The 114134-nt window shown below is 69.4% G+C and carries 108 protein-coding genes, 2 tRNA genes and 3 pseudogenes (1 of these 113 running past the window's edge); 44 read left to right on the top strand and 69 right to left on the bottom strand.

Translation table 11 applies throughout. The features are described from left to right. On the top strand, window positions 1-154 hold the end of the coding sequence (locus ON31_RS11740; RefSeq protein ID WP_039812721.1) for a class I SAM-dependent methyltransferase. 719 nt of this gene lie to the left of the window's left edge; the window shows 154 of its 873 coding nt (coding positions 720-873); the start codon falls outside the window, past its left edge; the stop codon is at window positions 152-154. Between the two features lie 74 nt (window positions 155-228). Here the strand turns inward: ON31_RS11740 and ON31_RS36615 are convergent, their stop codons facing one another. The 7 genes from ON31_RS36615 to ON31_RS11710 all read right to left on the bottom strand — a co-directional run bounded on the left by ON31_RS36615 (window position 229) and on the right by ON31_RS11710 (window position 8893). After that, the gene (locus tag ON31_RS36615; protein ID WP_115061653.1) at window positions 229-393 is read right to left on the bottom strand and encodes a type II toxin-antitoxin system antitoxin; all 165 of its coding nucleotides are present in this window, start codon (window positions 391-393) and stop codon (window positions 229-231) included. Between the two features lie 2 nt (window positions 394-395). Beyond that, window positions 396-1280, bottom strand: coding sequence for an SPFH domain-containing protein (locus ON31_RS11735; RefSeq protein WP_029929010.1), 885 nt, complete (start codon window positions 1278-1280; stop codon window positions 396-398). Window positions 1281-1547: 267 nt separating this feature from the next. Then, window positions 1548-3593, bottom strand: a complete 2046-nt coding sequence (locus ON31_RS37865; RefSeq protein WP_039812717.1) for an ABC transporter ATP-binding protein — start codon at window positions 3591-3593, stop codon at window positions 1548-1550. After that, complete coding sequence (locus tag ON31_RS11725; RefSeq protein WP_051037115.1) at window positions 3590-4609, bottom strand: ABC transporter permease; 1020 nt, start codon at window positions 4607-4609, stop codon at window positions 3590-3592. The genes ON31_RS37865 and ON31_RS11725 overlap by 4 nt, the downstream gene beginning before the upstream one ends. Further along, window positions 4609-5622, bottom strand: a complete 1014-nt coding sequence (locus tag ON31_RS11720; RefSeq protein WP_039812922.1) for an ABC transporter permease — start codon at window positions 5620-5622, stop codon at window positions 4609-4611. The genes ON31_RS11725 and ON31_RS11720 overlap by 1 nt, the downstream gene beginning before the upstream one ends. An 83-nt stretch (window positions 5623-5705) precedes the next feature. Beyond that, window positions 5706-7259, bottom strand: coding sequence for an ABC transporter substrate-binding protein (locus tag ON31_RS11715; RefSeq protein ID WP_039812715.1), 1554 nt, complete (start codon window positions 7257-7259; stop codon window positions 5706-5708). Between the two features lie 272 nt (window positions 7260-7531). Further along, complete coding sequence (locus tag ON31_RS11710) at window positions 7532-8893, bottom strand: FAD-binding oxidoreductase (protein WP_039812713.1); 1362 nt, start codon at window positions 8891-8893, stop codon at window positions 7532-7534. A 71-nt stretch (window positions 8894-8964) separates the two neighbouring features. Between ON31_RS11710 and ON31_RS11705 the strand changes: the two genes are divergently transcribed. Then, window positions 8965-9858 carry a LysR family transcriptional regulator gene (locus ON31_RS11705; protein WP_039812711.1) on the top strand — a complete coding sequence of 298 codons (894 nt, stop codon included), beginning with the start codon at window positions 8965-8967 and terminating at the stop codon, window positions 9856-9858. A gap of 174 nt (window positions 9859-10032) precedes the next feature. Here ON31_RS11705 and ON31_RS11700 read toward each other — a convergent pair whose 3' ends face one another. The 4 genes from ON31_RS11700 to ON31_RS11685 all read right to left on the bottom strand — a co-directional run bounded on the left by ON31_RS11700 (window position 10033) and on the right by ON31_RS11685 (window position 13923). Continuing rightward, a complete protein-coding gene (locus ON31_RS11700) occupies window positions 10033-10785 on the bottom strand; it encodes an amino acid ABC transporter ATP-binding protein (protein WP_039812709.1) in 753 nt (250 codons plus the stop codon). Between the two features lie 26 nt (window positions 10786-10811). Then, the gene (locus ON31_RS11695) at window positions 10812-11774 is read right to left on the bottom strand and encodes an amino acid ABC transporter permease (protein ID WP_039812707.1); all 963 of its coding nucleotides are present in this window, start codon (window positions 11772-11774) and stop codon (window positions 10812-10814) included. A 9-nt stretch (window positions 11775-11783) separates the two neighbouring features. Beyond that, entirely contained in the window at window positions 11784-12698 is a 915-nt protein-coding gene (locus ON31_RS11690; protein WP_051037114.1) for an ABC transporter substrate-binding protein, read from the bottom strand. 142 nt (window positions 12699-12840) lie between these two features. Next, entirely contained in the window at window positions 12841-13923 is a 1083-nt protein-coding gene (locus ON31_RS11685; RefSeq protein WP_039812705.1) for an isocitrate/isopropylmalate dehydrogenase family protein, read from the bottom strand. A 119-nt stretch (window positions 13924-14042) separates the two neighbouring features. Here ON31_RS11685 and ON31_RS11680 point away from each other — a divergent pair, with 119 nt between their 5' ends. After that, entirely contained in the window at window positions 14043-14543 is a 501-nt protein-coding gene (locus tag ON31_RS11680; RefSeq protein WP_039812703.1) for a 2'-5' RNA ligase family protein, read from the top strand. Window positions 14544-14600: 57 nt separating this feature from the next. After that, window positions 14601-14966, top strand: a complete 366-nt coding sequence (gene trxA / locus ON31_RS11675) for a thioredoxin (RefSeq protein WP_029929033.1) — start codon at window positions 14601-14603, stop codon at window positions 14964-14966. Between the two features lie 144 nt (window positions 14967-15110). Here the strand turns inward: trxA and ON31_RS11670 are convergent, their stop codons facing one another. Next, the gene (locus ON31_RS11670) at window positions 15111-15554 is read right to left on the bottom strand and encodes a 2-isopropylmalate synthase (RefSeq protein WP_029929036.1); all 444 of its coding nucleotides are present in this window, start codon (window positions 15552-15554) and stop codon (window positions 15111-15113) included. A 384-nt stretch (window positions 15555-15938) separates the two neighbouring features. On the opposite strand from ON31_RS11670, the gene ON31_RS11665 reads away from it, so the two are divergent. After that, complete coding sequence (locus tag ON31_RS11665) at window positions 15939-16280, top strand: four-helix bundle copper-binding protein (protein ID WP_039812698.1); 342 nt, start codon at window positions 15939-15941, stop codon at window positions 16278-16280. Between the two features lie 109 nt (window positions 16281-16389). On the opposite strand, the gene polA is transcribed toward ON31_RS11665, so the two are convergent. Next, window positions 16390-19131 carry a DNA polymerase I gene (gene polA, locus ON31_RS11660; RefSeq protein WP_039812695.1) on the bottom strand — a complete coding sequence of 914 codons (2742 nt, stop codon included), beginning with the start codon at window positions 19129-19131 and terminating at the stop codon, window positions 16390-16392. Between the two features lie 112 nt (window positions 19132-19243). On the opposite strand from polA, the gene ON31_RS11655 reads away from it, so the two are divergent. After that, window positions 19244-19316: transfer RNA gene (locus tag ON31_RS11655), tRNA-Trp, on the top strand. A 57-nt stretch (window positions 19317-19373) separates the two neighbouring features. Here ON31_RS11655 and ON31_RS37860 read toward each other — a convergent pair. From ON31_RS37860 to ON31_RS11630, 6 genes and pseudogenes are all read right to left on the bottom strand, one after another. After that, entirely contained in the window at window positions 19374-20087 is a 714-nt protein-coding gene (locus ON31_RS37860) for an ABC transporter ATP-binding protein (protein ID WP_228812569.1), read from the bottom strand. Between the two features lie 225 nt (window positions 20088-20312). Continuing rightward, window positions 20313-21269, bottom strand: a pseudogene (locus ON31_RS37855) (ABC transporter ATP-binding protein); the annotation flags it as partial. After that, the gene (locus ON31_RS11645) at window positions 21266-22507 is read right to left on the bottom strand and encodes a branched-chain amino acid ABC transporter permease (RefSeq protein ID WP_051037113.1); all 1242 of its coding nucleotides are present in this window, start codon (window positions 22505-22507) and stop codon (window positions 21266-21268) included. The pseudogene ON31_RS37855 and the gene ON31_RS11645, both read right to left, overlap by 4 nt. After that, window positions 22504-23541 carry a branched-chain amino acid ABC transporter permease gene (locus ON31_RS11640; protein WP_039812692.1) on the bottom strand — a complete coding sequence of 346 codons (1038 nt, stop codon included), beginning with the start codon at window positions 23539-23541 and terminating at the stop codon, window positions 22504-22506. The genes ON31_RS11645 and ON31_RS11640 overlap by 4 nt, the downstream gene beginning before the upstream one ends. A gap of 92 nt (window positions 23542-23633) precedes the next feature. Beyond that, window positions 23634-24857, bottom strand: coding sequence for a branched-chain amino acid ABC transporter substrate-binding protein (locus tag ON31_RS11635; protein ID WP_255222063.1), 1224 nt, complete (start codon window positions 24855-24857; stop codon window positions 23634-23636). Window positions 24858-25071: 214 nt separating this feature from the next. After that, complete coding sequence (locus tag ON31_RS11630; RefSeq protein WP_029929050.1) at window positions 25072-25698, bottom strand: ANTAR domain-containing response regulator; 627 nt, start codon at window positions 25696-25698, stop codon at window positions 25072-25074. A gap of 219 nt (window positions 25699-25917) precedes the next feature. Between ON31_RS11630 and ON31_RS11625 the strand changes: the two genes are divergently transcribed. Beyond that, window positions 25918-26004: transfer RNA gene (locus ON31_RS11625), tRNA-Leu, on the top strand. A 22-nt stretch (window positions 26005-26026) separates the two neighbouring features. Here the strand turns inward: ON31_RS11625 and ON31_RS35540 are convergent. Beyond that, window positions 26027-26206: pseudogene (locus ON31_RS35540) on the bottom strand (site-specific integrase); the annotation flags it as partial. Between the two features lie 88 nt (window positions 26207-26294). On the opposite strand from ON31_RS35540, the gene ON31_RS11615 reads away from it, so the two are divergent. Further along, window positions 26295-26753 carry an NUDIX domain-containing protein gene (locus ON31_RS11615; protein WP_039812683.1) on the top strand — a complete coding sequence of 153 codons (459 nt, stop codon included), beginning with the start codon at window positions 26295-26297 and terminating at the stop codon, window positions 26751-26753. Window positions 26754-26905: 152 nt separating this feature from the next. On the opposite strand, the gene hutC is transcribed toward ON31_RS11615, so the two are convergent. Then, on the bottom strand, window positions 26906-27679 hold the full coding sequence (hutC, locus tag ON31_RS11610; protein WP_039812680.1) for a histidine utilization transcriptional repressor HutC: 774 nt from the start codon (window positions 27677-27679) through the stop codon (window positions 26906-26908). A gap of 212 nt (window positions 27680-27891) precedes the next feature. On the opposite strand from hutC, the gene hutI reads away from it, so the two are divergent. Then, entirely contained in the window at window positions 27892-29073 is a 1182-nt protein-coding gene (gene hutI / locus ON31_RS11605; protein WP_039812913.1) for an imidazolonepropionase, read from the top strand. Between the two features lie 137 nt (window positions 29074-29210). Continuing rightward, window positions 29211-29708, top strand: coding sequence for a hypothetical protein (locus tag ON31_RS11600; protein ID WP_039812678.1), 498 nt, complete (start codon window positions 29211-29213; stop codon window positions 29706-29708). 37 nt (window positions 29709-29745) lie between these two features. Here the strand turns inward: ON31_RS11600 and ON31_RS11595 are convergent, their stop codons facing one another. Beyond that, a complete protein-coding gene (locus tag ON31_RS11595) occupies window positions 29746-31317 on the bottom strand; it encodes a bifunctional phosphatase PAP2/diacylglycerol kinase family protein (protein ID WP_051037111.1) in 1572 nt (523 codons plus the stop codon). A 357-nt stretch (window positions 31318-31674) separates the two neighbouring features. On the opposite strand from ON31_RS11595, the gene ON31_RS11590 reads away from it, so the two are divergent. The 6 genes from ON31_RS11590 (at window position 31675) to ON31_RS11565 (ending at window position 36970) form a co-directional block, all read left to right on the top strand. Then, the gene (locus ON31_RS11590; protein ID WP_147287205.1) at window positions 31675-33015 is read left to right on the top strand and encodes a hypothetical protein; all 1341 of its coding nucleotides are present in this window, start codon (window positions 31675-31677) and stop codon (window positions 33013-33015) included. Window positions 33016-33066: 51 nt separating this feature from the next. Next, on the top strand, window positions 33067-33903 hold the full coding sequence (locus ON31_RS11585) for a helix-turn-helix transcriptional regulator (protein WP_085996389.1): 837 nt from the start codon (window positions 33067-33069) through the stop codon (window positions 33901-33903). Window positions 33904-34093: 190 nt separating this feature from the next. Then, window positions 34094-34924, top strand: a complete 831-nt coding sequence (locus tag ON31_RS11580) for a glucose 1-dehydrogenase (protein WP_039812908.1) — start codon at window positions 34094-34096, stop codon at window positions 34922-34924. A 94-nt stretch (window positions 34925-35018) separates the two neighbouring features. Then, window positions 35019-35519, top strand: coding sequence for a monooxygenase family protein (locus ON31_RS11575; RefSeq protein WP_029929071.1), 501 nt, complete (start codon window positions 35019-35021; stop codon window positions 35517-35519). A 208-nt stretch (window positions 35520-35727) separates the two neighbouring features. Then, complete coding sequence (locus tag ON31_RS11570) at window positions 35728-36447, top strand: arsenate reductase/protein-tyrosine-phosphatase family protein (protein ID WP_081592388.1); 720 nt, start codon at window positions 35728-35730, stop codon at window positions 36445-36447. 160 nt (window positions 36448-36607) lie between these two features. Continuing rightward, a complete protein-coding gene (locus tag ON31_RS11565) occupies window positions 36608-36970 on the top strand; it encodes a hypothetical protein (RefSeq protein ID WP_235204442.1) in 363 nt (120 codons plus the stop codon). Window positions 36971-37026: 56 nt separating this feature from the next. Here ON31_RS11565 and ON31_RS11560 read toward each other — a convergent pair whose 3' ends face one another. The 11 genes from ON31_RS11560 to ON31_RS11510 form a co-directional block, all read right to left on the bottom strand. Further along, a complete protein-coding gene (locus ON31_RS11560) occupies window positions 37027-37938 on the bottom strand; it encodes an acyl-CoA thioesterase (protein ID WP_244961812.1) in 912 nt (303 codons plus the stop codon). Between the two features lies 1 nt (window position 37939). After that, window positions 37940-39364, bottom strand: a complete 1425-nt coding sequence (pyk, locus tag ON31_RS11555; RefSeq protein ID WP_172544850.1) for a pyruvate kinase — start codon at window positions 39362-39364, stop codon at window positions 37940-37942. A 120-nt stretch (window positions 39365-39484) separates the two neighbouring features. Further along, entirely contained in the window at window positions 39485-40153 is a 669-nt protein-coding gene (locus ON31_RS11550) for an amino acid ABC transporter permease (protein ID WP_039812670.1), read from the bottom strand. Between the two features lie 14 nt (window positions 40154-40167). Further along, a complete protein-coding gene (locus ON31_RS11545) occupies window positions 40168-40923 on the bottom strand; it encodes an amino acid ABC transporter substrate-binding protein (RefSeq protein ID WP_039812667.1) in 756 nt (251 codons plus the stop codon). Between the two features lie 191 nt (window positions 40924-41114). Next, window positions 41115-41612, bottom strand: a complete 498-nt coding sequence (locus tag ON31_RS38380) for a TM2 domain-containing protein (RefSeq protein WP_039812664.1) — start codon at window positions 41610-41612, stop codon at window positions 41115-41117. 39 nt (window positions 41613-41651) lie between these two features. Beyond that, window positions 41652-42974, bottom strand: coding sequence for a prolipoprotein diacylglyceryl transferase (lgt, locus tag ON31_RS35535; RefSeq protein WP_255222061.1), 1323 nt, complete (start codon window positions 42972-42974; stop codon window positions 41652-41654). A 619-nt stretch (window positions 42975-43593) separates the two neighbouring features. Beyond that, window positions 43594-44394: a tryptophan synthase subunit alpha gene (gene trpA / locus ON31_RS11530; RefSeq protein ID WP_039812661.1), complete on the bottom strand. Its 801-nt coding sequence runs from the start codon at window positions 44392-44394 to the stop codon at window positions 43594-43596. Next, window positions 44391-45656, bottom strand: coding sequence for a tryptophan synthase subunit beta (trpB, locus tag ON31_RS11525; RefSeq protein ID WP_039812659.1), 1266 nt, complete (start codon window positions 45654-45656; stop codon window positions 44391-44393). Before trpB ends, trpA begins: the two co-directional genes overlap by 4 nt. An 8-nt stretch (window positions 45657-45664) precedes the next feature. Then, window positions 45665-46483 (bottom strand): indole-3-glycerol phosphate synthase TrpC, encoded by an 819-nt coding sequence (gene trpC / locus ON31_RS11520; RefSeq protein WP_029929096.1) that lies wholly within the window; start codon window positions 46481-46483, stop codon window positions 45665-45667. A 149-nt stretch (window positions 46484-46632) separates the two neighbouring features. Beyond that, on the bottom strand, window positions 46633-47703 hold the full coding sequence (locus ON31_RS11515) for a TIGR02234 family membrane protein (RefSeq protein WP_063821473.1): 1071 nt from the start codon (window positions 47701-47703) through the stop codon (window positions 46633-46635). Continuing rightward, the gene (locus ON31_RS11510) at window positions 47700-49250 is read right to left on the bottom strand and encodes an anthranilate synthase component I (RefSeq protein ID WP_081592374.1); all 1551 of its coding nucleotides are present in this window, start codon (window positions 49248-49250) and stop codon (window positions 47700-47702) included. Before ON31_RS11510 ends, ON31_RS11515 begins: the two co-directional genes overlap by 4 nt. A gap of 141 nt (window positions 49251-49391) precedes the next feature. Here ON31_RS11510 and ON31_RS11505 point away from each other — a divergent pair, with 141 nt between their 5' ends. The 3 genes from ON31_RS11505 (at window position 49392) to ON31_RS11495 (ending at window position 51018) form a co-directional block, all read left to right on the top strand. Further along, entirely contained in the window at window positions 49392-49697 is a 306-nt protein-coding gene (locus ON31_RS11505; RefSeq protein WP_029929101.1) for a hypothetical protein, read from the top strand. A 147-nt stretch (window positions 49698-49844) separates the two neighbouring features. After that, window positions 49845-50483: a GNAT family N-acetyltransferase gene (locus ON31_RS11500; protein WP_039812900.1), complete on the top strand. Its 639-nt coding sequence runs from the start codon at window positions 49845-49847 to the stop codon at window positions 50481-50483. Window positions 50484-50556: 73 nt separating this feature from the next. Further along, on the top strand, window positions 50557-51018 hold the full coding sequence (locus tag ON31_RS11495) for a peroxiredoxin (protein ID WP_029929104.1): 462 nt from the start codon (window positions 50557-50559) through the stop codon (window positions 51016-51018). 449 nt (window positions 51019-51467) lie between these two features. On the opposite strand, the gene ON31_RS11490 is transcribed toward ON31_RS11495, so the two are convergent. Continuing rightward, window positions 51468-52499, bottom strand: coding sequence for an NAD-dependent epimerase/dehydratase family protein (locus tag ON31_RS11490; RefSeq protein WP_039812654.1), 1032 nt, complete (start codon window positions 52497-52499; stop codon window positions 51468-51470). An 87-nt stretch (window positions 52500-52586) separates the two neighbouring features. On the opposite strand from ON31_RS11490, the gene ON31_RS11485 reads away from it, so the two are divergent. The 3 genes from ON31_RS11485 to ON31_RS11475 all read left to right on the top strand — a co-directional run bounded on the left by ON31_RS11485 (window position 52587) and on the right by ON31_RS11475 (window position 54664). Continuing rightward, window positions 52587-53213 carry a TetR/AcrR family transcriptional regulator gene (locus ON31_RS11485; protein ID WP_039812651.1) on the top strand — a complete coding sequence of 209 codons (627 nt, stop codon included), beginning with the start codon at window positions 52587-52589 and terminating at the stop codon, window positions 53211-53213. 91 nt (window positions 53214-53304) lie between these two features. Then, the gene (locus ON31_RS11480; RefSeq protein WP_063821472.1) at window positions 53305-53913 is read left to right on the top strand and encodes a hypothetical protein; all 609 of its coding nucleotides are present in this window, start codon (window positions 53305-53307) and stop codon (window positions 53911-53913) included. Between the two features lie 202 nt (window positions 53914-54115). Beyond that, entirely contained in the window at window positions 54116-54664 is a 549-nt protein-coding gene (locus ON31_RS11475) for a MarR family winged helix-turn-helix transcriptional regulator (protein WP_115061659.1), read from the top strand. 81 nt (window positions 54665-54745) lie between these two features. On the opposite strand, the gene hisI is transcribed toward ON31_RS11475, so the two are convergent. Next, window positions 54746-55093, bottom strand: coding sequence for a phosphoribosyl-AMP cyclohydrolase (hisI, locus tag ON31_RS11470; protein ID WP_039812648.1), 348 nt, complete (start codon window positions 55091-55093; stop codon window positions 54746-54748). Window positions 55094-55229: 136 nt separating this feature from the next. Here hisI and sph point away from each other — a divergent pair, with 136 nt between their 5' ends. After that, window positions 55230-56189, top strand: a complete 960-nt coding sequence (gene sph, locus ON31_RS11465) for a sphingomyelin phosphodiesterase (RefSeq protein ID WP_039812644.1) — start codon at window positions 55230-55232, stop codon at window positions 56187-56189. Here the strand turns inward: sph and hisF are convergent, their stop codons facing one another. The 4 genes from hisF to cynS all read right to left on the bottom strand — a co-directional run bounded on the left by hisF (window position 56190) and on the right by cynS (window position 59025). Further along, entirely contained in the window at window positions 56190-56963 is a 774-nt protein-coding gene (gene hisF / locus ON31_RS11460) for an imidazole glycerol phosphate synthase subunit HisF (protein ID WP_039812639.1), read from the bottom strand. Beyond that, window positions 56960-57778, bottom strand: coding sequence for an inositol monophosphatase family protein (locus tag ON31_RS11455; protein WP_029929119.1), 819 nt, complete (start codon window positions 57776-57778; stop codon window positions 56960-56962). Before ON31_RS11455 ends, hisF begins: the two co-directional genes overlap by 4 nt. 3 nt (window positions 57779-57781) lie before the next feature. Next, window positions 57782-58513: a bifunctional 1-(5-phosphoribosyl)-5-((5-phosphoribosylamino)methylideneamino)imidazole-4-carboxamide isomerase/phosphoribosylanthranilate isomerase PriA gene (gene priA / locus ON31_RS11450; RefSeq protein ID WP_039812637.1), complete on the bottom strand. Its 732-nt coding sequence runs from the start codon at window positions 58511-58513 to the stop codon at window positions 57782-57784. Window positions 58514-58575: 62 nt separating this feature from the next. Continuing rightward, window positions 58576-59025, bottom strand: a complete 450-nt coding sequence (cynS, locus tag ON31_RS11445) for a cyanase (protein WP_039812633.1) — start codon at window positions 59023-59025, stop codon at window positions 58576-58578. Between the two features lie 216 nt (window positions 59026-59241). On the opposite strand from cynS, the gene ON31_RS11440 reads away from it, so the two are divergent. Further along, window positions 59242-60069, top strand: a complete 828-nt coding sequence (locus ON31_RS11440; RefSeq protein WP_039812631.1) for a formate/nitrite transporter family protein — start codon at window positions 59242-59244, stop codon at window positions 60067-60069. Window positions 60070-60124: 55 nt separating this feature from the next. Here ON31_RS11440 and hisH read toward each other — a convergent pair whose 3' ends face one another. From hisH to hisD, 4 genes are all read right to left on the bottom strand, one after another. Beyond that, the gene (gene hisH, locus ON31_RS11435) at window positions 60125-60745 is read right to left on the bottom strand and encodes an imidazole glycerol phosphate synthase subunit HisH (RefSeq protein WP_172544854.1); all 621 of its coding nucleotides are present in this window, start codon (window positions 60743-60745) and stop codon (window positions 60125-60127) included. A gap of 65 nt (window positions 60746-60810) precedes the next feature. After that, window positions 60811-61425 carry an imidazoleglycerol-phosphate dehydratase HisB gene (gene hisB / locus ON31_RS11430; RefSeq protein ID WP_039812891.1) on the bottom strand — a complete coding sequence of 205 codons (615 nt, stop codon included), beginning with the start codon at window positions 61423-61425 and terminating at the stop codon, window positions 60811-60813. A 29-nt stretch (window positions 61426-61454) separates the two neighbouring features. Beyond that, complete coding sequence (locus tag ON31_RS11425; protein WP_039812627.1) at window positions 61455-62600, bottom strand: histidinol-phosphate transaminase; 1146 nt, start codon at window positions 62598-62600, stop codon at window positions 61455-61457. Then, window positions 62597-63934 carry a histidinol dehydrogenase gene (gene hisD, locus ON31_RS11420; protein ID WP_039812626.1) on the bottom strand — a complete coding sequence of 446 codons (1338 nt, stop codon included), beginning with the start codon at window positions 63932-63934 and terminating at the stop codon, window positions 62597-62599. Before hisD ends, ON31_RS11425 begins: the two co-directional genes overlap by 4 nt. A 422-nt stretch (window positions 63935-64356) precedes the next feature. On the opposite strand from hisD, the gene ON31_RS11415 reads away from it, so the two are divergent. Continuing rightward, window positions 64357-64764 (top strand): FHA domain-containing protein, encoded by a 408-nt coding sequence (locus ON31_RS11415; RefSeq protein ID WP_039812623.1) that lies wholly within the window; start codon window positions 64357-64359, stop codon window positions 64762-64764. 9 nt (window positions 64765-64773) lie between these two features. On the opposite strand, the gene ON31_RS11410 is transcribed toward ON31_RS11415, so the two are convergent. Beyond that, the gene (locus ON31_RS11410; RefSeq protein ID WP_039812621.1) at window positions 64774-65061 is read right to left on the bottom strand and encodes a putative quinol monooxygenase; all 288 of its coding nucleotides are present in this window, start codon (window positions 65059-65061) and stop codon (window positions 64774-64776) included. Window positions 65062-65080: 19 nt separating this feature from the next. Beyond that, window positions 65081-66133 (bottom strand): aldo/keto reductase, encoded by a 1053-nt coding sequence (locus ON31_RS11405; protein WP_039812607.1) that lies wholly within the window; start codon window positions 66131-66133, stop codon window positions 65081-65083. Window positions 66134-66272: 139 nt separating this feature from the next. Between ON31_RS11405 and ON31_RS37845 the strand changes: the two genes are divergently transcribed. Together ON31_RS37845 and ON31_RS37840 are read left to right on the top strand one after the other, a co-directional pair. Then, window positions 66273-66674, top strand: a complete 402-nt coding sequence (locus tag ON31_RS37845; protein ID WP_255222059.1) for a helix-turn-helix domain-containing protein — start codon at window positions 66273-66275, stop codon at window positions 66672-66674. Continuing rightward, window positions 66671-67126: an MmyB family transcriptional regulator gene (locus ON31_RS37840; RefSeq protein ID WP_255222058.1), complete on the top strand. Its 456-nt coding sequence runs from the start codon at window positions 66671-66673 to the stop codon at window positions 67124-67126. Before ON31_RS37845 ends, ON31_RS37840 begins: the two co-directional genes overlap by 4 nt. Before the next feature lie 159 nt (window positions 67127-67285). Here the strand turns inward: ON31_RS37840 and ON31_RS11395 are convergent, their stop codons facing one another. Further along, complete coding sequence (locus tag ON31_RS11395; RefSeq protein ID WP_039812606.1) at window positions 67286-68851, bottom strand: serine/threonine-protein kinase; 1566 nt, start codon at window positions 68849-68851, stop codon at window positions 67286-67288. A 220-nt stretch (window positions 68852-69071) separates the two neighbouring features. Beyond that, the gene (locus ON31_RS11390; RefSeq protein ID WP_039812602.1) at window positions 69072-69935 is read right to left on the bottom strand and encodes an arylamine N-acetyltransferase family protein; all 864 of its coding nucleotides are present in this window, start codon (window positions 69933-69935) and stop codon (window positions 69072-69074) included. A 225-nt stretch (window positions 69936-70160) separates the two neighbouring features. Here ON31_RS11390 and ON31_RS11385 point away from each other — a divergent pair, with 225 nt between their 5' ends. Beyond that, window positions 70161-72668: an ABC transporter permease gene (locus ON31_RS11385; protein WP_039812601.1), complete on the top strand. Its 2508-nt coding sequence runs from the start codon at window positions 70161-70163 to the stop codon at window positions 72666-72668. 102 nt (window positions 72669-72770) lie between these two features. Beyond that, window positions 72771-73457, top strand: coding sequence for a TetR/AcrR family transcriptional regulator (locus ON31_RS11380; protein WP_115061651.1), 687 nt, complete (start codon window positions 72771-72773; stop codon window positions 73455-73457). 7 nt (window positions 73458-73464) lie between these two features. Here ON31_RS11380 and ON31_RS11375 read toward each other — a convergent pair whose 3' ends face one another. Next, a complete protein-coding gene (locus tag ON31_RS11375; protein WP_039812599.1) occupies window positions 73465-77595 on the bottom strand; it encodes an SMI1/KNR4 family protein in 4131 nt (1376 codons plus the stop codon). Between the two features lie 141 nt (window positions 77596-77736). On the opposite strand from ON31_RS11375, the gene ON31_RS11370 reads away from it, so the two are divergent. The 3 genes from ON31_RS11370 (at window position 77737) to ON31_RS11360 (ending at window position 80723) form a co-directional block, all read left to right on the top strand. Further along, window positions 77737-78744, top strand: a complete 1008-nt coding sequence (locus tag ON31_RS11370; RefSeq protein ID WP_039812597.1) for a hypothetical protein — start codon at window positions 77737-77739, stop codon at window positions 78742-78744. Window positions 78745-78792: 48 nt separating this feature from the next. Next, window positions 78793-79971 (top strand): winged helix DNA-binding domain-containing protein, encoded by a 1179-nt coding sequence (locus ON31_RS11365; RefSeq protein WP_039812595.1) that lies wholly within the window; start codon window positions 78793-78795, stop codon window positions 79969-79971. 260 nt (window positions 79972-80231) lie between these two features. Beyond that, entirely contained in the window at window positions 80232-80723 is a 492-nt protein-coding gene (locus ON31_RS11360) for a tellurite resistance TerB family protein (protein WP_051037109.1), read from the top strand. 11 nt (window positions 80724-80734) lie between these two features. Here ON31_RS11360 and nadC read toward each other — a convergent pair whose 3' ends face one another. The 5 genes and pseudogenes from nadC to nadA all read right to left on the bottom strand — a co-directional run bounded on the left by nadC (window position 80735) and on the right by nadA (window position 85365). Then, on the bottom strand, window positions 80735-81595 hold the full coding sequence (gene nadC / locus ON31_RS11355; RefSeq protein WP_039812593.1) for a carboxylating nicotinate-nucleotide diphosphorylase: 861 nt from the start codon (window positions 81593-81595) through the stop codon (window positions 80735-80737). A gap of 244 nt (window positions 81596-81839) precedes the next feature. Next, window positions 81840-82082 (bottom strand): hypothetical protein, encoded by a 243-nt coding sequence (locus tag ON31_RS38545; RefSeq protein WP_324189554.1) that lies wholly within the window; start codon window positions 82080-82082, stop codon window positions 81840-81842. A 486-nt stretch (window positions 82083-82568) separates the two neighbouring features. Next, a pseudogene (locus ON31_RS38540) lies at window positions 82569-83873 on the bottom strand (L-aspartate oxidase); the annotation flags it as partial. Continuing rightward, window positions 83870-84301, bottom strand: a complete 432-nt coding sequence (locus ON31_RS37270; protein ID WP_039812590.1) for a hypothetical protein — start codon at window positions 84299-84301, stop codon at window positions 83870-83872. The gene ON31_RS37270 and the pseudogene ON31_RS38540, both read right to left, overlap by 4 nt. Further along, entirely contained in the window at window positions 84298-85365 is a 1068-nt protein-coding gene (gene nadA / locus ON31_RS11340; RefSeq protein WP_039812587.1) for a quinolinate synthase NadA, read from the bottom strand. The genes ON31_RS37270 and nadA overlap by 4 nt, the downstream gene beginning before the upstream one ends. A gap of 78 nt (window positions 85366-85443) precedes the next feature. Here nadA and ON31_RS11335 point away from each other — a divergent pair, with 78 nt between their 5' ends. Beyond that, the gene (locus tag ON31_RS11335) at window positions 85444-86229 is read left to right on the top strand and encodes an NUDIX hydrolase (RefSeq protein WP_039812584.1); all 786 of its coding nucleotides are present in this window, start codon (window positions 85444-85446) and stop codon (window positions 86227-86229) included. On the opposite strand, the gene ON31_RS11330 is transcribed toward ON31_RS11335, so the two are convergent. Then, window positions 86192-86899, bottom strand: coding sequence for a response regulator transcription factor (locus ON31_RS11330; RefSeq protein WP_051037127.1), 708 nt, complete (start codon window positions 86897-86899; stop codon window positions 86192-86194). The genes ON31_RS11335 and ON31_RS11330 overlap by 38 nt on opposite strands. A gap of 148 nt (window positions 86900-87047) precedes the next feature. Here ON31_RS11330 and ON31_RS11325 point away from each other — a divergent pair, with 148 nt between their 5' ends. Then, complete coding sequence (locus ON31_RS11325; RefSeq protein WP_039812878.1) at window positions 87048-88022, top strand: GlxA family transcriptional regulator; 975 nt, start codon at window positions 87048-87050, stop codon at window positions 88020-88022. Window positions 88023-88249: 227 nt separating this feature from the next. Beyond that, a complete protein-coding gene (locus ON31_RS34595; RefSeq protein ID WP_147287204.1) occupies window positions 88250-89023 on the top strand; it encodes an Rv0361 family membrane protein in 774 nt (257 codons plus the stop codon). Between the two features lie 6 nt (window positions 89024-89029). Here the strand turns inward: ON31_RS34595 and ON31_RS11315 are convergent, their stop codons facing one another. Together ON31_RS11315 and ON31_RS11310 are read right to left on the bottom strand one after the other, a co-directional pair. Next, window positions 89030-89653, bottom strand: a complete 624-nt coding sequence (locus ON31_RS11315; protein ID WP_039812580.1) for a suppressor of fused domain protein — start codon at window positions 89651-89653, stop codon at window positions 89030-89032. Between the two features lie 96 nt (window positions 89654-89749). Next, window positions 89750-89944, bottom strand: a complete 195-nt coding sequence (locus tag ON31_RS11310) for a hypothetical protein (protein ID WP_039812578.1) — start codon at window positions 89942-89944, stop codon at window positions 89750-89752. A gap of 111 nt (window positions 89945-90055) precedes the next feature. Between ON31_RS11310 and ON31_RS11305 the strand changes: the two genes are divergently transcribed. Further along, window positions 90056-90406: a hypothetical protein gene (locus ON31_RS11305; protein WP_039812573.1), complete on the top strand. Its 351-nt coding sequence runs from the start codon at window positions 90056-90058 to the stop codon at window positions 90404-90406. A gap of 19 nt (window positions 90407-90425) precedes the next feature. Here the strand turns inward: ON31_RS11305 and ON31_RS11300 are convergent, their stop codons facing one another. From ON31_RS11300 to bioB, 3 genes are all read right to left on the bottom strand, one after another. After that, on the bottom strand, window positions 90426-91139 hold the full coding sequence (locus ON31_RS11300) for a DUF2567 domain-containing protein (protein ID WP_157533654.1): 714 nt from the start codon (window positions 91137-91139) through the stop codon (window positions 90426-90428). Beyond that, window positions 91139-91372 (bottom strand): biotin synthase auxiliary protein BsaP, encoded by a 234-nt coding sequence (bsaP, locus tag ON31_RS11295; RefSeq protein ID WP_051037126.1) that lies wholly within the window; start codon window positions 91370-91372, stop codon window positions 91139-91141. Before bsaP ends, ON31_RS11300 begins: the two co-directional genes overlap by 1 nt. A gap of 69 nt (window positions 91373-91441) precedes the next feature. Continuing rightward, window positions 91442-92455 (bottom strand): biotin synthase BioB, encoded by a 1014-nt coding sequence (gene bioB, locus ON31_RS11290; protein WP_029929181.1) that lies wholly within the window; start codon window positions 92453-92455, stop codon window positions 91442-91444. 108 nt (window positions 92456-92563) lie between these two features. Here bioB and ON31_RS11285 point away from each other — a divergent pair, with 108 nt between their 5' ends. Continuing rightward, on the top strand, window positions 92564-93148 hold the full coding sequence (locus ON31_RS11285) for a TetR/AcrR family transcriptional regulator C-terminal domain-containing protein (RefSeq protein WP_029929182.1): 585 nt from the start codon (window positions 92564-92566) through the stop codon (window positions 93146-93148). A gap of 9 nt (window positions 93149-93157) precedes the next feature. Here the strand turns inward: ON31_RS11285 and ON31_RS11280 are convergent, their stop codons facing one another. The 3 genes from ON31_RS11280 to ON31_RS11270 form a co-directional block, all read right to left on the bottom strand. Then, window positions 93158-94285, bottom strand: a complete 1128-nt coding sequence (locus ON31_RS11280) for an alpha/beta fold hydrolase (protein WP_039812569.1) — start codon at window positions 94283-94285, stop codon at window positions 93158-93160. Window positions 94286-94717: 432 nt separating this feature from the next. Next, window positions 94718-95401, bottom strand: coding sequence for a dethiobiotin synthase (gene bioD, locus ON31_RS11275; protein ID WP_039812567.1), 684 nt, complete (start codon window positions 95399-95401; stop codon window positions 94718-94720). Beyond that, window positions 95398-96552, bottom strand: coding sequence for an 8-amino-7-oxononanoate synthase (locus ON31_RS11270; protein WP_039812564.1), 1155 nt, complete (start codon window positions 96550-96552; stop codon window positions 95398-95400). Before ON31_RS11270 ends, bioD begins: the two co-directional genes overlap by 4 nt. A gap of 108 nt (window positions 96553-96660) precedes the next feature. Between ON31_RS11270 and ON31_RS11265 the strand changes: the two genes are divergently transcribed. Next, complete coding sequence (locus ON31_RS11265) at window positions 96661-96972, top strand: hypothetical protein (protein WP_147287203.1); 312 nt, start codon at window positions 96661-96663, stop codon at window positions 96970-96972. Window positions 96973-97022: 50 nt separating this feature from the next. Here ON31_RS11265 and ON31_RS11260 read toward each other — a convergent pair whose 3' ends face one another. Next, window positions 97023-98291: an adenosylmethionine--8-amino-7-oxononanoate transaminase gene (locus ON31_RS11260; protein ID WP_039812561.1), complete on the bottom strand. Its 1269-nt coding sequence runs from the start codon at window positions 98289-98291 to the stop codon at window positions 97023-97025. Window positions 98292-98448: 157 nt separating this feature from the next. On the opposite strand from ON31_RS11260, the gene ON31_RS11255 reads away from it, so the two are divergent. Next, on the top strand, window positions 98449-99393 hold the full coding sequence (locus ON31_RS11255; RefSeq protein ID WP_039812558.1) for a bifunctional helix-turn-helix transcriptional regulator/GNAT family N-acetyltransferase: 945 nt from the start codon (window positions 98449-98451) through the stop codon (window positions 99391-99393). A gap of 223 nt (window positions 99394-99616) precedes the next feature. On the opposite strand, the gene ON31_RS11250 is transcribed toward ON31_RS11255, so the two are convergent. Continuing rightward, complete coding sequence (locus ON31_RS11250; protein WP_039812556.1) at window positions 99617-100057, bottom strand: MarR family winged helix-turn-helix transcriptional regulator; 441 nt, start codon at window positions 100055-100057, stop codon at window positions 99617-99619. 35 nt (window positions 100058-100092) lie between these two features. On the opposite strand from ON31_RS11250, the gene ON31_RS11245 reads away from it, so the two are divergent. The 3 genes from ON31_RS11245 (at window position 100093) to treY (ending at window position 105332) form a co-directional block, all read left to right on the top strand. Then, entirely contained in the window at window positions 100093-100644 is a 552-nt protein-coding gene (locus ON31_RS11245; RefSeq protein ID WP_039812554.1) for a cupin domain-containing protein, read from the top strand. A gap of 147 nt (window positions 100645-100791) precedes the next feature. Further along, window positions 100792-102918, top strand: a complete 2127-nt coding sequence (gene glgX, locus ON31_RS11240) for a glycogen debranching protein GlgX (protein WP_039812551.1) — start codon at window positions 100792-100794, stop codon at window positions 102916-102918. Window positions 102919-102929: 11 nt separating this feature from the next. Beyond that, window positions 102930-105332 (top strand): malto-oligosyltrehalose synthase, encoded by a 2403-nt coding sequence (treY, locus tag ON31_RS11235; RefSeq protein WP_051037103.1) that lies wholly within the window; start codon window positions 102930-102932, stop codon window positions 105330-105332. A gap of 84 nt (window positions 105333-105416) precedes the next feature. On the opposite strand, the gene ON31_RS11230 is transcribed toward treY, so the two are convergent. The 3 genes from ON31_RS11230 to ON31_RS11220 all read right to left on the bottom strand — a co-directional run bounded on the left by ON31_RS11230 (window position 105417) and on the right by ON31_RS11220 (window position 108790). Further along, window positions 105417-106625, bottom strand: a complete 1209-nt coding sequence (locus ON31_RS11230) for a T6SS phospholipase effector Tle1-like catalytic domain-containing protein (protein ID WP_063821471.1) — start codon at window positions 106623-106625, stop codon at window positions 105417-105419. A 231-nt stretch (window positions 106626-106856) separates the two neighbouring features. Then, a complete protein-coding gene (gene ilvA / locus ON31_RS11225; RefSeq protein ID WP_085996387.1) occupies window positions 106857-108221 on the bottom strand; it encodes a threonine ammonia-lyase IlvA in 1365 nt (454 codons plus the stop codon). A gap of 134 nt (window positions 108222-108355) precedes the next feature. Continuing rightward, entirely contained in the window at window positions 108356-108790 is a 435-nt protein-coding gene (locus ON31_RS11220) for a nitroreductase family deazaflavin-dependent oxidoreductase (protein ID WP_029929211.1), read from the bottom strand. An 85-nt stretch (window positions 108791-108875) separates the two neighbouring features. On the opposite strand from ON31_RS11220, the gene ON31_RS11215 reads away from it, so the two are divergent. Together ON31_RS11215 and ON31_RS11210 are read left to right on the top strand one after the other, a co-directional pair. Next, window positions 108876-109091: a hypothetical protein gene (locus tag ON31_RS11215; protein ID WP_039812548.1), complete on the top strand. Its 216-nt coding sequence runs from the start codon at window positions 108876-108878 to the stop codon at window positions 109089-109091. A gap of 67 nt (window positions 109092-109158) precedes the next feature. After that, the gene (locus ON31_RS11210) at window positions 109159-109803 is read left to right on the top strand and encodes an MspA family porin (RefSeq protein ID WP_051037102.1); all 645 of its coding nucleotides are present in this window, start codon (window positions 109159-109161) and stop codon (window positions 109801-109803) included. Window positions 109804-109824: 21 nt separating this feature from the next. Here the strand turns inward: ON31_RS11210 and dnaE are convergent, their stop codons facing one another. Further along, window positions 109825-113376: a DNA polymerase III subunit alpha gene (gene dnaE, locus ON31_RS11205; RefSeq protein WP_039812546.1), complete on the bottom strand. Its 3552-nt coding sequence runs from the start codon at window positions 113374-113376 to the stop codon at window positions 109825-109827. Window positions 113377-113631: 255 nt separating this feature from the next. Next, window positions 113632-114134 (bottom strand): serine hydrolase (locus ON31_RS11200; protein ID WP_039812544.1); only part of this gene is annotated, 503 nt, incomplete at its 5' end.

The raw sequence follows: 114134 nt of genomic DNA, 5'->3' as shown, positions 1-114134 counted from the left end.
CGTCCGCGAGATCGTCGCCGCGGGCCTGACCCTCCTCGACGTCATCGAACCCGACTGGCCGGAATGGCTCGACCGCGAATGGGGCCAGTGGAGCCCCCTGCGCGGCGAGATCTTCCCCGGCACCGCCATCTTCGTCACCGAGAAACCGGCCTGACCCGAGCCGCCACTTCCCCACGAACACCCGCGTGTCCCCTCCCACTTGTGGGAGGGGACACGTTTTTCCTTGCGCTACTTCGGTTCTCGACCGGCCTGTTTGAGCGCCAGGCGTAGGGCGTATTCGATTTGGGCGTTGATGCTGCGGAGGTCGTCGGCGGCCCACTGGGCGATGGCCTCGTGGACCGCCGGGTCCAGGCGCAGCAGCACCTTCTTCGGCTCGCGCTTGCCCTGGGCCATGGTCAGTTGTAGAGGGTGCCGGTGTTGACGACGGGCTGGGTGGGCCGGTCACCGCAGAGCACGACCAGCAGATTGGAGACCATGGCGGCTTTGCGCTCCTCGTCGAGTTCGACCATGCCCTGATCGGTGAGGCGTTCCAGGGCGAGCCCGACCATACCCACCGCTCCCTCCACAATGCGGGTGCGGGCGGCCACCACCTGGGCGGCCTGCTGGCGGACGAGCATGGCCTGGGCGATCTCCGGGGCGTAGGCCAGGTGCGTGATGCGCGCTTCCAGGACCTCGATTCCGGCCATCTCGGTGCGGTCGCGCAGTTCGGCGGTGAGCTCTTCGGCGATCTCCTTGCCGTCGCGCAGGCTGGTGCGGTCGTCGTCGTGGGCGTCGTAGGGGTGGATGGTCGCGAGGTGGCGCACGGCGGCCTCGGACTGGGTCTCCACGTACTGCTCGTAGTCGTCCACGGCGAAGGCGGCCTTGAAGCTGTCGACGGCCTTGTAGACGACCACCGCCGCGATCTCCACCGGATTGCCGTCGGCGTCGTTGACCTTCAGCTTCTGGGTCTCGAAGTTGCGCACCCGCAACGAGATTCGCCGCCGGTCGGTGAGCGGCACGGTCCAGAAGAAGCCGGGCTCGCTGACCGATCCTATGTAGCGGCCGAAGAACTGGATGACCCGCGCCTCATTGGGGTTGACGATCACCAGGCCGCTCAGCGCCAGCAGCGCGGAGATGCCGATCAGCGCCGCCACTCCGGCGACCGCGAAGGCCCCCGCATTTCCCTTGTCGGCCCCCGCGCCGATACAGACCGCCGCCACCGCACTCGCCGCCGCGACCACGGCGACCAGCACCGACAGCATGAGGAACCCGTTCATCCGAAAGGCCGGACGAAGCTCCATGACATCCTCCCAATATCGCAGTGATATCACGACAATAGCGCAGCGCTAGCACTCTGTCAAGCCGGACGTGCACTGCCAGCCGCGGTGCGAGACGGTGAGCAGCGGACGCATGCCCGCGAGATCGCGGCGGGCGTCACACCGTGGCGGCCGAATCGCGACGGGCGAATCGCGGCGGCATCGAGTACGCACCCGGGAATGACAGCGCCCGCGATCCTGCGATCGCGGGCGCTCATCCGGTGTGCGTTATCCCTTGGCAGGCAGCCGGGTTCAGCCGCCGTGGTCGGTGGCGAACAACTCGGCGGTGGCCGCGCGGCGACGGCGCTGCTCGACCGGGTCCGGGACCGGCACCGCCGCGACCAGCCGCCGGGTGTACTCCTGCGTCGGACGCCGCAGGATGTCGTCGCGCCCGCCCGCCTCGACCACGGCGCCATTGCACAGCACCACGATCCGGTCGGCGAGCTGGTCGACCACCGCCAGGTCGTGACTGATGAACAGGCAGGCCCAGCCGAATTCGGCCTGGAGTTGCGCGAACAGTTCCAGCACCTTGGCCTGGACGGAGACATCCAGCGCACTGGTCGGCTCGTCGGCCACCAGAATGTCCGGATTGAGCACCAGGGCGCGCGCCAGACTGGCCCGCTGCCGCTGCCCGCCGGACAGCTCGTGCGGATACCGGTGCTCGGTGCCCGCGGGCAACTGCACGTCATCGAGCAGGAATCGCACCCGATCGCGCAGCGCCTGCCCCTTGACCACCTTGTGCACGACCAGCGGTTCGGCCACACAGTCCCCGACCGTCATACGCGGATTCAATGACGTCGCCGGGTCCTGGAAGACGAACCCGAGCCGCCGCCGCAGCGGCCGCAGCCGCCGCTCCGACAGCCCGGTGATCTCCTGTCCCAGCATCCGCACCGACCCCGACGAGGGCCGTTGCAGGGCCGCCACACAGCGGCCGATGGTGGACTTCCCGGAACCGGATTCACCGACCAGCCCCAGGGTCTCGCCCCTGTCGATGGTCAGGCTCACCCCGTCCACCGCCCGGAACGCCGGGCGCCCCAGCGCGCCCGGGAACTCGACCACCAGATCGGTGACCGCGAGCACCGGCTCACCCCGCTCCGGCGTGGGCGACGTCGATGCCCCGGGGACAACGGGTTTCGCCACCGCGATGCGACCGGCGCGGGTAGCGGCCGAGTCGCCCGCCCCCGGCACCGCCCCCCTCGGACCCGACGATTCGACCGCATCCGAGCTCGCCGACTCGTCCGCACTCCGTCGCGTCGTACCCGCCGCACCGGGACTCCGTGCACCGACCGTGCCCGCTGTGCTCGGCCCGTCGACCATGCCCGGCCCGTCCACGGTGCCCGACTCGTCCGCGCTGCTCGCCCCGTCGACCGCGCTCGGCCCGTCCGCCGTCTCCGCGCCCGCGTCCACGGCATGCCCGGTTTCCCTGGGCGCGAGCGCCCTTTCCCCGGGCGGCAGTACCGCCGTATCCGTAGGCGCTTCGATCCGCCGCCCGCCCAGATGCGGTACGGCCGCCAGCAGGGCCCGCGTGTATTCGTGTTTCGGGTCGGCGAACAGTTCGTCCACGGACGCTGTTTCGACGACCCGCCCCTCACGCATCACCACCACCCGGTCGGCGAGGTCGGCGACCACGCCCATGTTGTGGGTGATGAGCACGATGGCGCTGCCGATGCGGGTGCGCAGATCCCGCAGCAGTTCCAGGATCTCGGCCTGCACGGTGACATCCAGGGCGGTGGTCGGCTCGTCGGCGATGATCACCTTGGGTTCGCAGGCGATGGCGATGGCGATCATCACGCGCTGCTTCTGCCCGCCCGAGAGCTGATGCGGGTAGTAGTCCACGCGATGGTCCGGGTCCGGCAACCCGACCATGCGCAGCAGTTCCACCGCGCGTGCCCTGGCTTGTTTGCGCGTCAGCTCGGTATGCGCACGCAGCACCTCCGCGATCTGATAGCCCACCGTGAACAGCGGATCCAGCGCGGCCCCGGGCTCTTGGAACACCATGGAGATGGCCCCGCCGCGCAGCGCGGTGAGCTGCCGCTCCGACATGGCCGTAATGTCCTTGCCGCCCAACGACACCAGGCCCTCGACATGTGCCGTGGCGGGCAGCAGGCCGATGGCGGTGCGCGAGCTCACCGACTTCCCGGAACCGGATTCGCCGACGATCGCGAGCACCTCCCCCGGCCACACCTGGTAGGACACCTCGCAGACCGCCCGCACCGCACCGGCATCGGTGGCGAAGGTGACCGACAGCGCGTCGATGGCCAGCGCCGGTTCGGCGGCGGCGGTGCTGGTTTCACTCATGCGTCGGCCTCCCGTGCCAGCGCCGCCTTCTCCACCGAGGTCGGCGCGTTCACCGCCCGGCGGGTGCGCAGCAGCGGATTCAGTACTTCGTTGAGGCTCTCCCCCGCCAGCGTGAGCCCGAGCACCACCAGCACGATGGCCGAACCGGGCAGGATGCACGTCCACCAGATGCCGTTGGACACGTCGACGATCGACTTGTTGAGGTCGTATCCCCATTCGGCGGCCTGGGTCGGTTCGATGCCGAAGCCCAGGAAGCCCAGGCCCGCGAGGGTGAGGATGGCCTCCGCGCCGTTGAGCGTGACGATCACCGGCAGCGACTGGGTGACGTTGGCGAGGATGTGCCGGAACAGGATGCGCGGCGTGGACGCCCCGGTGACCCGGGCCGCGTCCACATACGGTTCGTTCTTCACCGCGACCGTGGCATTGCGCACCACCCGGAAGTACTGCGGTACGAAGATCACCGTGATGGCGATGGCCGCCGACAGGATGCCGCCCGCGCCGCTGGATTGGCCGCCCGCCACCATGACCGACACCACGATGGCCAGCAGCAGCGGCGGGAAGGCGTACATGGCGTCCATGAACAGCACCAGCACGCGGTCCACCCAGCGCCCGACGTAGCCGGACACCAAACCCAGTGGCACGCCGACGAACAGCGACAGCACCAGGGAGACGGCGATCACCGCGAGCGCGGTGCGCGCACCGTAGATCACCCGGGAGAACACGTCCTCACTGCGCACCGAGGTGCCGAACCAGTGTTCGGCCGAGGGCGGCTGCTGTGCCGCGAAGGCCACGCCGTCGGCCGACTGGTCGGCGAATCCGTAGGGCGCCAACACCGGTGCGAACACCGCGACCACGATGAACAGCGCGACCAACCCCAGTCCGAACAGCAGGGTGACGCGTTGCAGCCCGTGTGTCATGCCGATGAGACGCAGGCCCGGCAGCCCGCGCCGTCGGCGCACCACGGTCGGGGCGGACACCGGGGTGCTCGTCTCGGTGACCGTTTCCGATGCGGTCATCAGAACCTCACTCTCGGATCGACCAGTGCGACGACGACATCGATGAGGAAGCTCGTCACCGCCACCAGCACCGCGATGAACGCGACGATGCCCTGCACCGCGATGAAGTCCCGGCTGCTCAGATATTCGGCGAGTTGATACCCCAATCCCGGCCAGTTGAAGGTTCTCTCGGTCAGCACCGCCCCGCCGAGCAGCATGGCGACCTGCATGCCCATCACCGTCACGACGGGAATCAGGGCGTTGCGGAACGCGTGTCGCCCGGTCACGGTGCGCTGGGAGAGCCCGCGCGCCCGGGCCGCGTCCACGTAGTCGCTGCGCAGCGTCTGGATCAGATTCACCCGCACCAGGCGCAGGAACACGCCACCGGTGAGCAGTCCGAGCGAGATCGCGGGCAGCACCGCGTGTTTCAGTACGTCCGCGAGATTCCCCATATCGCCGTACAGGATGGCGTCGATCACCAGGATGTTGGTCTTGGGTGAGACGTGCATGAGATCCAGTTCGACCCCGGCGCTGGCCCGCCCGGACGCGGGCAGCCAGCCCAGCTTCACGGCGAAGATCAGCTTGAGCACCAGGCCCACGAAGAACACCGGTGCCGCGTAAGCCAGGATGGCGAACAGCCGCAGCCCCACATCCGAGCTCGAATCCCGGTGCGTGGCAGCGTATCTGCCCAGCGGTATGCCGACCGCGAAGGCGATCAGCAGCGACCAGAACACCAATTCCACGGTGGCCGCGCCGTAGGTCAGCACCACGTCGGTGACGACCCGGTTGTCCTGGGTGCGCCCGAAGTCCAGCCGCACCAGGTCGGTCAGGTAGTCCCAGTATTGGACCAGGATGGGCCGGTTGAATCCGGCCGCCTCCTTGCGCGCCTCGATCTGGTCGGCGGGCAGCCGTCCGCCCACCGCCGCCGTGATCGGATCACCGATCACCCGCATGAGGAAGAAGACGACGGTCACCAGAATCCACGCGGTCGGCACGATCAGCAGTGCACGCACCCCGAGGTAGCGCAACAGCACGCCGTACCGAGAACCGCCGCCGCCCTTGTTGTTCCGGCGGGAAGGAGCCGGGGCGGCCGGCTCCTCCACCTTGGCCGTGGCCGTCACTTGCTCAGCACGCCGAACCGGAATCGGAAGGAGGGATCGAGTGTCTGCTCCAGACCCTGGATGTCGTTGCCCGCCACCGCGATCTGCTTACCGGCCAGCAGCGGCACGATGGAGATGTGGTCGCGGGCCAGATCGGCCTGCACCGCTTCGATGATCGCCAGGCGCTTGGTCTTGTCGGGCTCGGTGGACTCGGCGACCAGCTGCGCGGTGATGGCCGGGTCCTCGAAGTGGTTCTGCAAGAAGTTGTTCGGGCCGAAGAACGGGGTCAGGTAGTTGTCCGGGTCGGCGAAGTCCGGGAACCAGCCCAGCTGATAGATCGGGTAGGCGTCGCGGGCGCGTTCGCGCTGGTAGCTCACCCATTCTGTGGACTGGAGGTTGACCCGGAACAGACCGGTGGACTCCAGCTGGGTCTTGATGGCGGCGTACTCCTCGGAGCTGCTGCTGCCGTAGTGATCCGAGTTGTACTGCAGGTTCAGATCGACCGGGGTGGCGACTCCGGCGTCAGCCAGGAAGCGCGCTGCGGCGTCTTTGTTCGGCTGCGCCCCGTAGATCTCCTTGAACGGCTCCACCGCACCCGGGAAGCCCTGCGGCACCGAGGAGTACGCGGGGGTATAGGTGCCCTTGTACACATTGGTCGCCAGCGCCTCACGGTCGATGGAGGAGGCGATGGCCTTGCGGATGGCGAGCTTCTGTTCGGGGGTGTCGCCCGGCATGGTGTTCAGGTTGAATACGAAGTAGCGCAGCTCACCGCCGGGCCCCTCGTGCACCGTCACATTGCTGTCGGCGCGCAGCGAGTCCACGTCGGTCGGGGTGAGGCTGCGCCACGCCACGTCGATCGCGCCGTTCTGCACGTCGAGTTTCATATTCTCGGTGGTGGCGTAGTACCGGGTGGAGATGGTGTCGGTCTTCGGGGTGCCCAGCGCCCCGTTGTAGTCCGGATTCGCCCGGTACTCCACCAGTTTGTTCTTGTCGTAGCTGACGATGGAGTACGGGCCGGAGAACGGCTTGCCGTTCACCACCTCGTTGTCGTCCAGCACCCGGTCGGCGGGGAAGACCTTCTCGTCCACGATGGGTCCGGCCTGCGTGGTGAGCACGGCCGGGAAGGTCTGGTCGTTCGCCTCCTTCAGGGTGAAGCGGACGGTGCGCTCGTCGACCGCCTCGGTCTTCTCCAGATTCCCCAGCAGCGAGGCCGGTCCGTTGGGGTCGTTGATCCCCAGCATGCGGTCGAAGGAGAACTTGACGCTGGCGGAGGTCAGCGGATTGCCATTGGCGAATGTCAAACCCTCACGCAGCGTGCAGGAATAGGTGGTGGGATCGGTGAATTCACACTTCTCGGCCGCGTCCGGCGTAGGGGTGGTCTCGCCCGGCGGCAGATTCAGCAGGAATTGATAGACCTGGGTCTCCGGCAGTAGCGACCCGTTGTCGTAGGCGGCGGCGGGGTCCAGCGAGAAGATCTTGTCGGTGGTGCCGACCACGATCCCCTCACCGCCCCCGCCGCCCGTGCGGCCCGAACCGCAGCCCGCCACCGCGAGCACCGCGAGGCCCGTCATCCCCAGCGCCGCAACGCTTCTCGCTAGCCCAGGCCGATTCGGCCACCCGCGTCCAGCCGGTCTTCTCATCTCGATCCCTCATCTCGAAACCGCCGCCGACGACCCCGGATCACAAGACCGATGCGACAACGGTGAACTTTCGGTATGGCGGGCACAGTACCGACGAGTAATTGCCGTTACGTTGCGTTTGTAAAGAATCGTGCCCGGATTGATGGGATGATGATGGAAAAATTGTCACGCCCTGGTTACTTCACGATCGACCTGGAGTTTTCTCACGGTCGACGGTGCGCCGGACGGATATTCCGGTTGCTCCGGAACAGATTCCGGGCGTCGTAGGTCGCCTTGAGCGCGGCGAGGCGCTCGTAGGTGTCGGGCGCGTAGCCCTGCCGCGTGTACTCCTCGTCCGCCCGCGCGCCACCGCCGTACAGAAAGTTCGGATGGTGGCCGATGGTCCACGGGGCCAGTCCGGCACGGATATCCGCCAACCGCTCGTCGACTCCCGGTTCGGGGGCGGCGATCACGCGGGCTACGTACTCGGCCTCCCGGTGGTCCACCGCGATACCGGCCGGTCCGCGGCGTCGCAGCGCACCGCCCAGGTGTCGGAGTCCGGCGACGACGGGGACGCCCGAGTCCGGTCCGGTGCGGTCGAGGAAGGTCGCGGCCGCCCGCGCGGGTAGCGCGCTCAGCAGGGCATTGGTAGCGGTGTAAGCGTGCGGTTCGGCCGGATCCCGGTGGATGCCATGGCTTTCGGCGTAGGGCATGGTGCGCAGATCGTCGGTAAGCCGGGCGCCCACCGCCCGCAGCGGGGCCACGAGGCGCTCACCCTCGGCCGCGTCACCGGTGTAGGCGAGGGCGATCGTGGCGGTGTAGCGCCCGCGCAGCGGTTCGGGCACCTGCGGGAGATTCGGGATGGTGAGCATGGTGATGGCGGAGGTCACCTGTTCGGGCAGGTCTTCGGTCCACAGCCGCCAGGCTTCCAGCGCCGGTTCCACCGAACGGGTGTCGAAGGTGAGCTGGCCGCCGTACACCTCGGTGAGCGGTATCAACTCCAGTTCCAGCGCGGTGACCACGCCGAGGTTGCCGCCGGTGCCGAGTACGGCGCCGAACAACTCGTCGCCGGGGGTGAGGCGGCGCAGGCGGCCGTCGGCGGTCACCAGTTCGACGGCGCGCACATGGTCGGCGGCGTAGCCGAATTCGCGGGCGAGAATGCCGATCCCGCCACCGAGGGTGTAGCCGACGACGCCGACCGTCGGCGAGGAGCCGTTGAGCGGAGCCAACCCGTGTGCGGCGGCCGCCTCGACCAGCGCCCCGGAGCGGACACCGGCGGCCACCCGGGCGGTGCGGGACGCGGGGTCGATCCGGATATCGGTCATGCGCCGGGTGCTGATCAGCACACCGCCGTCGGCGGGCACCGACAGACCGTGGCCGGTGGCCTGGACCGCGATCGGAAGCTCTCGGCGGGCAGCGTATTCCACGGCGGCACGCACGTCCTCGGCATGCAGTGCGCCGAGGATCAGGGCGGGTCGGTGGGTGTAGGCGGTCTGGAAACCGGCGAGTTCCGCGTCGAAGCCGGGCTCGCCCGGACGGAACACCGGGCCGGTGGTGGTGGGTTCGGTCGTGGCTGCATTCGTCATGACTCCGACTCTGCCGACGCGAGCACGATAACTCCAACAGATAGTTCTGCTGGCTTCTAGAATTAGCAATTATGGAACTGCGGCAGCTGCGCTACTTCGTCACCGTGGCCGAGGAGGCCAACTTCACCCGCGCCGCCGCGCGCCTGCACCTGGCTCAGCCGGGCCTGAGCGCCCAGATCCGCCAGCTGGAACGCGAACTCGGACAGCAGCTTCTGGATCGGTCCGGCCGCACGGTCACGCTCACACCGGTGGGTGCGGCGGTGCTGCCGCTGGCGCGCGCGGCACTGACGGCGACCGAGCGCATCACCCACACCGTCGACGAATTCACCGGACTGCTGCGCGGCCAGGTTCGGGTGGGCATGATCTCCGAGGCCGCCACCGACGAATTCGACGCGGCCGGGGTGCTGGCGGCCTTCCACCGCGATCACCCCCAGGTCGGGATCAGCCTCACCGAGGACACCTCCGACCGCATGCTCGCCGCCCTGGGACGCGGCGAACTCGATCTGGCGATCATCGGCGACAGCGGGGCGGAGCTGGATCCCGCCGTGGCCGCCGAGACCGTCCTCGACACCGCCGTCGTCGCCGCGGTGGCCGCCGATGACGCGCGGTTCGGCCCCGGGCTCACCCTGTCCGAGCTGTGCCGCCACCAGCTCATCGCCCTGCCGCGCGGCACCGGTATCCGCGGCGTCCTCGAACGCGCCTGTGCCGCGGCGGGACTCACCCCCGACATCGCCTTCGAAGCCGCCGCTCCCCCACTGCTCATGCGATTGGCCGCCTACGGTCTCGGGGTGGCGGTCGTACCGGAGCCGACCGAGACCGAGGCGGCGGCGATGGGCGTGCGCACCCTGCCGCTGACCCCCGCCCTGCGCGGCCGCCTGATCCTGACCTGGCGCACCGACCGCCCGCTCGCGCCGGCGGCGAAAGTCCTACTGGGACAGCTGCGCATCGCGCTCACCGCCCGCTGACACCCCGCGGAAACACCACACGACGCGAGCCCGGCGTACGCGACAGCGACGCGACCGACATCCCGCCCGGGCCGGTGGAGCCGTACCGAGCGCTCCCACGACAACTCGACCCACGACAACTCGACCCCGCTCCGGCGGTGCGGAGCGGGGCCGATCGGGTAGGGCGTTGCGTCCCTAGAGGATCCGGGACAGGAAGGTCTTGGTGCGCTCGTGCTTGGGGGCGGCCAGTACCTCGCGCGGGTTCCCGGCCTCCACCACTACGCCGCCGTCCATGAACACCAGTTGGTCGGCGACCTCACGGGCGAAGCCCATCTCGTGGGTCACCACCACCATGGTCATGCCGTCGGCCGCGAGTTCCCGCATGACGCCCAGCACCTCGCCGACCAGTTCCGGATCCAGCGCCGAGGTGGGCTCGTCGAAGAGCATGAGCTTGGGATCCATGGCCAGCGCCCGGGCGATGGCCACGCGCTGCTGCTGACCGCCGGAGAGCTGGGCGGGATAGGTGTCGGCCTTGTCCGCCAGGCCGACCCGGTCCAGCAGCTCCCTGGCCCGCGCCACCGCCTTGGCCTTGGCGATCCGCTTGACCTGGGTGGGCGCCTCGATGATGTTCTCCAGCGCCGTCCGGTGCGGGAACAGGTTGAAATGCTGGAACACCATGCCGATATCGCGGCGCTGGCGGGCGGCCTCGCGCGGATGCAATTCGTAGAGCTTGTCACCCTTTTCGCGGTAGCCGACCAGCTCGCCGTCCACGTACAGCCGCCCGGCGTTCACCTGCTCCAGGTGGTTGATGCAGCGCAGGAAGGTGGACTTGCCGGAGCCGGACGGGCCGATGAGGCACAGCACCTCACCGCGCTGCACCTCCAGCGTGATGCCCTTGAGCACCCGCAGCGCGCCGAAGTTCTTGCACACCCGGTCGGCGCGCACCATGGGCGTCGCGGTGTCGGATGTCGCGGTCACTTGCCCTCCTCCACCACGTGCTGCTGGGAAGCCATGGCCCGCAACTGCTTTCCGGTCAACTGCCGCGATGAACCGCGCGAGTAGTAGCGCTCCAGGTAGAACTGGCCCACCATGAGCACGCTGGTGACCACCAGATACCAGGTGGCCGCCACCAGCAGCAGCGGCACCGGCTGGAAGTTCACGCCGTAGATGTCGCGCGCCCGGCCGTACAGGTCGGTGGTCAACGGAATCGCCGTGACCAGCGAGGTGGTCTTGAGCATGGAGATGAGCTCGTTGCCGGTGGGCGGAATGATCACCCGCATGGCCTGCGGCAGCACGGTGCGGCGCATGGTCTGCGACCAGGACATGCCCAGGGCCACCGACGCCTCGCGCTGCCCCTCACCCACGGAATTCACACCGGCACGGACGATCTCGGCCATGTACGCGGCCTCGTTGAGTCCCAGGCCGATCACGGCGAACAGGAACGGGGCCCGCCAGTCCAGCACATTGAAGTCCGCGAAGGACGGACCGAACGGCACCCCGATGGTGATGGTCTGGTACAGGCCCGGGAACAGGCCCCAGAACACCAACTGCACGTACACCGGGGTACCGCGGAAGATCCAGAGGTAGACCCACGACACCGACCGCAGCACCGGATTCGGCGACAGCCGCATGATGGCCAGCACCACGCCCAGCACCACACCGAGCACCATGGCCAGCACGGTCAGCTCCAGCGTGACCAGCGCGCCTTCCAGAATCCGCTTGTCGAACAGGTAGTTCGCGTAGGTGTCCCAGTGGTAGGCGGGATTGGTCGCCGCGCCGTAGAGGAACAGTCCCAGCAGCGCCAGGATGATCGCGGCGGCGATCCACCGGCCCGGACGCCGCAAGGGGATGGCCTTGATGGGCTCCGGCTCGGTACCGGCCGCAGCCGCCGCCGCGGTAGCGGCGGCGGACTCCGGCTTCTCGAACTTATCGGACATCGTGTGTGATCAGCCCTGTGCGCCGTTGATGACCGACTTGGCGATCACGCCCTCTTCGACGCCCCAGTTCTCGGCGATCTGCCGGTACTGGCCGTTGTCGATCAGATGCTGCATGGCCTGCTGCAGCACCGGAGCCAGCGGCGAGCCCTTCTTGACCGGCCAGCCGTAGGGGGCGGAATCGAAGATCGGACCGGCGGCCTCGATCACCTTCGCGTCCTTGTTGGCTTCCTTGATGGCGTAGGCGGTGACCGGCGAATCGGCCGACATGGCGTCCACCTGGCCCTGCACCAGCGCGGTGGCTGCGGCGCTCTGCTCGTCGTAGGCCACCTTCACGATCTCGGGCTTGCCCTCGGCGATGCACTTGGCGCTGCGCTCGGGAATCTCGTCGGTGTCCTGAACGGTGGTGCGCTGCACCGCGACCCGCTTACCGCAGGCGTTCTCCGGGTCCACGTCCGAGCCCACCTTGCGGGCCCACTGGCTGCCCGCGTTGAAGTAGGTGACGAAGTCGGCGGTCTGCTCGCGCTCCTTGTTGTCGGTGAACGACGACATGCCGAGGTTGTAGGTGCCGACCTCGATGGACGGGATGATCTTCTCGAAGTCGGACTCCTGGTATTCCGCGGTCACGCCGAGCACCTGGGCGATCGCGTCCATCAGGTCCACGTCGAAGCCGATGATCTCACCGGTGGCCGGGTCCTTGAACTCGTTGGGGGCGTAGGGCACATTGACGCCGACGATGAGCTTGCCCGAGTTCTTGATGTCCTCCGGCAGCTGCGCCGCGATGGCATCCACCTTGCTGATGCCCTCGACCTTGGCGACCTCCGGGCCGCTGCTCTCGGTATTGCTGCACGCGGTCAGCACCAGGACGCCGCCGGCGAGCGCACAGGCGGCCCGCAGGGCACGCCCGCGGAAAAATCGAACAGACACAGGTCCTCCACAGTTCGGTTACGCGACATCCGGGCGTCGCCCGCCGTTCGAAACGTAGACGAGTCGGACATTCCGCGCGGATCGGTAACGGAAGATTAATCCGCGACACGCTGGCGCGTGCCCGTTACGCGCCGGACATCGCTCACCAGCGGTGCAGACGTGCCCGCACCTGCTCGGTGAATTCGGTGGTAGATGCTAACCCACCCAAATCGGATGTGGCGACTCCGGCCCGCAACGTCTCCGCAACCGCGTTGTCGATGCGATCGGCGGCGCGGTGCAGTGCGGAACGGCCGTCGCGGTTGGCCAACCAGCGCAGCATCATGGCGGCGGAACGGATGAGCGCGAGCGGATTCGCCCGGTTGTGCCCGGCCAGGGTGGGTGCCGCGCCGTGCACGGCCTGCGCCATGGCGTGGGTGTCCGAGCAGTTCAGCGAGGGTGCCATCCCGAGCGAACCACTCAACTCACCCGCCAGGTCGGAGAGGATGTCGCCGAACAGGTTCTCGGTGACCAGCACATCGAAGGCGCTCGGCGTGCGCACCAGCAGGGCCGTGATCGCATCCACGTGCTCATCGGTCACCTCGACATTCGGATACCGTTCGGCGACCTCGTAGCACACCTCGCGGAACAGTCCCGTGGTCAGGGGCAGCACATTCGCCTTGTGCACGATGGTGACCTTCTTGCGCCGAGTCTCGGCCACCTCGAAGGCGAGCCGGGCGATGCGTTCGATGGCGGCGCGGGTGAACACGCCGACCGCCAGGGCCACATCCGGGGTCGGCCGGAACTCGCCCGATCCGGCATACATATTGCGGTCGGCGTAGAGGCCCTCACTGTTCTCGCGCACGATGACCAGATCCATGTCGGCCGCCACCGCCCGCACCCCCGCCATCCCGCGCGCCGGGCGGATATTGCCGTACAGACCGAACCGCTTGCGCACCGCACCCGCGGGCGGCAGCCCGGTCCGGTACTCGGCCGGGTAGGACGCGCTGTCGTGCGGACCCATGATCCACGCGTCCACCCCTTCGAGACCCTTCAGCGTCGCCTCGGGCACCGGATCCCCGAATTCCGCGATGGCGGCATGTCCGATCGGCAGCGGCACCCATTCCACCGCGGGCAGCCGCACCACCTCCAGCGCGTCGTCCACCACCTCGCGGGCAGCGCGCACCACTTCCGGACCGATCCCGTCCCCCTCGATCAGTCCCAGCCGCAGATTCCCGCCGTCACTCATGCCGGTAATCCTCCCGCAACCACCGGGACTCCGCCGAACCGGCCCGAATCATCCGTGTCCGGTCCGCGCGCCCGCGCCGCCGCTCGCCCGCTGCCGATATCCCCGCGTATCGTCCACCTGTGGTCCAGTCGGTCGAACTGATCCTCGACGAGGCGGCGGAAGCCACCGTCCGCGAACAGTGGCGCCTGCTGGCCGACGCCGGCCTGCACTCCCCCGACGAGACCCACCGCCCCCACATCACCGTCGCCGTCGCCCGCGAAATCTGGCCCCGCCTGGACACATCCCTGGCCCGCCAACCCTTCACGCCCCTCCCCGTCCGCCTCGGCGGCCTCCTCATCTTCGGCGCCCGCCGCCCGATCCTGGTCCGCGCCGTCGTCCCCTCCCTCCCCCTCCTGGATCTACAACGCCGATTGTTCGGTGTCATCTCCCCCTGCCCGGGTATCCCTTCGAACGTGCGTCCCGACGCGTGGACCCCACATGTCACACTGGCCAGGCGTGTGACCCCGGCCCAGTTGCCGACGGCCCTGGAGGCCGTCGGCCGGGACGGGGATTTCCCGGCTACGGTTGTGGGTATACGACGGTGGGACGGTGATCGGCGGCGCGAGTGGCCGGTCGGGTAGGGAACACAACCGCATCGTCCGGTGTTGGACCGGGCGAAACCGACACGAGAGGATGCCATGGCCACCCAGACTCTTACCGAGCAGAACTTCGATGAGGTCGTGACCGGAAACGACGTGGTGCTCGTCGATTTCTGGGCCGATTGGTGCGGCCCGTGCAAGAGCTTCGCACCGACCTACGAGGCGTCGTCCGAGAAGCACCCCGACGTGGTGTTCGGCAAGGTCGACACCGAATCGGAGCAGGGGCTCGCCGCCGCGGCGCAGATCCGCTCGATTCCGACCATCATGGCCTTCCGCGAGGGCGTGCTCGTCTTCGCGCAGCCCGGCGCGCTGCCCCCGGCCGCGCTGGAGGACCTCATCGGTCAGGTCAAGGATCTCGATATGGAAGAGGTCCGCAAGCAGCTCGCCGAGCAGCAGTCGCAGTAGAGCGCGGCACCGACGCATGAGCGCCGCACCCGAGATCGGGTGCGGCGCTGCTGTTTTCGAGCCCCGTCGTTTCGAGCCCCGTCGTTTCGATGCCTGGACAGCGCCGCACCCCACCACCGTCGGGTAGCGGGGTGCGGCACTACCTCAGAAGTGGGTTCCGAGGTGGTTGATGCCCGCGATCATGGCGCGGATGGCGGATTCGGCGCCGTCGTCGGCGAGGGCGGCGCCCCAACCGCGGCGGTTGTTGAACTCGCATTGGACGAAGGTGGCAATGCCGTCGTCGGTGCGGCGCTGGTGGAAGGCGAGGATCTCGACCGGGTAGCCCTCGTCGTAGAGGGCCGAGGTCAGCGTCGCCACCGGGCTGCCCGCCGCCACGACGGTGCGCAGGTGGTCGGCGATCTCGAGGGTCGCCGTGTAGCGCCCGCCGGGTCCGTGGTGCCCGATGGGCGTCCACTCACTGAGCTTGACCGGGCCTTCGTGTTCGCAGTACCGGTCGTAGAACTCGGCGGGGGTGAGGTCGCGGCATTCGGCCCGCAGGCTCGCGGGGGCAGCGGCGATGAACGTGTGGGTATCGATGGTGATGGTCATGGTGAGGTTTGGTCTTCCCGAATCTTCCGAGGAATGGCAGAGGGGACCAGCGAAAATCAAGAGCAGAGTGGCCGCAGCGAGGGGGCCGGTCCGAATCAGACCCCGCTACGGCGGGCTACTACGAGAATTCGCGCTACAGCCACCATCGCGGTGAGCGGAAGAAGCGCGGCGCGGTCGCGGTCGGCGACGTCGAGCGCTGCGCTGCGGCTGTAGGCGGGATTCGGCACGGCGTCGAGCTTAAGGGGACATCTCGGGGATAGCAACCATATTCCGCGCCGACCCACGAGTAACTTTCACCACGGTCGCAGCGGCATGCCTGCGGGACTCTCGGGACCCCTTCCACAACAATGGGCAAATCGACAGCTAATCAACGGAAGAGGTGCCATGCCCGATCCCACGATCCAGCGCACCATCGACCATCTCCTCCGCTGCCACCGCACCTGCCGACACCAGATCCACGCCGATCCGGATCCCGGCGCGGCCCACGTGGATCGGCGGCATACCGCCATGCTGACCGATGTGTCCGAACTGAGCCGCCACACGGCCGACCTGCTGGACCGCGACTCCCCCTGGGCAGCGTGGTTGTGCGAACTGACCCGCGACGCCTGCATCGACCTCGCCGAGCAGTGCGAACAGTACGGCGAGCGGGCCTGCGCGGACATCTGCCGTGCCACCGCGCTGGCCTGCGCGTCGATAGCGCCGAGCGCGCTCCCGCAACACTCCTGACCATCCACCGCCCCGCCACACGCCCGGTTGCGTCGGCCGCGACGCACCGATTCATGCGGGCGCACCGCCCGTGCGCGCGATGCTCACGGGCAGTGCGCACCACGGTCGGTCAGTGCGCGGCCGCGTCCCAGCTGCGGCCCACACCCACCGACACCTCGAGCGGCACCGAAAGGTCGATGGCCTTCGACATATGTTCGCGGGCAAGCGATTCCAGCGCCTCACGCTCCCCCGACGCCACCTCGAAGACGAGTTCGTCGTGGATCTGCAGGAGCATGCGCGACTTCAGGCCCGCCGCCCGGATGGCGCGCTGGGTGTCGATCATGGCGACCTTGATGATGTCGGCGGCCGTGCCCTGGATGGGTGCGTTGAGCGCCATGCGTTCGGCTGCCTCGCGGCGCTGACGGTTGCTGGAGTCCAGGTCCGGCAGGTACCGGCGGCGGCCGAACAGGGTTTCGGTGTAGCCCACCTTGCGCGCCTGCTCGACGGCGTCGCGCAGATAGTCGCGGATGGCGCCGAAGCGGTTGAAGTACACCTCCATCTGCGCCTTGGCCTCCTCGGCACTGATCTTCAACTGCTGCGACAGGCCGTAGGCGGACAGACCGTACGCCAGGCCGTAGGACATGGCCTTGATGCGGCGGCGCATCTCCGGGTGCACCTCCGACAGCGGAATGTCGAACGCCTTGGACGCCACGAAGGTGTGCAGGTCCTCACCGGAGTTGAACGCCTCGATCAGGCCCTCGTCCTTGGACAGGTGCGCCATGATTCGCATTTCGATCTGGCTGTAGTCGGCGGTCATGAGCGATTCGAAGCCGGGGCCGACCACGAAGGTGTCGCGGATGCGGCGACCGGTGTCGGTGCGGATCGGGATGTTCTGCAGATTCGGCTCGGTGGACGACAGCCGCCCGGTGGCGGCGATGGTCTGATTGAAGGTGGTGTGGATACGGCCGTCGTCGGCGACGGATTTGAGCAGGCCGTCCACGGTCACCTTGAGCCGGGTGGCGTCGCGATGCTCGAGCAGATGTTGCAGGAACGGGTGCTGGGTCTTCTCGTACAGGCCCTCCAGCGCGTCGGCGTCGGTGGTGTAGCCGGTCTTGGTGCGCTTGGTCTTGGGCATGTCGAGCTCGTCGAACAGCACCACCTGCAACTGCTTGGGCGAGCCGAGGTTGATCTGCTTGCCGATCACCTCGTAGGCGTTGTTCGCGGCCTCGGCGACCCGGTCGGCGAACTCGCGCTGCAACTGTTCGAGCTGATCGGCGTCGACGGCGATACCGGCCTGTTCGAGATCGGCGAGCACGGCCAGCAGCGGCAGTTCCATATCGCGCAGCAGCGCGGTGGACTCGATGCGCTCGAGTTCCTCGTCGAAGGCGGCGGCGAGGTCGGAGACCGCCTGGGCGCGCAGGATCTCGGTCTTGGCGAGCTCCTCGTCGACCTGGTCCTCGTCGTCGAGCAAGGACAGCTGGGCCGCGCCCGAATCCTCCACCCGCAGTTCGCGCTTGAGGTAGCGCAGCGACAGATCGTCGAGAGTGAAGGTGCGCTGGCCCGGCCGGACCAGGTAGGCGGCCAGGGCGGTATCGCTGGTGAGGCCGCCGAGCGTCCACCCGCGGGCGCGCAGCGCGTGCATGGCCGACTTGGCCTCGTGCAGGGCCTTGGGGGTCTCCGGATCGGCGAGCCAGGCGCCGAGCGCGGCCTCGTCCTCCGGGGTGAGGGCGTGGACGTCGAGGTAGCCGCCTTCGCCGTCGGCGGACGCGATGGCGATGGCCTTGGTGTCGCCATTGACCGGATTGCCGATGCCGACCACCGAAACGCCGTGGCGCTGACCGGCTTCGGCGTGTTCGGCCAGCCAGTCGGCGACCGCGCCCGGAGCCAGGGTGCCGCCGCTGATCTCGAATCCGGCCTCGGCCTCGGGCTCCACCGGGGCGAGGGTGTCGAACAGGCGGTCGCGCAGGACGCGGAATTCCAGGTCGTCGAACAGGGAGTGGATCTTCTCCCGGTCCCACGGCTGCATGGCCAGCTGGTCGGGGGTGTAGGGCACCGGCACATCGCGCACCATCTCGGTGAGTTGCCGGTTGAGCACCACACTGGACAGGTTGGCGCGCAGCGCGTCTCCCACCTTGCCCTTGACGGTGTCCACCTTGTCCACCAGCGCGGCCAGGTCGCCGTATTCGCGCACCCATTTGGCGGCGGTCTTCTCGCCGACGCCGGGAATGCCGGGCAGGTTGTCGCTCGGGTCACCGCGCAGCGCCGCGAAGTCGGGATACTGCGCCGGGGTGAGCCCGTACTTCTCCTCCACCGCCGCCGGGGTGAACCGGGTCAGCTCGCTGACGCCCTTCTTCGGGTACAGCACGGTGACATCGTCGTTGACCAGTTGCAGCGAATCCCGGTCGCCGCTCACGATCAGCACCCGGTATCCCTGCGGCACCGCCTGTGTGGTGAGCGTGGCGATGATGTCGTCCGCCTCGTACCCCTCCATCGCCATGGTGGGAATCCCGAGCGCCCCCAGCACCTCCTGGGTGATCTCCACCTGCCCCCGGAACTCGTCCGGCGTGGTGATCCGGTTCGCCTTGTACTCCGGATACGCCTCGGTCCGGAACGTCTTCCGGTTCACGTCGAACGCCGCCGCCACATGTGTGGGCTTCTCGTCCCGCAGCAGATTGATCAGCATCGCCGTGAACCCGTACACGGCATTGGTGGTCTGCCCGCTCTGCGTCTTGAAGTTCTCCGCAGGCAGCGCGTAGAACGCCCGATAAGCCAGCGAATGCCCATCCAGCAGCAACAACGTAGGCCGCTCCCCCACATCGGCGGTAGCGGTGGACGCAGCACTCGGACGCTGATCGATAGAGGCAGGAGTCACGCACCAGAGTCTAGGGACGTCCACCGACAACCGTACGCACCGGGCGCGAACAGCACCGCGGAAATCCGATTTCGTCCGGAGGCGGCGACTTGGTACCGTGTTCGAGCAACGAAGGGGCGTAGCTCAATTGGCAGAGCAGCGGTCTCCAAAACCGCAGGTTGCAGGTTCAAGTCCTGTCGCCCCTGCAAGAGGTGTCGGGCCGGTCATCCGCGGATGACCGGCCCGACACGTGTGTCGCCGGGTCAGCCGACGCCGAGGTAGGCGGATTTGATGGCGGGGTCGACCAGGAGGTCGCGGCCGGGGCCGGACTTGGTCACCTCACCGGTTTCCAGAATGTAGGCGCGGTCGCTGCGGGTGAGGGCCTGCTGGGCGTTCTGTTCGACCAGCAGGACCGTCGTGCCGCTGTCGTTGATCTCGGTGATGATGCGGAAGATCTGCTGGATCACCATGGGGGCCAGACCCATCGACGGCTCGTCCAGGAGCAGGAGCTTCGGGCGGGCCATGAGGGCGCGGCCGATGGCGAGCATCTGCTGTTCACCGCCGGAGAGGGTGCCGCCGACCTGGCGGCGGCGCTCGGCGAGGCGAGGGAACAGCTCGAAGACCCAGTCCAGGGTGGAGTCGTACTCCGACCGCTGTTTGAACGGCCGGGCATAGCAGCCCATGTCCAGATTCTCCTGGACCGTCATTCCCGGGAAGACACCGCGCCCTTCGGGAGCCTGGATGAGCCCGGCCAGCACCCGCTCGTGCGCCTTCATGCGGGTGATGTCCTTGCCCTCGAACAGGATTCGCCCCCTGGTCAAGGGCAGCAGGCCGGACAGGGCGCGCATGGTGGTGGTCTTGCCCGCACCGTTGGCGCCCAGCAGGGTCACCAGCTCACCGGAGCCGACATTCAATGAGATACCGTGCAGCGCTTGGATTCTGCCGTAGTTGACGACGATGTCGTCGACCTGGAGCAGCGCGGACGCCCCTTCCTGAGCCGTACCTCCCGCAGGCTTGCGCAGCGTGACAGCCGGTTCCGTCGACGAGGTCCGGCCGGCCTCACCGGTGTCGGACGCGGACTCGGCGGCTCCCGACTCGCCCGCGTCGGCCGCTGGGGAATCCGTATCCTCCGCCGCGGCGACATCCGCCGCGATCTCCTCGGCCTGCGCACCCTCCGCCACGTCCTCGGCAGCCACCTCGGCCGCCGGGCTGTCCTCCGGCACACCCAGATACGCCGCGATCACCGCCGGATCCTCGCGAATCTCCTCCGGTAGCCCGTCGGCGATCTTGCGCCCGAACTCGAGCACCACGATCCGATCCGTCACCCCCATGACCAGCCGCATATCGTGCTCGATGAGCAGTACGGTGAAGCCGTCGTCACGGATCTTGCGGATCAGATCCATGAGCGCGGACTTCTCGCTCGGGTTGAACCCGGCGGCGGGCTCGTCCAGGCACAGCAGCTTCGGTTCGGTCGCCAGCGCCCGCGCGATCTCCAGCCGACGCTGGTCACCGTAGGACAGGTTGCGCGCCTTCTCCACCGCGCGCGGCGCGATGCCGACGAATTCCAGCAGCGCCATCCCGCGCTCGATGGCGTCGTGCTCCTCGCGCCGGTGGCGGGCGGTGCGGAACAACGCGCCGGGCACCGAAGTCCGGTGCCGTGCATCGGTTCCCACCACCACGTTCTCCAGCGCGGTCATCTCCTCGAACAGCCGGATGTTCTGGAAGGTGCGTGCGATGCCGAGGCGGGTGATCTCGTTGCGTTTGGTCTTGGTGAGCGGCTTCCCGTCGAAGGTGACGGTGCCCCCGCTCGGCCGGTAGACCCCGGTGATGGCATTGAAGCAGGTGGTCTTGCCCGCCCCGTTGGGTCCGATGAGCCCGAGGATCTCGCCGCGTCGGATCTCGAAACTGACCTGATCCAAGGCCGTCAGGCCGCCGAACCGCACGGTCAGGTCGTCGGTGCTCAACAGCGGCGCGCCAACCGCGGTCTCGATCTCGCGATGCGGTGCGACCACCTCGGCGACGGCCGCCGCACTGCCCAGACCGGGCACCACCTCGGAGACGTCCACGGTGCCGGTGCTCTCGGCCTCCGGGGCCTCGGTGTATCCGGCCGCGAAATCCTCGTTGTCGAACAGCGCGTCGCCCGCGCCCGGCCCGGTCATCGCCGCGCTCCCGTCGTCGCCGGCGCCGCCGCGGCCACCGGTTTGTGCACTGCCCGGTACACCTGCCGCCCGTAGGCGAGCAGCCGCTGCCGGACCGGGAACAGACCCTGCGGCCTGAAGATCATCACCACCACCAACGCGAGACCGAAGAACAGATACTTGTAGTCACCGAGCGACTGATCGCCCACCTCCACCGACATGAACCGGTTCGGCAGGTACACCACCAGGAACGCGCCCACGATCACCCCGAGCTTGTTGCCCTGACCGCCGATGACCACGGCGCACAGGAACAGCATGGAGTTGATGATGTTGAACACGCCCGGATTGATGTACTGCACCTGGCCCGCGTACAGCGCACCCGACAGACCGCCGATGGCGGCGCCGATGGTGAAGGCCCACAGTTTGAACTTGAAGGCGGGCACCCCCATCATCTCGGCGGCGTCCTCGTCCTCGCGGATGGCCACCCAGGCCCGGCCGACGCGGCTGCGCTCGAGATTGCCCACCAGCACCAGCACCACGATCACCAGCGCCATGCCGATCCAGAACCACCAGGTGCCGGAGTTGGCGCGGTCCAACAGATTTCCGCTCTCGGAGTCGCCGAGATTGCCGGAGGAGAAGTAGCCGCCCGGATGGTCCTCCGATTCGCCGACTCGCGGGTAGGCGATACCGGACAGACCGAGGCTGCCATTGGTGATGTCACCGAGATTGTCGGCCAGCAGCCGCACGATCTCACCGAAGCCGAGGGTCACGATGGCCAGGTAGTCGCCGCGCAACCGCAGTGTCGGCGTCCCCAGGATGAGCCCGGAGATGGCGGTCAGCAGAATGGCGATCGGCACACAGGCCAGCCACGCCCACTTGGTATTGAGGAAGCCGCCGTCGGTCTGATTCCACGGACTGTTCGGACTGGTGAGCAGGCCCACCGAGTAGGCGCCGACGGCGTAGAAGCCGACATAGCCCAGATCGAGCAGACCAGCCTGTCCCACAACGACATTCAGGCCGATGGCGATGAGCGCCGTCATGGCGAACTGCGCCATCACACCGCCGAAGCTGGTGCCCGGGGTGTCGAGCAGCGGCGGTGGGAACAGGGGCAGCAGCGCCAGCGCCACGATGGCCGGTACGCCGACGGCCCACTGCGCGGGCCGGGACAACCCGCCCCACCAGGCGCGCAGTGCATCGCCGACGCCGCGCATGGTCCGCTCCGTACCCTGCGGCCGGTCGGTCGTCTTCGGTTCGCTCATGCGCGGGCCCTCCCCAGACTCTCACCCAGAATGCCGGTCGGCCGGAACATCAGCACCGCGACCAGCAGCACGAAGGCGACCACATCGCGCCATTCGGTGCCGAACAGGATCTGCCCGTACATCTCGGCCAGCCCGAGCAGCAGTCCGCCCAGCAACGCGCCCCGCAGGTTGCCGATGCCGCCCAGCACGGCGGCGCTGAACGCCTTGATGCCCAGAATGAATCCGCCGGAGTAGATGATGCCGTTGGGCACCCGCAGCGTGTACAGCAGCGCCGCGGCACCGGCGAGCAGGCCGCCGATGAAGAAGGTCAGCATGATGACCCGCTCGCGGGAGACGCCCATCAGGGTGGCGGTATCCGGATCCTGCGCGACCGCGCGCACACCGCGGCCGAATTTGGTTCGGTTGATGAAGAATTCGGTGGCGACGGCCAACAGGATCGCGGCCACGATGATGACGACCGCGGTGTTGGTGACGGCGGCGTCGAAGATGGAGAACAGTTCCGTCGGCCGCACCAGCATGATCGGCTGCTGGGCATTGGTGCCGCCCATACCCGGCCAGATCTTCGGCAGCACGTAGTGCACGAACTCCTGGAGCACGAACGACATGCCGATCGCGGTGATCAGGAAGATGAGTCGTTTCGCGCCGCGTTTGCGCAATGGCCGGTAGGCGACCCGCTCCAATCCGACCGCGGCGCCGCCGGAGACCAGCATGCCGATCACCATCGCCGTGCCGAGGTACACGATCGTCAATCCGGTGCCCTGCGCGTAGACATTTCCGCTGGCTCCGAAACCGAGCAGCATCAGTCCGATCAACTGACCGAACATGCCCAGCATGAATACTTCCGAATGGGCGAAATTGATGAGGCGCAGTACACCGTAAACAAGGGTGTAGCCCACCGCGACCAGAGCGTAGATCGAACCGTAGGTGAGACCGTCGACGGTGAGCCGCCAGAATTGGTCGATCACACCGGTGACATTGAAATCGATGGACCCGTTCGCCAGCAGGGTCACACCGGCCAGTGCTGGTGAAGACATTCGTTACTTTCGCCGTAGAGGAAACAGCGTGTGCCGGCCGGGCCCGACAACCGGCCCGTGATTCCGGCACACGCTGTTTCGAATCGGTGCTGCTACTTGACCTCGTACATCCAGATCAGTGCCTTCTCCAGTTCACCGGTCGGGCCCCACTTGTACTCGCGGGCCAGGCCCTGCCCCTGGTAGGTGCGCACGTACTCGACCATGTCGGCGCGGGTCACCTTGCCGGCGACGATGCCCTTCAGCATGATCGTGGTCAGGTCGTAGCCCTCGGTGGAGTAGGCGCCCGGGTCGTAGCCGTTGAGGTCCTTGTACGCCTGGGTGAACTCGTCCGGCGAGGGACCGCACGGGCAGGAGATGAGCGCGCCCTCGGCGGCGTCACCGGCCTGGCGCACGAACTCCACGTCCTTGGCGCCGTCGTCGGAGATGAATTCGGCCGTCACCCCGCCCGAGCGCAGCTGCTGCACGAACGGGGCCGCCTCGGCGTAGTAGCCCGCGTAGTAGATGGCGTCCGGCGCGGCGGACGACAACTTCGACACCGCGGCGGAGAAGTCCTTGTCACCTTCCTTGACATTGACCGCGCAGCTCGGATCGGCGACCGAACCCAGGGTCTCGGTCAAGGTCCGGGCCAGGCCGACACCGTAGTCGGTGTTGTCCGCGACGACGCAGATCTTCTTGTACTTGCCGGTCTGCAGCAGGTAGTTGGCGACCGCCGGGCCCTGGATGCCGTCATTGCCGAGGCCGCGGAAGAAGGTCTTCCAGCCGTTCTTGGTGAGATCGACATTGGTGGCCGACGGGGAGAGCGCCAGCAGTCCGGCATCGCTGAGCACCTGACCGGTCGCCTTGGTCTCACCGGAGAAGGTCGGGCCGAGCAGACCGACGATCGACGGGTCGTTGATGATCGTCGGGATGACCTGGGTGGCCTTCTGCGGATTGCCCTCGGTGTCGAATTCCTTCAGCGTCACCTGGCAGTCGGAATTGGCCTTGTTGAACTCGTCGATGGCCAGCTTCGCGCCACGGACGATATTCAGGCCGAGATTGGCGTTGGGGCCGGTCAGCGGGCCCGCCATGGCAATGGACTGCGGGGCGCACTTGGCATTGCCGTCACCGGCCGGGTCGGCCGCGGCCTTGGAATCGGCGGCGGCCACCTCATTGCCGTCCAGGTCGACCTGAACCAGCGGCTGGATACTGAGCCCGCCGCCCTCGGTACCGCTGTCGGTCGATTTGCTGCCGCATCCCGCCAGCGCGAGCGCCGCTGCCGCCCCGATGACCACCGCGCGTGCCATGCGCCCGCGCCGCAGGGAAGACGTGCGCGTCATTGAACCAAGCACGATTCACCTCTATGTTCTGTACTCCCCGGCTCGCCGAGGGGGCCGCCCTCATCATGTCGGCCCGGTCAGAACATAGCCCCGCCGCGTTAGCTGCGCATCACATTCGCATCAGTCGTGTGACATCGAGACAAACTATTTTCCCGCCCGTGTTGCCAGGGCGTTAAGGATCTACGGTCCGCCCCGGCAACATAGCGGTTAACTATTACTTGGGTGCGAGATTCTCCAGCACCACTTCGGCGACCGCCTTCATGGTGGTGCGTCGGTCCATGGCCGTGCGCTGTATCCACTTGAATGCCTGCGGTTCCGATAGCCCCTGCGTCTGCATGAGCACACCCTTGGCACGCTCCACCAACTTGCGGGTCTCGAGCCGGTCCGCGAGATTGGCGACCTCCCCCTCGAGGGCCGTGATCTCGTGGAAGCGGCTGGCGGCCAACTCGATGGCGGGCACCAGATCCGACTTCGTGAACGGCTTGACCAGGTACGCCATCGCACCGGCGTCCCGTGCCCGCTCCACCAGGTCACGCTGGCTGAACGCGGTCAGAATCACCACGGGGGCAACGCGTTTCGAGGCGATCTCGGCGGCGGCATCGATCCCGTCCCGCCGCGGCATCTTGACGTCCATGATCACCAGATCGGGACGCAGTTCCTCGGCCAGGTCGACCGCCTGCTGGCCGTCACCGGCCTCACCGACGACGTTATAGCCCTCCTCGGAGAGCATCTCGACGAGATCCATCCGGATGAGGGCCTCGTCCTCGGCGACCACCACCCGCTTGGGGGCGGACGGCGCGGAGTCCTTCTTCGCGCCCGCGCCCCCTGCTGTCGTTCCCATAGATAGACCCCTGTCGCTTCCGATAACCAACACCGACGCTGCTCGTCCGACGCCACCCTCGCCGACCGGCACGCATCCGAGTAACCCAAAGACTACCGTCCACCTCCGCCCACAACCCATCTACCCAGCGCAAACCGACCAGTATCACAACGTCACCCCCCGATCCCCGGCGTGGTTAGGTCCCCAGCCAGATCACCCGCTATAGTTTTCACCCGGTGCGCCGGGTTGGCGGAACTGGCAGACGCGACGGTCTCAAAAACCGTTGTCCGAAAGGACGTGTGGGTTCGAGTCCCACACTCGGCACCAAGGTCAGGGGCCGTTTCCGAGATCAGCGGAACGGCCCCGTTCTCATGCGGTCCGCAGCAGTCCGCGCGGCGGCGTCCATCGCATCGGCCACCGCATCGAGATCGTCCGAGAACAGGTGCCCGTACGGGTCCAGGGTCAGCTTGGGCGTCTTGTGCCCCAGCATCCGCTGCACGACTTCGATATTCGCTCCGGCACCGATCGCGGCGATGCCGCGGCGAGATGCGAACAACCAGTCAGGACAATCAACCGGGGACATCGAGTGCCGAGGGGCACCGATACCATCGCCACGTATGAGCACCGAGCCGGTTTCGCGCCTGGCGGCTCCGCGCGTTGCCGCCGGGGCGATCATCGTGCGGGAGTCGTCGGTTCTGCTGGTGCGGCCCACTTACAAGGACCACTGGGATATCCCCGGTGGATATGTCGAGATCGGTGAGTCTCCTGCGGACGCCTGCCGCCGGGAAATCCGGGAGGAGTTGGGAATCACCGTGCGCGACTTGCGTTTCGCGGCGGTGGATTGGGCGCCGGACAGGGCGGGCGACAAGCTGCTCTTCCTCTTCGCGGCACCCGAACTCGATGGTGTGGATGTCGCTCGGTTGCGATTTCCCGATGGCGAGTTGGCCGAGGCTCGTTACGTGCGACTGCCGGATCTGGAGCGATATACGGTGCCGCGGCTGGTACGGCGGATCAGAGCAACGGTTCGAGTTATCGACTCGGGCGGGTTTCCGATCTATCTCGAGAATGGGGAATGAGACGGGGCCTGCTCCCGCGACGGTCAGGTAAGGCACACGACGCCACCACACTTCCAATTCATTTCATCGCTTCCGCAACCCACTCCGAAGCGAGATGTGCAATACCCCTGCGCCACTACGGCTTCCCGCGCAGCGAACCAGTTCAGGGTGACTCAGCGCCCGAATATCCCTTCGAGGCGGTTGCGGGAGCCGGGGTGGAGGAGGCGGGCGACGCTTACGAGGCCCGTGGCGGACCAGGTGCGGCGGCGGATGAGCAGGCAGGGTTCGGTGGGGGTGATATCGAGGTGGCGGCATTCGTCCGATGTTGCCAGGACGGCTTCGACTATGTGTTCACCGCGGATCAGCGGGGCCACGCGGCTGAGGTAGTCGTTGGGGGTGATGGCGGTGAAGTCCTGGGCCAGGTAGTCGGGGGCGGCGGTGGGGCTGACGTAGCGGTCCTCCAGCTGGATCGGCGTGCTGCCCTCGTAGTGGACGAGGATGGAGTGAAACGCTGTGGCACCGAGGGAATCTCGCAGATGGGTGTGGTCGGGGGCGATGGTCTCGGCGCGGACCAGGATCACCTCGGTGTGGTGGCGGTGGCCGCGTCTGGCGATGTCGTCGGCGATATTGCGGACCTCGAACAGAGGCGAGGACGCCTTGGCGCCGCCGACGAAGGTGCCCACTCCCGCCGTACGCACGATCAGGCCCTCGGCGGCGAGTTCGCGCAGGGCACGGTTGACGGTCATGCGGGACAGGCCGGTGGCGGCGACGAGCTGATGTTCCGACGGCACCTGATCTCCCTCCACCCAGCGGCCCGAGCGGATCTGCGCGGACACCAGGTTCTTGACGCGCTCATAGGCGGGCACGGCCTCGCCGCCCGACTGTTCGAACAGTGCGGCGAGTTCGCCGTCGACCGCCGCCATACCGCCCAACCGCTCCTCGCCCATCCATTGCTCCGGCCCCGCAGCCTACCGGCCACACCACAGCCCTTGACGGCTGTATATACAGGAATATACAACTGGACGGTGACGGCACCGCTTCCGGCGCGTCGCAGGTGTCTATCGCCCACGGCGGCGAGATCGGCATGGGACGCTCGACCACACCGGAGGCGTGGGCAGCGCGGCGCGGGCAGCTCGCTCGAGGCGGAAAGGAATTCACCGTGGCATCGTTCGTCGTCTCGAATATCGGGACGCTCGTCACCAATGATCCGGAACTCGGCGCGGGGCCACTCGGGGTGCGCCGCGACGCGGCCATCGCCTTCGCCGACGGGCGGGTGCGCTGGGTGGGCGACAGCGCCGCCGCGCCCGCCGCCGACCTCGGGATGGATCTCGGCGGGCGAGCGCTGCTGCCCGGCTTCGTGGAGAGCCACTCGCACCTGGTGTTCGCCGGGGATCGGGCCGAGGAGTTCGCGGCGCGCATGACCGGGACGCCGTACACGGCGGGCGGTATCCGCACCACCATCGAGGCCACCCGCGCCGCCGACGACACCCAGCTGGAGAACACGGTGCGGCGACTGATGGCCGAGGCACTGCGTTCGGGCAGCACCACCGTCGAATGCAAGACCGGGTACGGGCAGACCACCCGTGACGAACTGCGCGGCGCACTGGTGGCGGGACGGTTCACCGAGGAGGTGACCCTGCTCGCCGCCCACGTTCCACCGCCGGAATACGCGGGCCGGGCCGACGACTACGTCACCATGGTGTGCGATGAGATGATCGAAACCGTTGCACCGCACGCCACATGGATCGACGTGTTCTGTGAGCGCGGCGCATTCGACGAGGAGCAGTCCCGCGCGGTGCTCCGGGCCGGTGTGGCGCACGGGCTGGTGCCGCGGGTGCACGGCAATCAACTCGGCACCGGACCGGGAGTGCGACTGGCCGTCGAGATGGGGGCCGCGTCGGTGGACCACGTCACCTATGTGACCGATGCGGATGTCGACGCGCTCGCGAGCAGTTCGACAGTGGCGACATTGTTGCCGGGAGCCGACTTCTGCACCCGCAACGCCTACCCCGACGCCCGCGCCCTACTCGACGCCGGTGTGACGGTGGCCCTGGGCGCGGACTGCAATCCCGGCACCAGCTACACCACCAGCCTGCCGTTCTGTATCGCGCTCGCGGTGCGGGAGATGAAGATGAGCCCCGAGGAGGCGGTGTGGGCGGCCACCCTGGGTGGCGCGAAGGCGCTGCGCCGCACCGATATCGGACGATTGAGCATCGGCGCCCGCGCCGATGCGCTCGCGCTCGATGCCCCGTCCTATCTGCACCTCGCCTACCGGCCCGGGGTGGCGCTGGTGCGCGAGGTCTGGAAGGACGGCGATCTCGTCGGACGCCACACCGCGTGACCGGTCGACTCCGCTCACGTCGCCCACCCACGGCCGCATTCGCCGAGAATTAGCTATCAATACTTCCGGTAACGGAAACCATTCCGAGCGAGATGGAACCATGCGTACGAATCCCCCACCCCGAGCAGGAGGCATGGATGCGCCGGACCTCGAAGTCCCTCATGATCGCCAGCCTGTTGCCCGTCGTCGCGGCAGCCGGTTGCGCCAGCGACGACGCGACGACGAACTCCTCGCCGACCGGCACGACATCCACAACCACCACGACAGGGCCGACCGCCACCGGCAACGAGGATCCCGGTGAAGCGACCGGTGCGGAACGCATTCCGCTGGGTCAGACCAAGGTCGTGATCATGCCCGCCGACGCCGTCCTCGATATCAAGGGGCTCCAGGAGTGGGACCGGTCCGCACTGCGGTGCACCGCGACCAGCGCATCCGGCGAGGAGATCGAACTGCTGCCCCCGCCCGCCGACGCCGAACCCGAGCAGGGCGCACAGGGCGCGACCTGGGTACCGCTGTGGACGGTCGGCGCGACACCCGGTGAACTGACCATCGGATGCAGCGACCCCGAGGGAAGGATCCCCGACAGCGCGACCAGCTTCGTGCGGGTGGTGCCGCGCGGCATCTGGTTCGGCTGAGCCCGCCCCCTGGCGGCCCGAACCTCTCTGGCGGCGCTCAGTTCGGACGGCGCGGGCGGAAGGCGTCGAGCAGCCAGGGCGCGCGGCGGTGATGCGGGCGATAGCGGTTGGCCCACAACGGATTCGATTCGTCGCGACGGTACACGGCGAGCTCGCCGGCGATGGCGTAGCGCAGGTGGGTGGTATCACCGATGACCTCCCCGTCGGTGGCGAGGGCCTCCGGGGCGGGCAGCTGCACCAGCAGCTCCGGCAACTGGCGTTCGCCGTAGACCCGACTGTGGCCGATGGCCCCCAGCAGCAGCGCCACCACCGCCCGTGCCCGCGACCAGCGCAGGTCGGCGCGCAGCCAGCGCACGTCGAGCAGTCCGGAATCGAGGCGGTCGCGGAAGGCGGGCACCGCGCCGTGCGGGTGATACGGGCCGTTGCCGACGAACAGGAACCACACCCGCTGCCAGCGGCCGTCCAGACAGATCTCGATGGGTTGGGCGCGACGCAGCGTCACCACCAGGGCGGCGGCGAAGGCGGGCCACTTACCCCAGCGGTGCTGCCAGCGCTCACGCAGCCGCACCAGTTCGGGATAGGTGCCGATGCTCGAGGTGTTGATGAGATGGCGGGTGTGCGTCTCGCCCTCGGCCTCGTATTCGACGCTGGCGATATCGACGGCGACCGCCTCACCCACCCCGGTCGCGTCGATGACCTCGCGCAGGTCGTACACGCCGAGGTCGCGGGCGAAGTGATTGAGGGTGCCGGTGGGGATGACCACCAGCGGCAGTTCGTGGCGCAGCGCGACGGCGGCCACCGAGGCGACCGTGCCGTCACCACCGGCGACGCCCACCGCCAGCACCGGCGCCTCGGCGTCGGCGATGGCGCGGGTGAGCTGTTCCGCGGCATCCAGGTCGCGCTGGGTGCGCAGGACGGTGGCGGCGGGCAGCGCGGCGCGAATGTCGTCGGTCGGGTCGTAGTCGGGGTCGCCGGAGACCGGGTTCACCATGACGACGAGGCCCTTGCCCTCCACCAGCACGGGGGCCTCCCGCACCGGACGGGCCAGCGCCTCGTCGGATTCCCGCACCGGCCACCAGCGCCGGGTGGCCAGCGCGATACCGGAGCCGACCGCCGCGCCGACCAGCACATCGGAGCCCCAGTGCACGCCGGTGTGCACCCGCGAATAGGCGACGGTGGCGGCCAGCGGCGCGACCGCCAGCGCGGTGCGGGGACTTTCCAGTGCGACGGCGGTGGCGAAGGCCGCCGCGCAGGCGGCATGCCCGGAGGGAAAGGACGACGATGTCGGCGCGGGCACCAGCCGCCGGTACATCGGCAGCACCTCGGCGGCCGGACGGCGGCGGGCGATGAGCGTCTTGAGCCCGACGTTGACGGTGAGACTGGCCCCGGCCACCGAGGCCACGCCACGCATGGCCGCACGGCGTGGTGCGCCCTTGCGTGTTGCCAGCAGGGCCGCGATACCCAACCACAGCATGCTGTAGTCGGCACTGTTGGTCAGTCGCAGCAAACCGCTGTCCATTCTCGACGCGGGCAACTGCGCCACGGCACCCTCGATCGTTCGATCGAATCGGCCGACCTTCCGGAATTTGCTACGCACCCAGCTACTCACCAGCTCGACATTACCGATTCCCCCGGCACGACACCGTGGTGGGCGGATTCACCCCTGCAACAACAGTATTCGGCCACGCGCCGCCGCGCCACCGCCGTGGTGGCACCGTGGAACCCCGATCGGTTCACCCCGGCCGAACGGGGCCGCCGCTGGACCGAGCGCGCGTCCGCCCGCCACCGAGGCGCAGGGGTGAACGCAGCGGTGCCCGCCGCCGACACCCGGCCGCCTGCGTGGGAGCGGTGGCGCGCGCCGATATATTCGGCGGGAAAGGGCACGGCCACACGCGGGCGGCCGTTCGAGGTGCGGCCGAAGCCGGACAGCCGTCGAACACCGAAAGGCGATATGCACTGGGATCAGATGACCGACACGGTCGAGGACCTACGCAAGCGGGCGACGCGGCTGCGGCGCGGCGTCGGACAACTCGGGGTACTCGAGTCGATCATCGACGCGGCCGACGGGCCGTGGCTCGGGGCCATGGACGCCGATGGGCGCGGGGCGGCGGAGCTGCGCATGCACCTGGTGGGGCGCTACCGCCTCACCGTCGTGGTCACCAGCGCCGGGAAGATCAGCCACGTGCAGCTGAACACGCCCGTCGCGGGGGCGGCCGGTGAGCGGGTGCTCTCCCCCAAGCCCGCCCTGCGCAAGGGCTGGGACGAGCACGAGAAGATGCCCAAGCAGCCCGCGTGGCTCGACTACGTGGTGGAGTGGGTGGAGAACGCCAGCGGCGCGGTGGGCCGCCACGCGATCGTGGAGTGGCGGCTGCGCGGAGCCGACCGCCAGCTGGCCGCCATGAACGACACCATCGACACCCTGCGCGCCAACCTCGTCGAGCGTGAGGCCGCCCGCGACGAACTCGCGGCCGAGGTCGCTGGGCTGCGCGCCGAATTGATCACCCTGGTGGAGGAACTGGAAGGGGTGATCTCCCGCAGCCGGGCCGAGGACGCGGCCGCCACCGCGAACGACGCCGTCACGCCGGAGACCTCCGAGCCCGAGGCCCCGCCCGCCGTCCCCGAAAACCTTGCGCAGGAGGCAGAGTCGTCCCCGACCCCGCGGGCGGCCGGGCCACAGCCGCCCGCCGCCGAGGCGGGGACGCCCGAGCGCACCGCGAACGCGGACCCGGTACCGCTCCCGACCGCGAGCGGACAAGTTCCACCCACACCGGAGCCGGAGTCCCGAACAACCCGACCCACACCAGCGCCAGAGTCCCGAACAACCCGACCCACACCGGAGTCCGAGGCGGTACCGGCCCCCTCGGAGTCCGAGCACACACCGCGCTCCCCCGCACACGTGTCGGAGTCCTTGCCGCCCCCGCGCACTCCCGGGTCCCGGCCGCCCGTCCGCGAGGCGGACTCGCCCGAGCGCACTCCGGACGCCGGGCCGCAATCGCACTCGGCGGAGGTCGGGCAGGCTCCGCCGACGCCGGAGCCCGAGACGACCCGCCCCGTATTCGAGTCCGAGGGGACACCGTTCCCCCCGGTATCCGACCACTCGCCGCGCACATTCGCCGCCACAGCGCAGGAAACCCGCGCGCCCGACATGACCCGGCACGCACCGGACGCCGAGCTGGCTTCGGCTGCTCCCCCGGCTGTACCGCCGTCGGTACCGGAGCTCCCGCCGCATGCATCGGTCGGCGACGCGCCGGAGCATGGGGACGGATCAGTGGGCGCCGGTGCCGAGCCGGGGTCGTTCCGGCTCTGACCGTGGAGCCGAGCGGGATGCTGTGGAGGGGTTTCGTCGTTGTCGTCATCCGTGGACAGTGCATCCGAGCGGCGGCGGGAACAGCTGCGGGAATTCTTGCGGAGTCGGCGGGAGCGGTTGACTCCCGGTGATGTCGGGATGCCGGTGGTAGGGCGGCGGCGGACGCCGGGGTTGCGGCGGGAGGAGGTCGCGGTGCGGGCCGGGGTGGGGGTGTCCTGGTATACGTGGCTCGAGCAGGGGCGGGATATCACGGTGTCGGGTGAGGTGCTGGACGCGATCGCCGGGGCGCTGCTGCTGAACGAGGTGGAGCGGGCGCACCTGTATCTGCTGGCGGGGTTGAATCCGCCACCGGCGGCCGGGCGCACCGAGGGTGCGTTGACCCCGGCGGTGCGACAGCTGCTCGACGCCTGGGGGTGGCGGCCCGCCGTGCTGCGGGACCGGACCTGGAATGTGCTGGCGTACAACGAGTCCGCCGGGACGGTGTTCGGTTTAGACGACCGAGCGCACAATTGCCTGCGGACCTTCTTCACCAACCCCCGCTATCGGGCCCTGCCCGAGGTGTGGGCCGATGCCGCGCCCGCCGTGGTGGCCGCCTACCGCGCCGACGCCGCGCACTTCCCGGGCGACCCCGCCTTCGACCGGGTGATCACCGAATTACGCACGGCCAGCCCCGAATTCGCCACACTCTGGGACCGGCACGAGGTCGGGGTGCCGGTGCAGGCCGTGAACGCCCTGCGGCATCCCGAGGCCGGTGACCTGTTCTTCGACGCCACCACGCTCACCGTCACCGACCGCCCGGACTGGTCGCTCATCCTCTATGACCCGCGGCCGGGCACCGCTACCGCCGCGCGCCTGGAAACACTGCACCCGCACCTCGCCGACCGGTAGATCCGGTGCCGGTGGTCGCAATGCCCGCTGTGCAGCGCCGACCACGCACACGGTGGCCCGGCGATGTCGATGGGCGGGACGGTCCGTCAGCAGGTGGTTCGGCACCCCACGCTGCCCGCCAGCCTGGTGGTGCCACGCCTACGATAACTCCGCACTGTATCCGCCGAGCACCGCCGAGCACGCTGAAGCCATGACGCACAACAGTTTCCGCTACGACGGCAAGATCGCGCTCATTACCGGCGGCACCAGCGGGATGGGGCTGGCCACCGCGCGCCGCCTGCTCGCCGAGGGTGCGCGGGTGATCATCACCGGCCGCGACCAGACCCGCCTGGACGCGGCCGTCGCCGAACTCGGCGGCCGAGGAGCGGGCCACGCCGCCGAAGCGCGCGACGAGTTGCCGGATGACGCCCTCGAACGTGCCGGGCGGGTGCTCGGGATCCCCGGCGATGCCGCCGATCTCGCTGATCTCACCGCCTTGGCCGCCACCATCCGCGAGCGCTTCGGCCGCGTGGACCTCGTCTTCGCCAATGCGGGCATCGGCGCGTTCCAGGCCATCGACGAGGTCACCGAGGCGGAGTTCGCGCGCGTGGTCGACATCAACTTCAAATCGGTGTTCTTCACGGTGCAGCAGATGCTTCCGCTGCTGTCCGATCGGGCCGCCGTCGTCATCAACGCCTCCTTCGCCGTGCACCGCGGCGCACCCGACGCCGCCCTCTACACCGCCACCAAGGCGGCGGTCCACAGCCTCGCCCGCACCGTCGCGGCGGAGCTGGCTCCCAGGGGGATCCGGGTCAACTCGATCAGCCCCGGGTACATCGACACCCCGGCGTTCCGCGCCGAAGCCTCCCCGGAGGCGCAGGCGGCGGCCGCGTCGCTGGTCGCGGCGGGCCGGATCGGCGATCCCGACGAGATCGCCGCGGCCGTCGCCTTCCTCGGTTCCGACGAGGCCGCCTACATCAACGGCCAGGATCTGTCGATCGACGGCGGCCTGACGTCTGTCATTCCGGCGGCCATGGTGTGAGTCGCAGCGGCCGCGCGGACATGACCGCAAGGGTGAACCGCCTCGGCACCTATCTCGTATCCCCGGGGCAGAAGGCTCATCACGGAGGTCGCGCGTGCGTGTCAACAGGGTGACGGTTGATCTGTCGGAGTATCCGGATCTGGTGGTGATCTACCTCGGCATGCGCGTGCGCACGCCCCGGGGCATGCTGCGACTGCTCGGGGTGGGCCCGAAGCTGTACAGCTCGCACCGGGACCGGCCGGACGGGCTGCTGCACCACGAGGACATCGTCTGGTCGCTGTTCCCGCCGCACTGGGGTGCGCGCCAGTACTGGCGGGATCTGGAGAGCCTGGAGCGGTGGACGCGCTCGGATCCGCACCGGCAGTGGTGGCAGCGGTTCCTGCGCGATTCCGGCGGGACCGGCTTCTGGCACGAGGCGTATTTCGCGCGCGGGGGCATCGATTCGGTGTACGACGATATGACCCCGGCGACGGGGCTAGCGCGCTTCGCACCCACCGTCCCCGCGCGCGGGCGCATGTTCTCCACGCGCGGGCGCGTCCAGGCGGCCGAGCCCACCGTCGCGCCCGTGGTCGACGAGGACAGCTACTATCGGTGATCGCCCGCCGCGCCCATTCCGCCGAGGCTGGCACGCGCGATTCCGCCAGCGCCGCCACGCGCATGGCAGCGATCACCGGGCGCGCGGGAAGGCGAACGCCAACAGTGGGCGACAGACACCGAACGCGCGGATGAATATCCTGGTCGAGAGGTGTGATTCGGTCAGGAGAGCATTCCCAGTGGTGGCGAGTGCCAATACGGTTACCGCCATGCACGTCCTGTTCGTCTGCTCCGGAAATGTCTGTCGATCGGTGATCGCGGAGCGACTGACGCTCGCCGTCGCCGCCGAACACGGACTGTCCGATCTGACCGCCGAGAGCGCCGGGGTGCGCGCCCTGGTCGGATTCCCGGTGGAGCCCTTGGCCGCGGAGACCATCGCCGGACTGGGCGGCCATATCGAGGGTTTCAAGGCGCGCCGGCTGAAGCCGGAGATGGTGCGCCGCGCCGATCTGATCCTGGCCATGACCGAGCAGATCCGGGAGAAGGTGCGCGAGCTCGAACCCTCCGCCGCACCACATACTTTCACCCTGCTGGAGGCGTACCGGATCGCGAAGGTGAGCGGGGCGCGCACGGTCGCGGCCCTCAATCAGGCCCGCAATGATCTGGCCCTGGTCGGCCGGGAGAACATCGCCGATCCGGTCGGGCTGTCCCCGCAGGCGTATTGCGAAGTGGGTGACCGCATCGCGGAAGCGCTGGTCCCGCTGCTGTTGGCATTGCACGCGCATGAGCATCCGCAGGCCACCATCCACCCTCGCGCGGCCGTCGAGGAGGCTGGTGCGGCGCGACCGGCCCTGCTCCTGCTCCCCGGCGGTCGCGATTCCTCGGCTCGGCACGCGGAGGGCGCACCGCGCGAATCCGGCGCGGCATCCGAAGAACCGGTGCGATCCGGCACGGAATCGGCCGTGAGGGTTGCCGCTTCGCGGTTCTAGGCGCAGACTCACAACAGAACACCAGCGTGTCAATGGACCTGTCTGCCGCAAACGTCCGGTAAGGGGCTACACTCCCCGCGGATACTCCACCCGGTTAGACACCAGAACAGGACTGAAGGACATGCCGAAACGCATTTCGGATGTTTCGCTCCATGTTTACGTGACACCGCAGACCCTCGACCGTGTCGTGGGCACCGTCTGCCGCGTAGTGGATGAGCATGTGGCCGATCGCGATCTGTTCGCCTGGCGGTTCACGCTCCCCGTGGAAGCCGACGATCCGACCCACCGCCTGCTCGAAACCCAATGGCGGATGGACCATCCCGACACCGAACCCGGCGAGCGGCGCACCTACGAGATCGCGCTCAACCTCGTCGGCGACGCACGCCTGTTGACCAAGGCGGCCATCGCCCGACTGGAAGAGCGCCTGGTATTGGGACTGTCGGCGGACGAACCGTTCCCCTATGTGATCCGCGCCCTCCAGCGCGAGAGTTTCGACCTCGAAGAGAACCGCGAACGCCTCTGAACGACAATCGGGCCGTACCCGACCGGGTACGGCCCGACAACATTCCGGGGCGTACTTCAGCGGCGCGCCGGGAAGTGGCGGATCACGCCCTCCTGCACCGTGCTGGCCAGCAGTTCACCGGCGCGCGAATAGAAGTGCCCACGCGCCAGCCCGCGTGATCCGGCGGCCACCGGCGACTCCGTGGCGTACAGCGCCCAGTCGTCGAAGCGGAAGGGACGGTGGAACCAGATGGAGTGGTTCACCGTCGCCGCGATGATGCGGTCCAGCCCCCAGGACAGGCCGTGCGTGGTGATGATCGAGTCCAGCACCGTGGTGTCCGACGAATACGCCAGCGCCGCAACATGAATCAGCGGATCATCGGGTAGCGCCCCGTCGGTGCGCATCCACACCCGATTGTGGTTGAGCTTCTCCCCCGTGCCCTTGAGGATCCAGGCCGGATCGTTCGTGTACCGCATATCGATGGGATGCGGTGCGTTGACGAACATCTCCAGCCGGTCCTCGAGTCCGGCGAAGGTCTCCTCGATCCGCGGCAGCCCCTCCGGATCGGGCACCTCGGGCAGCGGCACCCCGTGCTCGAGGCCCTTGCCCCAGTCCTGGAAGGCCGCCAGCATGACGAACAGTTCCTGATCGTCCTGGAAGGCGGTCACCGTCCGGTTGGCGAAGGCGCGCCCGTCGCGGTGGCGGTCCACCCGGTACTCGATCGGCTTCTTGGGATCACCGCCGCGCACGAAATGCGCGTTGACGGCGTGCACCGGGCGTTCGGGTCCGACGGTGCGGCCCGCGGCGATGATCGCCTGCGAGACCAGCTGCCCGCCGAAGGTGCGGCTCCACACCTTCTCCGGATGGTGGCCGATGAAGATGTCCGGCCCGGCCTCCTCGAGGTCGAGCAGCTCCAGCAGCACTTCCAGATCGGCGGCCCGGGACAGCGCTCCCGGCTCCGCGATCTCCTCGCCCAGTGACGCACTCACCTCAGTGATCCTCCTCGCCGATACGGTGAACGTGAATCATATTGGTGGAGCCCACAGTTCCCGGCGGCGAACCCGCCACGATGACCACCAGATCACCCTTCTTGTACCGCCCGATGGACAGCAGCGCATGATCGACCTGATGGATCATCTCGTCGGTATCGGCCACCCGCGGCACGATGAAGGTCTCGGTGCCCCAGGTCAATGCCAGCTGGCTGCGGATCTCCGGCTGCGGGGTGAAGGCCAGCAGCGGCAGCGGGGTGTGCAGGCGGGCCAGGCGGCGCACCGTGTCACCGGACTGCGTGAAGGCGACCAGGGCCTTGGCATTGAGCCGCTCGCCGATATCGCGGGCGGCGTAGGAGATGACGCCGCGCTTGGTGCGGGGCACGTGGGTCAGCGGCGGCACCCGGCTGGAGGTCTCGCCCTCGACCGCGTGCACGATGCGGGCCATGGTGCGCACGGCCTCGATCGGGTACGCGCCGACGGAGGTCTCACCGGAGAGCATGACCGCGTCCGCACCGTCCAGCACCGCGTTGGCAACATCGGAGGCCTCGGCGCGGGTGGGCCGGGAATTGGAGATCATCGACTCCAGCATCTGGGTCGCCACGATGACCGGCTTGGCGTTCTCGCGCGCCATCTGGATGGCCCGCTTCTGCACCAGCGGCACCTGCTCGAGCGGCAGCTCCACACCCAGGTCGCCGCGCGCCACCATGATGGCGTCGAAGGCGAGCACGATGGCCTCGAGATTGTCGATGGCCTCGGGCTTCTCCAGCTTGCCGATCACCGGGACGCGGCGGCCGACGCGATCCATCACGTCGTGCACCAGCTCCACATCCGAGGGCGAGCGCACGAAGGACAGCGCGATGAAGTCCACGCCCAGCTTGAGGGCGAATTCCAGGTCGTCGATGTCCTTCTCGGACAGCGCCGGGACGGAGACGTCCATCCCCGGCAGCGAGACGCCCTTGTTGTTGGAGACCGGCCCGCCCTCGGTCACCCGGCACACCACGTCGTTACCCTCGACGTGGTCCACGGTCAGCCCGACCTTGCCGTCGTCGACCAGCAGCCGGTCGCCCGACTTGGCATCCGCGGCCAGTTCCTTGTAGGTGGTCGACACCCGGTCGTGGGTGCCCACCACATCGTCGACCGTGATGCGGACGACCTCACCGGTCGCCCAGAAGGTCTTCCCGTCTCCCTCGAACCGGCCGAGGCGGATCTTCGGTCCCTGGAGATCGGCGAGAATACCTACCGCGCGGCCCAGATCGTCGCTGGCCTGACGCACCTTCTTGTAGTTCTCGGCGTGATCGGAGTGCTCGCCGTGGCTGAAGTTCAGCCGCGCCACATCCATTCCGCTCTCGACGAGTTCCCGAATCCTTTCCTCGGACGACACCGCCGGTCCGAGCGTGCATACAATTTTCGTCCGTCGCATCACACGTCAACCCTAGACCTGCCCACACACTCCCGCTCACCGGGCACACCGCAACAGTGGGCGGCGGCCGGATGAACAGCGAGCGTGGCGCGCGTCACGCTTGGAGGAATGCCCAGCAACCCCTCAGCGAGCGACGTGACGCGCTAGACGAGTCTCCAGTCCGGACTGCGCGAATCCGAGGATCAGGCAGATGACCCAGTAGTAGACCGCGGCCACGCCGTAGAGGGCGAAGAAGTCGAAGGTCGGGGCCGCCGCCAGCTGGGCGGTGCGCAGCAGTTCGGTCACCAGGATGGTCGAGGCCAGCGAGGTGTCCTTCACCAGCGAGATGAGGGTGTTGGACAGCGGCGGCACCGCGATGCGGGCGGCCTGCGGCAGGATGATCATCCGCAGCGCCTGCGGATAGGTCATGCCGACCGCGTACGACGCCTCCCACTGCCCGTGCGCCACCGACAGGATGGCCGCGCGGATCACCTCGGCGGCGTACCCGCCCACATTGAGGCTGAACGCGATGACCGCCGCCGGGAACGGGTCGATCACGATATCCAGCTGCGGCAGCGCGTAGAACACGATGAACAGCTGCACCAGCAGCGGCGTCCCGCGAATGATCGAGATGTAGAACCGGGCCGGCGCGGACAGCAGCCGGACCGGCGACATCCGCGCCAGCGCCACGAACAGCGCGAGCACCAGCCCGATGAGGAAGCTGATGGCGGTCAGCGGCAGCGTCTTGGTGACGGTGGCCTCCAGCATGGGCCAGAGGTTCTGCCGAATGAGATCCCAGGTGGCGGCATCCATCTTCGGTGCGACGTCTACTTCGAGACGTCGACGCCGAAGTACTTCTCGGAGATCCGCGCCAGGGTGCCGTCGGCCCGCAACTCCGCCAGGGCCTGATTCACCTGGTCGATGAGCTCCTGGGAATCCTTGCGGGCGGCGAACACCTGCTGGGAGACCTCACCGGTCTTGCCCGCGACCCGCACCTCGTTGGTGCTGTGCTGCTTGGTGTACTCGGCCACGGCCAGGGAGTCGTTGACGGTGGCGTCCACGCGGCGGGTGTTGAGCAGCTGGATGGCCTGCACGAAGCCCTCCACGCCCTCGACCTTGCAGCCCGCGTCACCGGCCACCTTCGACCAGTTGGAAGTGGTCGACTGCGCGCAGACCTTGCCGTTCAGATCGGCCAGGGAGGCGATGTCGGTGGTGTCCTGGCGGGTGACGATGACACCCTCGGAGACGGTGTAGGGCTGCGACAGCGCGTACTTCTCGGCGCGGGCGGGGCTCGCGGTGACCTGGTTGGCGACCAGATCGAAGCGCTTGGATTCCAGGCCCGCGAAGATGGCGTCCCAGGGGGTCTGCACGAATTCCACGGAGCGGCCGAGCTTGTCGGCGACGGCGGTGATGACCTCGACGTCGTAGCCGGTGAGTGCGCCGTTGTGTTGATAGCTGAACGGAGAGTAGGTGCCCTCGGTGCCGACCTTCAGCACGTTCGGGTCGTCGTCGTTGCCACCGCAGGCGGTGAGCCCGGCGGCGGCGACGATGGCGAGTACGGCGGCGAACAACTTACGGCGCACAGTGAACCTCTCCTCGAGCGTGGGCAGGCCACGCGACAGACAACCGGTACAGGGTACGCCGGGAACCGACCGTCCGGGACCTCAACGATTGCCGTGCGCGCAAACCTGGTGCGATCGACGCCGGAGATGATAGCGACGGGCGGGCGGCATCGACGTGTCGACGCCGCCCGCCCGGGCGTGTGTCCTTCGAATCAGTCGCGCAGCGGACGACCGTAGGGATCGGGCACCTTGCCGATGAGGATGAGGATGCCGTCGATCAGACCCCAGATACTGCCGATACCGCAGGTGAGCACGGTGACCACGATCTGCCACACGGCGATCTGGTTGAAGCCCAGATAGAAGCGGCCGATACCGAAACCGCCCAGGAAGATCTGCAGCAGACCCGCGATGAGCTTCTGCTTGTCCGACAGCGGGGTGCCGTAGATGTCGCGGCCGTACGGCGCTTCCGGATCGACGCCCGGGCCGAACTGCGCGGGCGGGTAACCGCCGGGCTGACCGTAACCCGGCTGAGCGAAACCGGGCTGACCGTACCCGGGCTGCGGATACTGCGGCTGCGACTGGCCGTAGGGCTGCTGGGGTTGCTGGGGCTGCTGGGCGTACGGATCGGCGCTCTTGCCCAGATCCGGACCGGTGCCCGGCGCACCGTACTGCGGCCCTTGGCCGGGCTGCTGCTGATAGGGATCGGTCACGGTGTTCTCCTCATCGATACTGCGATACCGCGCGGGCGGTCAGGACTTGGTGTCGTCCGCGTCGCCGGACTTCGTGGGGTCGGTCTGCTCGGGCCGGGTTGCCGGGGATTCGGGCTCGGCGGTCTCGGACGGGTTATCGTCCGCGGAGCCGGTTTCGTTGTCGTCGGTCGCCGTGGGCACCGAGCCGGACGCCTTGTCCGTGGACGCCTTGTCGGCGGCTCCCTTGTCCGTGGGCTCCTTGTCGGCGGCCCCCTTGTCCGTGGCCCCCTTGTCCGCGGCACCCTCATCCGCGGCACCCTCGCCGGTGGGCTCCCCGTCCGCGGGTTCGGCCTCCTCGTCCTTCGTCAGGGTCACGCTGCCGTCCTCGGCGGTGTCACCGTCCGCGGTGGCCGTCGCGGCGGCGGTGGCGGCTCCTGCCGCCCCGTAGGCGCGCAGCTTCGACAGCTGCCACGGCCACGGGCGATGGTCCTTGGAGCGCAGTTGCTCGGCCGTTTCGCGCCCCTTGGTCGCCAGCACGAAATACGCTATCGCACAGAGGAATACGATGGCGGAGGTGAAGGAGTTGACGCGGATGCCCGCGATGTGGGTGGCCTCGTCGTCACGCAGCAGCTCCACCCAGAAGCGGCCGAAGCAGTAGACCGCCACGTAGAGCGCGAACAGGCGGCCGTGGCCGATGCGGAACTTCTTGTCCAGGTAGAGAAGTGCGGCCACGCCGAGCAGGTTCCACACCAGCTCGTAGAGGAAGGTGGGGTGCACGACCTTCTCCACCACGCCGGTGGAGACGCCGTCCATCATGTCGAGCTGACCGTTGGCATCGAAGCGCAGGTAGATCTCCAGGCCCCAGGGGACCGTGGTCTCCCGGCCGTAGAGCTCCTGATTGAACCAGTTGCCGAGGCGGCCGATGGCCTGCGCCAGCAGAATGCCGGGCGCGATGGCATCGCCGAAGGCGGGCAGCGGGATTCGGTAGACGCGGCAGGCGATCCAGGCGCCGACGCCGCCGAGCAGCACCGCACCCCAGATCCCTAGGCCACCCTCCCAGATCGCCCACCAGTCGCCGGTGGCATTCGCCCCGAAGTACTTCTGCCAGTCGGTGGCCACGTGGTACAGCCGTCCGCCGACGAGACCGAACGGCACCGCGAACATGGCCACATCGAGGACCGTGCCGCCCTCTCCCCCACGCTGCTGCCACCGCTTCTCGCCCAGCCAGATGGCCGCGACGATGCCGATGATGATGCACAGCGCATAAGCACGCAGCGGGAACGGCCCGATCTCCCAGACACCGCGCGGCGGTGAGGGAATATAGGCCAGGACGTCGGCGGCACTGCCGGACAGGACACTGTCAGCCAGGACTCGATAGGTCACGGCCCCAACCGTAGCGGAAGCGGCCCGCCACGCACGGAACGCGGGCACGCCCCGCCGACTCGGCACGCCGCGCACCGCCGCATCCGACCGCCCACCGCATGCGGATCGAACAGCTCGAACGGCCGGATGATCCGCACGGCCGGAGCCGCCCATGCGGAATCCGGAAGCCCGGATGAACCGCGTACCCGGTCGTAGCGCGGGCGTTGAGCGTGGTAGCGCAAGCGGCGAAACCCCACCCGACGAACGGGGGCGACGGCCCCGGGAGGTCCGGGTGTGGCGCGGGGCAATGTGTCGAGATCACCGCCGGACTCGCGGGCACCCGCCACGGCTACCTCGGCAACTGGCGCGGGGTGAGAAGGCCCTGGAACCGCCGCGCCGCGGTGGCGCTGGCCGACGCGCTGCGGTGGCGCTGGCCGACGCGCTGCGGTGGCGCTGGCCGACGCGCTGCGGTGGCGCTGGCCGACGCGCTGCGGTGGCGCGGCGTCGGGGTTCACCGGGCGGCCGTGGGAGATGGCAGACAAGGCATCGGCTCTCGCCCATGCCGCACTGGTCGACGTCGAGGACGCGCCCGCGGTGCGCCAACCGAGGCGATCCGGGCGACCGCCGCACCGTTGCGCGGCTAGGAAGGCACCCGCGCCGACCGCACGCCCTGTGCCAGTTCGGCCGTGAGCGAGCGCACCGCGTCCAAGCCCTGGGCGGCGGCGCTGACCAGGGCCGAGCCGACGATGACACCGTCGGCGTAGGCCGCGATCTCGGCGGCCTGGGCTCCGTTGCGCACGCCCAGGCCGACACCGATCGGGATATCGGAGTGGGTGCGGATGCGGGCGCACAGGGCGGGGGCCATATCGGAGACGGCGTCGCGCGCGCCGGTCACACCCATGGTGGAGGCGGCGTAGACGAAACCTCGTGACGCCTCCAGGGTTTTGACCAGACGCTCCTCGGTGGAGGACGGTGCCACCAGGAAGATGCGGTCCAGATTGTGGGTAGCCGACGCGATGAACCAGTCGTCGGCCTCCTCCGGAATCAGGTTCGGCGTGATCAGCCCGAGGCCGCCCGCCGCCGCGAGATCGCGGGCGAAGGTGTCGACGCCGTACTTCAGCACCGGATTCCAGTAGGTCATGACGACGGCCTTGCCGCCCGCGTCGCTGATGGCCTCCACCACCCGGAAGACGTCGCGCACCCGCACGCCGCCGCGCAGCGCCTGTTCGGCGGCCGCCTGGATGGTGGGGCCGTCCATCACCGGATCGGAGTAGGCGACGCCGACCTCGATGACGTCGCAACCGGATTCGACCATGGCGGTGCAGGCGTCGATGGACCCCTGCAGGTCCGGGTAGCCGGCGGGCAGATAGCCGATGAGCGCCGCGCGGTTCTCCTCACGGGCCGCGGCGAAGGTGTTGGCGAGATTGGACTGCTGGCTCACTGCTGCCCCTCCGGGTCGTCGAACAGCCCGAACCAGCGGGCGGCGGTGTCCATATCCTTGTCGCCGCGACCGGACAGGTTCACCAGGATGATCGCGCCCGCACCCAGTTCCCGGCCCAGCTGCAACGCGCCCGCCACCGCGTGCGCGGATTCGATGGCCGGGATGATGCCCTCGGCGCGCGAGAGCAGCAGCAGCGCGTCCATGGCCTCGGTATCGGTGATCGGCCGGTACTCGGCGCGCCCGCTGTCCTTGAGGTAGGCGTGCTCGGGGCCGACTCCCGGATAGTCCAAACCCGCTGAGATGGAATGGGATTCGATGGTCTGGCCGTCCTCGTCCTGGAGCAGGTACGAGTACGCGCCCTGGAAGGCCCCCGGGCTGCCGCCGGTGAAGGTGGCGGCATGGCGACCGGTGTCGACGCCGTCGCCCGCGGCCTCGTAGCCGATCAACCGCACGTTCGCGTCGTCGAGGAAGGCATGGAAGATGCCGATGGCATTGGAGCCGCCGCCCACGCACGCGGTGACCGCGTCGGGCAGGCGGCCGGTCTGCGCCAGCACCTGGGCGCGCGCCTCCATGCCGACGATGCGCTGAAAATCGCGCACCATCAACGGGAACGGATGCGGACCGGCGGCGGTGCCGAAGCAGTAGTAGGTGCGGTCGGCATTGGTGACCCAGTCGCGCAGCGCCTCGTTGATGGCGTCCTTGAGGGTCTGCGAACCGGAGGTCACCGACACCACCTCCGCGCCCAGCAGCCGCATGCGGGCCACGTTCAGCGCCTGCCGGGCGGTGTCGACCGCGCCCATGTAGATGACGCATTCCAGGCCCAGCAGCGCGCACGCGGTGGCGGTGGCGACGCCGTGCTGACCCGCGCCGGTCTCGGCGATGACGCGGGTCTTGCCCATACGCTTGGCCAGCAGCGCCTGGCCCAGCACATTGTTGATTTTGTGAGAACCGGTGTGGTTCAGGTCTTCCCGCTTGAGCAGAATGCGCGCGCCACCGGCGTGCTCGGCCAGTTCGGTGCATTCGAACACCGGCGACGGGCGGCCGGTGTAGTCGCGCTGCAGGCGGTCGAGCTCACCGAGGAAGTCCGGGTCGAGCCGCACCTTCTCGTATTCGGCGGTGACCTCCTCGATCACCGCCATCAGCGCCTCGGGGACGTGGCGGCCGCCGTAGACGCCGAAATGGCCGCCCAGGTCGGGCTCGTGCGCGCTCTTGTTCGCGACGCCGTCGCTGGCCTTGGGCAGGGTGTCGTTCGTCGGTGTCATCTCGTCTCTCACCGGCCCCGGCGCACCGGCTTCGGGCAGGACGGATGGGTGCCGGCCGTCACCAGCTCGGCCACGGCGGCGCGAGGATCACCGCTGGTCACCAGGCCCTCGCCGACCAGGACGGCATCCGCGCCCGCACCGGCGTAGGCCAGCAGGTCGGCGGTGCCGCGGATACCGGACTCGGCCACCCGGATGACCTCACTGGGCAGGCCGGGCGCGATGCGGGCGAACACGTCCCGATCCACCTCGAGGGTCTTCAGGTTGCGGGCGTTCACGCCGATCACGGTGGCACCGGCGGTGAGGGCGCGATCGGCCTCCTCCTCGGTGTGCACCTCGACCAGGGCGGTCATGCCCAGCGATTCGGTGCGGTCGATGAGCGAGGACAGCACGTCCTGCTCCAGGGCCGCCACGATGAGCAGGATGACGTCCGCGCCGTGCGCACGGGCCTCGTGGATCTGGTAGGGCCCGACGATGAAGTCCTTGCGCAGGATCGGGATGTCCACCGCGGCGCGCACGGCGTCCAGATCGGCCAGGGAGCCGTGGAAGCGGCGCTGTTCGGTCAGCACGCTGATGATGCGCGCACCGCCGTCCTCGTAGGCCCGGGCCAGATCGGCCGGATTGGCGATATCCGCGAGCGCGCCCTTGGAGGGGCTGGCACGCTTCACTTCGGCGATCACGCCGATCCCGTCCTCGTGCAGCGCTGCCTTCGCGTCGCGGGGCGAGGGTGCCGCCGCGGCAGCCTTCTTGACGGCCTGGAAATCCAGGAGGGCTTCCCGTGCGGCCACATCCGCGCGGACCCCGTCGAGAATCGAGTCGAGTACCGTCATCTGGCTCGAATCCTTTCTGGGGAGACGGACTTGCTGCCTGAGAATCCCCCCAGGCGCTGTCTCACCGATGCTGATAAAGAGTAAATGGCTATCTCCGCGTCGTTGACGGCGGGGGCGGTACGGGGGCTTGGTCCGGTCTCCACCGCTGTTCAGCGAGTCGGGCGACCGGCCGACCCGGTATCCGGATCATCGTGCGCGGCAGAGGTATTGGCGGCCTCGTCGGTGGGGTCGTCCCCGGCGTCGAGGGCATCCCAGAGCACTCGGCCCGACAGTTGTTCGCCGGGGACGGGCTGTGACGCGGATTCGGCGCGGCGCGGCGCCGTCTCACCGGCACGCCGCTGGTCCGTCTGAGCGGCACGCCGCTGGTCCGTCTGAGCGGCACGCCGCTGGTCCATCTGAGCGGCACGCCGCTGCGCCACCTCGGCGGCGGCCGCCGAGCGCCGGACGGCGGGGTTGTCGTATTTGCCGGACAGTCGGCCGGTATCCGATGGCATGCGCACCAGCAGCACCCCGGCCAGGAAGGCGGCGACCGCGCCCACCAGCGCCACCACGGCGGGTGCCGTCGCGGTCTGGGTGCTCACCACATGTTCCCAGTCGCGCAGTTCGGCCAGTCGACCGGCCCGCTCCGCGAGCTGCCCCTCGCCTCTGAGCAGGGCGTACTCCGGCACCGCGGCCACGGCGGCGAGCAACGCGACCACCACGCCGACGATTCGGCGCGGCCAGCCGCGGGTGGCGAAGACGGCCGCGATGGTGGCGACCAGGGCCAGCGCCAGCGGAGTGAGCGCACCGAACCAGGTACCGCCGTCGAGGTCGATATCGCGCGGCGCACCGAGTTCACTACTGACCGCGATGCTCACCCACGTCATCCGCGAGGACACCCACAGCGCCCCGGCGGCGACGGCCAGCAGCAGCACCGCCACGATGGGTTTGCGCTGGCGCGGCGTAACCGCCTGCCCCCCTTGCTCGTCCGCGGCGACACCGGCTTCGATCTCGGCGCGAATGGCGGGATCGACGGAACCTGAGGCACTTTCCCCGGCTGCCGTCGAACCACACTGCGAGTCGGCAGGATTCGCGGCGGCGAATACCCCACTGGTCGCGCCGGACGGGCCATCGTGCGAGGAGGCGGCGCGGTCGGCCGGACCGCCGTGAACATCCGCATCTCCCTCCCCCGGTGAGGTGTCCGGTTCCCGGCGGCGATCCGGGTCGGCCGCATCGCTCATAGCGTGCCGCCCTGTCCGTCCGGGCGGTAGGCGCGGACCGTCTGGGCGGCGGCGACGGCCTTGAGGACGGCCATGGCCTTGTTGCGGGATTCGACGTCCTCGTAGTCGGGGTCGGAGTCGGCGACCACGCCCGCGCCCGCCTGCACGTAGGCGATGCCGTCCTTGAGCAGGGCGGTGCGGATGCAGATGGCGGTATCGGCGTCGCCCGCGAAATCCAGGTAGCCGACCACGCCGCCGTAGATGCCGCGGCGGGTGGGCTCCAACTCCTCGAGCAGTTCCATGGCGCGCACCTTCGGCGCGCCGGAGAGGGTGCCCGCGGGAAAGCAGGCGCGCACCGCGTCGAGGGCGATGCGGCCGGGAGCCAGGCGGCCCGAGACCGTGGACACCAGGTGCATGACGTGGCTGTAACGCTCGATGTGGCGGTATTCGGTGACCCGCACGGTGCCCGGTTCGCACACACGGCCCAGATCGTTGCGGCCGAGGTCGACGAGCATGAGGTGTTCGGCGTTCTCCTTCTCGTCGGCGAGCAGCCCCTTCTCCAGCAGCAGATCGTCCTCCTCGGTGGCCCCGCGCCAGCGGGTGCCCGCGATGGGATGCGTGGTGGCGAGGCCGTCCTTCACCGTGACCAGCGATTCGGGACTGGAACCGACGATGGAGAAGGCGGTGCCGCCGGACCGGTCCGGGATGTGCATGAGGTACATGTACGGGCTCGGATTGGAGGCGCGCAGCATGCGGTACAGATCCAGCGGGCTGCCGTCGTAGTCCATCTCGAAGCGCTGCGACAGCACCACCTGGAACGCCTCGCCCGCCTCGATCTCCTTGACCAGGCGGCGCACGCCCGCACCGAACTCCTCGGAGGTGCGCTGGCGGCGGAACTCGGGCTCGGGTCGTTCGAAGACGGAGACGGTGGAATCGGCGGGGGCGGCCAGGGCGGCGGTCATGCGGTCCAGGCGGGCCACCGCGTCGTCGTACGCCTCGTCCACGCGCTCGTCGGTGCCGTTCCAGTTCACCGCATTGGCGATGAGGGTGATGGCTCCCTCGTGGTGGTCGAAGGCCGCCAGGTCGGTGGCCAGCAGCAGCACCAGCTCCGGCAGTTCGAGGTCGTCGGCGGCGATGACCGGCAGGCGTTCCATGCGGCGTACCGCGTCGTAGCCGAGATAGCCGACCAGGCCGCCGGTGAGCGGGGGCAGACCGGGCAGTCGTTCGGTGCGCAGCAGTTGCAGCGTCTCCCGCAGCGCCTCCAGGGGCTCACCCCCGGCGGGGGCGTCGGCCGGCACCTGCCCGAGCCAGGTCGCCTGCCCGTTCTCGACGGTCAGCGCGGTGGGACTGCCCGCACCGATGAACGACCAGCGCGACCACGATCGCCCGTTCTCGGCCGACTCCAGCAGGAAGGTTCCCGCCCGGTCGGCGGCCAGTTTGCGATAGGCCGAGAGAGGAGTTTCCGAGTCCGCCAACACCTTTCGAATCACCGGAACGACCCTGTGATCGGCCGCGAGCAGGCGGAACTGTTCGCGGGAGGTGGTGGTGGGAGTGGAGGAACCGCGCATTGCCCCATCATTCCAGGCCGGTCGATCGGCATCGAATCCCGCTCCCCGCACAGCCGGAGCCATACCGGCCGCGAATAACAGTGGCGGTGATCACTACACTCGCCACACGCGGTATCCCTTATCGAGAGGAGTTCAACACCGATGTACCCCTCGCAACCGGTCGCACCGGAGGGTCCCCGGCACGCCAGTCCGCAGGTCGGCCCGGGTGGGCACCCGACCCAGCCGCCCCGGATGATGAATATGAACCCGGCCGCCAAGCCCAGCGCCCTCGCCTCCTTCGTCACCTATGTGAAGGCACTCGAGGCGCTGGATCCGCGCCGCTTCCCGGACGAGTACGCCGAGCACGCCGACCGCATCCGCGAGCTCAAACCCTTCCTCCGGGCCCACGGCATCCTCGATGTCATGGAGATCAAGAACCCGGACGTCGCCGCCCTCATCGGCGTCTGACCCTCACCGGGCGTCCGATACGCACAGGCGATTCGGCCCGCGCACACCGCTGTGCGCGGGCCGTGCCGTGTGTCGCGCCGCGCCGTGGCTCCCGGAACGCTGATCCGAGCGGAGCGGGCCACTCCGCTCGGGACTATGCTCGCCGCCATGCGAATTCGCGCGTTTCAAGCCGCCGACCGGGACGCTGTGCACGAGGTGTCGGTGCGGGCCGGAGCGGGATCGCCGTCCGGAGTGCTGTGGGGAGATCCGGAGTCGGAGATGGCGGTGTATCTGGATCCGTACATGGATCTGGAACCCGATTCGCTGCTGCTGGCGGAGTCGGATGGGCGGCTGGTGGGGTATCTCGCCGGATGCCTGGACGGGACGCGGTTCCCCAGCGAGGAGGAACGGATCGAGCGGGCCATCCGGACGTATCGCCTGCTCCGGAAACGGACCGCACGGGCGTTCTTCCTGCGCAGTGCCGTGGATATGGCGGCCGCCAAGCTGCGGCGACGGCCGACGGCCGGGGATTTCGTCGATGCGCGATGGCCGTCACATCTGCATATCGGCCTCGTTCCCGAGGCGCGCGGCACCGGCGCGGCCGAGGCGCTGATGCGGCGGTGGTTCGAGCGGCTCGACGCGCACGGCTCTCCCGGCTGTCATCTACAGACCTTGGTCGAGAACACCCGGGCCGTGCGGTTTTTCACCCGGACCGGATTCGTCACGCACGGCGTGCCCGCCGAGGTGCCGGGACTTCGGTACCGGGGCGCGCGGGTACATCAGCTGACGATGGTGCGCCCCGGCTGAACGGCGACCGGCCCTCGTCGCCCGACCGGTTGCGGCAGTCCGCCGGTGCCCGACGTCCCGTAATGTCTCCGGCATGAAGGCAGGCCAGCTCGCCCCGAGTTTCAAGCTTCCCGATCAGACCGGCACCGTGCGCTCACTCGACGAACTGCTCGCGGACGGCCCCGTCGTGCTGTTCTTCTACCCCGCCGCCAATACCCCGGTGTGCACCGCCGAGGCATGCCACTTCCGCGACCTCGCCGCCGAATTCGCCGCCGCGGGCGCGACCCCGGTGGGCATCAGCACGGACTCGGTGCAGACCCAGGCCGGTTTCGCGGGCAAACAGAACCTGGGCTACCCGCTGCTCTCCGACAACGACGGCGCGGTAGCCGCCGAATTCGGCGTCAAGCGCGGCCTGCTGGGCAAACTCTCCCCCGTCAAACGCACCACCTTCGTCATCGACCCGGACCGCACCATCGCGACCGTGATCAACAGCGAACTGCGCGCCAACGTCCACGCCGACGACGCCCTGGAGTTCCTCCGCAACCGCGCGAAGTAGCGCCGACCGCATACGGCGGTAGCACCACCGATCGCGGCCAGGCAACGACGGGGGCGGCGGCGATCAGCACAGCACCAGGACACTGCCCGCGTAGGCGACGACGATGAGGGTGGCGGCGGCGAAAGCCGGTTGTAGCAGCCGTCTTTCGAGATAGCGCGGCCGCGCGGCAGGACGGCCTGATCCGAGGCTGTGACGGCCGGGCCGCCGCAGCCGTGGGGCACTCCAGGGGCGGGGACGGGCCTGCGGCCGCGGCCGTGAGGCATTCCCTATGCGGTAGCCGCCCGGCGACCTCAGCCATGCAGCGCCCCTGGAGCGACGGCGGTCGCCGGTGCGCGGGGACGCCGTTCCAGGCAGCGGTCGGTCGTTTCGGTTCTGCGACTTCAGTTTTCGGCGGATCAAGCCGATCGCGGTGAGGATTGCGGTGAGGAGGAGCATCGTGCGGGGGCCGGTCAGGCGGCGGGGGCCGGGCGGGGGTTGGTGGTGCCGCGTGGGAGGCGGCGGCGGGCGGGGCCGGGGTCGGGGACCAGGTCGAAGCGGATGAGGCTGTCGGCGGTGTCGAGGAGGGTTTCGGCGAGGGGGCGCATGGTCCAGCCGAGTTCGCGGCTCGCCTTCTCGGCGCTGACGGATTCGTCGCGGCCGAGGTAGGGGACGGCGGTGCGGGCGGTGGCGTCGAAGCGGGCGGCCAGGCGGACCAGCCAGTCCGGCAGGGCGCGGGCGGTGATGCGGTAGCGGCCCGCCAGGATGCGAGCCATGTGCGGGAGCGACACCTGATCCCCGGCCAGGATGTAGCGGTTGCCCGCGGCCGCCGGCACCTCCATGGCCAGGCGGTGTCCGACCGCCGCGTCCCGCACGTCCACGGTGCAGAAGTTCAGCCGCGGTACACCGGGCATCTCCCCGGCCAGCACCAGGCGCAGACCCTCCACCGAGGTGCCGACCCGCGCGTTCCGCACCGGCCCCAGGATCATGCCGGGATTGACCACGGCGAGTTCGAATCCCGCCGTGGCGTGGGCGAAGTCCCAGGCCGCGCGTTCGGCGAGCGTCTTGCTCTTCTCGTAGGCGTCGCAGACCGCCGGGTCCGACCAGTCCGCCTCGGTGCACAGTCCGGTGTGCCCGACCCGTACCGCCGCGATCGACGACGTGTACACCACCCGTTCGACCCCGGCGTCGCGCGCGGCGCTCAGCACCCGCCGCATGCCCTGCACGGCCGGACGCACCAGTTCGTCCTCGTGTTCGGGCGTGCCGAGCGGGAACGGCGAGGCGGTGTGCAGCACGTACCGGCAGCCCGCCACCGCCTCGGCCCAACCGACATCGCTGCTCAGATCCGCCTCCACCAACTCCACGCCGCGCAGGTGCGCGGTGGCGGCGGTATCGGCGAGCGAGCGGACGGTGCCGCGCACCGCGTAGCCGTGCTCCTGCAATTCGGCGACGACATGCCCGGCGAGATACCCCGAAACCCCGGTCACGAGAACACGATCCGTCATGGCCAAGCTCCAATCTAAGCGATGTTCAGAATCTAATCAATGTATAGATTGGCGGGACCCCGGCCGTCAACCCCTTACGCTCATGCCATGTCGACGAAGTCCCGCTACCACCACGGCGCGCTCCGGGAGGAGCTCATGCGCGCATCCCTCGAGCTGATCGAATCCGAGGGCCTGGCCGCCGTGAGCCTGCGCCGCGTGGCCCGCGAGGCCGGGGTCAGCCCCGGCGCGCCCTACCACCACTTCGCCGACCGCGCCGCGCTCATGACCGCGCTGTCCACCCAGGGGTTCGAACTGCTGCGCGCGGAACTCCAGACCGCCCGCGACCGGGCCGACACGCCCATGGCCCGCCTGGCCGCCCTCGCCGACGCCTACGTGCGCTTCGCCCGCGAGCGGCCCGCCCACTTTCGCCTCATGTTCCGGCCGGAGCTGTCCCACTCGCACAAGCATCCGGAGACCAGCGCGGCCGGTGACGCCGCCTTCGCCGTACTGGCCGACACCGTCGCCGAGGCCGCCGCGGCCGGGGCGCTGCCCACCGACGAGGCCGATATCCTCGCCATGACCTGGTGGAGCCTGGCCCACGGACTGGCCTCGCTCACCCTCGACGGCAAACTCCCCGATCGGGCCGCACAGCTGGGGATGACGGTGCCGGACCTCAGCGACCGGGTCACCCGACTCTTCGCCGACCTGGTCGATTCCACTCGGACACGACGCTGACCCAGCCCACCGAACCACTGCGGCGCAACCCACCGCGCCCCAGCCGAGCGACCTCCTAGCAAACCCTGCGGTACGGGCCTACGCTGTGCCCATGACGACGCCGATCGAACAGCCGACCGAAGGCAGGAGTTCCTTCGCCACCTGGCGCAATCGCATTATCGGGGTGCTGGTGCTGGCCCTGGTGCTGTGGCTGGCGTATCTCGTTCTGGCCGCGTTCATCCCGCGCTGGTGGGCCCAGCGAATTGCGGAAATGGTGCATTCCAGCTTTTCCAAGGGCATCTGGTACGGACTCGTCTTCGGGTTGGTCTGCACGGCCGTACCACTGTTTCTCATCCTCTTCTCCACCATGGTCTGGCGGAAACGGGGTGGCCGGTTCGTCGCCGGTGCGCTGGTGGTTCTCGCCATCGCGGTGGCCGTGCCGAACCTCATGACGCTCACCATCGTGCTGGGCAACAGCAGCGCCGCCCACGCCGGTGAGCGCATTCTCGACGTGGACGCCCCGGGCTTCCGCGGCGCCTGCCTGGCGGGCGCCATCGCGGCCGCGATCCTGTTCGCCCTCACCGCATTTCTGTTGGCTCGCAGGGGCTTCCGTCGACATCGTGCCGTCAAGCAGCGGGCCGCGCAGGAAAAAGCGCAACTCACCGCCGATGCGCCGGACCCGGCACCGGCACCGGCACCATCGGAGCCGCGCGAGCACTGAGCGAGCCACCCCGGCGTCACGCGCCGCCACGTGAGTGATGTCACGTCATTCAGTAACGCCCGTGACGTTTGAGCGAAATCGTGGCAAACTTTGTTTGCGGGTGACTGCACGTTGAAGCTCCGGGGGTCGCGGACACGCTTCGACGATCGACAGTCACTTGGCTGCTACGAGAGGGCACACGGTGACCAAGTGGTTGAATCCAATGGAACAGCGAGCTTGGCGTACTGTCATCGCGCTGACCACCCGGCTGCCCGCCGCCCTGGATACCCAGTTGCAACGCGAATCCGGGATCACCCATTTCGAGTACTTCGTCATGACCCTGCTCTCCGAGGAGCCGGGCCATCGATTGCAGCTGAGCGAGCTGGCGCGAAAGGCAAACGCATCGCTATCGCGACTGTCGCATGTGGTGTCGAAGCTGGAGCGGCTCGGCTGGGCGCAGCGCGCCACCATGGCGGGCCGCCGCGGCGCACAGGCCGTACTCACCGACGCCGGATTCCAGAAGGTGACCGAGGCCGCGCCCGGCTATCTGGATACGGTGCGCGGCTTGGTATTCGACGGCTTGGACGAGGAGCGCACCCGGGAGCTGCTGGAGCTCGGTGAGCTCCTGGTGGCGCAGATGGAGCGTGGAATCAACCGTGGCATAGGGCGATCCGGCCGAGGCGGAGGCGGCGCGGACGGCCGGGAGTACCTGCTCCCGGACAATCACATCGCCCCGGCCGCACCCGACGGCGACACCCTCGGCAATCTCTAGCCCGAATCTCCAGCCCGCCCGCGCGACGCCCACCCGATCCGAAGCCGACTCGGCCGCAGGCGGATTCGCACGCTCGCGCGCTCAGGCCGTCGCGGTCAGCAGCACATCGCCGTCCCAACAGGTGTGGGTGCCGGTGTGACAGGCCGCGCCCTCCTGGTCGACGATGAGCAGGATGGCGTCGCCGTCGCAGTCCAGGCGCACCTCGTGCACGTACTGGGTGTGCCCGGAGGTCTCCCCCTTCACCCAGTACTGCCCGCGCGAACGCGAGTAGTAGGTGGCCTTGCGGGTGGCGAGCGTGCGAGCCAGCGCCTCGTCGTCCATCCACGCCATCATGAGCACATCACCGGTGGACTTCTCCTGGGCGATGGCGGCGACCAACCCGGCCTCGTTGCGCTTGAGGCGGGCGGCGATGGCGGGTTCGAGACTCATGATTCGGTTATAACAGGGCGGACGGCTCGACCCGCATGCGGCCCGGTGACGCCCCTCCGCCGGGGTAGATAACGAAGTGATAAACATTGGAATGAAGATCGGCGGCCTTACTGGACAACCGCCCAGTATTCAGCGCATGCATTACCGATCAGTAATGGCCGTGCTGTGCGTGGTCGCCGCCGCTCTCCTGCCCGGCGCCCCGGCCGCCGCCGAACCCACCGCGGCCCCCACCATCGCCAGCTACAACGTCTTCATGCTCTCGCGCAATCTCTACCCCAACTGGGGTCAGGTCACCCGCGCGGACCTCATCACCGCCCAGGGCGTGGTCGCCGACCAGGACGTGGTCGTCCTCCAAGAGGCGTTCGACAACGACGCCTCCGAGCGCCTGCTGAGCAATCTGGCCGCCACCCATCCGCACCAGACCCCGGTCATGGGCCGCTCCCGCGGCGGCTGGGACGCCACCGAGGGCTCGTACTCCGCGACCACTCCCGAGGACGGCGGCGTGGCCATCGTGAGCCGCTGGCCCATCACCCGCAAGATCCAGTACGTCTACGCCGACGCCTGCGGCGCGGACTGGTGGTCCAACAAGGGGTTCGTCTACGTGGAAGTGGCCGCGCCCGGCGGGCCGCTGCACGTGATCGGCACCCACGCCCAATCCGAGGACGACGGCTGCTCGGCAGGGGAGCCGCGCACCATGCGCTCGCGCCAGCGCGCCGAACTGCGACAGTTCCTCGCCGCCCGGAACATCCCGGCGAGCCAGCCGGTGTACGTGGCGGGCGATCTCAACGTGATCGAGGCCAGTGACGAATATCCGCAGATGCTCAGCGAATTGGGTGCGGTGCGCCCCGAGCACACCGGCCACCCGCACTCGTGGGACTGCCGCAACAACAGCGTCTGCCTGGACCAGTACGGCGCGGAGTACGCCTCCGAGCATCTGGACTACGTGCTGCCCATCGCGGGCTACGCGGTGCCCTCGCGGTACGTGAACGAGACCCGCCGGGTGAAGAGTCCGGAGTGGTCGGTCACCTCCTGGGGCAAGACCTACCGCTACGTCGACTACTCCGACCACTACCCGGTGTTCGGGCGGGCGGGCTGATCAGCGGACGGTGATGCCCTCGGCGCGCATGGCGTCCTTCACATCCTTGATGGTCAGATCACCGAAGTGGAAGACGCTGGCGGCGAGCACCGCGTCGGCACCGGCCCGCACGGCGGGGGCGAAGTCGTCGACCTTGCCCGCGCCGCCGCTGGCGATGACCGGCACCGTGACCGCCGCGCGCACCGCGCGGATCATGGTCAGATCGAATCCGGCCTTGGTGCCGTCGGCGTCCATGGAGTTGAGCAGGATCTCGCCGACGCCCAGTTCGGCCCCGCGCACCGCCCATTCCACGGCGTCGATGCCGGTGCCGCGCTTACCGCCGTGCGTGGTCACCTCCCAGCCGGACGGGGTCGGCTCCTGCCCCTCCGGCACCGTGCGCGCGTCCACCGAGAGCACGATGCACTGGGAGCCGAACCGTTCCGACATCTCGCGCAGCACTTCGGGTTTGGCGATGGCAGCGGTATTGACCGACACCTTGTCCGCGCCCGCGCGCAGCAGCCGGTCCACATCGTCGACGGTGCGCACGCCGCCGCCCACGGTGAGCGGGATGAAGATCTGCTCGGCGGTGCGGGTCACCACGTCGATCATGGTGCCGCGGTCGCCGGTGGAGGCGGTGACGTCGAGGAAGGTGAGTTCGTCCGCGCCCTGGGCGTCGTAGGTGGCGGCCAGTTCGACCGGATCACCGGCGTCGCGCAGATTCTGGAAGTTGACGCCCTTGACCACGCGGCCCGCGTCCACGTCCAGACAGGGAATCACGCGTACTGCCAACGTCATTGCCTCACCTCTCCTCGGACCTGATCGACACAGGCGGCGATCATGTCCAGTAGTTCCTCGTGCACACCGGGCGCGGCCGCCAGCACCGAACCCGATTCGATGGTCCAGTCCCGCCCCAGCAGATCGGTGACCACCCCGCCCGCGGCCCGCACCAGCGCCACCCCGGCGGCGTTGTCCCAGGCGTGATGGCCGAACACCACGGCACCGCCCAGAATCCCGGATGCCGTGTACGCCAGGTCGATTCCGGTGGAGCCGTGCATGCGCAGGCGTCCGGACAGGCGGCTGAGCGCACCCAGCAGATTGAAGCGGAAGCGCCCGGGGATGCGGCCCTCACCGTCGAGGTTGAACGCGCCGAAGCCGATCATGGCGTCGGAGAGCCTGCTCGTCGACAGTGGCGGCAGCGGTGCGCCGTTGAGCAGCACCGGTCCCCCGGCAGCGGCGGCGTAGCGCTGCCCGAGCACCGGCAGCCAGGTCAGCCCCAGTACCGGGACGCCGTCCTCGACCAACGCCAGCAGCATGCCCGAGAGCGGATGTCCCGCCGAATAATTGAAGGTGCCGTCGATGGGGTCGAGCACCCACGCGGTACCGGAGGTCAGCTGCGGACCGCCGAATTCCTCACCGTGCACCGGGATTCCGGTGCGCTCGTGCAGCTGCCGCGAGATCTGGCGTTCCAGTTCCAGGTCCAGGGCGGTGGCGAAGTCGCCGCGGCCCTTCTGGACGGCGCTGGGCGCGCCGAGCCCCTCCACGAAACGCGGTGCGGCGGCGTCGAGTACCTCGCTCGCGACGGCGAGCAGCGCGGTGCGGTCGGCTGCCATCCGCTAGCGGACCGCGTCGAGCGCTTCGGGCAGGGTGAAGCGGCCCGCGTACAGCGCCTTGCCGATGATCGCGCCTTCCACCCCCTCGGGCACCAGGGTGGCGATGGCGCGCAGGTCGTCCAGGGTGGACACGCCGCCGGAGGCGATGACCGGCGCCTCGGCGGCATTGGCGACCTGGCTCAGCAGGTCCAGGTTGGGGCCGGTGAGGGTGCCGTCGCGGCCCACGTCGGTGACCACGTAGCGGGTGCAGCCGTCGCGCTCCAACCGCTCGAGCACCTCCCACAGATCACCGCCGTCGGTGACCCACCCGCGGCCGCGCAGCCGCCATTCGCCGTCGATGAGCTTCACGTCCATGCCGATGGCGATGCGGTCGCCGTACTCACCGAGCACGCGCGCGCACCACTGCGGATTCTCCAGCGCGGCGGTGCCGATATTGACCCGGGCGCAGCCGGTGGCCAGCGCCGCCTTCAGCGAATCGTCGTCGCGGATGCCGCCGGACAGTTCGACCCGCACATCGAGTTCGCCGACCACCTCGGCGATGAGATCGCGGTTGCTGCCCCGCCCGAAGGCGGCGTCGAGGTCCACCAGATGCACCCACTCGGCCCCGGCTTCCTGCCAGGCGTGGGCGGCGTCGCGCGGCGAACCGTAGCTGGTCTCGCTTCCGGCCTCGCCCTGAACGAGGCGGACGGCTTCACCATTGGCGACATCGACGGCGGGTAGCAGCACAAGACTCACGGAACCACCTTAGTGGTTGCCGGTCGGCGGCCCGCCGTCGGCCCGCACCGGGGAGACGCCGGTCACCAGCGATAGTCGAGGAACTTGCCGTCGAAGGTGACCACCACGCGGTCACCGTCCGGATGCGGGCGGCGGCTGATGTCGACGGTGAAGTTGATGGCACTCATGATGCCGTCGCCGAACTCCTCGTGGATGAGTTCCTTGAGCGCCGGTCCGTAGACATTGACGGCCTCCACGAAGCGGTACACGGTGGGATCGGTCATGATCTCCGGATCGGCGGTGCGGGCGGGCTGCCGCACCAGCGCCTCGGCGACCGCGTCATCGAGGCCGAGCAGACCGCACACCTTCGCCGCCTGCTCCCCGGTGAGCGGATGCCGTCCCAGCAGTGCGGCGGTGGTCCACACCAGTGGCGCGTCGATGGCGGCCGCCAGCTCCGCCCACGTGTGCCCGCCGCGGATGCGGGCCGTGGTGACGAGGTCGGCGGCCTCGGTCTTGCTCATCATCGGGGTCATCGAGATCTCCTGTATCGGAAGCGAACTCCGCCACCCTGCCACAGCGCCAGCGGTCGACCGCCGCTGGAAACACACTGTTCACCGCACCGGTCACCTGCCGGAAACCCGTACCGGAATGTGAGGTTCGGGAAACATCGGGGCGGCGGTGAGGTCATGGCTGGGCAACAACCGGTGCCCAGAATCGGCATATCCCCACCGATCGAAGGAACTCCCCACATGTCGTATCTGAAACCCGCCGAGTTCGTCACGAAGATGGTGGACGCCGGCCAGGACAAGGCGCTGATGTCCACCCGCGACACCGTGATTCGCGCGTACATGGCGGGTGCGATCCTCGCGCTCGCCGCCGCGTTCGCCGTCACCATCACCGTGCAGACCGGCAATCCGCTGCTGGGCGCGGTGTTGTTCCCCGTCGGCTTCTGCATGCTCTACCTGCTCGGCTTCGACCTGCTCACCGGGGTGTTCACGCTGGTGCCGCTGGCCTGGCTGGACCGGCGGCCGGGCGTGAATCTGCGGGCCATGCTGCGCAACTGGGGGCTGGTGTTCGTCGGCAACTTCGCCGGGGCGTTCACCGTGGCCGTCATGATGGCGATCATCGTGACCATGGGCTTCGCCGTCGATCCCAACGAGGTCGGCCAGAAGCTCGGTGACATCGGCGAATCCCGCACCGTCGGCTACGCCGAGTACGGCGCTTCCGGCATGCTCACCCTGTTCATCCGCGGCGTGCTGTGCAACTGGATGGTCTCCACGGGTGTGGTGGCCGCCATGATGTCGACGTCGGTGTCGGGCAAGGTGATCGCCATGTGGATGCCCATCATGCTGTTCTTCTACATGGGCTTCGAACACTCGATCGTCAATATGTTCCTGTTCCCCTCGGGCCTGCTGCTGGGCGGCGACTTCTCCATCGGGGACTATCTGCTGTGGAACGAGATCCCCACGGTGGTCGGCAATCTCGTGGGCGGGCTCACCTTCGTCGGCCTGACCCTGTACGCCACGCACCGGCGCACCGCCGCATCCAAGCCGGTCGAGGAGCCGGTCGCGGTCTGACGCCCGTGCGCTCGGACGCCGCCGACCGCTCCGGGAGCGGTCGGCGGCCGAGAGCTCAGAGTGAGCGCACCCAGTTGCGCAGCAGCTGCGCGCCCGCGTCGCCGGACTTCTCCGGGTGGAACTGGGTGGCCGACAGCGGACCGTTCTCCACCGCGGCGAGGAACGGGACGCCGTGTTCGGCCCAAGTCAGCTTGGCCGGGGCGATGGTGCCGTCGCCGTTCCACTCCCACTTCTGCGCGGCGTAGGAGTGCACGAAGTAGAAGCGGGTGTCGGCGTCCATGCCCGCGAACAGCACGCTGTCCTCGGGAGCCCGGACGGTGTTCCAGCCCATGTGCGGCAGCACGGGGGCGTCCAGGCGCTCCACGGTGCCGGGCCATTCGGCGCAGCCCGCGGTCTCGATGCCGTGCTCGACCCCGCGCTCGAACAGGATCTGCATGCCCACGCAGATGCCCAGCACCGGTCGGCCGCCCGCCAGCCGCTTGCCGATGATGCGCTCGCCGCGCACCTCCTGCAGGCCCGCCATGCAGGCCGCGAACGCGCCGACGCCGGGGACCACCAGGCCGTCGGCGTTCAGGGCGATATCGGGATCGGCGGTGACGGTGACCTCGGCCCCGGCGCGCACCAGGGCGCGTTCGGCGGAGTGCAGATTGCCCGAGCCGTAGTCGAGCAGGGCCAGTCGCTTCGTCCGCCCATTCGTCACCCGGCCACCGCCGTCCACGGAATCGCCGCGCGATGTCGTGTTCACAGCGCCCCCTTCGTGGAGGGGATACCGCTCACGCGCGGGTCGTATTCCACCGCGGCGCGCAATGCGCGTGCCACGGCCTTGAATTCGGCCTCGGTGATGTGGTGCTGGTCGCGGCCGTAGAGCACGCGCACGTGCAGGGCGATGCGGGCGTTGAGCGCGATGGACTCGAAGACGTGGCGATTGATGATCGTCGAATAGGACGCGCCCGGGCCCGCGCTCGGAATCACGGTGTGCAGCAGGTGTTCCGGCTCCCCGGTGTGCACGCAGTAGGGGCGACCGGAGACGTCCACCACCGCGTGGGCGAGGGTTTCGTCCATGGGGATGTAGCAGTCGCCGAAGCGGCGGATGCCCTTCTTGTCGCCGAGCGCCTGGTGCAGCGCCTGCCCGATGACGATGGCGGTGTCCTCCACCGTGTGGTGGGCCTCGATCTCGATATCGCCCTTGGCGTGCACGGTCAGGTCGAAGCTGCCGTGCTGGCCGAAGGCGGTCAGCATGTGGTCGTAGAACGGCACGCCGGTGGCGATGTCGGTCTTGCCGGAGCCGTCGAGGTTGAGTTCGACGACGATGCTGGATTCCCGGGTGGTGCGTTCCACCCGTGCGGTTCGGTCCATGCTCGCTTCCTGCGGTGAATCGGACACGGTCATCGGGCGATCAGCTCCTCGGCCGCCAATTTCTCGCTGGCGCGCAGGAATTCGTCGTTCTCCGCGGCCAGCCCGATGGTGGCGCGCAGATAGCCGGGGATGCCGACATCGCGAATGAGCACACCCTCGTCGAGGTAGCGCTGCCAGGCGCGCGGCGCATCGGCGAAGGAGCCGAACAGGATGAAGTTGGCGTCGGACCCGATGACGTCGAAGCCGAGCGTGCGCAGTTCCGCCGTCACCCGATCGCGCTGGCGCGCGAGTTCGGCCACGCTGCCGAGGGTTTCGTCGGCATGCCGCAGCGCCGCCCGCGCCGCGGCCTGGGTCACCACCGACAGGTGGTAGGGCAGCCGCACCAGCAGCAGCGCGTCGATGACGGCGGGTGCGGCGGCCAGATAGCCCAGCCGTCCGCCCGCGAAGGCGAACGCCTTGGACATGGTGCGGGTGACGACGAGTTTCGCCGGGTACCGGTCGATCAGGGTAATGGCCGAGGGCGCGGCGGAGAACTCCCCGTACGCCTCGTCCACCACCACGATGCCGGGGGCGGCGTCGAGGATCCGCTCCAGGTCGGCCAGCGGAATGCTGTGTCCCGTCGGATTGTTGGGGCTGGTCACGAACACCACGTCGGGGCGGCGCTGCGCGATCACCCCGACCGCGTAGTCGATATCGAGCGAGAAGTCGCCGCCGCGCTTGGCCTCCACCCATTCGGTGTCGATGCCCTCGGAGATGATCGGGTGCATCGAGTAGGAGGGCACGAAACCCAGTGCGCTGCGGCCCGGTCCGCCGAATGCCTGCAACAGCTGTTGCAGGATCTCGTTGGATCCGTTGGCGGCCCACACATTCGACACGTCCACCGCGACACCGGTCTGCCGGGTCAGGTAGGCGGCCAGATCGGCGCGCAGGGCCACGGCGTCGCGGTCCGGGTAGCGGTGCAGGTCGACGGCGGCGGCGCGAATGGATTCGGCGACGTCGTCGACCAGCGCCCGGCTCGGCGGGTGCGGGTTCTCATTGGTGTTGAGCTGTACCGGCACCGTGAGCTGCGGTGCGCCGTACGGCTTCTTGCCGCGCAGATTGTCCCGCAGCGGCAGGTCCTCGAGGGTGAGGCCCGCGCCGGGAACGGCCGCGGTCGGCTCGGTGCGCGCGCTCACGACAGTGCTCCGAAGCGCACCTGCACGGCCTGCCCGTGCGCGGGCAGATCCTCGGCGTTCGCCAGGGCCACCACATGTCCGGCGACGTCCTTCAGCGCCGACTCGGAGTAGTCGACCACGTGGATGCCGCGCAGGAAGGTCTGCACGCTCAAACCCGAGGAGTGCCGGGCGCATCCGGCGGTGGGCAGCACGTGATTGGAGCCCGCGCAGTAGTCGCCGAGGCTGACCGGCGACCACGCGCCCACGAAAACGGCTCCGGCGCTGCGGACGCGGGCGGCCACGGCGGCCGCGTCGGCGGTCTGGATCTCCAGGTGCTCGGCCGCGTAGGCGTTCACCACGCGCAACCCCTGGTCGATATCGTCGACCAGCACGGTGCCGGACTGCTTGCCCGACAGCGCCTCCACCACCCGGTCGTGGTGCTTGACCACCGCCAGTTGCGCGGTCAGCGCCGCGTCCACGGCGTCGGCCAGTTCCGCGCTGTCGGTCACCAGCACGCTGGCGGCCAGGACATCGTGTTCGGCCTGGGAGATGAGGTCGGCGGCCACATGCGCCGGATCGGCGGTGGCGTCGGCCAGGATGGCGATCTCGGTGGGCCCGGCCTCGGCGTCGATGCCGACCAGGCCGCGGCACAGCCGCTTGGCGGCGGTGACGTAGATGTTGCCGGGCCCGGTGATCATGTCGACCGGTGCCAGCTGCGCGCCGTCGGTATCGGTGCCGCCGTAGGACAGCAGCGCCACGGCCTGCGCGCCGCCGACCGCCCACACCTCCTCGACACCGAGCAGCTCGGCGGCGGCCAGAATGGTCGGGTGCGGCAGGCCGCCGAAGCGGGCCTGCGGCGGCGAGGCCACCACCAGGGATTCCACCCCGGCGGCCTGCGCGGGCACCACGTTCATGACCACGCTGGACGGGTAGACGGCATTGCCGCCCGGCACGTACAGACCGACGCGCTCGACGGGCACCCACCGTTCGGTGACGGTGCCGCCGGGCACCACCTCGGTGGTCGTGTCGGTGCGGCGCTGATCGGCGTGTACCACGCGGGTGCGCTCGATGGCGACCTCGAGGGCGGTGCGCACGGCCGGGTCAAGTTCGGACAGGGCCCGGTCGAGTTCGGCGGCGGGTACCCGCACGCTGTCGGGGGTCACCCCGTCGAACTTCGCGCTGAACTCCTGCGCCGCCGCGACGCCCCGATCGCGGATGGCCTCCACGACCGGCCGCACGTGATGCAGCACCGAGTCCACGTCCACTCCCCCGCGCGGCAGTGCCGAGCGAAGTTCAGCAGCGGTGGGCGTACGTCCGCGCAGATCCACGCGGGCGAGCTCGATGCGGCTTGTCATAGCGCTGTGCAGTCCTTGTCTGTGCTGATCGGTCTGTGCTGATCGAGGTTGCCGAACGGGGCGTGAACACCCGATTCGTCCACTTGACAGCCTATCCGGCCCACGCCAGCGGGTTTCCGGCGGCCGCGCGACGCGGGTGACCCGCTGGTCATGCGGGTGAACGGCGCGCGCGTCGGCGCCGAGACGCCGCCGTCACGGCCTTTTCTCGCGGGTCACCGTTGTGTTTCCGCCGCTCGGAGGCGGGCGTACCGGACCGGTGCGCCCGATACCATCGACAGTGGCGCGAATTACGCGGCGTGACCGGGATTCGAGCCGAACGATCTGCTCCGTGCGCACGGTGCCGAGGGTGGACGCGGCCGGATCCTCCGAACGGCACCGGACGCCTGTCACCCGATGCGCCGACGATAGTCCGAGGAGCTGGAGTGAACACAGATCCGGAGACCGATGCCCGGCGCGGCACCATCCGTCACCACCGTCCGCCCATCCCGCTACGGCGACCACATCGCCCCACCGTCGATCCGGTCGGTGCGGAATCCGATTCGATTGCGGCACTGCGACTTTCCGACGGCCGGGTGCTGCTGGTGCCCGCGTGCGGCCTGCGCATCGGCCGCACCCGGGACAACGATCTGGTGCTGGACGATCCACGGGTCAGCCGCACCCACGCCCGCCTGGTGCTGCGCGGCACCGGGGTGGTGGTCCACGACCTGCGATCGGTGAACGGGGTGTACGTGAACGGCGCTCAGATCACCGGCCACGTCACGCTGTCGCACGGGGACGTCCTGAATATCGGCATCACCACCCTGCGATTCGAGCGGATACCGAGCCGGTAGGCGCGGACCTCACTCGGCCACGAGTCGGCGGATGACCATCGGCTCGGCCAGGACGTCGTCGAGCACGTCCCGCACGTGGTGGAAGTGCGGGGTCTCGAAATGCTCGGCCAGGGCGGCGGCCCCGACCCACTCCTCCACCAGCACCATGTGGGCGGCGTCGTTGGGGTCCACGAACGGCCGGTAGACCAGGCAGCCGGACTCCGCCAACGACGGCTCGATCATGCCCTCGAGCGCGGTGCGCAGCCGGTCCTCCCGACCGGTGCGGGCGCGAAATTCGGCGATGACGTGCAGGGTCATGATGTCGTCTCCTTACGGGTCAGGGGCGGGCGGGGCCGGTGCCCGCGCCGGTGATGGTGATGGTGATGGTGATGGTGATGGCGGTGGCGATCTCGTCGAGGTCGGCCGCGGTCAGCGTCAGCTCGCGAGCGCCGATCCAGCCGTCGATCTGCGTCGGGGTGCGCGCACCGACGATGGCCCCGGTGACGCCCGGCCAGGCGGTGGCCCAGGCGAGGGCTACTTCGGCCACGCTCACGTCGTAGCGGGCCGCGATGGGGCGCAGCGCGTCCACCAGGGCGAGGTTGGCGGGCAGGTCGGTGGTGAAATCCGGACTGCCGCTGCGCCAGTCGTCGGGCGCGAGCACCCGGTCGGAGTGGAACGCACCGGTCAGCAGGCCGGACTGGAGCGGCGAGTAGACGATGACGCCGGTGCCGTGGGCTCGCGCCCAAGCGATGTCGGTTGCGGCGGTGCGGTTGACGGCCGAGAACGGCGGCTGGATCGCGTCCACGTGCGCGATGGATTCGGCGATGTCCAGCTGTGCCGCATCGTGATTCGACAGACCGATGGCGCGGACCTTGCCCTCCTTCTTCAGTTCGGCCATGACCTGCCAGTACTCCGCCAGCGGGGTGGCGTTGGCGGAAACCTCGGCCTCGCCCTGGTAGACGAACAACTCGCCGGTGTCGGGCCAGTGCACCTGGTAGAGGTCGATGTGGTCGACGCGCAGGCGGCGCAGTGACGCCTCGAGTTCGGCGCGCACGGTGTCGGGACGCATGATGCGGCGCGGTGAGCCGGTGCGGTCGTCGCCGGGTTCCCAGATGAGGCCGGTCTTGGTGAAGAGGTAGGGGCGGTCGACCTCCGACAGCTCGGCCATGGCGCGACCGACCAGTTCCTCCGCGTGGCCGAGCCCGTAGGCGGGCGCGGTATCGAGCCAGTTGATGCCGCTGCGCACCGCGTGCGTGATGGCGGCGATGGAGTCGGCGTCATCGGTGGCTCCCCACGAGTACTGCCAACCGGCTCCCGAGATGACCCAGGTGCCGAGGCCGAGCGGGGTGATGTCCATGCCGGTGTCGCCGAGCGGGCGGGTGGCGTGCATTCGACTCTCCTGTTCGAGGCCGGATCGGTTCCGGCCACGATGGCCACACTCGTCCGCCGCGCCGCGCCGAAACAGCGCCGCACCAGCCTGGGCACCGCAGGACCAGGACGGTCCGGCGCACGGCTCGGATACTGGACGCATGGTCATGGATCGACGGGCGGAACTCGGTGAATTCCTGCGCTCCCGGCGCGCACGGCTGCGACCGGACCAGGTGGGGTTGATCGACCACGGGGTGCGGCGGCGGGTGCCGGGCCTGCGGCGCGAGGAGCTGGCGTTGCTGGCCGGAGTCAGCGTGGATCACTACGTGCGGCTGGAACAGGGCCGCACCCTGCACTTCTCGGAATCGGTGCTGGACGCGGTCGCACGCGCGCTGCGACTGGACCCGGTGGAACACGAGCACCTGTATCGCCTGGCACGGCCCTGGTCGGGTGCGGAGACGCCGGGTGCGCAGCGGGTGCGGCCCGGCCTGCTGCGACTGTTGGAGGCGGCTCCGGAGGTACCCGCCTACATCGTCGGGCGCGGTACGGCGGTGCTGGCGTGAATCGCGCGGCCGCCGTGCTGCTCACCGACTTCGGCGCGCTCCCGCCGCACGAGCGCAATCTCACCCGGCTGGTGTTCCTGGACGAGGGCATGCGCGACCTCTACGAGGACTGGCCCGCCAAGGCCGCCGACGTGGTCGCCTATCTACGCCTGGACGCCGCCCGCAATCCCGGCGATCCGGCCGTCACCGCCCTGATCGACGACATGTGCCGGGACAGTGCGGAATTCGCCGAACTGTGGCGGCGTCACGACATCAAGGACAAGACCCACGGGCGCTACGTGTACCGCCACCCGATGGTGGGCCGCATCGATCTCGGCTACGAAACCCTGCGCCTGCCCGACGATCCCGATCAGGGGCTGGTCGCCCACACGGTGGAGCGGGGCTCCCCCAGCGAGGTGGCGCTGCGGCTGCTCACCAGCATCGACGCACCCGCCGCCACCACGAGACGCTGAGCCGCCACAAACGCTGAGCCGCCACAAACGCCGAGCCTCACAAACGCCGAATTCTCACGGAAGCCGACCCGTCACGAAAAGCCGAGCGGGACAACGAGAGCGGCGGGTGACGCGTGATCGCGTCGCCCGCCGCCGGTCCGTCGCTACCCGGTGTCGCCGCTACTTGGTGTTGCTGTCGATCTGTAGCGAACCGCTGCCCGGATCGACCACGCGCAGGTCGAACGGCTTGGACTTGCCGCCGTAGGTCAGGTTCGCCAGCCGCATATCGGCCGCACCGGCACCGTCGTTCTGGCCGGAGATATCGCGATAGCCGTTGATCGGGTTGGCTTCCCAGTACTCACGGAAATCGCTCTGCCCGCCGTACACCGCCTGCGCGGCGGGGGTCAGCATGGCCCAGGCCGAGCCGTAGTTCTTGGCGAGCAGCGCGTTGTAGAAGTCCTCGATGGCGCTGCCGGCCTGACCGATGCCGACGGTGCCGACATTGCGCGCCGAGCCGAGCGCCACCGAATCCTCGGTGGTCTGCGGGGTGCCGGTCACCTTCGAGGTGGTGGGGCCGCCCGCGTCGGTGCCCGAACCGCCGTCGCCGCCACCGGAATTGAGCATGGCGGCGACCACGCCGCCGACCACGATGAGCACACCCACCACGGCGATCCAGACGAACTTGCGGCTGCCCGGCTCGCCGGGGTGCGGTTCCATGGCGGTGTGCGTGGCGGGGCCGTGGGAGGCCGGGGGCCGGGGCGGCGGGGTGGACTCCAGCAGGGCCGCGGCACTCACCGCGCCGGTGGGGATGTCGGCGCTGGCGGACGGGCGGCGGTCGATGGGCCGGGTGGGCTGGCGCGGCGGCGCAGGGCGGCGCGGCGCTTCCGGTCCCCGCTGCTGGGGGCGTCGGGCGGCCAGGACGCGGGTGGCGTCCGCATCCGGGCCGACCTCGGCGAAGTCCGCCATGCGGTCGCGCACCTCGTGCATGCTCGGCCGGTCCTCCGGCTCGAAGCTCAGCAGGCGGCGCAACAGATCCTCCAGCGGACCGGCGTTGCGCGGCTCGCTCAGCTGACCGTTGGCGGCCGCGTACAGCAGCGCGAGCGGATTCGGGTTGGTGCCGTAGGGCGGTTCCCCCTCCAGCGCGTGGAACAGCGTCGCGCCCAAGGCGAAGACGTCGGCGGCGGGCGTCGGCTCGGCTCCGCGCGCCACCTCCGGGGCGAGGTAGGCGGCGGTGCCGGAGATGAGTCCGGTGGCGGTGAGGGTCACATCGCCCTTGGCCTTGGAGATGCCGAAGTCGGTGATCTTCACCGCCCCGTTGTCGCCGAGCAGGATGTTGCCGGGCTTGACGTCCCGGTGCACGATGCCCGCGCGGTGGGCGGCGATCAGCGCCGAGGCCACCTGCTCGCCGATGCGCGCCACCTGCGGCAGCGGCAGCGTGCCCTGCGAGGACAGCACGACGGCGAGACTCTGCGAGGGCAGGTACTCCATGACCAGGCACGGGTCGCCCTCATGCTCGGTGATGTCGAAGACGACGATGGCGTTGGGGTGCTGGAAACGGGCGGCGTTGCGGGCCTCTCGGGCCGCGCGCTGGCGCACCACGTCCTTATCCGCTTGGGACAGGGTCGGCTGGGTGAGGATCTGTTTGATCGCCACCGACCGTTCCAGCCTCTCGTCGATGGCTCGCCAGACGACGCCTGTGCCGCCGCTACCAATCCGTTCGACCAGGCGGTAATGCCCTGCGATCACTTGGCCGGTTTCGATGGCACTACTCCGAAGTTCTCCGCGATGAATGACTGTGTCGGGGCGGTTGCCCGCGTGTTTCCCCGCACGAGTGTAGCGGGCCGCGCGCGTCGCGCCGACGTCAGCGCGAGATATGACTGAGATCTCGCTGAGATCCTCGTCGCATTCGGGTGATTATCGCGTTACCAGCTGGGGAAACGCGCGTGTCGGTGTGCGGTGAGGATCACTATTCCCGACGCGCCGCCCACTGCCCGCGCGCCAGTTCCGCCGCGTCGGCGTCGGTCAGCTCGATATCGAAGACCTCGGCGAGGATCTTCGGCAGCTCGGCGAGCTCCAGCTCGCGCGTATCGCCGGTGCCGTCCGGATACTCCGTGGTCCAGACGGTGCCGTCGAGGACGTGGTGCACCTCCGGCAGGAAGCGCTGCACGAACGGCCGGGTGGTGAACGGGGAACGCGGCGAGGTCGAGACGAAGTGGTTTCCGACCGCGTAGTCGATGCGGTACTGCGGGCTCACGGCGACGGTGTGGCGGTCGACCCAGCCGTCGCGGCCGAACTGGTGCAGCGTCCACTGCTCCACGTCGAGGGGGCCGTTCGCGCGATCGAGCCGGTAACGCCAGGCGCCGAGGGCGAATTCGCCCCGGTCGGCGGTGAGCTCGACCGGCGCCAGGGGGCCGAAGCCGAAGCCGACGTCGGTCAGCCAGGCGCGGTCGTCGACGACCACCCGCAGCAGGGCGTGGGTGGCGGGCCGCAGCGCGGTCGCACCCATGGTGACCCGGCCGGACAGTCCGGTGAATTCGAATCCGAGCCGCTCCAGCGCGGCGGCGAACAGGCCGACATGCTCGTAGCAGTAGCCGCCGCGACGGCGGCGAATCAGCTTGTCCTGCACCGATTCGACGTCAAGGGGGATATCGCGGCCGAGGATGACCTCGAGGTTCTCGAACGGAATGCCGGTGGTGTGCGCGTAGGTCAGCCCGCGCAGGGTGTCCAGGGTCGGCGTGCGGTCCCCCGTGTACCCGATCCGCGCCAGATACGCGTCCAGATCCAGGTCGTCGCCGTTCCACCCGTACGAGGGGTCCGCCGGGGCGCTCATATCTCCTCCGTCCACTGCCGCGATCGATTCGATCAACACCGTGCGGACCGAAGATGTTCCGCGCCAGCCTGCCAGCCCACCGGCAGCACGGTCACGACGGTGATTTCGTGGGCACGGCGGGTACCGCACCGCCTCCACGCGATCGCGTGGACAGTGGTGACCGGGCGATTTAGCCTGGGACCGCGACGGCGCGCGGTGGGGAGGCGGGATCATGACGGATTCGATGTGGAACCGGGCGCGGTCGTGAGTGCGCCATGGGATCGACTACGACTGTTCACGGTGCGGGAGTTCACCGTGCACTGGGGGCGGACGCTGGCGACGGTCGCGGTGGTGGCGGTGTCGGCGGCCTTCCTGGTGGCCGTGTTCGCCATCTCCGGTTCGGTGACCGGTTCGATGCAGCGGCTGACCGCCGGGCTGGCGGGCACCGCGGACCTGGAGGTCTCCGGAGTCACCGACGCCGGATTCGCGCAGTCGCTGCGCGATGAGGTGGCGGCTGCGCCCGGGGTGGCGGCGGCGGTGCCGCTGCTGCGGGCGAATCTGCCGGTCGACGGCGAGCGGGTGCTGCTGCTCGGCATGGACGGGTCGAGTGCGGCACTGGGCGGCGAGCTGAGCGGAGCCGTGGCCGACGACGTGGTCGGGTCGCTGCTCGGCGTATCGAACGGCGTGCTGGTCGGTCCGGACCTGGGCTATGCGAAAGATGATGTGTTCCAGCTGGGTTCGGTGCGGGTCACGGTTGCCGCCGTGCTCGCGGGCACCGAATCGGGGCGATTCAACGGCGGCCACTATGTGGTCGCGCCGCTGCCGCTGGCGCAGCGGATCGTCGGACGCATCGGACAACTCGACTCCATCATGATCGTGTCGGCACCGGATGCCGATGCGGGAGCGCTGCGTTCGGCCGTGGATGCGGTGGTGGCCGGGCGGGCGATCGTGGCCGAACCCATGGCGCGCGCCGCGGATACCGGCAACGGCGTGCTCATGCTGCGCTTCATGGCCGCCATGGGCGCCGGTATCGCCTTCGTGGTGTCGGCGTTCCTGGTCTACAACACGATGAGTATGGCGCTGGCGCAACGCCGTCCGGTGATCTCCATGCTGCGGGCCATCGGCGGCGGCAAGCGCACCATCGTGCGCGACACCCTCGCCGAGGCGGCCGTGGTGGGGCTGGTCGGCGGGGCCGTGGGCGGGCCGCTGGGGATACTCGCGGGGCGCTGGGCCATCGGCCTGCTGCCGCCCGCCGTCACCCAACTGGTGGAGGTGCGGCTGGAGTACATCCTGCCGGGATACGCGGTGCCGGTGGCGATCACGGCGGCGGTGCTCACCAGCGTCGGGGCCTCGGCGGTGGCGGCGCGGCAGGTGTACCGGGTGGCTCCGGTGGAGGCGCTGGCACCGGTCGGGGTGTCGCGGGCCGATGCCGGATCCGGGTGGACGCGGCTCGCCGCCGCGGTGGCGGTGCTGGCGCTGACGGCGGCGACCCTGCTGGTGGTGCGCGCGCAGCTGGGCGTGTTCTCCGCTGTCGCACTGGGTTTCGCGTTCGGCGCGCAGATCGCGCTGGCCTTCCTGCTCACCGGGCCGATCGTGGCGGCGACCGCGGCGGTGGCGCGGCGCGGCGGCGGGGCCGGGGTGCTCGCGGCGGTGAATATCGAACGCGCGCCCCGGCGGGTGTGGGCCACCCTCATGACCGTCACCATCGCCGTCGGTATGACCGTGACCATCACCGGAGCCAATGACGACGCCGTGCGCGGGGCGCGCGACAGCCTGGCCAGTCTCGGCGACAGCGAGCTGTGGGTGAGTCCCACGCCGGAGGATCAGACGCCCACCGACCTGCTGCCGCCGGAGGTGGCCGAACGGGTGGCGGCGGTGCCCGGCGTGGCGCGTATGACGGAGGGGCAGTTGGCATTCGCCGCCTTCGGCGGCACCAAGGCGCTGCTGTACGGCGTGGCCCCGGGCAGCAACTACCCCATGTTCCGGGCGCTGCGCGCCGAGGTGGGGCAGCGGCTGCTGGCCGGCGAGGGCCTGGTGCTGTCCCGCTCGCTGGCGGGCCAACTCGGGGTGGCCGCCGGGGATACGGTGACCCTGCGGACGCCCAGCGGAGAGAAACGCGCCGCGGTGCTCGACACCGTGTCCTATTTCTCGGCGCTGGCGGGCACCGTGGCCATGAGCCTGGACCTGATGCGGGACTGGTTCGACCGCCCCGGATCGACCACTCTGCAGATCGACGCGGCCCCGGGCACCGATCTCGAACAGCTGCGCTCCGACCTGCGCGCGGCCGCCGGACCCCGGGTCTTCGTCTACTCCGGGCGCGAGGCCCTCGACGGCATCAGCGCCTCCATGACCCAGGCCATGGCCCTGGCCCGCGCCATTCTGGTGATCACCGCCCTCATCGCCGCCACCGCCCTGCTCAATACGCTCATGCTGGCGCTGCTGGAACGCCGCCGCGAACTCGGCATCCTGCGCGCCGTCGGCTCCACCCGACGCTTCGCCCTGCGCATGATCCTCACCGAGGCCGCCGCGATCGGTGTGGTGGGCGCGGCCCTCGGTCTCGTCTTCGGGTTGATCGAACAGTTCCTCTATGCCGCCATCGCCACCGACCTGCTCGGCATCGAGATCACCGCCCGACCCGGCCCGCTGCTCCCGGTCTTCGTGGCGGCGGCATTGGCCCTGAGCCTGCTCGGCTCGATTCCGCCCGCCCTGCGCGCGGCCCGGCTGAATATCGTGGACGCGGTCGCCGCGGACTGATCCCACCGCCGAATCGGACTGAGCGAACGTCCGCCTAGAATTCGGAGTTCTCGACTAATTCGAGGTTCTCGAATACGGGCGAATTCGGAGGGTGGCGGGTCGGTGACGGATCAGGTGCGAGGCAGGAGTGCCGATGCCCGGCGTCGCGCTATCCGGATCGCCGCGGAACACGGCCCCGCGGCGGCGGGTGCCACCGGAACGTTGCTGCCGCCCCGGGCGACCAGTTCCGGCACGCTGCGGCGATTGCAGGAGGAAGCGCTGCGGCAGTTCGCCACGCGCGGGTATCACGGGGTGTCGGTCAGGGATCTGGCCGGGGCGATCGGCATCCATCCGAGTTCGGTGTACGCCCATGTCACCTCGAAGCAGCAGCTGCTCACCGAGCTGATCCGGCTCGGACACGAGGAACAGAGCGAGCGCCTCGTCGGCGCGGTGGCGGCGGCCGGTGACGATCCGGTCGCACAGGTCACCGCCATGATCGGGGAGCTGGTGCGGGTGCACGCCGACTATCCGCTGCTCATGCGCGTGACCAACCGGGAGTTGGAGGCGCTGTCGCCGACGGCCCGCGCCGCCGCGTACGAGGCGCGGGTGCGCGCCGAACAGCTCGCCGTGGAGATCATCGTGCGCGGCCGGGAACGAGGGCTGTTCGGTGACAGCGAACCACTACTGGCCATGACGGCACTGGGCTCCATGGGAATTCGTGTGGCCGAGTGGTGGCGTCCCGAACTCGGGATCGATGTCGACGAGCTCGCCGACACCTACGCCACCTTCGCCCGCAAACTGCTGGGCTGACCGGCGGTCAGTCCGTGATCTCCCGGTAGCCGCCGCGCTGTTTGGCGGCAATCGCTTTCGCCGCCTGCGCGGTGGCCTTGGCGGGATCACCGTGGCGTTCGACCGAGACGATCCCCACGGTGCCCTCCCTACCGTGCCGGGTGGCGAGGATATCCAGGTGCGGGTCGGTGACGATCTCCCAGAACTTGGTGCCGCTCGACGTTTCCGCCTCGAAATACCGGTGGGACAGGTCCGGGCCACGCCGTTGCCCGCCGAACAGCATCAGGGTGTCGGGAGCGGCCTGCTCTAGGTGATCGGCGAAGCGGCTGAGGAACGAGGTCGCGACGATCCAGGACAGCGAACTCTGCCATGAGAGTTTGGCCGGGTGCTGGTCCAGGTGGGTGAAGACCCGGTCGTCGGACACCGCTTCCAGGTCGGTGAATACCGTGTCGGCACTGCCGTCGAGACCGACGACCAGCGCGTTGATCGCCGTCAGCGCGGGCTCCCACCGCGTGCGCTGTTCGCCGCGCAGGGCGGCCGCGTACTTCGCGCCGAGCCGCCGCGAGCGCGGCCGTTCGCGGCGCACCTCGGCGGGGCCGAGCAACCGCAATCCGGTGTCGCCGATGCGCCACTCGGCGTGGCCCACGCGTTCCCACAGCGCGCGCAGGCTCGCGGGCAGCGGCGTGCCGAGTTCGGCTGCCAGGGTATCGATCTCGCCGGGCGCGGCGGGTGGGCCGAGTTCCACGTGGAGATCGGCCAATTCGGGGATGTGCGTCGTGAACCCCTGTGCCGTCAGGTATTCCGCGATCTCGGCGAGCGCCCGCACATGCCAGACCGGATCCTGCTGATCGTCGCGAATGCGGGCGCGCACCCATTCGGCCACGGTCATGTCGGTACGCAGCCGATCGGCGTCCCAGCTCACCGTCTCCACATTGGTCAGCACCGCGCCCTCCCGGTACAGCTCCAGCTCCCGGCGTTCGTGTGCCGCCGCGGTCGCGGGGTCCACCGCGAACCGGAGCCGGTCGAAGGCGGTGAGGTATTCGTTGTCGGCGTCGGGTCGGCGGAAGGTGCGCAGGATCGCCGCCCGGCCGGGCCGGTACCAGGGGTCGGAGGCGGTGTACTTCGCGGCCAGGCAGGTGGCCGTCATGCGGGCGACGGCGTGCGCGGCCGCGTCCTGGTCGGCGAAGGTCAGGCCGAGCGCGTCGATATGACCGTTGTCGACTCCCCAGCGGTACACGACGCGATCGACGTAGCGCACCAGCTCGACGAAATCCTTGCCCGCGCGCGTCCACAGCAGCACGCGTTCGGACTGCTCCGGTACCGCACCGAGGAAGTCGCGCAGATCGTCGTAGCCGAGCACGGTCGACCGGAACGGACTGTGGCACATGCCGAAACCGTCGAAGCAGAACACGGTGTGCTCGGCGTCGAGGAACCACACCTCGCCCGTGGCCCGATCGGCGAGCAGGCGTCGCCCGGGTGTTACCCCGGCCAGTCCGGCGAGTTCCGCGTCCGTGATCCTGGTCAGCGGCCGTCTCGCCGCCCGAGCCCGCTCGCCCCGTTCCCGCAGCGCGAGCCGGGCCGAATCGGTTGCCCCGGAGAGCACCTCGGCCAGGCGGGCGCGGGTGTCGGATGCCTCCAGCGGATCGGCCCAGTCCCGCCCGCGCACCAGGCTGTCGGGTTCGACGGCCGCGACCGGGAGCGCCGCCCATGCCGCGTGCGCCGCGCGGACCAGTTCGGACTCGTTCCCTTCGAGGGCCGCCAGGATCCCGGTGGACAGGGCGAATTTGAACACCCGCTGCTCGACCGGATCGGTCGGGGCGGGCCACCCGCTGATCTCGCGCAGCAGTTCCACCCTGGGCCACCGCTGCCCGACATGGTCGACGAGGGCATTGGCGTAGTTTGCGGCGGCACGCGGGTCGCGGCGCTCGCGCAAGCGCCGCATCACATCCCGGTGCACCTGGGCCGAGAAGACCTCGCCGAGTGCGTCGCCCATGCGCCAGATGCTGCGCCGCTCGGTGAACAGGCGCTCGATCAGCGCGCCGCGCGCCGCCGCGGAATTCACCTGCCGCACCGCGGCATAGAGGTTGGCGACCACCTCACCGAGCTGATCGTCCAACGTCTGCCCGTGGCTGAGCTCCGGGCTGTGCGCCGGATCGGAGTCGGCGTAGCGGCGGCCGTAGTCGTCGAGCGCGGCGATGAGGAAGTCCTGCGCACCCGGATGCCGGAACCGGTACAGCTGGTGTCCCGCGGCATTGCGCGCGCCGATGGCGGGATGGGTCACTATGGTCTCGATCATGGTGGTGGCGGCGCGGACGGCCTGCTCGGGTGACAGCCGCGGCAGCACGCAGTGCGGCTCGCTCGCGTCGAACAGTTGCTCCCACAGCGCCTCCACCGTGCCGCCGGGGGCGGGCAGCCCCGCCAACCGGAGCAGTTCGTCGAAGACCGGCGGTTCGTGCGCCACCGGGGCCAGTGCGAGACAGACGGCTTCCTTCAGCTCGTCGTTGTACATCTCGCCGAGGATGTCGGAGGCGGCGGGTTCGGGCGTGTGCTCGAGCAGGTGGATGAGCACGGCCACCACCGGGCTGTCGGCGGCGTCCACCCGCAGCCGCCCGACCGTGCGGGTGCGGTCCTGGGTGGGCAGCCGCCGCAGGCCGATGGCGGCCAAGTCCGCGCGGTCCGCGCGCGAGCCGTCCAGGATGGTGCGCAGCGCCCACCCGATCACCGCCGCCTCGGGCTCGTCGATGTCGGCACGCAGCAGCACGCGCTGGGCGACGATCTCGCCCAGCGCGGTTCCGGCGAGCTCGGTCAGGATCGGCGCGGCATCGTCGGCGGCGGCGCGCAACCGCTCCAGGTAGCTCGCCGAAGCCTCGGCGTCGCCCCAGCGGCGGTCCAGCTCCGCGCGCGTCAGCACCGCTTCGCCGCAGCCCAGTTCGTGTGCCCGACGCAGCAGGGTGAGGCAGGGGCGGCTGTAGGGATCCTTGCCGAGCAGCTCCCGCGCCGCCTCGGCGAGTGCCGCACCGTTACGCACCAGCGGCGCGACCGTCGAGATCGCCCACAGCCGGGTCTGCCACTCGCAGGCGGAGGTGGGCACCAGCCGCGCGAGGGCATCGGCGGCCGGGCTGTGGTCGCGGCCCGCGCGGCGATCCAGTTCGGCGCGCAGCAGCGCGGTGCCGGTGGTGTCGGGCACTCGATCGAGGACGGTGTTCACCTGTTCGCCGGTGATCGTGCCGTCGTCGAGGCCACGCACGATCCAGCTCGCCCGGACCAGCGGTCGGTACTCCGGTGCGATCTCCAGGGCGGTGAGCGCCGCGCGCGCCCGCTGCTCGTCGTCGGCCGCGTACTCCTGCAGCAGCGCACGGCGGATCCGGAAATCGTCGACGGCGGGTACGTCGCCGTCCAATGGCAGGCGGCCGAAGACCGCGACGAAGGCGTCGAGTAGTTCGGGTCGGTCTGCGGCGCGGGCGATCTCGTCGAGCACGCGGGCCCGGTCGGCGTCACGAGCGAGCAGCGCGGTGTGCAGCAGCCAATAGAGGGCCAGATGCGGATCACCGTGCAGCAGCGGCAATTCCAGCTCGAAGACCTTGTCGACGTCGGTCCCGCTCCACCGGTCGGCGTAGTGCCCGGCGGCACTGGCGGCCAGCGCTTCCGCGGACTGCATGGGTTGTCCGTCGTGCAGCAGCGGCCGGGCCAGCAGCCACATCAGCCACTGGTAGCGCTCGGCCAGTTCGGCGCTGGTGGGAGTCGGCTCGCTGACGTCCGGTGCCGAGGCCGGGAGGAAGGACTCGCGGATGTCGTACTTCGAGCGCTCGTCCGTGTCGTCCGCGGCGGCACGCTCCAGTTCGTCGCGATAGGCCAGCCAGACGTCGAAGGAGTCGAAACACAGTGCCAGTTCCCGGGTTTCGTGATCCTGCCACCACACCCGGCCGTCGCCGCGTAGATCCAGCAGCGTGTAGTCGTCGCCCTCGTCATCGATGATGACGAAACCGCTCAGCGATTTGTCGATGGCCCCGAAGTACGGGTGGTTGCGGGCCAGGTGGGCGTCCACGAGCGGGCCGCGATCACCCACCCAGTAGTCGAGCAGCCGTTCGTCCACGGCCGCCGCCACCCGGGCGGGTACGGGCAGGCCGAAATAGCGAGTGGCGGAGGGGTGCGGGTCCATGGTCTTCCTGAGGTCGAGTTCGCACGATCGAAATACGTTGTGCCGGTATGGAGGACGAATCACCGCCGGATGGATGCGACCGCGGTTGACGCATCGTTCCCGGACGAACGATCGTTTGGTTCGGCACGCTACTGTACGACCGTGACACAAACGACAGACGACGGATCCGCCGCCGTGCCGCGGGCCGTTCCGGTGGCCGAGGCGCAGGCCCGCTTCGGCATCCGGCAACTGTTCGACCTCGCCCGCGCCGATGATCGGGACACCGTCCTCGTCGCACCGGGCGGCGTGCGGGTTTCCCAGCTGCCCTTGGACTTTCACGCCCTCGACCGCTGGGCCGGGATCGCCTCCGACCCGGCCGCGTGCGGACTGGTCGTGGACGGCGACCTGACCGTCACCGGCGCCGTGACCAACTGGGAGAGCGACTTCGGCCCCTTCCTGCTGGTGCGCGGCGATCTGCGGGCGGGCGATCTGGGCACGGGCGGCAGTCAGGTGCGCGTGGAGGGGGCGACGACGGTGACGCGCACCCTGTTCGGGCACTACAACCACGGGCGCGGCGTCTTTCGCGGCACGGTACGCGCGGAAGTGGTGGCGGTCGACGAACATCTGCTGGAATTCCATGCGGGACTGACCGCCGAGGTAGTGGCGGCCGGTAATTTCCTGCGCCTCGCCGATCCAGGCCGCGCCCGCGTCACCGCATGGGCGGGCCGCGTCACGGATCTGGAGGGCAAGGCGCTCACCACGGTCGGCTCTCCCACCGCGCGGGCGCTGCGCCTGCTGGCCGAGCCGTACTGGGATCTCGACGCGCGCGCGGTGCTGGCGGCGCAGTCGGACGGGCGGTCGCTGCTGGCCCGGCACCCGGTGAACGAGTTCGCCGAGCAGGAGCAGCGCGGCGCGCACGCGGCGGCGGTCGAGCGGGCGCTACGGCGCGCGGAACTCCCGGCGTACCACCGTTTCCAGGACGGATTCCGCGTGGACGAGGGGGCCGAGCCGGTGCAGGTGTACCACTGCGAAGCGGACGAACCCGATCCCGAGGCGGACCCGCCGGACGAGACCGCATTCGTGCGGCGGTGTGCCGACGTCTTGACGGCGGCCGGGTTCCGCGTCGAGTACGACCCCGACGACGAGGAGGTGCTGCGCGTCCACGAGTGAGCGGCCTGGTCGCGTGCGACCGTCGTACCCGACGGCTACCATTCGCCCATGCGTTCGATCGATACCGCGCAGCGGCGCGCTCGACTGGCGGTCCGGCATCTGCTCGCTCCCGAGGCGCGGGTGGACGATGCCGCCGAGATCGCGCGGGCCATGGTGGTGCTGCACGCCACCGATCCGGCGACGGTGTTCCTCTCGGTGGCCGCGCGCAGTCGGACGGTCGAACCCGGGCATGTGGAGAAGGCGCTGTACCAGGATCGGACGCTGCTGCGCATGCTGGCCATGCGGCGCACCATGTTCGTGGCGCCGATCGACCTGGTGCCGGTGTTGCAGGCGTCGTGTGCCGACGCGCTGGCCACCAAGCAGCGAAAGACGTACGGGCGCTTCGTGGAACAGGCCGGGGTCGTCGACGGGGACATCTCGGCGTGGTGGGCCGAGGTGGAGGCGGAGACGCACCGGGCGTTGCTGGCGCGGGGCGCGGCGACCGGGGCGCAGTTGAGCAAGGACGTGCCGCGGTTGCGGACGCAGGTCGACACCGCGCCGGGCAAGTCGTATTCGAAGCCGACGAATATCACCACCTGGGTGCTGGTGACCCTGGGCGCGGAGGGGCGGATCGTGCGCGGGCGGCCCAATGGGTCGTGGTCCAGCAGTCAGTACACGTGGTCGCCCATCGAATCCTGGCTGCCGGACGGTATCGCGGCCATGTCCGCGGACGAGGCGCGGGCGGAGTTGGTGCGGCGGTGGCTGCATCGGTTCGGCCCGGCTCCGGTGAGCGATGTCAAATGGTGGACCGGGTGGACCGCCGCCGAGGTGAAGAAGGCCCTGGCACGACTGGACACCGTCGAGGTCGCGGTGGACGGCGGCACCGGACTGGTGCTCGCCGACGATCTGGAACCGGTCGCCGCGCCGGAGCCGTGGGCGGCGCTGCTGCCCGCCCTCGATCCGACGCCCATGGGGTGGCAGGCGCGCGATTGGTATCTGGGCGCGCACGGTCCGGCGCTGTTCGACCGCAATGGCAATGTGGGGCCGACCGTGTGGTGGGACGGGCGCATCGTCGGCGGCTGGGCGCAGCGCGCGGACGGTGAGATCGTGTGGCGGCTGCTGGAGGACGTCGGCTCCGAGGCGCAGCGGCATATCGAAGCCGAGGCCGTCCGGCTTACCGACTGGTACGGCGAAATCCGCCCGATTCCTCGCTTCCGTACCCCGCTGGAGCGGGAGCTCACCGCTTAGCGGCCGCACACCGCGTTACCGGCCCACCGCCGTAGGTCCCGCCCGTCGTGAGGGCGTGAGACCTGCGGCGATCATCTGAGGCGGCGCGGATGTCACACCTGCCGTCGCACACGGGTTCCATTCGGCCGCTACATATTCCGTTTTATCCTTCAAAATCCGTCGGGTGTCGGGTGGGCGGTCCCGCTGTTAGGGTCTGCACGTACATCTGCATGTCCGGGGCGCGGGGGGCGCTGGCCCGGTCTTCCCATTCGGAGAGTGTCATGGCCTTCCTGAACCGCTTCCTCTACAATGCCCGCACGATCAGCCAGTTGGTCGATCAGGCGCCGAAGTGGCGGGAGCAGTTGCTGGCCAAGCGCACCGAGTTGCGCGGCGGCTCCTTTCGGGACGCCACCATGGGGATCTGCGCCCTGGTGGCGGCCGCGGACGGCAGTATCGATCCGGTCGAGCGGATGCGGGTGGCGCAGCTCATCGGCGCGGATCCGGTGCTGCGCCAGTTTCCGGTGGACGAACTGCGAAATCTCTTCGAGGACAACTGCAATCGGATCGCCATGGATCCGGCGTTCGGCCGCGCCTACGTCATGCAGCAGGTCGCCAAGTGCACCGGCAAACCGGCCGAGGCGCGCGCCGTCGTGCAGTTGGGCATCATGATCGGCAATGCGGACGGCGGCTTCGACCAGCACGAGGCGGCCACCATTCGGGAGGCCTGCCAGGTGCTGCTGCTGGACCCCGAGGAGTTCGGGCTCCCCGACTGACGCGCCGGGCCTTACATGTCCAGGCCGAGGTCCAGCACACGCACGGAGTGGGTGAGCGCACCGACGGCCAGATAGTCCACGCCGGTGCGGGCGTAGTCGGCGGCGGCATCCAGGGTGAGACCGCCGGAGGATTCCAGCTTGGTGCGCGGTGAGCGGGTGTCGCGGCGCTGCACGGCGGCTTGGGTTGCCCACAGCGGGAAGTTGTCCAGCAGCACGAGTTCCACGTCCTCGGCGAGCACGGCGTCGAGCTGCTCCAGGCTGTCCACCTCCACCTCGCATTCGATGGCGGGGTTCAGTGCGCGCACCGCCCGCAGCGCCGCCACCACCGAACCGGCGGCGACCACGTGATTGTCCTTGATGAGCGCGGCGTCGCCGAGCCCCATGCGGTGGTTCACGCCGCCGCCGACGCGGACCGCGTACTTCTGCAGCGACCGTAGACCCGGCAGTGTCTTGCGGCTGTCGCGGATGCGGCAGTGGGTGCCCGCCACGGCATCCACCCAGGCGGCGGTGGCGGTGGCGATTCCGGAGAGGTGGCAGACGATATTGAGCAGGGTGCGCTCGGCGGTCAGCAGGCCCCGGGTGGGAGCGACGACGCCGAGCACCGCGTCACCCGGCCGCACCCGGGTGCCGTCCGGCACCCGCTCGGTGACCTCGTAACCGCCCGCCCCGATCACCTCGTCCAGCACCAGCAGGCCGATATCGAGCCCGGCCACGGTGCCCTCCTGCCGCGAGACCACCGCCGCCTTCACCACGGCATCCTCGGGCACCGTCGCGACGGTGGTGATATCGGGCCCGTAGCGCAGATCCTCGTCGAGGGCGGTGCGAATGAGCGCGACCACCTCGTCGCGGTCGAGTCCGGTATCGAGAGTCATCGCTGCACTCCTGGATCGATGGACCGAGCACCGCGCCGCGGACGAGCGGTGCCGGGAAGCGGAAACGGTGCCGACATCCGCGCGTGTCCGCCCGCGCGGGTACGAAGGTGCTCGGCCGCATCGGCACAACCGTGCGCGGCGGCGCGAGTGTGCTCGGCGCGGGTAGGCCCCTTCCCGGCCGAGCGATGCGATTCCGAATGCCACTCGGCGGCAGCGGATTCGGCCGTCGCGGCCACGGGCGGTCTCATGACGCTGCGGTGGGTACGGCGGTGCGCGACCAGGTGGGCTGCTCCCAGCCGTCGGTGAGCAACTGCGGCCGACCGTCCTCGCCGAGCCGCACCCCGAGACTGCGGCGCTGCTCCGCGCGGGGCTCCGGATGGTCCGAACGGGTGTGGCAGCCACGGCTTTCCGTGCGCGCCGCCGCCGCGACCAGCAGGACACGGGCGGTGAGGGTGAGTGCGGCATCCTCGATATCGGCGGCGGTCACCGTGGCGGAGGTATCGGTGCCGGACCGCGATTCGCCGACCGTGGCATCCGGACCACCGTGATACCCGCGCGTCAGGGGGTGCGCCCCGGCCGGGTGCTCGTCGGCCGCACCGCCGTACGGACGGTGGTGCGCGGCTTCCGCGTCGACACGGTATCCGCGAGCCGCGCTCCCCCGGCCGCCCCCGAGCAGTCCGCCCGGCGCGCTGCCGCCCTTGTCGCCGCCCGGCCCGCGCGATGCGAGGCCGCCCGCAGCACCACCCGGACCGCGTGACGCGGTACCGCTCCCGTGATCGCTAGGTCCACGCGAGGTGATGCCGCCCACGTCGTCGCGCGGCCCGGCGTGCGCCTCGTACCCCGGTCCGAGCGGTGAGGCGAGTGGCACACCGATTCCGCCGTCCGGCCCGGGGGCGGCGATATCGATTGCGCCGGAATCGGTTCCGGTGCCGCTGGCGGCGAGCAGTTCGAGCAGGCGCAGCACACCCTCGCGCAGGCCGTCACCGTCGCGGACGACGGAGGCGCGGTCGGTCATCAGCCGTTGCAGGGCGGTGCGGTCGACGCGAGGCAGGTGCAGGGGGCCGATCTCGGTGACGGGGTCGGCTGCGCCGAGGCGTTCGGTGGCCGCCGCGCCCGCGCGTTCGCCGACCACCAGGCCCTCGAGCAGGCTGTTGGAGGCGAGCCGGTTCGCGCCGTGCAGACCCGTGCGCGCCACCTCGCCCGCGGCGTACAGGCCGGGGACGGTGGTGCGGCCGTGGGTGTCGGTGACCACGCCGCCGCACTGGTAGTGGGCGGCGGGGGCGACCGGGATGAGTCCGGTGCGCGGGTCGATGGCCGCGGCCAGGCAGGAGGCGGTGATGGTCGGGAACCGCTGGGCGAAACCGTCGATGGCGCGGGCATCGAGATAGACGTGCTCGGTGCCCAGTTCGCGCATGCGGGCCGCGATGGCCCGCGACACCACGTCGCGCGGTGCGAGGTCACCGCGCGGGTGCACTCCGGCGGTGACCGAATTGCCTTCGGTGTCCACCAGAATCGCGCCCTCACCGCGCACGGCCTCGCTGATGAGCGGTCGCCGCCCCAGCCCGCCGCGCGCGTACAGCACGGTCGGATGGAACTGCACGAACTCCAGATCCGCCACCACCGCGCCCGCGCGCAAGGCCAGCGCCACGCCGTCGGCCGTCGCCCCGGCGGGATTGGTGCTGCACGCGTACAGCTGCCCGAGCCCGCCGGTAGCCAGCAGCACGGCGGGCGCGTGCACCACACCGAAACCCCGGTCGGACCGGGCGAGTACACCGCGCACGCCGCTCGGCCCGGTCAGGATCTCGACCGCTGCCGCACCGAAGATCACCGGCAGGCCCGCCGCGTTCAGCGCCCGCTGCACCTCGGCCCCGGTGGCGTCGCCCCCGGCGTGAATGATGCGCCGCGTACTGTGTCCGCCCTCGCGGGTCCGCGAGACCTGCCCGTCACGTCCGAGATCGAAGACCGCGCCCAGATCGGTGAGCGCGGCGACGGCATCCCGCCCGCCCTCGACGATCGAGCGCACCGCCGCCTCATCACACAGACCGGCCCCGGCCACCACGGTGTCCTCGACATGTGACTCCACCGAATCCCCGTGCGGGGCGACCACGGCGATCCCTCCCTGCGCGTACTGCGTGGCGGTATCGGTCGGCCCGCCCTTGCTCAGCGTGAGCACCCGCAGCCCGCGCAGCGACGCGGTACGCGCGGCGGTCAGCCCGGCCACCCCGCCGCCCACGACGACGAGATCGGCCTCGGCCTCCCAGTTGATCGTGATACTCACCGGATCTCTCCCTTCCCGGTGGTCGTGCGCACGCCCGCCGCCGTCACGCCACGGCGGACCGACCCGGTGTACGGCAGCATCCGGGGCACGGCGACACCGCATGTCCTCGCCCCGGTGACCAGCCGTTCGGGCCAGCCGACCGCGCACCGCCCGGGCCGCGCTACCCGCGCACCCGGCACATCGACCGTCCAAGCTCCCGGCAGAGCCACCCGCACTCCCGGCTCGACCGCCAGCCGCACTCCGCGCCCGGCAACCATTCGCCGCCCAGGCCCAGCGCCCGCACTGCCCGACACAGCCACCCGCACTCTTGGCTCGACCGCCAGCCGCGCGGACTGCTCGGCGACCGCGCGCATCCCCAGCCCGGCGACCGTGCGCGCCCCCGGCCCGGCGGCCGCGTGGGCCGCCGGGAGCTGGGGGCCGCCTGTCACTCGCCGCCGCCCGGGTTGCCGATCTCGATCATGCGCTGCACCGAGTTGCGGGCCAGGGCGGCGGTTTCGGGGTCGACGTGGACCTCGTCGCGGTTCTCCACCAGGGAGCGGAGCAGGGCGGCGGGGGTGATCATCTTCATGTACTTGCAGGAGGCGCGGTCGTTGACGGCCTGGAAGTCCACGCCGGGGGCGGCCTTGCGCAGCTGGTGCAGCATGCCGACCTCGGTGGCGACCAGCACCTGGTTCACTGTGCCCGACTCGCCGCTGCGCGAGCTCCGCGCCGCCGCCTTGGCGGCGTCGATCATGCCGCCGGTGGACAGGATGTGCACCCGGTCGGCCGGGAACTCGCCCGCGCCCGCGAGGTAGAGCGCCGAGGTGGCGCAACCGCATTCGGGGTGCACGAACAGTTCCGCGTCCGGATGGGTGCGGGCCTGCTCGTTCAGCTCGTCGCCGTTGATTCCGGCGTGCACGTGGCATTCGCCCATCCAGATGTGCATGTTCTCGCGTCCGGTCACCCGCTTGACGTGCGCGCCCAGGAACTGGTCCGGCAGGAACAGCACCTCGCGGTCGGGGTCGATGGAGGCGACCACGTCCACGGCGTTGGAGGACGTGCAGCAGATATCGGTGAGGGCCTTCACCGCGGCGGTGGTGTTGACGTAGGAGACCACCAGCGCCCCCGGATGTTCGGCCTTCCACGCACGCAGTTCGTCGGCGGTGATGGAGTCGGCCAGTGAGCAGCCCGCGCGCTGATCGGGGATGAGCACCGTCTTCTCCGGGCTGAGGATCTTGGCGGTCTCGGCCATGAAGTGCACACCGCAGAACACGATGGTGTCCTCGGGTGCCTCGGCCGCGATCCGGGACAGCGCGAGGGAGTCACCCACGTGATCGGCGACGTCCTGAATCTCGGGCAGCTGGTAGTTGTGCGCGAGGATGGTGGCATTGCGTTCGCGCGCCAGTCGCTTGATCTCCCGCGCCCACTCCGGAGTGGCCTCGACTCCCCCGAAACCCGACGGTCCATCGGTGATGCGCTCGGTCAGCGGCATCATCGCACCCAGTGCAGCCATGGTCCGGCTCCTAACTCTCATGCGTCCGGCAGCTTCGCCGATTCGCATACACCCGGTTTTCGACTTAGAATCGAAAACGTGGCCCATCGTAGCACCATCCACGAATCGCTCACCGCGGTGTTCCAGGTTCGCCGCTTCCCCGAGGGCATCACCGCAGGTAGTGACGTTTCCGAGGCTTCAGGGGCTTCGGGGGCCGAGGCACCGCGTCGATCGCTGGATCGCCGCTGCCCGCCCGGCCAACGCACCGAACTGGCGGTGCTGCTGTGGGAGCGGGCCCTCGATCCGGCCAAGGGCACCTGGTCGCTGCCGGGCGGGCGGCTGCGCGACGACGAGGACCTCGACTTCTCCGCCGCCCGCCAGCTCGCCGAGAAGGTGGATGTGCGCGAGCTGACCCACCTGGAGCAGCTGTCGGTGTTCAGCGATCCGCACCGGGTGCCCGGTGACCGCCGCATCGCCTCGGCCTATCTGGGTCTGGTGCCGCTGACCGCCGACCCCAAATTGCCACCGGACACCCGCTGGCATCCGGTGTCGGCACTGCCGGACATGTCCTTCGACCACGGCGTGGTGGTGGGGCACGCCCGCACCCGGCTGGCGGCGAAGCTCTCCTACACCAATATCGCCTTCGGTCTGGCCCCGGAGCGCTTCACCATGTCCACCCTGCGCGAGATCTACTGCGCGGCACTCGGATACGAGGTGGACACCACGAATCTGCAACGGGTGCTGTCGCGCCGCGGGGTCATCACCCCCACCGGCGCGACCGCCTCACCCGGCCGGACGGGTGGCCGTCCGGCCGCGCTCTACCGCTTCACCGACACCGAGATCCGCGTCACCGATGAATTCGCCGCGCTGCGCCCGCCGAGCTGACCACCTCGGGCTGGGTAGCCCAGCGGTAGCCGAAGCCGCGCACCGTGGTGATCAGTCCGGGCCGGTCGAGTTTGGCCCGCAGGGTCGAGATGTGCACGTCCAGGCTGCGGGAGACGGCGAGAAAGGCGTCACCCCAGATGCGATCCATCAGGATCTCCCGGCTCACCGCCTGCCCCGGCCGCTCCACCAATGCCTCCACCAGCTCGAATTCCTTGTGGGTGAGCAGGATCGGCGCGCCGGCCACGGTGACCTCCCGGGCCACCGGATCGACGCGCACGTCACCGGTGTCCACCACCGCGGACCGGGCCGCCGCCTCCGCCGCGGTGCGGCGCATGGCGTGTTCGATGCGTGCCACCAGTTCGCCGATCCGCGGCGGTTTGACCAGACAGTCGTCGGCCCCACCGCGCAGCCCCCGCACGATGGTCCGTTCGTCGTCGTCCTCGCTGAGCAGCACCACCGGTATCGAACTCACCTCGCGCAGCCGCCGCAGGGTGGTCAGGCCACAACCGTCGGGCAGCTCCAGGTCCAGCAGCGCGGCATCGTAGTCACGGTGGCCGAGCAGCAGATCGGCTCCCCGGCGTTTGCGTTCGGCGTCGAAACCCCTTTCCGTCAACATATCCACCAGCGCATCGCCGGATATGTCGTCGTCCTCGATCAGCAGCAACCGCACCCGTCCCCCCGGACTTCGGTCGGTCACCACGCTCTCCGTCATTGTCCTCATCCGATCTCCTCCCGAATCGGTCACGAGTCCAAGAGATTAGGACAGCCTTCCCGGTGCGGGCAGTAGCGAATGCGACGGGTTCAGTAGCATGCGCGACATGAATGTCGCGGTATTCGTGGTCGACGGCGTCGCCGACTTCGGTTACGCGGCGCTGATCGAGACCTTCAGCATGGCGAACGGATTGCGAGAGCGGCTCCCGCAATCACCGCCCCCGTGGCGGGTGCACACCGTCTCCTTCGGCCACCGGGTACGTTCCGGCAACGGGCACTCCGTGACCACCACGCCCCTGGCCGAGCTGCGCGAGGAGGTCGATCTCGTCATCGTCCCGGCGGTGAACGTGCTCGACGCGCAGGCGCTGATCGGTCTGGTCTCGGCACCGCACAGCAGGCCGGTGCTCGAACATATCCGGCGGACCCACCACGCCGGCGGACGGCTGGCGGCCGCCTGCACCGGCACCTTCTTCCTCGCCGAGGCCGGGGTGCTCGACGGTGCGCCCGCGACGACGAGCTGGTGGCTCGGGCCGAGCTTCCGGCGCCGCTACCCCCGGGTGGCCCTGGACGAGAGCCGTCTGCTGTGCCGGGGCGGCCGGATCACCACCGCCGGGGCGTCACTGTCGCATATGGACCTCGCACTGTCGCTGGTACACGGCCGCTCTCCGGCGCTGGCCGAGCTGACCGCCCGCTACCTGGCGCTCGGCAATCGGGATACCCAGGCCGCCTTCGCCGTTCCCGAGGTGGTCGCCCGCGGCGACGCGCTGGTCGCAGCCTTCGAACGCTGGGTGCGCGCACATCTGTCCGAACCGCTGCACATCGCCACCGCCGCCCGCGAGCTGGGCACCACCACGCGCACCCTGCAACGCGCCACCCGCGCCGAAATCGGTCTGACACCGCGCGAATTCGCCAACGACATCCGCCTGGAGCGGGCCGCGCACCTGCTGCGCACCACCACGCTGACCGTCGACTCCATCGCGGCACACGTCGGCTACTCCAGCCCCGCCACCCTGCGCACCCTGGTGCGCCGCCGCCACGGCATGACCCTGGCGGAACTGCGCGCCGCGCGCGGGCCGTGGTGACGGCCGACCCGAAGAACTCACGGTGCCGAATTCTCGCAGCCCGGCGGCGAAATGGCGGGCTCGCGAATCTCAAACGTATGTAAAAACACCTGCGGGCATTACCGGCGCGGTGGACAGCGGTGATTGAATCGCGGCGGCGTCCGTTTCGACGCGTCGTGCGATCATCGGCCGCGCATCGGTGCGGCGGTCCGCGATTCTTTTCCGCTGAGGTGTACAGGATTTGACAGATGAGTGACCCACGCCAGCCGAACCCCTACCAGCAGCCGGGCGGATGGCCGCCGCATCCGGCGGGCGGGCAGCCACCGCAGCGGTTCGGACCGGGGCCCCAGCAGCCGATGCCCGGCGCGCCCCAGCAATACGGTGCACCCCAGCAATACGGTGCCCCGCAGCACGGCGCTCCGCAGCAATACGGCGCTCCCCCACAGCACGGCACTCCTCAGCAATACGGCGCTCCCCCACAGCAATTCGGCGCACCCCGGCACCAGCAGCCCGGCATGCCGCAGCAGCCCCATCCGGGTGCACCGCAGCCGCAGTTCGGACCCGGGCCCGGCGGCTACCCGCAGCAGCCACCGAGCGGCGGCAAGAATCAGATGCCACTGATCATCGGCGGGGTCGCGCTGGTGGCCGTACTCGGCATCGGTGCGGTGTTCCTGCTCTCGGGTTCGGGCGGCGGCATCGTCGGCGGCTCGGACGACCCGCGCGATGTGGCGGAGGACTTCGTCAACGGCGGCGCGAAGAACAAGGACCTCATCTGCCAGTCGGACCTGTCGATGATCGAGAGCGTCGACACCGGCGGCATCACCGTCACCAATGTGCCCAAGGTCGACTCCAAGTCGACCCTGAAGAGCGTCGACGTGCCCTCGGGCGCGGACGAGGGCACCTTCACCGTCGACGTCGAGGTGAACTTCGGCGGCCGCACCAACACCCAGTCACTCACCTACGACCTGGTCAAGGAGAACGGTGAGTGGAAGGTGTGCGGGATCGGCGACGCGCTGAAGTAGCCGCGCTCAGCCGCGCTCGATCAGCGAGGGCCGATCGGCGTCGGTGACGTAGAGCGGCAGGTCGGCGGCGAGCCGGGCCAGCAGCGCGGGCGCGTTGCCGCCCAGCGCAGCCTGGTACTCGTCCAGGGTCAGGCCCACCACCTGGAGGAAGCGCAGACTGCCGTGCGGGGTCCCGATCTCGCCGAGTTCCGGGTCGACCGTGAAAGCCATGGCGCGGATGGCGCTGTCGGTGCGGTCGCCGGCCAGCGGGCCGCCCGCCTTCATGGTGTGGCCCGGCTCGAAACGGTTCTCGCTCTGGAACACGTAGCGGCCCAGCGTCTGCAGCAGCTGCGCGGGCCACAGCGGCGGCTGCGACTCGGCCGTCGACCGGACCACGCGCATGGTGAACTCGAATCCCCAGCCCGAGGTGTGCGGATCGGCGGACTCCTTCTCGTACAGTTCCGACATGCCGTAACCGACGTAATGCCAGTGCGCGATCGGGTCCGTCCGACCGAAAATGCTGATGCCGTCGAGCGGATCCGGGCCGCCGAGCGCCCACGGCTGCTTCGTACCCAGGTGGTACGGCGTCGCCTCGCCGTACAGCCGACGCAGTGCACCGTCGATGGCATCCCAGCCCGTTGCGCTTTCCATGCCGAGTGACCCTACGGCCGGACGGCCGCCGCCACCACGGTCGGACGGCTCAAATCAATGTAAAAACAAGTGCCGGAACAGTTCCGGCGACGGTGGTCACCACTGTTGTTCGCGCCCACGATGTTTGGTGGTGCGGCGGTAGCGCCGACCGCTGGGGATCGGCTGGGCCGCGTTGGAGCGGCGCAGGGCGTGGCGCTGTCGCCACGCGGTCAGGTCGGCCCGTTCCGAGGGGGCGACGGCGGCCCGCTCCGGCGCGACCGGGTCGTCGGCGCGCTGTGCGGCGGTTCTCATGGTGGTCTCCCGATCGGATGTGTTGCTGTTCGACGCCCCACGGTAGGTGTGGGAACGGGGCGGGGCCAGTGATTTTCGGGCTGCGATTTCCGGGCTGGCTAGACTGGCCCGATGCCCTTGGTAGACGTCACCTACGCGCCGAGTATTCCCGACACCGTGCTCCGTGAGCTGGCGGAGGTGCTGCCGCATGCGGTATCGGTGGCGGTGGAGTGCCCGGAGGAGCCGTACGACGGCGATTTGCAGCCCGGTGACGTGGAAATCCGGTTCCGACCGCTCGGACCGTTCGACCGCAGTGGACTCGATGTGGTGATCGAGGCCCGGTCCAAGTACTTCGCGAGCCGCGCCGAGAACCGGCAGGAGCGGGTGGACGGGCTGCACGCGGCCATCGAGAAGGCGGTCGATCTCGACGATTTCGGCATCTACCTGTCCCTGCCGGTCGCCGCGTGGGCACAGAGCGAATGACCCGCGGCGCGAAGGAGGTTCAGCGGTCGGGATTGCCCCGACCCGCACCCTCGAACGGCATCGGCCCGAAGCCCTGCGCCGAGCCGCCGTTCGCCCCCGGACCGCCGTAGGGTCCGTAGCTGATGGCCGAACCGTACGGTCCGGGCGCGAGCAGGCCGCGGCGCGGCGCGTCGCCGCCGAAGGGCTGGAACTGTCCGCTGCCCAGATCGTCGGCCACGCTCAGGGCCGACCAGATGAGCACCAGCAGCGTCGCCACCAGCGGTTGCGCGATGAGGGCCGGCCAGGCGGGCACGGTGGGCGCGAGTTCGACGATCGACCCGACCGCCGGGTTCTCCGGGCGCGGGTACAGCACCTCGGCGGCGGCCTCGCCGACCAGGCGCATGACGAACGCGCCCAGCAGTGAGCCGATCACCAATCCGGCCAGCAGTATCGGCCCGCGCACGCGCCGCCACCGCCACGTGACGGTGGCGGTGAGCACCCCGGTCACCATGCCGACGAGAACGAAGACGGCCAGCGCGTCGAACTGGTGCGCGCTCTCCCCGGTCAGCACCGCACCACGGTCCGGCTCCACCACCACCAACCGTTCGGCCGGGGCGAGGAAGGCCCACACCATCGCCGCCATCGCACTGACCGCGGTGACGCCCGCGACGACCAGCGCGGCCGCCCGGCGTTCCCGCCGCAGCACCTCGGTCCGCGTCCCGGAGGCTCCAGGTGGAGCGAATCCCGGTGCCACTACCGGTGTTCCAGACTCTTCGAGTCCAGCACCCCGTGGCGCGAGCATTTCGCCCACCAACCGTCCGGACTCACCTGCACGATCATGCGGCGGCCGCACTGCTCGCAGTAGCGCGGCGGTTCCAGCCCGAGCGCGGCGGCGGCCGGGACCGGATCGTCCGCGCCGGGTTCGATCAGCTTGCCGGTGAACGGGTTGTACAGCGCCACGCGCGCGGTGACCTCGTCCGTTTCCATGTCCACGACATTACCCATGTGCGCACCCACTTCCCGGCATGCGGTTGCCCAATCGATATGCGATGCGCACTACAGGGTTTCGTTGAGCGCCTTGATCGGCATCTTCAGCTCGCCCAGCAGATCGAGGTCGGCCTCGGCGGGACGGCCCAGGGTGGTCAGGTAGTTGCCGACGATGACGGCATTGATGCCGCCCAGGATGCCCTGCTTGGCGCCCAGGTCGCCGAGGGTGATCTCGCGACCGCCCGCGAAGCGCAGGATGGTGCGCGGCAGGGCGAGCCGGAAGGCGGCCACGGCGCGCAGCGCGTCGGCGGCGGGCAGCACCTCCAGATCGCCGAACGGGGTGCCCGGCCGCGGGTTGAGGAAGTTCAGCGGCACCTCGTCGGGTTCCAGTTCGGCCAGCTGGGCGGCGAATTCGGCGCGCTGCTCCAGCGATTCGCCCATGCCGAGGATGCCGCCGCAGCACACCTCCATCCCGGCCTCGCGCACCATGCGCAGGGTGTCCCAGCGCTCCTCCCAGGTGTGCGTGGTGACGACCTGCGGGAAGTGCGACTTGGCGGTCTCGAGGTTGTGGTTGTAGCGGTGCACGCCCATGGCGGCGAGCTGGTCGACCTGCTCCTGGCTCAGCATGCCCAGCGAGCAGGCGACCTGGATGTCGACCTCGTTGCGAATGGCCTCCACGCCCGCGGCGACCTGCGCCATGAGGCGCTCGTCGGGGCCGCGCACGGCGGCCACGATGCAGAATTCGGTGGCTCCGGTCTTGGCGGTCTGCTTGGCGGCCTCGACCAGGCTGGGGATGTCGAGCCAGGCGGCGCGCACCGGCGACTGGAAAAGGCCGGACTGCGAGCAGAAGTGGCAGTCCTCCGGGCAGCCGCCGGTCTTGAGCGAGATGATGCCCTCGACCTCGACCTCGGGACCGCACCACTTCATGCGCACGTCGTGGGCGAGGGCGAGCAGTTCCTCGAGCCGGTCGTCGCCGAGGCGCAGCACCGCGAGGGTCTGCTCCTGGGTCAGGCCGATGCCCTGTTCGAGCACCTGCTCGCGGGCGATCGCCAGAATATCGGTGTTGACGGCTACCTGGGTCACAGCGCGAAATCCCTTCGTCCGGCCGATGTGGCCGAGCAACTTGAACGGTGTTCAGGGTAGGCTAGCAGTCGCGAACGTGAGCCGAAACACGAAGGGTCGGGATTATCCGTGCAGCTGCACCGCACCGATGTGGTCGACGGGGCCATCGCCATTCTGGACCAGTACGGACTGGCCGATCTGACCATGCGGCGCCTGGCCGGATCGCTGCATGTGCAGCCCGGGGCGCTGTACTGGCACTTCCCCAACAAGCAGGCGCTGCTGGGCGCGGTGGCCGACCGCATCCTCGCCCCCATGGACGAACCCGTGACCGCCGACGAATGGTCCGGGCAGCTCGGTGAACTGGCGCATCGGCTGCGGTCGTGCCTGCTGGCCTACCGGGACGGGGCCGAATTGGTCTCCGCCACCTACGCTTCCCGCCTCACCACCTCGAAAGGCCGCGAGCGCATGGCGAGTGCGGCCATTCGGGCCGGAATGACCAGGGAGGAGGCCGATCTCGCGGCCTTCACCCTGCTCTACTACGTGCTCGGGCAGACCGTGGACGAGCAGGCGCGCATGCAGATGGATTCGGTGGGCGCGCTGGCCGACGAGCATTCGCCGCTGTACGACACGCCCGATGCGACGGCCCGTTTCGACTTCGGGCTGCAACTGTTCGTGAGCGGGGTGCGGCATCTGCTGGGCACCCGCATCCGCTGAATCCGGACCTCAACCGGATGCCATCGGGGTGCGTTCGATCAATCGGACGAACGGCACGATCTGGTGCAGGATCACCGCGTTGTACTCGGCCGGGCGCTGCTTCGGATTGGCGTGACCGGTGGTACGCGTGGTCACCACCAGCAGGGTGCCGTCCGGGCCTCCCACTCGGTCGATGAGGGCCCGGTGGGTGTAGGCGACGTCGACTATGTAGTCGGCGTAGGGGTTTCGAGGGCGGATGAACACGATGGCCGGGCGGGGTTTGCCGTCGGCGGGTTCGGCCAGCGCGCGCAGATGGTTCACCGCGCCCCCGGCCACGATCGCCTTGAACTGGGATTCGATCAGCCCGGTACTGGCCACATCGGTGGTGAGGATCTTCTCGCGCAGCGAATCCCGCACCGCCTCACCGAAGTCGTCGGGTTCGATGCCGTAGCGACCGCCCTGGTATCGGTCACGGCGGGAATAGGTTTCGGCGATCAGCCGCAGCAGCCTGCTCTCGCGCGCACCGGGGAACCAGCCCACCCAGCGCATGAGCTCCTCCCCCTGGTCGCGGCTCTCCGGGCGCACGGCGTGCAGGTCGATCGGGGTGCAGTCCAGCAGTACCGCCAGCACCTGCCGGGAACTGGCGGTGTGCAGGTGGTGGGCGATCTCCAGGGCGATGACGCCGCCCATACTGTGGCCTGCCAGCACCACCTTCGGTATGTGCGCGGCCTCGGTGACCCGCACGATGAGATCGGCGATGACCTTGGTGTCGATACCGGTGTTGTCGTAGCGCACCGCCCACACCGAACCGAGCTGGCTCAACGTCGGTAGCGCGCGGGCGGTGTCGGTGGCGTCGAGCGAGCCCAGCCCGACCAGATCGAAGACCGCGGTATCGGCGGCCGCCGCACCGGACGGACCGGCGATGGGCAGGACCGCCGGTGCGGTGCGGGCCAGCCGCGCTCGCTCGGGGGCGACGTCGAGTCGCCAGTACTGTGCGAACAGCGCGAGGAACAGCAGCGGTATCAGCGCGAACCGGGCCGCGATCCGCAGCCCGCGCCGCTCTCGCCACCGGGTTCCGAATCGGGTTTCGCGCAGCCGCGCCCGCCGCCGCTCGTCGTCGTACTCGGCGGCGCCGGACGGATGTGGATAGGCCCACATACCGCTCCACTGTAGGCAGGGATCGCCCGGTGATCACACCCCCGAACGCGCCGCCCCGCAGCGCGGACCATGCGAGGGGTGCCCACGCGGGCGACGGCGATCCCACCCACGACGAGCACCACGGCCACCCGCACAGCGGCGCTCCCGCCCCGCGGAGCACGAGGCCACAGGCGTCCCGCAGCGGCGGCCCCCACGGCGCGCGCCTCCGCAGCCGCGTGGCGGCGATCCTGCCACGGCGTGCGAACACCTACCCGGTCCGGCAGCGGACTCCGTACCCGGTGCGGGCGACGGCGGACCTACGCGGCGGCTGGACCGCCCACTGCCAGTGGGCCACTGCGACGCGCGCGGCGGCACTACGACTCACCGGTGTGGCGCGGTGATTCAGGGCCCCGGCCGCGGCCGAACTCAGGGCGGCGGTACCGCGCCGACAGTTCAGCCGGGCAGGTAGCGGGCGCGCCAGTCGGCGTCGAACCAGTCGGGCGCGGCGGCGGCGAAGCGGGCGGCGGGCCAGGAGCCGACGCCGGAGGGGAGGGTGCCGACCAGGTCGACGCCGGTGACGGCGGGTAGGTCGGCGCGATTGCAGGTGGCGGCGAGGTCGGGTTCGTCCGGCCAAGCGCCGATGACCAGGCCCGCGCACGGGACACCCGCCGACGCCAGTGTGCGCGTGGTCAATTCGCTGTGGTTCAGGGTGCCCAACCCGGCGGCGGCCACCAGCAGCACCGGTGCGCCGAGCTTCTGCGCGAGGTCGAGCAGGGTGAATTCGCCCATCCGCACCAGCAGGCCACCCGCGCCCTCCACCAGGGTGAGGTCGGCGTCGGCCAGCGATTCCACCGCCGCCGCCGTATCGGCGAGGGTCAGCAGCGGCCGACCGCAGCGGCGCGCGGCGGTATCGGGGGCCAGCGGATCGGGATAGCGCGCCAGTTCCAGGGTGCGGGTGACCCCGCTGAGTCGTTCGACGACGGCCAGGTCACCGGGTTCGCCTGGCGCGACCCCGGTTTGGGCGGGCTTGCACACCGCCACCCGCGCCCCGGCCGCCCGTGCGGTCGCCGCCAGCGCGGCGGTGACCATGGTCTTGCCGACATCGGTGGACGTGCCGGTTACGAAGAGAACGCTCATGCCGGAACCGTCTGCTGCCCGCGCGCCCGCGCCAGCACCTCGCCGAGAACCGTTGCGATGGTGTCGAGTTCGGCGGGGGTGAGGTCGGCGCGGGCGGTGAGGCGCAACCGTGAGGTGCCCTCGGGGACCGAGGGCGGGCGGAAGCAGCCGACACTGAGGCCCCGGTCGCGGCAGGCGACGGCGGCGTCGTAGGCGAGTTGCGCCTCGCCGAGCACCACCGACACCACGGCCGAATCGGGTTGTGCCACACCGGCGATCCGGGCCAGGTCGGCCGCCCGGTCGAGCACCCGACCGGCCAGGCCGGGGTCGCGGCGCAGGACGCCCAGGGCGGCGCGGGCGGCTCCGACGGCGGCGGGGGCGAGTCCGGTGTCGAAGATGAACGTCCGGGCGGAGTCGATGAGGTGGGCACGCACCCGCTCGCTGGCGAGGACCGCACCGCCCTGTGCGCCCAGGGCCTTGGACAGCGTCGCGGTGATCACCAGATCCGGTTCGCCCGCCAGCCCGCATTCGTGCACCAGCCCGCGACCGCCCGTGCCGCGCACGCCGAATCCGTGCGCCTCGTCCACCACCAGGACCGCGCCCCGGGCGCGGGTGACGCGGTGCAGTTCCCGCAGCGGCGCGAGATCGCCGTCGGCGCTGAAGACCGAATCGGTGAGCACCAGAGCGCATTCCTCGACGCGCCGGGCCAGCAGCCGGTCCACGGCGTCCACGTCGCGATGCGGGGCGATCTCCACCCGCGCCCGCGACAGGCGGCAGGCGTCCACCAGCGAGGCGTGGCTGCCCGCATCCGACACCACCAGCGCACCGCGCCCGGCCAGCGCGGTGACCACGCCCAGATTGGCGGCGTAACCGGAGGCGAACACCAATCCCGCCGGTGCGCCGACGAATTCGGCGAGTTCGGTTTCCAGCAGTTCGTGTTCGGCGGTGGTACCGGTCACCAGCCGCGAACCCGTGGCACCCGCGCCCCAGCGCCGCACCGCCGCGACCGCGCCCTCGATCACCTCCGGATGCCGGGTGAGCCCGAGGTAGTCGTTGGAGGCCAGGTCGATGGCCTCGCCCTCGGACGCGCGCGGCCGCAGTTCGCGGCGCAGCCCGGCGCGCACCCGTTCTGCGGCGCGTTCGTCCAACCATCGCAAGGGATCGACACTCACAGCTCCGCAGCATACTTGAACAGCGTTCAGGGTGGGGTGGAGCGGGTCGGATCGGCCCTCACCGCGGCCCGACGTCGCTATCCTGGGAGACCGAGGTAGGAGAGATGTATGCCACGTTGGGCAATAGTGGTCGAACAGACAACCGGCTTCGGAGACAACAAGATCTGGTCCCCCAAGGTGCTCGCCGAGGTGGTGGGAACCCGGGAACAGGCCGTGGCCAAGTTGTCGGAACTGGTCGGCAAATTCGTTCCGGACCACCCCAAGCTCGTCAGCCGTCGCACCGTGCTGCGCGACGGCGACAACTACATGCTCATCGCCCGCGGCTGGTCCGACGATTTCCACTGTCTGTTCCGGGTGTGGGAGGTGCTGTCGGACAGCGAGGAGCAGGAGCGGCTGCGGGAACGCCGCGCCAACCACTGATCAGCGCGAATCACGGCAGGCGCTGACCACCGGCAGGCGCTGACCACCGCTCAGGCGGCGGCCGCGGCCAGCATGGCGGCGGTGATCCGGCGCACGTCCTCGGTGGTGCTGATGAACGGCGGCATGCAGTAGATCAGATTGCGGAAGGGCCGCAACCACACTCCGGCGTCCACGGCGGCGTGGGTGGCCTTGCGCATGTCGACGGGGTGGTCGAGTTCGATGACGCCGATCGCGCCGAGCACCCGCGCCTCCACGACCCCGGGGAGGTCGCGGGCGGGCGCGATCCCGGTCCGGAGTTCGGATTCGATGCGGGCCACTTCGCCGCGCCAGTCCCGCGACAGCAGCAGTTCGATGGAGGCGACGGCGACCGCGCAGGCTAGGGGGTTGCCCATGAAGGTCGGCCCGTGCATGAGCCCCCCGTGTGCGGCACTGAGGGTTTCGGCGATCTCGGCGGTGCACAGCGCCGCGGCCAGGGTCAGGTAGCCGCCGGTGAGCGCCTTGCCCACGCACAGCACATCCGGGCGCACGCCCGCCTGGTCGGCGGCGAAAAGCGTTCCGGTGCGGCCGAATCCGGTGGCGATCTCGTCGAAGATCAGCAGGATGCCGTGTTCGTCGCAGAGGCGGCGCAGGTCGGTGAGGTAGCGGGGGTCGTGGAAGCGCATGCCGCCCGCGCCCTGGACGACCGGTTCGACGATGACGGCGGCCAGTTCGTCGGCGTGCGCGGCGAGTGCGCGCTCGAGTTCGGCGACATAGTCGGGTACGTAGCCGCGCGGCGGGGCCGGGACGAAATGCTGCGGGGTGAGCACGTCGGTCCACAGCGCGTGCATGCCGCCCTCGGGATCGCACACGCTCATGGGCGTGAAGGTGTCGCCGTGGTAGCCGCCGCGCCAGGTGAGCAGCCGGTGTTTGCCCGGGCGGCCGCGCGCGCGCCAGTACTGCAGGCACATCTTCACCGCGACCTCGACCGACACGGACCCGGAATCGCAGAGGAACACCTTGTCCAGCCCCGCGGGTGTGTGCTCGACCAGCAGTTGGGTCAGGCGCGCGGCGGGTTCGTGGGTGAGGCCGCCGAACATGACGTGGCTCATCCGGCGCGACTGGGCCAACAGCGCCGCGTCGAGCACCGGATGCCGGTAGCCGTGCACCGCCGCCCACCACGAGCTCATGCCGTCCACCAGTTCCCGGCCGTCGGCGAGGGTGAGGCGGGTGCCCGCGGCGGATTCGACCACCAGGGGTTCGGTGGTGGCCGGGAAGCCGCCGTAGGGATGCCAGACATGGGCGGCGTCGAGGGCGGTGATCTCGTCGGGGGTCAGTGCCACGGGTGCGGTCCTTCGCCAGGTGTCGTACCCCGCCCCGGAATCCGCCGGGCGCGAGCTTGAACGCCGTTCAAGTTACCACCGCACCTTTCGGGACGCGGCCACCCGGCGTAATCTGCTGAACATAACTCTTTGACTGAGTCAAAGGATTGGAGCCGAGATGGGCACCTCGACCGACACCGCCCCGGATATGCGGCAGATCGCCGCCGTCCGCGCCTTCAACCGCCGCTACACCCGGGTGATCGGCGTGCTGCGCGAGGGCCTCGTGGACACCCCCTTCTCGCTCACCGAGGCGCGAATCCTGTTCGAACTGGCCGATTCCGGCCCCCTGGAAGTGGTGACGCTGCGCCGGTCCCTCGGCCTGGACCCCGGCTATCTCAGCCGTATCCTGGCCCGCTTCGAGGCCGACGGACTCGTCGAGCGCCGCCGCGCCGAACGAGACCGCCGCATCCAGGAGGTGCGACTCACCGACCACGGCTGGGACACCTTCGCCGACCTCGACAATCGCTCCAGCCGCGATACCGCCGCACTGCTCGCCGACGTTCCGGCCGCCGACCGCGAACGGCTGATCGCGGCCATGCGCACGATCGAGCACATCCTCGAACCCGCCTCGGACGCACCGGCGTTCACACTGCGCGCCCCCGCCCCCGGCGACCACGGCTGGGTCATCCACCGCAATGCCGTGCTCTACGCCGCCGAATACGGCTGGAACGCCGACTACGAGGCTCTCGTCGCCCGCATTATCGCCGACTATCTGAAAACCCATGACCCGCAGCGGGAACGGGCCTGGATCGCCGACCGCGACGGCGAACCGCTCGGCGCGGTGTACTGCATGCGCGACTCCGACACCACCGCCCGCCTGCGCCTGCTGCTGGTGGAACCCGGCGCCCGCGGCCTCGGTGTCGGCACCGCCCTGGTGGACGCCTGCCTCACCTTCGCCCGCGCGGCCGGCTACCGCGAGATAGTGCTGTGGACCAACGACGTCCTCACCGCCGCCCGCCGCATCTACGAACGCGCGGGATTCGAACCGGTGGAGTCGAATCCGCACCACAGCTTCGGCGTGGACCTGATCGGCCAGACCTGGCGACGCGCACTGATCCCCTGACACCGGACATACATCCGACACCACGCAGCACGCCACGACCGCCGCATCGACCGCCCCGGATGCGGGCTGGTCGACCGTCGACTCCTCCGCACGTCCGGTGCACTGACCGCCAGCGAGCCGGGGTGCCTGGCGACCCGTCCGGCGTCAAGGCTTCGGAGCGTCAGCACTTCCGCCGGGCAGCACACCAACCGGCCGATACGCCAACCGCCTGCGTAGCAAGGCGTCACCCCGTCACAGCGGCGCGGGCGCGGTCGAGTTGGCGGCGGAGTTCGGCGAAACCGCTGTCGCCCAGGGCGTCGGACAGGCGCGCTTCGATCTCGGCGAGTCGCCGGGCCGCGGTGGCGAGGGCGGCGTGGCCGGAGGCGGTGAGGACGACCAGGCGGGCGCGGCGGTCGACGGGGTCGACGGTCCGGGTGACGTAGCCGCAGCGCTCCAGGCGGGTGACGAGCTCGCCCATGGACTGCTGGGTCATGCCCGCGGCGTCGGCGAGGGCCGTGACGCGCGATCCCTCGGGCTCGAGGTGGCGGAACACCGCGTAGTGGGCGGGGCGCAGGTCGGGGTGGAGTTCGGCGCGCAGTGCGCGGTTGAGCTCGTCTTCGACGGCGCGGGTGGTGCGGACCAGCAGTTTCAGGATGGACTCCGGCGATACGGACCGTTCGGCCATTGACATATTATGAAGGATACCTTTGTAATTGAGGAATGGACGAGTGCACACTCACATTCCGCAACGGCCACCGGGTCACCCTCGTCGCGGAGGACACCGATGAGCACGGCCCCTATCTGCGGCTGCGCCATCTGCTGCCCACCCCCGGCCGCCAGGCGGGACCGCACTGGCACCCCACCCTCGCCGAACGGTGGACGGTGCGCCGAGGCGCGCTGCGCTTCCGCATCGACGGCACGGAAGTGATCGCGCGGCAGGGCGATTCGGCCGTCGCACCCGCCGGGGTGGTGCACGAGTTCTGGAACGAGGCCGCCGACACCGAGATCGACCACGAGATCCGCCCGCCACTGCACCACTGGGCCATGTTCGAACTCTGGCACGCGCTCGACGCCGCCGGAAAGACCACCGTGGCCGGCCGCGTACCCCGCGACCCACTGGCCCTCGCCCTGCTGTGGGACTACCAGGACGGCTATCTCGGGGGCATCCCGCCGCGACTCCAGCGCACCGTCCTCGGCGGCCTGGCCCGCCTCGCCCGCGCCCTCGGCTACGAACGCCGCTGGCTGCGCACTTCGGCCGCCGCGACACAGTAGCCGGGCACGACCGAGCGAACACCCGGCGCACAGGGACGGGCGGACAACCCGCGCCCCGTCGTGCGCCGATCGCGCGGCGAGCCACCCGATCCCCCGCGCGGCAGCGGAGCCCACCACACCACCGGCCCGGCTCCGGCCGATACTGTCATGGCTATGCCGTCGTCCTCCGCCGCCCCGGACCGCACGCCACTGGGCGTCTGGCCGGGCACCGCGTACCCCCTGGGCGCGACCTACGACGGCGCGGGCACCAATTTCTCGCTGTTCTCCGAGGTGGCCGAGCGGGTCGAACTGTGCCTCATCGACGACCGCGACCGCGAGCAGCGGATTCCGCTCGACGAGGTGGACGGGTACGTGTGGCACTGCTACGTGCCCGCCATCGGCCCCGGCCAGCGCTACGGTTTCCGGGTGCACGGGCCGTTCGAACCCGAACGCGGACTGCGCTGTGATCCGAGCAAACTGCTGCTCGACCCCTACGGCAAGGCGTTCGACGGGCAATTCGACAGCCATCCCGCCCCGTACACGCCGGGCCGGGACTCCCTCGGCCACACCATGACCGGCGTGGTGATCAACCCGTACTTCGACTGGGCCGACGACCGCTCGCCCAAACGCCCCTACCACGAGACGGTCATCTACGAGGCCCATGTCAAGGGCATGACCGTCACCCACCCCGAGGTGCCGCCGGCACTGCGCGGCACCTACGCCGGGATGGCGCATCCGGCCATCGTCGACCATCTGCGCGGCCTCGGCGTCACCGCCGTCGAACTCATGCCGGTGCACCAGTTCCTCCAGGACCGCGTGCTGCTGGATCGCGGCCTGCGGAACTACTGGGGCTACAACAGCTTCGGCTATCTGGCCCCGCATCACGAGTACGCCGCCAACCCGGCCCCGGGTGCGGCCGTCACCGAGTTCAAGGCCATGGTGCGCGCCCTGCACGCCGCCGGTATCGAAGTCATTCTGGACGTGGTCTACAACCACACCGCCGAAGGCAACGAATTCGGGCCCACCATCGGCTTCCGCGGCATCGACAACGCCGCCTACTACCGTCTCGTGGACGACAATCCGCAGCACTACATGGATTACACGGGCACCGGAAACAGCCTCAACGTCCGCCATCCGCACACCCTGCAACTGATCATGGATTCGCTGCGCTACTGGGTGCTCGACATGCACGTCGACGGGTTCCGCTTCGACCTGGCCGCCACCCTGGCGCGCGAACTGCACGATGTGGACCGGCTGTCCACCTTCTTCGACCTGGTGCACCAGGATCCGGTGGTCAGTCAGGTCAAACTCATCGCCGAACCCTGGGACGTGGGCGAGGGCGGCTATCAGGTCGGCAACTTCCCGGTGCTGTGGACCGAATGGAACGGCAAATATCGTGACACCGTGCGGGATTACTGGCGTGGACAACCGGCGACCCTGGGCGAGTTCGCCTCCCGGCTGACCGGCTCCTCGGACCTGTACGAGACCACCGGCCGCCGCCCCGGCGCGTCCATCAACTTCGTCACCGCGCACGACGGTTTCACCCTCGCGGACCTGGTGTCCTACAACGAGAAACACAACGAGGCCAACGGCGAGGGCAACCGCGACGGCGAAACCTACAACCGCTCCTGGAACTGCGGGGTGGAGGGCGAGACCGACGATCCCGCCGTGCTCGCACTGCGCGCCCGGCAGCAGCGCAATCTGCTCGCCACGCTGCTGCTGTCCCAAGGCACGCCGATGCTGCTGCACGGCGACGAATTCGGTCGCACCCAGCGCGGCAACAACAATGCCTACTGTCAGGATTCCGAGCTGTCCTGGATGGATTGGTCGCTCATGCGCACGAATGCCGATCTGCTCGCCTTCACCCGCCGCGCCGTCGCGCTGCGCACCGCGCATCCGGTGTTCCGGCGGCGGCGCTTCTTCGACGGCCGCCCCGCCCCCGAACACGCCCACCCCGGCGATATCGGCTGGTTCACCCCCGAGGGCACCGAGATGACCGCCGCCGACTGGGACAACGGCTTCGGGCGGTCGCTGACCGTCTTCCTCAACGGCGACGCCATCGCCGAACCCGGGCCGCGCGGGGAACGCATCACCGACGATTCGTTCCTGCTGTGCTTCAACGCCCACGACGAGCCCCTGCCCTGCACCCTGCCCGACCCGGACCACGGCGCCGAATGGACTGTGGCGCTGGACTGTTCGACCCCGACCGGAGCCCCACCCGACCGCGTATACCACGCCCGCACACCCGTGGAAGTCCCCGCACGCTGCCTGCTCGTCCTCCGCCGTACTGCATGATCGATACAGCCATGACCAGCCTTGAACACAGCACCGACGCCATCGCCCGGCGCACCCCCGTGCGCAGCACCTACCGGCTGCAGCTGCGACCGGACGCGCTCACCTTCGCCGACGCCCGCGCCATCGCCGAATACCTGCAGCAGCTCGGGATCTCGCATCTGTACCTGTCCCCCGTCCTGACCGCCATGCCCGGCTCCACCCACGGCTACGACGTCACCGACCCCACCACGGTCTCGGCGGCGCTGGGCGGCCCGGCCGGTTTCAAGGCGCTCTCCGACGAGGTGCGCGGGCGCGGCATGGGCCTGATCGTGGATCTGGTGCCCAACCACGTGGGTGTGGCCGATCCACGGCAGAACCCGTGGTGGTGGGATGTGCTGCGCAACGGCAAACAGTCCCCGTACGCGCACTACTTCGATATCGACTGGAGTACCGGCAATGGTGCGGGCGGCCGGATCGCGCTGCCGGTACTGGCCGGGGAGACCGATGTGGCGGCGCTGAGCGTGGACCGCACCGGGCCCGAACCCATGCTGGCGCTGCGCGATCTGCGTTTCCCCATCGCGCCCGGCACCGACGGCGAGAACGCGCTGCGCACGCACGACAAACAGCACTATCGGCTGGTCACCTGGAAGTCCGGGCTGTGCGGATATCGGCGCTACTTCACCGTCGGCGGGTTGGCGGCGGTGCGGCAGGAGGAGACCGCCGTCTTCGACGCCACCCATCGGGAGCTGGCCGCCTGGTGCGAACACGATCTCATCGACGGTGTGCGGGTCGACCATCCGGACGGACTGGCCCGGCCCACCGAGTATCTGACCCGGCTGCGGCGACTCATCGGACCGCAGCGGCTGCTGCTGGTGGAGAAGGTGCTGTCCAATCGGGAACCGCTGGACGCCACCCTGCCCATCGACGGCACCACCGGCTACGACGCGCTCGCCGACCTCGGCGGCGTGCTGCTCGATCCGGACGGCGAGCCGGCGCTGACCGAACTGTCCAGGCAGTTCACCGGGCACGGCAGCGACCGCGCCTGGTTCACCGAGCAGGAGCACCGCATCAAACGCGCGGTGGCCGAGACCATGCTGGTGCCGGAAATGCGGCGGCTGGTGGCGGCGATCAAGCGCGACGCCAAGGCCGAGACCTGCGACACCATGGCGCTGACCAACGCCACCATCGAGGTGCTGTCGTTCATGCCGGTGTACCGCACCGACTACGCGCCGCTGGCCGGGATGGTGGGCGCGGTGGTGGCCGAGGTGGCGCGGCGCAACAGCGAACTGACCACGCCGCTGCAGGTGCTGGTGACGGCGCTGGCAGTGGGCGGCGAGGCGGCCACGCGCTTCCATCAGGTGGGCGGGGCGATCACCGCGAAAGCGGTGGAGGACACCATGTTCTACCGGGCGGCCCGGCTGGTGTCGCTCCAGGAGATGGGCGCCGATCCGGTGCGCTTCGGCTGCTCGCCCATCGAATTCCACCTCGCCAACGCCGAGCGCGCGACGCGCTGGCCCGCCGGTATGACCGCACTGTCCACGCACGACACCAAGCGCGGTGAGGATGTGCGCGCCCGCATCGGGGTGCTGTCGCAGGTGGCCGACACCTGGGCGCAGGCGGTGACCGCCTGGGACGAGATCGCGCCCGGCCCCGACGGCGCGACCACCCTGTTCCTGCTGCAGAACATGTTCGGCGTCTGGCCCGCCGACGGCCGCCCGGCCGCCACCGTGCCCGGGCTGCGCGATCGGCTGCACCTGTTCGCGGAGAAGGCGATGCGCGAGGCCGGTACCCGAACCTCGTGGGAGGAACCGGATATCGAGTTCGAGCAGGCGGTGCACCAGTGGATCGACACGGTGATCGACGGCCCGGTCGGCGCCGAACTCGGGGATCTGGTGGCCGATCTCGCCCCGCACGCCTGGTCGGACTCGCTGGCGCAGAAGCTGCTGCAACTCGGCGGCCCGGGTATCCCGGACGTCTACCAGGGCTGCGAATTGTGGGAGGATTCCCTCGTCGATCCCGACAACCGCCGCCCCGTCGACTTCAACCACCGCAATCTGCTGCTGCAATCCCTCACCGGCACACCGGATCTCGACCCATCCGGAGCGGCCAAGATGTGGATCGTCGCCTACGCCCTGTGGTTGCGCCGCGAACGCCCCGAATGCTTCGTCGGCGGCACCTACACCCCGCTGTTCGCCACCGGCGACCACGCCCAGCGCCTCATCGCCTACGCCCGCGGCCGCCGCGGCGAACCTCCCGAGGTGATCGTCGCCGCCACCCGCCACAGTGTGGCGCTGGCCGAAACCGGTTGGACCGATACGGTTCTCGACCTCCCGCAGGGTGACTGGACCGACCGCCTCACCGGCCACACCTTCTCCGGCCGCGCTCGCCTGGAGAAGCTCTTCGCCCGACTCCCGGTGGCCCTGCTGGTGCGCTGACGTACAGGCTGGGCCGAGGAGGGACTGTTCGAGTACCACGGGCGACCTCGGACGGCACCGTCAGGGTGCCCTGCCATCGCTCGGTCAAGCCGGTGCAGGTAGTTTCTCCGCTCCGCGGTCGGCGGTGTCGCCGTTCGCGGTGTAGGTCGGCGCCGGGGCGGGCGGTAGGTCGATGGGTTCGACCAGATCCGCCGGAATCGTGTTCGCTGCGCCACCGTGTTCGAGCAGCCAGCGGCGCAGATTGCCGGGGGTGTAGCCGTCGCGGATGCGGACCGTGGAGGCGAAGTAGACACTCCGGTCGGTGTGGTGCAGGAGTTTGCGCCAGGAGTCCCAGTAGAAGCGGGGCGTGCGCCATTTCCGGACCAGGCGGACGTAGTTCAGGATGCGGAAGCCCAGGCCCAGGGAGTCGTGACGTTTGTGGTGCTCGACGGGGACGCAGTGGCTCATGAGGGAGCGCAGCCGGTCGTGGTCGAATTCCAGGCCCTCGGCCTCGGCCTCGCGGATCATCCAGTGCAGGGTGGTGTCGGAGAGGCCGCATTCGGGGTAGCCGCCGCCGATATCGCTGTGCACGCCCTCGAACCAGACCTGTTTCACACGGTCGGTGCGGCGATACTTCTCGCCCAGTTCGACGGGGATCTCCCACAGGCACGGTTCGAAGGCGCGGCGGCGTTCGTCGATGGCGAGAGCCTGGCGGGCGCAGTGCACCACACTGGACAGCCGCACATCGTGGAAGCGGTGCCGCCAGGCGGTGACACCCGGAATGCCCATGGCCCCAACGGTATCGAACACGCCCAGGAAGTTGATCTTCGGTCGTTCCGGATACGCGTAGCGCTTCCGAAAGCGTTCCCACTCGGGCGGATCCGGATCGTCGATATGCTTCTTGCGCTGCTTGTAGATGCGCTGGGCATCGCGGTACTTACCGCAGATCATGGCCTCATCGGTGAGAATGCCCAGCCGCGTGATCATTCCGGCGAGACTGCGCGCGGTGTACGCGCCGCGGCTGAACCCGAAGATGTATATCTCGTCGCCCGGCTTCCAGTTCAGCGCCACCTGCCAGTACGCCGACCACAGATTGGCCTCCAGGCCGAGTCCGAACGCCCCGCCCAGCAGCCGATCCGAGGTGAATCCCCCGGCACCGGGACCGGAGACGTAGAACACCCGCTGGCCAACGGTGCTCCCGCTCTTGTCGGTACCGGTGATGCGCACTGTCTGCGCGATTTTCACGATATTGGAGACCGTGTCGTCGGACTCGGCCTTCCAGGTGCCGTCACAGCACACTACGAGCCGTTTCATGGAACGTATCCTCCCGCCCAGGACGTTCGGTTTCGTGCGTAGTCGACTACTCGAATCATCGCGACGCCCCCGAACCCCCGTTAACCCCGTGACAATCCCCCGGGAATGACGGCCTACATTCTGCGATACGCCGCCGCCCGCCGCGCGGCGAACCGGAAAAGAGCCGACCGGAAAGAGACGGCCCCGAGCCGTGATCGACTCGGGGCCTCGACGTTCGAATTCGGGTGGGGCTCAGGTGAGGTAGCGGTAGGCGGGTGAGCCCGGCTCCAGCCGCTCACCCTGGATGGGCGATGCCTCCATGCGCTTGAGCAGCGGCCCCAGCGCGTCGGGAGCGCCCAGTTCGATGCCGACCAGCGCCGCACCGGTCTCCCGGTTGTTGCGCTTGACGTATTCGAACAGGGTGATGTCGTCCTCCGGGCCGAGCACCTCGTCCAGAAAACGCCGCAGCGCCCCCGGCTCCTGCGGGAAGTCCACCAGGAAATAGTGTTTCAGCCCCTGGTGCACCAGCGATCGCTCGATCACCTCGCCGTAGCGCGACACGTCGTTGTTGCCGCCCGAAAGCAGGCACACCACCGTGGACCCGGGTTCGATGTCGACGACCGACAGCGCCGAGACCGACAGCGCCCCGGCCGGTTCGGCCACGATGCCCTCGTTCTGGTACAGCTCCAGCATGGTGGTGCAGATGGCGCCCTCGTCGACCTGCATCATGCGGAAATGCCCTGCGCCGGGCAGGGATTCGGTGGTGGTGAGCAGTGGCAGCGAGGCATGCGAACGCACCCGGCCGCCGAACCGCGACACCGCCTGATACGGCACCGCGCCGATACGGCGCACCGCCGCCCCGTCCACGAAGGGATCGATCTCGGGCAGGGTGACCGGGCCGCCCGCCACCATCGCGGCGGTCATGGAGGCGGCCCCGGACGGTTCCACCCCCAGGATCGCGGTGCTCGGCGACCGCTCCCGCAGATAGGTGCCGACACCGGCGAGGCAGCCGCCGCCGCCCACCGGCACGATCACCAGATCGGGGGCGCTGCCCAGTTGCTCCAGGAATTCGGCGGCGATGGTGCCCTGCCCAGCCGCGGTGCGCGGATCGTCGAAGGGGGGAACCATGGTCGCGCCGGTGCGCTCCACATCGACGGCCGCGGCGGCCGCGGCGGCGTCGTAGGTGTCGCCGACGGCGATGAGATCGACGTATTCGCCGCCGTGCACGCGGATGCGGTCGCGCTTCTGCTTCGGCGTGGTGGTCGGAACGTAGATGCGACCCGAGATACCCATGGCCCGGCACGCGAAGGCCACACCCTGGGCGTGATTTCCGGCGCTGGCGGTGACCACGCCCGCCCGGCGTTCGGCGGCGGTCAACTGGACGATCAGGTTGTAGGCGCCGCGCAGTTTGTAGGAGCGCACCGCCGTGAGATCCTCACGCTTGAGGTAGACCTCGGCACCCGTCGCCGCCGACAGCCGCGCGATCCGCTGCAACGGCGTCGGCTCGATAATGTCGGAAATTCGCTTCGCGGCAGCATCGATCTCGTCCGCCGTCAATGCGGGCGGCGGCGTGGACACTTTCTCTGCGACTTCGAGCGGATTCGACACCCGACCCATGCTAGCGGGCAGGTCGCGACGAGATTTCGGCGACCGGTCCCAAGTGCGCGCGATCACCGCCGGGAAACGACAAACCGCCCGGGCGGCGTGGTCCACGCACCCGGGCGGCCGTCGAGGAATGCGCGAGTGTCCGCTCAGCGCGGGGTCAGCACGAAGACCGGGATCACCCGGTCGGTCTTCTTGGTGTACTCGTTGTAGTCGGGCCACACCTCGGCGGCGCGCTGCCACCACTGTTCCCGCTCGTCACCGAAGACCTCACGGGCGTCGTAATCCTTCACCACCGCGCCGTCGCGCAATTCGACGTGCGGATCGGCCTTGATGTTCCAGTACCAGACGGGATGCTTCGGTGCGCCGCCGAGCGAGGCGACGACCGCGTACTCACCATTGTGTTCCACCCGCATGAGCGGGGTCTTACGGAGTTTGCCGGACTTCGCGCCCCGCGTGGTCAGCAGGACGATGGGCTTGCCCTGCATGGTGTTGGCCTCGGCCCCGTCGGATGCCTCATACTTCTCGGCCTGTTCACGGGCCCAATCGGATGTGCTGGGTTCGTACTCTCCGGTTAGTGGCATGCACGAGCAAACAGCCGGTGGTCCTGTTATGTTCCCGACAAGAAGTTCGCTTGGCCGAACTTTCACCGCCGGGTACCCTGAGCACATGGCAGTGGTTCACCCGACGCGAATGGCGCGCTCCCACGGCGCGACCGTGGATATCGCGGGCTCGGCCTGGCCGGTGTACAAACTCGAGGCCCTCGCCGCCGCCCTGATGATCGGCCTGGTCCTCGCCCTCATCACCGGATCGCTCCAACTCGCGGTCCTCACCGCTGCCACTGTCGCGAGCATTCGCTGGCTGGTGGGCCGCGCCCGCGGCTGATTACGATTCCACCCCGGTCAGCGTGTCCTACCTGGCTTGATACCGTTCGGCTACTACTTTGCGTGGGGTGGTCGCACGCTCAGGGATCATCTGTTTCGCTCTGACCGTCAGCGCGGTCCTCGGCGCCCCCGTGGCGCGGGCCGACATCCAAGCCCTGCCCCCGCACGAGCGGGTATTCGCCTCACCGATCGGCAGTTTCACCGTCGGGCACAAGGACGAGTCGGTACATCGGATTCCGCCGCTGAACCAGGTGGGCACCACCCGTGAGGCACTGGTCAGCAATACCGTCTACGGCCGCATCGACGGCGGGGCCACGGGCACGCTGGTCGCCGGATACCACGTCGGCTGCGCGGTGAATCTGAACAACGGTGCGCTGGGGCTCAATTCGAGCATCTACCCCGACGATGTCCTGCCCGATGTCGGCACCGGCGGCACCAACCCGATCCCCTACCTCAACGGCCAGACCGGCATTCAGACCTATGTGGCCCCGGTGCTCACCGCCACCCTCGCCCCCGGCGAGGTCAAGGAGGTGAAGCTCACCGAGAAGCAGGTCGTCCCGGGCGATACCGCGTGGGCCATCACCCGGGACTTCCACATCATCGTCAACAGCTGCACCGGTCCGGTCAGTATCCGCAGCTACTCGTACATGCAGGTGACCTCGACGCTGGTGGACGACTCCGGCGGGGTGTTCGGCGACCCCACCTGGCTGTGACCGGCCGGACCGATAGGCCGATCAGCCGGTCAGGCAGCCCGGACCCAGCAGCGCCTTGAGATCGCCCATGAGTGCCGAGGACGGCGAAACCCGCAGATTGTCCGCCACTTTCAGCACCGTGGTGCGGTCGCGGGAGCCGACGTGGCGGATATGCACGTCGGCGGTGCCCGGATGGCTGGTCAGCACGCGCTTGAGCTTGCCGATCTTCTCCGGCGTGCACAGGCGGGTCGGAATGGTCACCGACAGCGGCTTCTCCACGCCGATGGCCGACAGATCCGGCACCACCAGGTCGTTGGCGATGAGCGAGACCCGGTCGTCGCGGGCGGAGACGCGCGCCTTCACCAGCACGATGGCGTCCTCGGTGACATCCATGCCGAAGACCGAATAGGACTGCGGGAAGAACAACACCTCGATACCACCGGTGAGATCCTCCAGTTGCGCCGACGCCCAGGGCAGGCCGTTCTTGTTCACGCGGCGGGTGACATTGGCGAAGATGCCGCCGATGGTGACCTGCGCGCCGTCCTTGACCTCACCCTCCAGAATGGCCGGGATCTGGGTGTCCGACTGCGCCGCGAGCACGTGTTCGACGCCGTTGAGCGGATGCCCGGACACGTACAGGCCCAGCATCTCCCGCTCCAGGGCGAGTTTGTGCTTGGTCTCCCACTCCTCGTCGGGCACCTTCACATTGAAGACGCTGGCCACCGAGTCGTCGCCGTCGTCGAGTCCGCCGAAGAGGTCGAACTGGCCCATGGCCTCGGCCTTCTTGGTGGACATCACCGCGTCGATGGCATCGGAGTGCACCACCAGCAGGCCCTTGCGCGGATGCCCGAGGGAGTCGAAAGCACCCGCCTTGATCAGCGATTCGGTGACCTTCTTGGTGCAGGCGATGGCATCGATCTTGTTGAGGTAGTCGGAGAAATCGGTGAACTTCGACTTCTCCTTGCGCGCGGCGATGATCGAGGCCACCACGTTCGCGCCGACATTGCGCACCGCGCCCAGGCCGAAGCGAATGTCGTTGCCCACCGAGGCGAATTCCATCTCGGACTCGTTGACGTCCGGCGGCAGCACCTGGATGCCCAGGCGGCGGCAGTCGGCCAGGTAGACAGCGGCCTTGTCCTTGTCGTCACCGACGGAGGTGAGCAGACCGGCCATGTACTCGGCGGGATAGTTGGCCTTGAGGTAAGCGGTCCAGAAGGACACCAGACCGTAACCCGCGGCGTGCGATTTGTTGAACGCGTAACCGGCGAACGGGAGAATCGTGTCCCACAGCGCCTTGATGGCGGGCTTGCTGAAGCCGTTCTCCAGCATGCCCTTCTCGAAGCCCTCGAACTCGGCCTCGAGCACCTCGGCCTTCTTCTTGCCCATGGCGCGGCGCAGAATATCGGCTCGACCGAGCGAGTACCCGGCCACCTTCTGCGCGATCTGCATGATCTGCTCCTGATACACGATCAGGCCGTAGGTATCGCGCAGAATATCCTTCAGGGGCTCCTCGAGCTCCGGATGGATGGGTTTGACCTCTTGCCGCCCGTTCTTGCGGTCGGCGTAGTCGTTGTGGGCGTTCATGCCCATGGGGCCGGGACGGTACAGCGCCAGCACGGCCACGATGTCCTCGAAGCCGGTGGGCTGCATGCGCCGCAGCAGATCGCGCATGGCCCCGCCGTCGAGCTGGAAGACGCCGAGGGTGTCGCCGCGGGCGAGGAGTTCGTAGGTGGCCGTGTCCTCCAGCGCCAGGGTGTCGAGGTCGATGTCGATACCGCGGTTGGCCTTGATGTTCTCCAGGGCGTCACCGATGACGGTGAGGTTGCGCAGGCCCAGGAAGTCCATCTTCAGCAGGCCGATGGCCTCGCAGCTGGGGTAGTCCCAACCGGTGATGATGGCCCCGTCCTGGGGGCGCTTCCACACCGGGATGGCGTCGGTGAGCGGCTCGCTGGACATGATGACCGCGCAGGCGTGCACACCGGCGTTACGGATCAGGCCCTCGAGGCCGCGCGCGGTCTCGTAGATCTTGTTGACGTCCGGGTTGGTGTTGATGAGCTCCCGGACCTCGGCGGCCTCCTTGTACCGCTCGTGCTCGGGATCCATGATGCCCGCGAGCGGAATGTCCTTGGCCATGATCGGCGGCGGCAGCGCCTTGGAGATCTGGTCGGCGATGGCGAAGCCGGGCTGGCCGAACTGGACGCGCGCGGAGTCCTTCAGCGCGGCCTTGGTCTTAATGGTGCCGAAGGTGATCACCTGGGCGACCTTGTCGCTGCCCCACTTCTCGGTGGCGTAGCGGACCATCTCACCGCGACGGCGATCGTCGAAGTCGATATCGATATCGGGCATGGACACGCGCTCCGGATTGAGGAAGCGCTCGAACAGCAGCCCGTGCGGGATGGGGTCGATATTCGTGATGCCCATGGCGAAGGCGACCAGCGAGCCCGCCGCCGAACCACGACCCGGGCCGACGTAGATGCCGACCGAGCGGGCGTACTTGATGAGGTCGCCGACCACCAGGAAGTAGGCCGGGAAGCCCATCTGGATGATGACGTCGAGCTCGAACTTCGCGCGGTCGACGTATTCCTGCGGCACCCCGTTCGGGAAGCGCCACTCCAGGCCGCGCATGACCTCCTTGTGCAGCCAGCTGGCCTGCGTCTCGCCCTCGGGCACCGGGAAGACCGGCATCCGGTCGCGGTGCGCCCAGACCTCCTCGTAGGACTGCACCCGCTCGCCGATGAGCACCGTGTTGTCGCAGGCCCCGGGCACTTCGGCATCCCAGAGGGCACGCATCTCGTCGGCCGACTTGAGGTAGTAGCCGGAGCCGTCGAATTTGAAGCGGGTCGGATCCGAGAGCGTCTTGCCGGTCTGAATGCACAGCAGCGCCTCGTGGTTGGCCGAGTCGGACTCGTGCACGTAGTGGCAGTCGTTGGTGGCCAGCGGCGGAATGCCCAGTTTCTCGCCCACCATGAGCAGGCCCTCGCGCACCCGGCGCTCGATGGACAGGCCGTGGTCCATGATCTCGAGGAAGAAGTTCTCCGGGCCGAAGATCTCCTGCCATTTGGCCGCGGCCTCCAGCGCCTCGCGCTCCTGGCCGAGGCGCAGCCGGGTCTGCACCTCGCCGGAGGGGCACCCGGTGGTGGCGATGATGCCCGCGGCGTGCTCGGCGATGATCTCGGCGTCCATCCGCGCCCACTTGCCGAGCTGACCCTCGATGGAGGCCAGCGACGACAGCTTGAACAGGTTGCGCAGACCGGTCGCGTTCTCCGCGACCATGGTCATATGGGTGTAGGCGCCCGAACCGGAAACGTCGTCGCTCTTCTGCGACGGATCGCCCCACTGCACGCGCTTGGTGTTGAAGCGGGATTCGGGCGCGATGTACGCCTCGATACCGATGATCGGCTTGATGCCCTGTTTGACGGCGGTGTTGTAGAACTCCGACGCGCCGTACATATTGCCGTGGTCGGTCATGCCGACAGCGGACATGCCGAGGCGATGCGCTTCCTTGAACAGTGGCGTGATCTTCGCCGCGCCGTCGAGCATCGAGTACTCGGTGTGGTTGTGGAGATGCACGAAGGAACCCGACGAGGCTGACACGCAGACATACTAAGCGTCCCCTCCGACAGGTTTTGACTCCGCCACACGTCGCGACTGGTGATACGGCGTGCCGCGCGGCGTGTCGTGGTGGAGATCACGGAAACCGCCGCTACGCATGGATTTCCGCCGAGAATGTGCACCCCCCGCGGGTTCGGGCGCGGGGGGTGCGGGCTCCGGGACCCGTAGGCGCAGGGGGAATCGCGAGTCCCGGAACGGTCGCGGCGGGCGTCGCCGGTCCGGACCGGCGCGCCGCGCTCAGGCGGCGCGGCGAGTGGTGCTCGGGATCGCGCGCCGGGCGGCGGCCCGTGCGCCGCGCACCGCCAGCGGCAGCACCCAGGCCGAGGCCAACTGGTCGGCGCTGAGGGTGCCCACGCCGAGCCGGTTGTGCACGAAGCCGACCGAGAGACCCGAGCGCGGGTCGGCCCAGCCGAAGGAGCCGCCCAGTCCGATATGCCCGAAGCCCGCGCGCGCACCCGGCATGGGCAGCGAGTGGTAGCCCATCCGCCACAGCATCGGGATGTAGAACAGGGCGTGGTCGAGCCGGTAGCTCTCCACCTTGCACAGCGCCTTGACGGTCTGCGGGGAGAGATAGCGGCGGCCGTTCACCATGCCGCCGTCGGCCAGCGCCCCGTAGAGGGTGGCCAGTCCGGACGCGGTGCAGACGCCGTTGCCCGCGGCCAGTTCGGTCGCCAGGATCGGCGGATCGTCACCGTCGAGCAGCGCCTCCAGCCCCGGGAGGAACAGCGCGCGGGCGGCCG

The sequence above is a fragment of the Nocardia otitidiscaviarum NBRC 14405 genome, from assembly GCF_000308635.1.
Lineage (GTDB): Bacteria > Actinomycetota > Actinomycetes > Mycobacteriales > Mycobacteriaceae > Nocardia > Nocardia otitidiscaviarum.
Note: the sequence above shows the minus strand (reverse complement) of the source record. Positions and strands in the feature narration are given on the sequence as shown.

Bases quoted from the DNA above. Each gene is read 5' to 3' on its own strand.
- ON31_RS11220 (WP_029929211.1), bottom strand. From the start codon at position 108,790: ATGCCACTAACCGGAGAGTACGAACCCAGCACATCCGATTGGGCCCGT.
- cynS (WP_039812633.1), bottom strand. From the start codon at position 59,025: ATGACCCCGATGATGAGCAAGACCGAGGCCGCCGACCTCGTCACCACG.
- ON31_RS11630 (WP_029929050.1), bottom strand. From the start codon at position 25,698: ATGGGAACGACAGCAGGGGGCGCGGGCGCGAAGAAGGACTCCGCGCCG.
- ON31_RS11515 (WP_063821473.1), bottom strand. From the start codon at position 47,703: ATGAGCGATGCGGCCGACCCGGATCGCCGCCGGGAACCGGACACCTCA.
- bsaP (WP_051037126.1), bottom strand. From the start codon at position 91,372: ATGGAAACGGACGAGGTCACCGCGCGCGTGGCGCTGTACAACCCGTTC.
- trxA (WP_029929033.1), top strand. From the start codon at position 14,601: ATGGCCACCCAGACTCTTACCGAGCAGAACTTCGATGAGGTCGTGACC.
- ON31_RS11700 (WP_039812709.1), bottom strand. From the start codon at position 10,785: ATGGTGCGCGCCGACCGGGTGTGCAAGAACTTCGGCGCGCTGCGGGTG.
- ON31_RS11510 (WP_081592374.1), bottom strand. From the start codon at position 49,250: ATGCGCGGTTCCTCCACTCCCACCACCACCTCCCGCGAACAGTTCCGC.
- trpC (WP_029929096.1), bottom strand. From the start codon at position 46,483: ATGACGGTACTCGACTCGATTCTCGACGGGGTCCGCGCGGATGTGGCC.
- hisD (WP_039812626.1), bottom strand. From the start codon at position 63,934: ATGACAAGCCGCATCGAGCTCGCCCGCGTGGATCTGCGCGGACGTACG.
- hutC (WP_039812680.1), bottom strand. From the start codon at position 27,679: ATGGGCGAGGAGCGGTTGGGCGGTATGGCGGCGGTCGACGGCGAACTC.
- ON31_RS11315 (WP_039812580.1), bottom strand. From the start codon at position 89,653: ATGGAAAGCGCAACGGGCTGGGATGCCATCGACGGTGCACTGCGTCGG.
- ON31_RS11500 (WP_039812900.1), top strand. From the start codon at position 49,845: ATGCGAATTCGCGCGTTTCAAGCCGCCGACCGGGACGCTGTGCACGAG.
- ON31_RS11255 (WP_039812558.1), top strand. From the start codon at position 98,449: ATGGGCACCTCGACCGACACCGCCCCGGATATGCGGCAGATCGCCGCC.
- ON31_RS11410 (WP_039812621.1), bottom strand. From the start codon at position 65,061: ATGACCCTGCACGTCATCGCCGAATTTCGCGCCCGCACCGGTCGGGAG.
- ON31_RS11245 (WP_039812554.1), top strand. From the start codon at position 100,093: ATGGACGAGTGCACACTCACATTCCGCAACGGCCACCGGGTCACCCTC.
- ON31_RS11440 (WP_039812631.1), top strand. From the start codon at position 59,242: ATGTCGTATCTGAAACCCGCCGAGTTCGTCACGAAGATGGTGGACGCC.
- ON31_RS11390 (WP_039812602.1), bottom strand. From the start codon at position 69,935: ATGAGCGCCCCGGCGGACCCCTCGTACGGGTGGAACGGCGACGACCTG.
- ON31_RS11490 (WP_039812654.1), bottom strand. From the start codon at position 52,499: ATGACGGATCGTGTTCTCGTGACCGGGGTTTCGGGGTATCTCGCCGGG.
- ON31_RS11670 (WP_029929036.1), bottom strand. From the start codon at position 15,554: ATGACCATCACCATCGATACCCACACGTTCATCGCCGCTGCCCCCGCG.
- hisI (WP_039812648.1), bottom strand. From the start codon at position 55,093: ATGAGTCTCGAACCCGCCATCGCCGCCCGCCTCAAGCGCAACGAGGCC.
- ON31_RS11310 (WP_039812578.1), bottom strand. From the start codon at position 89,944: ATGAGAACCGCCGCACAGCGCGCCGACGACCCGGTCGCGCCGGAGCGG.
- ON31_RS11495 (WP_029929104.1), top strand. From the start codon at position 50,557: ATGAAGGCAGGCCAGCTCGCCCCGAGTTTCAAGCTTCCCGATCAGACC.
- nadA (WP_039812587.1), bottom strand. From the start codon at position 85,365: ATGGCTGCACTGGGTGCGATGATGCCGCTGACCGAGCGCATCACCGAT.
- ON31_RS11305 (WP_039812573.1), top strand. From the start codon at position 90,056: ATGCCCTTGGTAGACGTCACCTACGCGCCGAGTATTCCCGACACCGTG.
- ON31_RS36615 (WP_115061653.1), bottom strand. From the start codon at position 393: ATGGCCCAGGGCAAGCGCGAGCCGAAGAAGGTGCTGCTGCGCCTGGAC.
- ON31_RS11550 (WP_039812670.1), bottom strand. From the start codon at position 40,153: ATGGATGCCGCCACCTGGGATCTCATTCGGCAGAACCTCTGGCCCATG.
- ON31_RS11280 (WP_039812569.1), bottom strand. From the start codon at position 94,285: ATGTGGGCCTATCCACATCCGTCCGGCGCCGCCGAGTACGACGACGAG.
- ON31_RS11405 (WP_039812607.1), bottom strand. From the start codon at position 66,133: ATGCACGCCACCCGCCCGCTCGGCGACACCGGCATGGACATCACCCCG.
- hisF (WP_039812639.1), bottom strand. From the start codon at position 56,963: ATGACGTTGGCAGTACGCGTGATTCCCTGTCTGGACGTGGACGCGGGC.
- ON31_RS11570 (WP_081592388.1), top strand. From the start codon at position 35,728: ATGCACGTCCTGTTCGTCTGCTCCGGAAATGTCTGTCGATCGGTGATC.
- hisB (WP_039812891.1), bottom strand. From the start codon at position 61,425: ATGGACCGAACCGCACGGGTGGAACGCACCACCCGGGAATCCAGCATC.
- ON31_RS11505 (WP_029929101.1), top strand. From the start codon at position 49,392: ATGTACCCCTCGCAACCGGTCGCACCGGAGGGTCCCCGGCACGCCAGT.
- ON31_RS11480 (WP_063821472.1), top strand. From the start codon at position 53,305: ATGACGACGCCGATCGAACAGCCGACCGAAGGCAGGAGTTCCTTCGCC.
- treY (WP_051037103.1), top strand. From the start codon at position 102,930: ATGACCAGCCTTGAACACAGCACCGACGCCATCGCCCGGCGCACCCCC.
- ON31_RS11325 (WP_039812878.1), top strand. From the start codon at position 87,048: ATGAATGTCGCGGTATTCGTGGTCGACGGCGTCGCCGACTTCGGTTAC.
- ON31_RS11705 (WP_039812711.1), top strand. From the start codon at position 8,965: ATGGAACTGCGGCAGCTGCGCTACTTCGTCACCGTGGCCGAGGAGGCC.
- sph (WP_039812644.1), top strand. From the start codon at position 55,230: ATGCATTACCGATCAGTAATGGCCGTGCTGTGCGTGGTCGCCGCCGCT.
- ON31_RS11710 (WP_039812713.1), bottom strand. From the start codon at position 8,893: ATGACGAATGCAGCCACGACCGAACCCACCACCACCGGCCCGGTGTTC.
- ON31_RS11735 (WP_029929010.1), bottom strand. From the start codon at position 1,280: ATGGAGCTTCGTCCGGCCTTTCGGATGAACGGGTTCCTCATGCTGTCG.
- ON31_RS37845 (WP_255222059.1), top strand. From the start codon at position 66,273: ATGGTCATGGATCGACGGGCGGAACTCGGTGAATTCCTGCGCTCCCGG.
- ON31_RS11590 (WP_147287205.1), top strand. From the start codon at position 31,675: ATGACCGACACGGTCGAGGACCTACGCAAGCGGGCGACGCGGCTGCGG.
- ON31_RS11215 (WP_039812548.1), top strand. From the start codon at position 108,876: ATGGCAGTGGTTCACCCGACGCGAATGGCGCGCTCCCACGGCGCGACC.
- ON31_RS11365 (WP_039812595.1), top strand. From the start codon at position 78,793: ATGCGTTCGATCGATACCGCGCAGCGGCGCGCTCGACTGGCGGTCCGG.
- ON31_RS11580 (WP_039812908.1), top strand. From the start codon at position 34,094: ATGACGCACAACAGTTTCCGCTACGACGGCAAGATCGCGCTCATTACC.
- ON31_RS11375 (WP_039812599.1), bottom strand. From the start codon at position 77,595: ATGGACCCGCACCCCTCCGCCACTCGCTATTTCGGCCTGCCCGTACCC.
- ON31_RS11640 (WP_039812692.1), bottom strand. From the start codon at position 23,541: ATGTCTTCACCAGCACTGGCCGGTGTGACCCTGCTGGCGAACGGGTCC.
- ON31_RS37865 (WP_039812717.1), bottom strand. From the start codon at position 3,593: ATGAGTGAAACCAGCACCGCCGCCGCCGAACCGGCGCTGGCCATCGAC.
- ON31_RS11685 (WP_039812705.1), bottom strand. From the start codon at position 13,923: ATGAGTGACGGCGGGAATCTGCGGCTGGGACTGATCGAGGGGGACGGG.
- bioD (WP_039812567.1), bottom strand. From the start codon at position 95,401: ATGAGCGTTCTCTTCGTAACCGGCACGTCCACCGATGTCGGCAAGACC.
- trpB (WP_039812659.1), bottom strand. From the start codon at position 45,656: ATGACACCGACGAACGACACCCTGCCCAAGGCCAGCGACGGCGTCGCG.
- ON31_RS11455 (WP_029929119.1), bottom strand. From the start codon at position 57,778: ATGGCAGCCGACCGCACCGCGCTGCTCGCCGTCGCGAGCGAGGTACTC.
- ON31_RS11695 (WP_039812707.1), bottom strand. From the start codon at position 11,774: ATGTCCGATAAGTTCGAGAAGCCGGAGTCCGCCGCCGCTACCGCGGCG.
- ON31_RS11725 (WP_051037115.1), bottom strand. From the start codon at position 4,609: ATGACCGCATCGGAAACGGTCACCGAGACGAGCACCCCGGTGTCCGCC.
- ON31_RS11230 (WP_063821471.1), bottom strand. From the start codon at position 106,625: ATGAAACGGCTCGTAGTGTGCTGTGACGGCACCTGGAAGGCCGAGTCC.
- ilvA (WP_085996387.1), bottom strand. From the start codon at position 108,221: ATGGGTCGGGTGTCGAATCCGCTCGAAGTCGCAGAGAAAGTGTCCACG.
- ON31_RS11600 (WP_039812678.1), top strand. From the start codon at position 29,211: ATGCGCCGGACCTCGAAGTCCCTCATGATCGCCAGCCTGTTGCCCGTC.
- ON31_RS11485 (WP_039812651.1), top strand. From the start codon at position 52,587: ATGTCGACGAAGTCCCGCTACCACCACGGCGCGCTCCGGGAGGAGCTC.
- nadC (WP_039812593.1), bottom strand. From the start codon at position 81,595: ATGACTCTCGATACCGGACTCGACCGCGACGAGGTGGTCGCGCTCATT.
- ON31_RS34595 (WP_147287204.1), top strand. From the start codon at position 88,250: ATGAGTGACCCACGCCAGCCGAACCCCTACCAGCAGCCGGGCGGATGG.
- ON31_RS11250 (WP_039812556.1), bottom strand. From the start codon at position 100,057: ATGGCCGAACGGTCCGTATCGCCGGAGTCCATCCTGAAACTGCTGGTC.
- ON31_RS11265 (WP_147287203.1), top strand. From the start codon at position 96,661: ATGCCACGTTGGGCAATAGTGGTCGAACAGACAACCGGCTTCGGAGAC.
- ON31_RS11635 (WP_255222063.1), bottom strand. From the start codon at position 24,857: ATGACGCGCACGTCTTCCCTGCGGCGCGGGCGCATGGCACGCGCGGTG.
- ON31_RS11645 (WP_051037113.1), bottom strand. From the start codon at position 22,507: ATGAGCGAACCGAAGACGACCGACCGGCCGCAGGGTACGGAGCGGACC.
- ON31_RS11615 (WP_039812683.1), top strand. From the start codon at position 26,295: ATGAGCACCGAGCCGGTTTCGCGCCTGGCGGCTCCGCGCGTTGCCGCC.
- ON31_RS11475 (WP_115061659.1), top strand. From the start codon at position 54,116: ATGGAACAGCGAGCTTGGCGTACTGTCATCGCGCTGACCACCCGGCTG.
- ON31_RS11715 (WP_039812715.1), bottom strand. From the start codon at position 7,259: ATGACGGGCCTCGCGGTGCTCGCGGTGGCGGGCTGCGGTTCGGGCCGC.
- glgX (WP_039812551.1), top strand. From the start codon at position 100,792: ATGGCTATGCCGTCGTCCTCCGCCGCCCCGGACCGCACGCCACTGGGC.
- ON31_RS11360 (WP_051037109.1), top strand. From the start codon at position 80,232: ATGGCCTTCCTGAACCGCTTCCTCTACAATGCCCGCACGATCAGCCAG.
- ON31_RS11665 (WP_039812698.1), top strand. From the start codon at position 15,939: ATGCCCGATCCCACGATCCAGCGCACCATCGACCATCTCCTCCGCTGC.